100 protein-coding genes and 2 pseudogenes (1 of these 102 only partly in view) are annotated in these 115070 nt (G+C 69.5%); 48 read left to right on the forward strand and 54 right to left on the reverse strand.

Features of this window, described 5'->3' with window-relative positions:
- Positions 1-49 precede the first annotated feature (49 nt).
- The 11 genes from ACTWQA_RS24850 to ACTWQA_RS24900 form a co-directional block, all read right to left on the reverse strand.
- Positions 50-940: a cytochrome P450 gene (locus ACTWQA_RS24850; RefSeq protein ID WP_443161488.1), complete on the reverse strand. Its 891-nt coding sequence runs from the start codon at positions 938-940 to the stop codon at positions 50-52.
- 349 nt (positions 941-1289) lie between these two features.
- Positions 1290-2036, reverse strand: a complete 747-nt coding sequence (locus ACTWQA_RS24855) for a hypothetical protein (protein WP_443161489.1) — start codon at positions 2034-2036, stop codon at positions 1290-1292.
- An 89-nt stretch (positions 2037-2125) separates the two neighbouring features.
- Positions 2126-3169, reverse strand: a complete 1044-nt coding sequence (locus ACTWQA_RS24860; protein ID WP_443161490.1) for a hypothetical protein — start codon at positions 3167-3169, stop codon at positions 2126-2128.
- Positions 3170-3496: 327 nt separating this feature from the next.
- Positions 3497-3715 carry a hypothetical protein gene (locus ACTWQA_RS24865; protein ID WP_443161491.1) on the reverse strand — a complete coding sequence of 73 codons (219 nt, stop codon included), beginning with the start codon at positions 3713-3715 and terminating at the stop codon, positions 3497-3499.
- Between the two features lie 77 nt (positions 3716-3792).
- Positions 3793-4584, reverse strand: coding sequence for an alpha/beta hydrolase (locus ACTWQA_RS24870; RefSeq protein ID WP_443161492.1), 792 nt, complete (start codon positions 4582-4584; stop codon positions 3793-3795).
- Positions 4581-7172 carry a family 78 glycoside hydrolase catalytic domain gene (locus ACTWQA_RS24875; protein WP_443161493.1) on the reverse strand — a complete coding sequence of 864 codons (2592 nt, stop codon included), beginning with the start codon at positions 7170-7172 and terminating at the stop codon, positions 4581-4583. Before ACTWQA_RS24875 ends, ACTWQA_RS24870 begins: the two co-directional genes overlap by 4 nt.
- Position 7173: 1 nt before the next feature.
- Positions 7174-8001 (reverse strand): carbohydrate ABC transporter permease, encoded by an 828-nt coding sequence (locus ACTWQA_RS24880; RefSeq protein WP_327583663.1) that lies wholly within the window; start codon positions 7999-8001, stop codon positions 7174-7176.
- Complete coding sequence (locus ACTWQA_RS24885; protein WP_443161494.1) at positions 7998-8930, reverse strand: carbohydrate ABC transporter permease; 933 nt, start codon at positions 8928-8930, stop codon at positions 7998-8000. Before ACTWQA_RS24885 ends, ACTWQA_RS24880 begins: the two co-directional genes overlap by 4 nt.
- A complete protein-coding gene (locus ACTWQA_RS24890; RefSeq protein WP_443161495.1) occupies positions 8927-10228 on the reverse strand; it encodes an ABC transporter substrate-binding protein in 1302 nt (433 codons plus the stop codon). The genes ACTWQA_RS24885 and ACTWQA_RS24890 overlap by 4 nt, the downstream gene beginning before the upstream one ends.
- 157 nt (positions 10229-10385) lie before the next feature.
- Entirely contained in the window at positions 10386-10547 is a 162-nt protein-coding gene (locus ACTWQA_RS24895) for a hypothetical protein (protein ID WP_443161496.1), read from the reverse strand.
- On the reverse strand, positions 10544-11566 hold the full coding sequence (locus ACTWQA_RS24900) for a zinc-dependent alcohol dehydrogenase family protein (protein WP_443161497.1): 1023 nt from the start codon (positions 11564-11566) through the stop codon (positions 10544-10546). Before ACTWQA_RS24900 ends, ACTWQA_RS24895 begins: the two co-directional genes overlap by 4 nt.
- A gap of 139 nt (positions 11567-11705) precedes the next feature.
- Between ACTWQA_RS24900 and ACTWQA_RS24905 the strand changes: the two genes are divergently transcribed.
- Positions 11706-12602 (forward strand): helix-turn-helix domain-containing protein, encoded by an 897-nt coding sequence (locus ACTWQA_RS24905; RefSeq protein ID WP_443161498.1) that lies wholly within the window; start codon positions 11706-11708, stop codon positions 12600-12602.
- Between the two features lie 146 nt (positions 12603-12748).
- Here ACTWQA_RS24905 and ACTWQA_RS24910 read toward each other — a convergent pair whose 3' ends face one another.
- Positions 12749-13762 carry a LacI family DNA-binding transcriptional regulator gene (locus ACTWQA_RS24910; protein WP_443161499.1) on the reverse strand — a complete coding sequence of 338 codons (1014 nt, stop codon included), beginning with the start codon at positions 13760-13762 and terminating at the stop codon, positions 12749-12751.
- Positions 13763-14384: 622 nt separating this feature from the next.
- On the opposite strand from ACTWQA_RS24910, the gene ACTWQA_RS24915 reads away from it, so the two are divergent.
- Both ACTWQA_RS24915 and ACTWQA_RS24920 read left to right on the forward strand, forming a co-directional pair.
- On the forward strand, positions 14385-17609 hold the full coding sequence (locus ACTWQA_RS24915) for a family 78 glycoside hydrolase catalytic domain (protein WP_443161500.1): 3225 nt from the start codon (positions 14385-14387) through the stop codon (positions 17607-17609).
- A 207-nt stretch (positions 17610-17816) separates the two neighbouring features.
- A complete protein-coding gene (locus ACTWQA_RS24920) occupies positions 17817-18650 on the forward strand; it encodes an aromatic ring-hydroxylating oxygenase subunit alpha (protein WP_443161501.1) in 834 nt (277 codons plus the stop codon).
- Positions 18651-18680: 30 nt separating this feature from the next.
- On the opposite strand, the gene ACTWQA_RS24925 is transcribed toward ACTWQA_RS24920, so the two are convergent.
- On the reverse strand, positions 18681-19238 hold the full coding sequence (locus ACTWQA_RS24925) for an HhH-GPD-type base excision DNA repair protein (protein ID WP_305916199.1): 558 nt from the start codon (positions 19236-19238) through the stop codon (positions 18681-18683).
- A gap of 29 nt (positions 19239-19267) precedes the next feature.
- The gene (locus tag ACTWQA_RS24930; protein WP_443161502.1) at positions 19268-19438 is read right to left on the reverse strand and encodes a hypothetical protein; all 171 of its coding nucleotides are present in this window, start codon (positions 19436-19438) and stop codon (positions 19268-19270) included.
- A gap of 119 nt (positions 19439-19557) precedes the next feature.
- On the opposite strand from ACTWQA_RS24930, the gene ACTWQA_RS24935 reads away from it, so the two are divergent.
- From ACTWQA_RS24935 to ACTWQA_RS24945, 3 genes are all read left to right on the forward strand, one after another.
- A complete protein-coding gene (locus ACTWQA_RS24935; RefSeq protein WP_443161503.1) occupies positions 19558-20502 on the forward strand; it encodes an NmrA/HSCARG family protein in 945 nt (314 codons plus the stop codon).
- Positions 20503-20559: 57 nt separating this feature from the next.
- Complete coding sequence (locus tag ACTWQA_RS24940; RefSeq protein WP_443161504.1) at positions 20560-20940, forward strand: DoxX family protein; 381 nt, start codon at positions 20560-20562, stop codon at positions 20938-20940.
- 92 nt (positions 20941-21032) lie between these two features.
- Positions 21033-22046: a pirin family protein gene (locus ACTWQA_RS24945; RefSeq protein WP_443161505.1), complete on the forward strand. Its 1014-nt coding sequence runs from the start codon at positions 21033-21035 to the stop codon at positions 22044-22046.
- 77 nt (positions 22047-22123) lie between these two features.
- Here the strand turns inward: ACTWQA_RS24945 and ACTWQA_RS24950 are convergent, their stop codons facing one another.
- The 6 genes from ACTWQA_RS24950 to ACTWQA_RS24975 all read right to left on the reverse strand — a co-directional run bounded on the left by ACTWQA_RS24950 (position 22124) and on the right by ACTWQA_RS24975 (position 28347).
- Entirely contained in the window at positions 22124-22975 is an 852-nt protein-coding gene (locus ACTWQA_RS24950) for a carbohydrate deacetylase (protein ID WP_443161506.1), read from the reverse strand.
- Positions 22972-24363: an MFS transporter gene (locus ACTWQA_RS24955; protein WP_443161507.1), complete on the reverse strand. Its 1392-nt coding sequence runs from the start codon at positions 24361-24363 to the stop codon at positions 22972-22974. The genes ACTWQA_RS24950 and ACTWQA_RS24955 overlap by 4 nt, the downstream gene beginning before the upstream one ends.
- A gap of 176 nt (positions 24364-24539) precedes the next feature.
- Complete coding sequence (locus ACTWQA_RS24960; protein WP_327583680.1) at positions 24540-25481, reverse strand: ThuA domain-containing protein; 942 nt, start codon at positions 25479-25481, stop codon at positions 24540-24542.
- A 179-nt stretch (positions 25482-25660) separates the two neighbouring features.
- A complete protein-coding gene (locus ACTWQA_RS24965; protein ID WP_443161508.1) occupies positions 25661-26446 on the reverse strand; it encodes a citryl-CoA lyase in 786 nt (261 codons plus the stop codon).
- A complete protein-coding gene (locus tag ACTWQA_RS24970) occupies positions 26443-27600 on the reverse strand; it encodes a CaiB/BaiF CoA transferase family protein (protein ID WP_443161509.1) in 1158 nt (385 codons plus the stop codon). Before ACTWQA_RS24970 ends, ACTWQA_RS24965 begins: the two co-directional genes overlap by 4 nt.
- Positions 27601-27615: 15 nt before the next feature.
- The gene (locus ACTWQA_RS24975; protein ID WP_305916188.1) at positions 27616-28347 is read right to left on the reverse strand and encodes an IclR family transcriptional regulator; all 732 of its coding nucleotides are present in this window, start codon (positions 28345-28347) and stop codon (positions 27616-27618) included.
- 246 nt (positions 28348-28593) lie between these two features.
- On the opposite strand from ACTWQA_RS24975, the gene ACTWQA_RS24980 reads away from it, so the two are divergent.
- The 7 genes from ACTWQA_RS24980 (at position 28594) to ACTWQA_RS25010 (ending at position 38598) form a co-directional block, all read left to right on the forward strand.
- On the forward strand, positions 28594-30042 hold the full coding sequence (locus ACTWQA_RS24980; protein WP_443161510.1) for an aldehyde dehydrogenase family protein: 1449 nt from the start codon (positions 28594-28596) through the stop codon (positions 30040-30042).
- Complete coding sequence (locus tag ACTWQA_RS24985) at positions 30039-31829, forward strand: thiamine pyrophosphate-binding protein (protein WP_443161511.1); 1791 nt, start codon at positions 30039-30041, stop codon at positions 31827-31829. The genes ACTWQA_RS24980 and ACTWQA_RS24985 overlap by 4 nt, the downstream gene beginning before the upstream one ends.
- A gap of 109 nt (positions 31830-31938) precedes the next feature.
- Positions 31939-33081, forward strand: coding sequence for an ABC transporter substrate-binding protein (locus ACTWQA_RS24990; protein WP_443161512.1), 1143 nt, complete (start codon positions 31939-31941; stop codon positions 33079-33081).
- Position 33082: 1 nt separating this feature from the next.
- Positions 33083-33952 (forward strand): branched-chain amino acid ABC transporter permease, encoded by an 870-nt coding sequence (locus ACTWQA_RS24995; protein WP_443161513.1) that lies wholly within the window; start codon positions 33083-33085, stop codon positions 33950-33952.
- On the forward strand, positions 33949-35754 hold the full coding sequence (locus tag ACTWQA_RS25000; protein ID WP_443161514.1) for a branched-chain amino acid ABC transporter ATP-binding protein/permease: 1806 nt from the start codon (positions 33949-33951) through the stop codon (positions 35752-35754). The genes ACTWQA_RS24995 and ACTWQA_RS25000 overlap by 4 nt, the downstream gene beginning before the upstream one ends.
- A complete protein-coding gene (locus ACTWQA_RS25005; RefSeq protein ID WP_443161515.1) occupies positions 35751-36452 on the forward strand; it encodes an ABC transporter ATP-binding protein in 702 nt (233 codons plus the stop codon). The genes ACTWQA_RS25000 and ACTWQA_RS25005 overlap by 4 nt, the downstream gene beginning before the upstream one ends.
- 70 nt (positions 36453-36522) lie before the next feature.
- A complete protein-coding gene (locus ACTWQA_RS25010; RefSeq protein WP_443161516.1) occupies positions 36523-38598 on the forward strand; it encodes an outer membrane protein assembly factor BamB family protein in 2076 nt (691 codons plus the stop codon).
- On the opposite strand, the gene ACTWQA_RS25015 is transcribed toward ACTWQA_RS25010, so the two are convergent.
- The 6 genes from ACTWQA_RS25015 to ACTWQA_RS25040 all read right to left on the reverse strand — a co-directional run bounded on the left by ACTWQA_RS25015 (position 38595) and on the right by ACTWQA_RS25040 (position 45033).
- Complete coding sequence (locus ACTWQA_RS25015) at positions 38595-39371, reverse strand: N-acyl homoserine lactonase family protein (protein WP_443161517.1); 777 nt, start codon at positions 39369-39371, stop codon at positions 38595-38597. The two genes, ACTWQA_RS25010 and ACTWQA_RS25015, sit on opposite strands and share 4 nt — an antisense overlap.
- Positions 39368-40675: an MFS transporter gene (locus ACTWQA_RS25020; RefSeq protein ID WP_443161518.1), complete on the reverse strand. Its 1308-nt coding sequence runs from the start codon at positions 40673-40675 to the stop codon at positions 39368-39370. The genes ACTWQA_RS25015 and ACTWQA_RS25020 overlap by 4 nt, the downstream gene beginning before the upstream one ends.
- A gap of 107 nt (positions 40676-40782) precedes the next feature.
- Positions 40783-41487, reverse strand: coding sequence for a TetR family transcriptional regulator (locus ACTWQA_RS25025; RefSeq protein ID WP_443161519.1), 705 nt, complete (start codon positions 41485-41487; stop codon positions 40783-40785).
- 9 nt (positions 41488-41496) lie between these two features.
- A complete protein-coding gene (locus ACTWQA_RS25030; protein ID WP_443161520.1) occupies positions 41497-43224 on the reverse strand; it encodes a bifunctional sugar phosphate isomerase/epimerase/4-hydroxyphenylpyruvate dioxygenase family protein in 1728 nt (575 codons plus the stop codon).
- Positions 43225-43234: 10 nt separating this feature from the next.
- Positions 43235-44080, reverse strand: coding sequence for a shikimate dehydrogenase (locus ACTWQA_RS25035; RefSeq protein ID WP_443161521.1), 846 nt, complete (start codon positions 44078-44080; stop codon positions 43235-43237).
- A 173-nt stretch (positions 44081-44253) separates the two neighbouring features.
- Positions 44254-45033 (reverse strand): IclR family transcriptional regulator, encoded by a 780-nt coding sequence (locus ACTWQA_RS25040; RefSeq protein WP_443161522.1) that lies wholly within the window; start codon positions 45031-45033, stop codon positions 44254-44256.
- 99 nt (positions 45034-45132) lie between these two features.
- Between ACTWQA_RS25040 and ACTWQA_RS25045 the strand changes: the two genes are divergently transcribed.
- Positions 45133-46419, forward strand: a complete 1287-nt coding sequence (locus ACTWQA_RS25045; RefSeq protein WP_443161523.1) for an FAD-dependent monooxygenase — start codon at positions 45133-45135, stop codon at positions 46417-46419.
- Here ACTWQA_RS25045 and ACTWQA_RS25050 read toward each other — a convergent pair.
- The 4 genes and pseudogenes from ACTWQA_RS25050 to ACTWQA_RS25065 all read right to left on the reverse strand — a co-directional run bounded on the left by ACTWQA_RS25050 (position 46362) and on the right by ACTWQA_RS25065 (position 48267).
- A complete protein-coding gene (locus ACTWQA_RS25050) occupies positions 46362-46676 on the reverse strand; it encodes a DUF5605 domain-containing protein (RefSeq protein WP_443161524.1) in 315 nt (104 codons plus the stop codon). The two genes, ACTWQA_RS25045 and ACTWQA_RS25050, sit on opposite strands and share 58 nt — an antisense overlap.
- Positions 46657-47406: pseudogene (locus ACTWQA_RS25055) on the reverse strand (apiosidase-like domain-containing protein); the annotation flags it as partial. The pseudogene ACTWQA_RS25055 and the gene ACTWQA_RS25050, both read right to left, overlap by 20 nt.
- Before the next feature lie 67 nt (positions 47407-47473).
- Entirely contained in the window at positions 47474-47953 is a 480-nt protein-coding gene (locus tag ACTWQA_RS25060) for a DUF5060 domain-containing protein (protein ID WP_443161525.1), read from the reverse strand.
- Entirely contained in the window at positions 47950-48267 is a 318-nt protein-coding gene (locus ACTWQA_RS25065; RefSeq protein WP_443161526.1) for a hypothetical protein, read from the reverse strand. Before ACTWQA_RS25065 ends, ACTWQA_RS25060 begins: the two co-directional genes overlap by 4 nt.
- Positions 48268-48375: 108 nt before the next feature.
- Between ACTWQA_RS25065 and ACTWQA_RS25070 the strand changes: the two are divergent.
- Positions 48376-48797 (forward strand): annotated as a pseudogene (locus ACTWQA_RS25070) (IS1634 family transposase); the annotation flags it as partial.
- 154 nt (positions 48798-48951) lie between these two features.
- On the opposite strand, the gene ACTWQA_RS25075 reads toward ACTWQA_RS25070, so the two are convergent.
- Positions 48952-49611, reverse strand: a complete 660-nt coding sequence (locus tag ACTWQA_RS25075) for a hypothetical protein (RefSeq protein ID WP_443161527.1) — start codon at positions 49609-49611, stop codon at positions 48952-48954.
- A 260-nt stretch (positions 49612-49871) separates the two neighbouring features.
- Positions 49872-51551 (reverse strand): hypothetical protein, encoded by a 1680-nt coding sequence (locus ACTWQA_RS25080; RefSeq protein ID WP_443161528.1) that lies wholly within the window; start codon positions 51549-51551, stop codon positions 49872-49874.
- A gap of 242 nt (positions 51552-51793) precedes the next feature.
- Between ACTWQA_RS25080 and ACTWQA_RS25085 the strand changes: the two genes are divergently transcribed.
- The gene (locus tag ACTWQA_RS25085) at positions 51794-52531 is read left to right on the forward strand and encodes a DUF6081 family protein (protein WP_443161529.1); all 738 of its coding nucleotides are present in this window, start codon (positions 51794-51796) and stop codon (positions 52529-52531) included.
- Between the two features lie 78 nt (positions 52532-52609).
- Here the strand turns inward: ACTWQA_RS25085 and ACTWQA_RS25090 are convergent, their stop codons facing one another.
- The 5 genes from ACTWQA_RS25090 to ACTWQA_RS25110 are packed head-to-tail and all read right to left on the reverse strand — an operon-like array spanning position 52610 to position 58087.
- Positions 52610-53659, reverse strand: a complete 1050-nt coding sequence (locus tag ACTWQA_RS25090) for an LLM class flavin-dependent oxidoreductase (protein ID WP_443161530.1) — start codon at positions 53657-53659, stop codon at positions 52610-52612.
- The gene (locus ACTWQA_RS25095; protein WP_443161531.1) at positions 53656-55143 is read right to left on the reverse strand and encodes an APC family permease; all 1488 of its coding nucleotides are present in this window, start codon (positions 55141-55143) and stop codon (positions 53656-53658) included. The genes ACTWQA_RS25090 and ACTWQA_RS25095 overlap by 4 nt, the downstream gene beginning before the upstream one ends.
- Complete coding sequence (locus tag ACTWQA_RS25100; RefSeq protein WP_305916150.1) at positions 55127-55381, reverse strand: hypothetical protein; 255 nt, start codon at positions 55379-55381, stop codon at positions 55127-55129. Before ACTWQA_RS25100 ends, ACTWQA_RS25095 begins: the two co-directional genes overlap by 17 nt.
- The gene (locus ACTWQA_RS25105; protein ID WP_443161532.1) at positions 55378-56877 is read right to left on the reverse strand and encodes an FAD-binding oxidoreductase; all 1500 of its coding nucleotides are present in this window, start codon (positions 56875-56877) and stop codon (positions 55378-55380) included. The genes ACTWQA_RS25100 and ACTWQA_RS25105 overlap by 4 nt, the downstream gene beginning before the upstream one ends.
- A gap of 19 nt (positions 56878-56896) precedes the next feature.
- The gene (locus ACTWQA_RS25110; RefSeq protein ID WP_443161533.1) at positions 56897-58087 is read right to left on the reverse strand and encodes a (Fe-S)-binding protein; all 1191 of its coding nucleotides are present in this window, start codon (positions 58085-58087) and stop codon (positions 56897-56899) included.
- Positions 58088-58155: 68 nt separating this feature from the next.
- Here ACTWQA_RS25110 and ACTWQA_RS25115 point away from each other — a divergent pair, with 68 nt between their 5' ends.
- The 8 genes from ACTWQA_RS25115 to ACTWQA_RS25150 all read left to right on the forward strand — a co-directional run bounded on the left by ACTWQA_RS25115 (position 58156) and on the right by ACTWQA_RS25150 (position 64147).
- The gene (locus tag ACTWQA_RS25115; protein ID WP_443161534.1) at positions 58156-58908 is read left to right on the forward strand and encodes a FadR/GntR family transcriptional regulator; all 753 of its coding nucleotides are present in this window, start codon (positions 58156-58158) and stop codon (positions 58906-58908) included.
- Positions 58909-58918: 10 nt separating this feature from the next.
- Entirely contained in the window at positions 58919-59626 is a 708-nt protein-coding gene (locus ACTWQA_RS25120; protein WP_327583719.1) for a PDC sensor domain-containing protein, read from the forward strand.
- 15 nt (positions 59627-59641) lie between these two features.
- Entirely contained in the window at positions 59642-60052 is a 411-nt protein-coding gene (locus tag ACTWQA_RS25125; RefSeq protein WP_443161535.1) for an NAD(+)/NADH kinase, read from the forward strand.
- The gene (locus ACTWQA_RS25130; RefSeq protein WP_443161536.1) at positions 60019-60444 is read left to right on the forward strand and encodes a hypothetical protein; all 426 of its coding nucleotides are present in this window, start codon (positions 60019-60021) and stop codon (positions 60442-60444) included. The genes ACTWQA_RS25125 and ACTWQA_RS25130 overlap by 34 nt, the downstream gene beginning before the upstream one ends.
- A 76-nt stretch (positions 60445-60520) precedes the next feature.
- Positions 60521-61558, forward strand: coding sequence for a hypothetical protein (locus ACTWQA_RS25135; protein WP_443161537.1), 1038 nt, complete (start codon positions 60521-60523; stop codon positions 61556-61558).
- 154 nt (positions 61559-61712) lie between these two features.
- Positions 61713-62126, forward strand: a complete 414-nt coding sequence (locus ACTWQA_RS25140) for a ribonuclease domain-containing protein (RefSeq protein WP_443161538.1) — start codon at positions 61713-61715, stop codon at positions 62124-62126.
- Between the two features lie 7 nt (positions 62127-62133).
- A complete protein-coding gene (locus ACTWQA_RS25145) occupies positions 62134-62505 on the forward strand; it encodes a barstar family protein (RefSeq protein WP_443161539.1) in 372 nt (123 codons plus the stop codon).
- Positions 62506-62683: 178 nt separating this feature from the next.
- A complete protein-coding gene (locus tag ACTWQA_RS25150) occupies positions 62684-64147 on the forward strand; it encodes a family 43 glycosylhydrolase (RefSeq protein ID WP_443161540.1) in 1464 nt (487 codons plus the stop codon).
- 18 nt (positions 64148-64165) lie between these two features.
- Here the strand turns inward: ACTWQA_RS25150 and ACTWQA_RS25155 are convergent, their stop codons facing one another.
- Positions 64166-64594, reverse strand: a complete 429-nt coding sequence (locus ACTWQA_RS25155; RefSeq protein WP_443161541.1) for a MarR family winged helix-turn-helix transcriptional regulator — start codon at positions 64592-64594, stop codon at positions 64166-64168.
- 56 nt (positions 64595-64650) lie between these two features.
- Here ACTWQA_RS25155 and ACTWQA_RS25160 point away from each other — a divergent pair, with 56 nt between their 5' ends.
- Together ACTWQA_RS25160 and ACTWQA_RS25165 are read left to right on the forward strand one after the other, a co-directional pair.
- Positions 64651-64983: an antibiotic biosynthesis monooxygenase family protein gene (locus tag ACTWQA_RS25160; RefSeq protein ID WP_443161542.1), complete on the forward strand. Its 333-nt coding sequence runs from the start codon at positions 64651-64653 to the stop codon at positions 64981-64983.
- Between the two features lie 269 nt (positions 64984-65252).
- Complete coding sequence (locus tag ACTWQA_RS25165) at positions 65253-67850, forward strand: hypothetical protein (RefSeq protein WP_443161543.1); 2598 nt, start codon at positions 65253-65255, stop codon at positions 67848-67850.
- 95 nt (positions 67851-67945) lie between these two features.
- Here the strand turns inward: ACTWQA_RS25165 and ACTWQA_RS25170 are convergent, their stop codons facing one another.
- The gene (locus tag ACTWQA_RS25170) at positions 67946-68413 is read right to left on the reverse strand and encodes a MarR family winged helix-turn-helix transcriptional regulator (protein ID WP_443161544.1); all 468 of its coding nucleotides are present in this window, start codon (positions 68411-68413) and stop codon (positions 67946-67948) included.
- Positions 68414-68848: 435 nt separating this feature from the next.
- On the opposite strand from ACTWQA_RS25170, the gene ACTWQA_RS25175 reads away from it, so the two are divergent.
- On the forward strand, positions 68849-70414 hold the full coding sequence (locus tag ACTWQA_RS25175; protein ID WP_443161545.1) for a hypothetical protein: 1566 nt from the start codon (positions 68849-68851) through the stop codon (positions 70412-70414).
- 36 nt (positions 70415-70450) lie between these two features.
- On the opposite strand, the gene ACTWQA_RS25180 is transcribed toward ACTWQA_RS25175, so the two are convergent.
- The 7 genes from ACTWQA_RS25180 to ACTWQA_RS25210 form a co-directional block, all read right to left on the reverse strand.
- Positions 70451-72877 (reverse strand): endo-beta-N-acetylglucosaminidase, encoded by a 2427-nt coding sequence (locus ACTWQA_RS25180; protein WP_443161546.1) that lies wholly within the window; start codon positions 72875-72877, stop codon positions 70451-70453.
- Between the two features lie 174 nt (positions 72878-73051).
- Complete coding sequence (locus ACTWQA_RS25185; protein WP_443161547.1) at positions 73052-75427, reverse strand: glycoside hydrolase family 3 N-terminal domain-containing protein; 2376 nt, start codon at positions 75425-75427, stop codon at positions 73052-73054.
- Positions 75428-75437: 10 nt separating this feature from the next.
- Positions 75438-76739 carry a glycoside hydrolase 5 family protein gene (locus ACTWQA_RS25190; protein ID WP_443161548.1) on the reverse strand — a complete coding sequence of 434 codons (1302 nt, stop codon included), beginning with the start codon at positions 76737-76739 and terminating at the stop codon, positions 75438-75440.
- Position 76740: 1 nt separating this feature from the next.
- Positions 76741-77589, reverse strand: coding sequence for a carbohydrate ABC transporter permease (locus ACTWQA_RS25195; protein WP_443161549.1), 849 nt, complete (start codon positions 77587-77589; stop codon positions 76741-76743).
- Positions 77589-78542, reverse strand: a complete 954-nt coding sequence (locus tag ACTWQA_RS25200) for a carbohydrate ABC transporter permease (RefSeq protein ID WP_443161550.1) — start codon at positions 78540-78542, stop codon at positions 77589-77591. Before ACTWQA_RS25200 ends, ACTWQA_RS25195 begins: the two co-directional genes overlap by 1 nt.
- Positions 78539-79828 carry an extracellular solute-binding protein gene (locus ACTWQA_RS25205; RefSeq protein WP_443161551.1) on the reverse strand — a complete coding sequence of 430 codons (1290 nt, stop codon included), beginning with the start codon at positions 79826-79828 and terminating at the stop codon, positions 78539-78541. Before ACTWQA_RS25205 ends, ACTWQA_RS25200 begins: the two co-directional genes overlap by 4 nt.
- 67 nt (positions 79829-79895) lie before the next feature.
- Positions 79896-82889 (reverse strand): alpha-mannosidase, encoded by a 2994-nt coding sequence (locus ACTWQA_RS25210; RefSeq protein WP_443161552.1) that lies wholly within the window; start codon positions 82887-82889, stop codon positions 79896-79898.
- Positions 82890-83119: 230 nt separating this feature from the next.
- Here ACTWQA_RS25210 and ACTWQA_RS25215 point away from each other — a divergent pair, with 230 nt between their 5' ends.
- The gene (locus ACTWQA_RS25215) at positions 83120-84229 is read left to right on the forward strand and encodes a LacI family DNA-binding transcriptional regulator (RefSeq protein ID WP_443161553.1); all 1110 of its coding nucleotides are present in this window, start codon (positions 83120-83122) and stop codon (positions 84227-84229) included.
- Positions 84226-86196 carry a beta-N-acetylhexosaminidase family protein gene (locus tag ACTWQA_RS25220; protein WP_443161554.1) on the forward strand — a complete coding sequence of 657 codons (1971 nt, stop codon included), beginning with the start codon at positions 84226-84228 and terminating at the stop codon, positions 86194-86196. Before ACTWQA_RS25215 ends, ACTWQA_RS25220 begins: the two co-directional genes overlap by 4 nt.
- Here ACTWQA_RS25220 and ACTWQA_RS25225 read toward each other — a convergent pair.
- Positions 86193-88013 (reverse strand): glycoside hydrolase family 35 protein, encoded by a 1821-nt coding sequence (locus tag ACTWQA_RS25225; RefSeq protein WP_443161555.1) that lies wholly within the window; start codon positions 88011-88013, stop codon positions 86193-86195. The genes ACTWQA_RS25220 and ACTWQA_RS25225 overlap by 4 nt on opposite strands.
- A 90-nt stretch (positions 88014-88103) precedes the next feature.
- Between ACTWQA_RS25225 and ACTWQA_RS25230 the strand changes: the two genes are divergently transcribed.
- The 11 genes from ACTWQA_RS25230 (at position 88104) to ACTWQA_RS25280 (ending at position 101368) form a co-directional block, all read left to right on the forward strand.
- On the forward strand, positions 88104-89120 hold the full coding sequence (locus ACTWQA_RS25230; protein WP_443161556.1) for a LacI family DNA-binding transcriptional regulator: 1017 nt from the start codon (positions 88104-88106) through the stop codon (positions 89118-89120).
- Positions 89121-89256: 136 nt separating this feature from the next.
- On the forward strand, positions 89257-90588 hold the full coding sequence (locus tag ACTWQA_RS25235) for a carbohydrate ABC transporter substrate-binding protein (RefSeq protein ID WP_443161557.1): 1332 nt from the start codon (positions 89257-89259) through the stop codon (positions 90586-90588).
- A 1-nt stretch (position 90589) separates the two neighbouring features.
- Positions 90590-91507, forward strand: a complete 918-nt coding sequence (locus ACTWQA_RS25240; protein WP_443161558.1) for a carbohydrate ABC transporter permease — start codon at positions 90590-90592, stop codon at positions 91505-91507.
- An 11-nt stretch (positions 91508-91518) separates the two neighbouring features.
- Positions 91519-92382 carry a carbohydrate ABC transporter permease gene (locus ACTWQA_RS25245; RefSeq protein ID WP_443161559.1) on the forward strand — a complete coding sequence of 288 codons (864 nt, stop codon included), beginning with the start codon at positions 91519-91521 and terminating at the stop codon, positions 92380-92382.
- 12 nt (positions 92383-92394) lie between these two features.
- Entirely contained in the window at positions 92395-92574 is a 180-nt protein-coding gene (locus tag ACTWQA_RS25250) for a DUF6903 family protein (RefSeq protein WP_443161560.1), read from the forward strand.
- Complete coding sequence (locus ACTWQA_RS25255) at positions 92571-94031, forward strand: alpha-L-fucosidase (RefSeq protein ID WP_443161561.1); 1461 nt, start codon at positions 92571-92573, stop codon at positions 94029-94031. The genes ACTWQA_RS25250 and ACTWQA_RS25255 overlap by 4 nt, the downstream gene beginning before the upstream one ends.
- A gap of 38 nt (positions 94032-94069) precedes the next feature.
- Entirely contained in the window at positions 94070-95104 is a 1035-nt protein-coding gene (locus tag ACTWQA_RS25260; RefSeq protein ID WP_443161562.1) for a hypothetical protein, read from the forward strand.
- Positions 95101-97446, forward strand: coding sequence for a discoidin domain-containing protein (locus ACTWQA_RS25265; RefSeq protein WP_443161563.1), 2346 nt, complete (start codon positions 95101-95103; stop codon positions 97444-97446). Before ACTWQA_RS25260 ends, ACTWQA_RS25265 begins: the two co-directional genes overlap by 4 nt.
- Positions 97447-97728: 282 nt before the next feature.
- Positions 97729-99138, forward strand: a complete 1410-nt coding sequence (locus tag ACTWQA_RS25270) for an APC family permease (RefSeq protein WP_327583744.1) — start codon at positions 97729-97731, stop codon at positions 99136-99138.
- 143 nt (positions 99139-99281) lie between these two features.
- Complete coding sequence (locus ACTWQA_RS25275; protein ID WP_443161564.1) at positions 99282-101108, forward strand: S8 family serine peptidase; 1827 nt, start codon at positions 99282-99284, stop codon at positions 101106-101108.
- Positions 101105-101368, forward strand: a complete 264-nt coding sequence (locus tag ACTWQA_RS25280) for a hypothetical protein (protein ID WP_443161565.1) — start codon at positions 101105-101107, stop codon at positions 101366-101368. Before ACTWQA_RS25275 ends, ACTWQA_RS25280 begins: the two co-directional genes overlap by 4 nt.
- Before the next feature lie 627 nt (positions 101369-101995).
- Here the strand turns inward: ACTWQA_RS25280 and ACTWQA_RS25285 are convergent.
- A complete protein-coding gene (locus ACTWQA_RS25285) occupies positions 101996-102121 on the reverse strand; it encodes a hypothetical protein (RefSeq protein WP_443161566.1) in 126 nt (41 codons plus the stop codon).
- Between the two features lie 350 nt (positions 102122-102471).
- Between ACTWQA_RS25285 and ACTWQA_RS25290 the strand changes: the two genes are divergently transcribed.
- Positions 102472-103458 carry a glycoside hydrolase family 11 protein gene (locus ACTWQA_RS25290; protein WP_443161567.1) on the forward strand — a complete coding sequence of 329 codons (987 nt, stop codon included), beginning with the start codon at positions 102472-102474 and terminating at the stop codon, positions 103456-103458.
- Positions 103459-103520: 62 nt separating this feature from the next.
- Here the strand turns inward: ACTWQA_RS25290 and ACTWQA_RS25295 are convergent, their stop codons facing one another.
- The 4 genes from ACTWQA_RS25295 to ACTWQA_RS25310 all read right to left on the reverse strand — a co-directional run bounded on the left by ACTWQA_RS25295 (position 103521) and on the right by ACTWQA_RS25310 (position 107100).
- A complete protein-coding gene (locus ACTWQA_RS25295) occupies positions 103521-105407 on the reverse strand; it encodes an ABC transporter ATP-binding protein (RefSeq protein WP_443161568.1) in 1887 nt (628 codons plus the stop codon).
- Positions 105408-105552: 145 nt separating this feature from the next.
- Positions 105553-105774: a cellulose binding domain-containing protein gene (locus ACTWQA_RS25300; RefSeq protein ID WP_443161569.1), complete on the reverse strand. Its 222-nt coding sequence runs from the start codon at positions 105772-105774 to the stop codon at positions 105553-105555.
- Positions 105720-106406 carry a DUF998 domain-containing protein gene (locus ACTWQA_RS25305; protein ID WP_443161570.1) on the reverse strand — a complete coding sequence of 229 codons (687 nt, stop codon included), beginning with the start codon at positions 106404-106406 and terminating at the stop codon, positions 105720-105722. The genes ACTWQA_RS25300 and ACTWQA_RS25305 overlap by 55 nt, the downstream gene beginning before the upstream one ends.
- 34 nt (positions 106407-106440) lie before the next feature.
- Positions 106441-107100 (reverse strand): SRPBCC domain-containing protein, encoded by a 660-nt coding sequence (locus ACTWQA_RS25310; protein WP_443161571.1) that lies wholly within the window; start codon positions 107098-107100, stop codon positions 106441-106443.
- A gap of 216 nt (positions 107101-107316) precedes the next feature.
- Between ACTWQA_RS25310 and ACTWQA_RS25315 the strand changes: the two genes are divergently transcribed.
- The 3 genes from ACTWQA_RS25315 to ACTWQA_RS25325 all read left to right on the forward strand — a co-directional run bounded on the left by ACTWQA_RS25315 (position 107317) and on the right by ACTWQA_RS25325 (position 110988).
- Complete coding sequence (locus ACTWQA_RS25315) at positions 107317-108162, forward strand: trypsin-like serine protease (RefSeq protein ID WP_443161572.1); 846 nt, start codon at positions 107317-107319, stop codon at positions 108160-108162.
- Positions 108163-108289: 127 nt separating this feature from the next.
- Positions 108290-109078: an SDR family oxidoreductase gene (locus tag ACTWQA_RS25320; RefSeq protein WP_443161573.1), complete on the forward strand. Its 789-nt coding sequence runs from the start codon at positions 108290-108292 to the stop codon at positions 109076-109078.
- Between the two features lie 179 nt (positions 109079-109257).
- Entirely contained in the window at positions 109258-110988 is a 1731-nt protein-coding gene (locus ACTWQA_RS25325) for a VanW family protein (RefSeq protein ID WP_443161574.1), read from the forward strand.
- 51 nt (positions 110989-111039) lie between these two features.
- On the opposite strand, the gene ACTWQA_RS25330 is transcribed toward ACTWQA_RS25325, so the two are convergent.
- Both ACTWQA_RS25330 and ACTWQA_RS25335 read right to left on the reverse strand, forming a co-directional pair.
- On the reverse strand, positions 111040-111192 hold the full coding sequence (locus ACTWQA_RS25330) for a hypothetical protein (RefSeq protein ID WP_443161575.1): 153 nt from the start codon (positions 111190-111192) through the stop codon (positions 111040-111042).
- 254 nt (positions 111193-111446) lie between these two features.
- The gene (locus ACTWQA_RS25335) at positions 111447-112862 is read right to left on the reverse strand and encodes an MFS transporter (RefSeq protein WP_443161576.1); all 1416 of its coding nucleotides are present in this window, start codon (positions 112860-112862) and stop codon (positions 111447-111449) included.
- Positions 112863-113065: 203 nt separating this feature from the next.
- On the opposite strand from ACTWQA_RS25335, the gene ACTWQA_RS25340 reads away from it, so the two are divergent.
- The 4 genes from ACTWQA_RS25340 to ACTWQA_RS25355 all read left to right on the forward strand — a co-directional run.
- Positions 113066-113233: a hypothetical protein gene (locus tag ACTWQA_RS25340; protein ID WP_305916100.1), complete on the forward strand. Its 168-nt coding sequence runs from the start codon at positions 113066-113068 to the stop codon at positions 113231-113233.
- 8 nt (positions 113234-113241) lie between these two features.
- Positions 113242-113568 (forward strand): YciI family protein, encoded by a 327-nt coding sequence (locus ACTWQA_RS25345; RefSeq protein WP_443161577.1) that lies wholly within the window; start codon positions 113242-113244, stop codon positions 113566-113568.
- Between the two features lie 103 nt (positions 113569-113671).
- A complete protein-coding gene (locus tag ACTWQA_RS25350) occupies positions 113672-114820 on the forward strand; it encodes an RNA polymerase sigma factor (protein ID WP_443161578.1) in 1149 nt (382 codons plus the stop codon).
- Between the two features lie 180 nt (positions 114821-115000).
- Positions 115001-115070: the 5' end (the start) of a hypothetical protein gene (locus ACTWQA_RS25355; RefSeq protein WP_443161579.1), read on the forward strand. It continues 758 nt past the right edge of the window; 70 of the gene's 828 nt are visible here — the first part of the coding sequence; the start codon lies at positions 115001-115003; the stop codon falls past the right edge of the window.

Here is a 115070-nt window from a genome sequence, read left to right on the forward strand (position 1 = left end):
ATGCGGAGAGGGAGGGCGCGGGGGCCGCGTACCTGGCCGGCCGCCCACGTCACCGCCGCCGGGTCCGCCAGGTCGAAGGCGGGGATGCGCTCCAGCCAGACCTCCAGAGCGACCCGGAGCTCCAGACGGGCCAGGTGGGAGCCCACGCAGCGGTGGACGCCGAGGCCATGTCCACGCCGTTCCACTGCATATCCTGCTTGACCAGCCGAGCCATGGTGACCGGGGCGTAGGCGCGCAGGAACTCCTCGATCGCGGTCGGCAGCAGCCCCGGCTCGGCCACCAGGCGCTCGCGGTCGGCCGGGGTCTTGGCCAGGTGCCACAGGGACGCCCCGATGGCGCTCCACGTCGTGTCGACGCCGGCGATGAGGAGCAGCATCATCGTGCCCACCACGTGCATGGGGTCCAGCTTCTGCCCATGGAGTTCGGCGTTGATGAGGTACGTCGTCAGATCGTCGCGCGGCCTGGCCACGTGCTCGTGGATCTGCGCGACGAGGTAACCGGCCAATTCGTCCTGGCGTGCGAGCCGTTCCTCGGCCGGCTGGTTGATGCTCTCCAGGACGTTCCCGACGAACTCGCGGAAGCGCGGGCCGTCCTCGGGCGCGAAGCCGAGCATGTCGGCGATCACCCGCACCGGGATGTGCTGGGCGTAGTCACGGGCAGCGTCCACGACCTCCCGCCCCCGCATCGCGTCGATCAGCTCGTGGCAGTACGCCCGCGTCGCCTCTTCCTGCTCGGCCACCGCTGCCTTGGTGAACATCGGCAGCAACAATTGCCGGGCATCGCGGTGGAACGGCGGGTCGGACGTGATGGGCGGGGCGTCGCCTACCGGGGCCAGGTCGAGTGGCGGCTTGTTGTTGCTGACGATGATCGCCCGGGAGGAGAAACGCTCGGTGTCGTACGCGACGGCCGCCACGTCCTTATAGCGCGTCGGCAGCCACACGCCGCCGAACCGCTCGGTGTGCGCGATCGGGCAACGCTGCCGCAGCTCGTCCTGGATCGGATAGGGATCCGCGGTCGTCCACGGTCATCACGCAGCTCCATCGTTGACGTCGGGCCCCATGCGTGTGATACGTCCAGAGTTCGCCGCCGGATGTCCCGTTCGTCACCGGGAACGCCCGCCGCAGGCCGCAGCGGGTTCAAGTCCCACCCGCCCTACTCGCTCGTCATGGCGATACAAGGGCGGCAGGCCCGCGACGCGCGTCCGCGGGCCTGCCGCATCCGGCTGGCGGTTCAGGTGCTGGTGCCGGTCCGAGCTCGGACAGGCAGGGTCCCGGTGGAGACGGCAGCGGTCAGTCGCCAGCGTCGGTGGTCACCGTCTCGGGGTCCGGCGCCTTGATGGACACCTTGGTGCCCCACCCGGTGAAGCGGCTGTCGATCGTGATCGTCTTGCCTTCGAACCCGTTGGTGTCGAATACGCCCGTGGCCGCGTACGACGACTTCACCCTGCTCACCAACCCGGCAGAGGTCAGCGTGAGCGTGTAGGAGACCTTCGTGTCGTTGTGCATGCGCAGGGGGATCGACGCCCCGAACCAGCGCGACGCCTTCTCCAGCTCCTTGAAGGTGATCTTCCCTGTGAGCGTGCTCCCGCTCAGCTTGCCCTTCTTGACCAGCGCCGCCAGGGTCGTCGGCTCGACGGGGTTGATGACCTGCCCGTAGAAGCCGCTGCCGCCGCCGAGCAGGCCGTTGCTCTTGAACCAGGACTTGCCCTCCGGTAAGCGGTCTTCCCACATGCCGCCCGAGGTGTAGCTGACCTTGCCGACGCTGATCGTGCGCTCGCGGGGGCGGCCCACGGGGGTGGCGGTGATGTCGGAGGCCGCCACGCCCTTGGCGTTGAACTGGAACGTCCCCTTGCGGCTCTGAATCTTGATCGTGTCGTCGCCCGAGAGCGTCGTCGTCTCGGTGAACCGCACGCCGTGCCCGGAGGTGAGCTTGCTCTTGAGGGCGCGTACGGGATCCTTGGGAGCGGCCTGGGCGGGCGCGGCTGCCGCCAGTAGGCAGCCGCAGGCCACCAGGGCTGTGATCGTTGTCTTCTTCACGAGCCGATCTTGCCGCAAGCGGATCACGATCGGAGGCCGCTGGAGGGCATCTGGTCATTTTCGCCTGCGTAGATCCTCCACCCAGAGAGTTACGGACTGGGCGCGGTGTTGGGGTTCTCGTAGGCGCCGACGATTTGGCCGCGGTCGTTGATGCCGGTCGCCAGGGTCCTGGGCGCGCCCGGGAAGCTGATGGGAGTGACGGGGCCGTCGACGCCGTTGCGCAGCAGGAAGCCGCGGGCTCCGGCCAGGGTGGCGGCGTCGGTGAGGGTGCTGCCCACGATCTGGCCATGGTCGTTGATGCCGAAGGGGATGGTGATCGGGACGCCGGGGACGTCGATGGTGGTGTATCGGCCCTTGTCCCAGAGGAAGCCGTGGATCGGTCCCGTGCCGGGGCCCTCGCCATAGATGCCGACGATTTGGCCGCGGTCGTTGACGTCGATGGGCTCGGTGTAGGCGGCGCCGGGGACGTCGATGGTGGTGAAGCGCCCCTTGTTCCAGAGGAAGCCGTGGGAGGTGTCGCCGGCGTCGGTGAAGACGCCCACCACCTGCCGGCGGTCGTTGATGCCGGCCGCCTCGGTCTGCACTGCGCCGGGGACGTCGATTCTGGTGACCTTGCCGCGGTCGAGGAGGAACCCGTGCGCCATTCCGTTGGGGTCGCTGAGGAACGGGACGGTCCGGCTGTAGGCGCCCGTGATCACGCCACGATCGTTGATCTTGACGACCTCGGTTGCCGTGGCGCCGGAGAGGTCGACCTTGGTGACCTTGCCGCGCCTGTCCCGCAGAAAACCGGACTCGTTGCCGGGGCCGAGGTACTCGCCCGTGATCTGGCCGCGGTTGTTGATGCCTGCGGGGAAGAGCCGCACGCCGGTCTCTGGCGGGTCGAACGTCGTGTATCGACCCCGGTCCAGCAGGAACCCGGGCATCGGGGAGCGCGGCCCGGCGCCAGGGCGGACGCTGGGAATGAGGCTGAGGGTGCTGCCGACGCCGAGCCGGGTCAGCCCCGCGGCTGAAGCCCCCATCGGAGTCGTCGCCGAAGCTCCGACTGTACCCACCGCGAGCGCCGTGAACACGACCGCGCCGATGACGGCCAGGCGGATGTGACGGCGAATCTTGCAGCGCGCTGTCGCGGCCATGCCAGTCTCCTCCTGTACGGGTCTGTTTCCCGGTATTCGCACCATCGGCGTCCGCGGATCAGTCCCCGTAAAAGCTGGGGCGGGCGGGCGCGCCACAGGCACAGGCATGCCGGGAAGGCGCTGAGGGATCAGCCTCAGCGCCGGGGTCGATGCCTTCGCCGGGCGAGGCGAGGGCCAGGTCGTCCAGCCGCTCGCCGGTCAGTCCCAGGTGCTCGCCGTGGATTCGTCCCAGGTCGCGGAGGTAGCCCAGGCCGGGGGCCGATGGGGCAGCGCACCGCCGGACCCGGGCGGGCCTGGCGGTGGCTGATCCGGTTCACGGCGGCCCGGTCACCTGGGCAGGACCGCTCCGCTCCAGTGTGTGCTGGCGGCGGAGTAGACGGCCGCCAGCTCGCCGTCGAAGTAGGGCGGGGTGGCGGCGGCCAGGTTGGCGCCGCCGCCGCTCAGCCAGAACGTCGCGATCTCGGCGGCGGCCGCCTGTGAGGAGGCCAGCGGGTCGGTCGCCACACCGGCGCTGACGACCGCGGACTTGGCCCGGCAGCGCGTCACCCAGGGCGGCTGGCGTCAGCGGACGCCGGCGTGCCGGACTCCTCGCTCACGGTGCGCTCTTCAGATGGGCCACGAGCTCATCGACCATCATGCGGCGGGCTCAGATTCTCGCGGAGGAACTGCAAGGTGGACTGATGCAGCCGGGTGCGGTGGGGCACGGTGGACCAGCCGTGGTCGGCGCCGTCGACGACTTCCAGCTCCGCGTTGCCGCCGTAGTGAGCGAGGTAGCGACGGGCGTAGGAGACAGGGGCGATGTCGTCCTTGTCGCCGTGGATGATGCGCACGGGCCCGGCATACGCGCAGGACCGGCCGTAGACGTCGAGGTTGGCGATGTCGTCGACCATGGCCGGGCTCATCCGGTGGCTGTCGGCGTCGAAGTAGCCCTTCTCCCCGATCTCCGCCGCGATGTCACGGCCCTTGAGGTGGCCGGCGCCCACTTCGAAGGGGGCGACAGCGGCCGGCGACCACAGGCAGACGGCGCGGATACCCGGCTCCTCGGCGGCCACGATGCCGGCGACGACGCCGCCCATGCTCATCCCGACCAGGCCGATGCGGTCGGGAGCGACGAAGTCGAAGGAGCGCACGGCCCGCACGACGGACCGGGTTTCGGCGATCTCGCCGGTGATGGTGACGTCGAAGAAGTCGCCGTCGCTCTCCCCGTGCCCGGACAGGTCGAACCGGACCGATGCGATGCCGGCCGCCTCCAGCATCCGCGACATCAGGACGAACGAGCGGTTCTCCATCCGGTTGTTGGAGAACCCATGGACGAACACCACCGTCGGCAGACCGATGGCGCCCCGTTCCTCGGGAATGTGCAGCGTGGAGCGCAGAATCCGCCCGTTGTGCTGGAAGTCGTGATTCCTGATCACAGAGCCGCCTTTCCTGGCACGCACTGGAAGACATGGCGTCCCGCCCCAACCTCGATGGCGTTGTCCGGGTCGGTGGGCAGATGGACGGCGGCGGTGGTGTTCGCGGGCAACACCACCACGAGCGTCACCTGATCGCCGTTTCGTTTCCAGCTGACCTCGGCCCTGCCGTACGGGGTGTCGAGACTCGCGCCGGCGTGGGTGAGGCCGCCGCCGGGGCGAGGACGGATGACGAACCGGCGGTAACCCGGTGCCGCCGGGGCCAGGCCGGCGATGGTGCGGTGCATCCAGTCGGCGACGGCGCCGAACGCGTAGTGGTTGAAGGAGGTCATCTCGCCCGGGTTGACCGTGCCGTCGGGCAGCATGCTGTCCCAGCGTTCCCAGATCGTGGTGGCGCCCATGGTGACCGCGTACAGCCAGGACGGGCACTCGGTCTGCAGGAGCAGCCGGTAGGCGTCCTCGACGGCCCCGGCGTCGGTGAGCACGTCGCAGATGAGCGGCGTGCCGACGAAGCCGGTGCCGATGCGGTGACCGTTCGCCCGCACCAGCTCCACCAGCCGCTCCCCCGCGTGCGCGCGACGTTCTGCGCCGTCGAGGAGCCCGAATCGCAGGGCGAGGGCGTAGGCCGTCTGGGAGTCGCTGCTCACCTTGCCGTCGCACGTCGCGTACGCGGTGTCGAAGGCGGCCCGGACCCGCTCGGTCAGCTCTCGGTAGCGGGCGGCGTCGCCGGTGCGGCCGAGCAGTTCGGCCGTCTCGGCGACCAGCCCGGCCGAGTGGACCAGGTAGGCGGTGGCGACCAGAGCCGGGTCGGTCTGCGCCTCGGAGGGCCGTTCGGGTGGAGCGGTCGGGTCGAGCCAGTCGCCGAGCTGCGGCCCGGTGTCCCACAGGAAGCTCTCGCCGGCCAGGCCGGCGATCTGGTCCACCCAGGCACTCATACTCGGGTACTGCTCGCGCAGCAGCTCGAGGTCGCCGGTGCGCTGGTAGAGGGTCCAGGGCACGACGACCGCCGCGTCGCCCCACGCGGCTGTCGGCAGCACGTCGGGGACGGGCTCGAGCGCGATCCAGGGCACGAAGACGGGGACGGTGCCGTGGCGGCGGTGTTCGGCGGAGAGGTCGGCGAGCCAGGACTTCAGCGGACCGGCGCAGTCGTACAGGAAGGACGCTGTGGGGGCGAAGACCTGGATGTCGCCGGTCCAGCCGAGCCGCTCGTCGCGCTGGGGGCAGTCGGTGGGCAGGTCGACGTAGTTGCCGCGCATGCTCCAGCGGACGTTGTCGTGCAGGCGGCTGAGCAGCGGATCGGAACAGTCGAAGTCGCCGATAGGCCGCATGTCGGTATGGCAGACGACCGCCACGACGTCGCCGTGCCGGAGGTCTCCTGGCCATCCGTCGATCTGCGCGTAGCGGAAGCCGTGGACCGTGAAGCGCGGCTCCCAGGTCTCGGGCTCGGCGTCGCCGCGCAGGATGTAGCGGTCGTGCGCGGCGGCATGGCGCAGCGGTCGTAGTGCCAGGGCGCCATCGTCCAGGACTTCGGCATGACGCAGCGAGACGGTGTGCCCGGCCGGGCCCTGGACGCGGATGCGCAGCCGTCCGGCGATGTTCTGCCCGAAGTCGAGAATGGTCTCGCCGTTCGGGCCGGTGAGGACGCCGATCGGGTGAAGGACTTCGGTACGGCGTACGGGCGGCCCGGTCGGGGCGACCAGAAGGACCGGATCGTGGTGGAGGACCTCGGCGGGCAACCAGGTGGAGGCGTCGAAGCCGGGCTCCGACCAGCCGTCGGGAAGCAGGCGGGCGTCGTGGGTCTCGCCGTCGTAGAGGCTCGCGGCCGTGACCGGGCCCGGTGCGCAGCGCCAGGCACTGTCGGTGGCGACCGTGTCCGTCGTGCCGTCGAGGTAGATGATCTCCAGCTGGGCGATCAACGAGAGACGGTCGCCGTAGACGCCGGATCTGCCGCCGGCGAAGCCGATGCGGCCGCGGTACCAGCCGTCGGCGAGGGTGGCGCCGATCGTGTTGGGGCCCTCGCGCAGCAGGGCGGTGACATCGTGGGTACGGTAACGCAGGCGGTGGTGATAGCTGGTCCACCCGGGGGCGAGCACGTCGTCGCCGACGACCCGGCCGTTGATCTCGGCCTCGTACGTGCCGTGCGCGGTGACGTACAGGCGAGCGCGCTCGACCGGCCCGCGAAGGGTGAAGTCGCGGCGCAGCAGCGGCGCCGGGCCGTCGGAATCGGCGAGCAGGTCCCACGGCGGCGCCGCCGCCCTCGCCTGCCAGTCGGCCGGGTCGAGCAGCCCCGCCTCCACGTATGACCAGGGGCTCCACTCGCTGGCCGAGCCGTCGGCGCCGTGCACGCGCACCCGCACGCCGCGCCGCTCGCGCGAGCCCAGTGGTTCGCCCGGCCACGGGACGAGGACCGACTCCCCCGAGTCGACGAAGCCGGTGGAGGTACCGTCGCTGAGCTCGATCTCGTACGCCTGCTGCAGCCAGCCGGGGATGTCGGTCTGGATGATCCAAGACAGGCGCGGGGCGCTCTCGCCGATGCCGACGGGCTCGCGGTGGTGTTCGAAGGTGACCGGTTCGACGTTCAGGAAGGTCATGTCATCCCTTGATGGCGCCGGCCGTCATGCCGGCGACGATCTTGCGGTTGAAGAAGACGAAGGCCAGCAGCGGGGGGATCGTGATCAGGACGATGTCCATGAACAGCAGGTTCCACTGGGTGCTGTACTGGCTCTGGAAGTTGTAGAGGGTGACCTGCACGGTGGCGTTGTCGTCGCCGGGCAGGAAGTACAGCGGGTTGACGAAGTCGTTGAAGACGGCCACGGACGTGGTCAGGATGACCGTGATGGTGACCGGCCGCAGCAGGGGGAAGATCACCCGGAAGAACAGGGCGAGCCCGGTGCAGCCGTCGATCTGGGCTGCCTCGTCCAGTTCATGCGGGATGGCCGCGATGAAGGCGCGGAACAGCAGCACCGCGTACGACAGGCCGAAGGCGACCTCGACCAGGATCAGGCCGGGCAGGGTCTTGAACAGGCCGAGCCCTTGCAGCAGCCAGATCGTGGGCACGATCGCGGGCGGGATGATCAGCCCGGACAGCACCAGGAAGTTGGCCAGCGACCCGATCTTCCCGGCCCGCCGCTGCAGCACGAACGCGGCCATCGCCGCGAAGATCACGATCAGCGCGACCGACGCGACGGTGAGGACGGTGGAGTTGACGAAGGCGCGCAGCAGCACGTAGTCGCGCGCCTCGACGACCTCGACGAGGTTCTCCACCAGCCGCCACTCGCCCGGCCACCCGAAGTCCAGGTCCGCGGACTGCGCCTGATCCTTCACCGCGGTCAGCAGCATGAAGGAGAAGGGCACCAGGAAGATCGCGGTGGCCAGGACCAGCGCGACCGTCTCGGCGCTGAGCTTCTTGAGAGCTCTCATGCGGCGACCTGCCTCTTGCCGAGGACGTAGTTCAGCGGGACGACGATGGCGGTGACCATGAGGAACAGCAGCACGTTGCCGGCCGTGGACAGGCCGAAGAAGCCGGCCTGGTACTGCTTGTAGATGATCGAGGCGATGGTGTCGCTGGTGAAGCCGGGCCCGCCGCGGGTCATCGTCCAGATCAGGTCGAACGAGCGCAGCCCGCCGATGAAGGAGAGGATGATCACCGAGTAGGTGGCCGGCCAGCTCAGCGGCAGCGTGACGTGCCGGAAGCGGTGCCAGGCGGTGCCCCCGTCGACCGAGACCGCCTGGTAGTAGTCACGGAGAATCGACATGATCCCCGCGATGTAGATGACGGTGGCCAGGCCGACGCCCTTCCACACGTCCACCATCGCCACCGACAGCAGGGCGGAGTCGGTGTCGCCCAGCCAGTCCGGGCCGTCGACGCCGACCAGCGCGAGTGCCTTGTTGACCAGGCCGGTGTCCGGTCGCAGCAGCGCGCTGAAGGTGATGCCGACCGCGACCGTGCTCACCAGCACGGGGAAGAAAACCACCGAGCGCAGGAAGCCGCGCAGCCGCAGCCGCGAGGTGAGCAGCACGCCCAGCAGCAGCCCGAGGACGACCTTCAGCCCGCTCGTGACCACGGCGTAGACGATGGTGTTCTGGAAGCCGATGCGCAGGTTCTGCTCCGCGAGGAAGTCCCGGAAGTTCTGCAGTCCGACGAAGGTGCTGTCGAACAACGTCCAGCGAGTGAGCGCGAAGTAGAAGGCCATGGCCGTCGGCACCAGGAAGATCACCAGGTAGACGACGGCGGCCGGCAGGTACAGCGCATAGGGGTACGCCGACTTTCGCCTGGCCACCGGGCGGGCGTGCCACTGTGCGGGCGGCGCGCCGGGCCCCGTGCGGGGCCCGGCTTGGTGCTTGGTCACCACCCTGCCAGGCCCAGCTGCTTGGCCTGCTTCTCCACGTCCTTGTCGTACTGCGCGGCACCCTCGGCGGGCGGCGTCAGCCCGGAGCCGACAGCGACGGTGATCTGCTCCAGCGACGGACCCTTGATGGGCGACAGGAACTCCAGAGCCGGTGACGTGGCGCTCTTGTCGATGTAGGTCTGCAGGTCCTTGGCCACTTGGAGCGCGTCCTCGGGCAGCTTGGATCCCTTGATGCGGTACGGCCCCGACGGCCGCACGGCCGCGGTGACGGCCTCGGTGCCCGCAGGGGAGGCGACGAAGGCCAGGAACTTCTTGGCCGCGTCCAGGTGCTCGGTGGTCTTGGCGATGTAGATGGCGGGCGGCTCCCAGACCGTGGCGCCCTGCTTGGCCGGGTCGGTGCCCGGGACACCGAAGAAGCCGACGTCGGTCGCCGTCTGCGGATAGGTCGCCAGCAGGGGCGGCAGCAGTGCGCTGAGCATCGCGTAGTGCGCGCCCTTGCCCTCGACCAGCATCTTCAGGCCCTGGTCGAGCGTGGCCGAGCCGAAGCCCTTGTTGAGGTACCCCTTGGCATGCACGTCGGCGAGGTGCTGGAACCCGCCGAGCGCGGCCGGGGTGGTGGCGTACTTGACCTTGCCGCCGGTGTAGTCCTGGGCGAAGCTCGGCGCCGCGGCCTGGACGTTGTAATAGTCAGCGAGCACGAAGATCTGCGACGTCCAGGTGTCCTTGAACGTGCTGATCACCGGAGTGATCCCGGCCGCCTTGATCTTGTCGTTGTTGGCCATGAACTCGTCCCAGGTCTTGGGCACCTGCAGACCGAGTTGGTCGTAGACCTTGCGGTTGTACAGGATGCCGCCGCCCGCCAGCGCGGTGGCCGGGACGCCGAACACCTTGTTCTCGTTCGTCACCACCGGCAGGTAGTCCGGCTGGACGTTGGCCAGAACGGGATCGCCGGTGAGATCGACGAGCGTCTGGGCCGGGTTGAGGGCCTGTAGCAGCGAGCCGGAGTTGTACCAGAACACGTCGGTCATCTCGCCGGTGGACAGGCGGGTCTTGACGACGTTGTCGCCCTCGCTGCCGCCCGGCTGGTTCTCCATCTCGATCTTGATGGTGGGGTTGGCCTTCATGAACGCGTTCGCCAGCGCCTTGGACGTGTCCACGGTCGACTGGTCGCTGCCCGTCATGAAGGAGAGGGTGACGGTGCCGTCAGCAGCGGGCTCCGAACCGGAGCCGCAGGAGGTCAGGGCCGCCATCGCGAGCACGGCCACGGCCGTCGCAAGCGTGCGGTGGGAGGTCTTCACACACCCCTCCAGGGTTTATTGAATCGTTTTAAGCGACTCCCCGATGCGGTTAACGTAGGCGTTACGTGGAGGAGTGTCAAGAGACACTTTGGGTAACGGTTCCCATCCTTTTCCCAGGCCAGCTCGCTGATATCGCGATTTTTTAGGTAACGTTTCTTCAACGCGGCAAAGGAACGGCGCGCCGGGCCAGCACCCTGGTGGCCCGGCGCTCGGCCATGGCCTCGCAGCCTGCGGCGGCCTGGTCGAGGGGCAGGACGATGCCGGAGACGGTGCACCGAGGGGCAGCCCGTTCGACGCGGCCACGCCTCCGGCGGGTCACGGGCGCAGGAGCACCTTGATGGCGCGGCGTTCGTCCATGGCCTTGTAACCTTCGGCGGCCTGGTCGAGGGGCAGCTCGAGGTCGAAGACCTTGCCGGGGTCGATCTGACGGTTCCAGATGAGGTCGATGAGCTCCGGCAGGTACTGACGGACCGGAGCTGGGCCGCCGTGCAGGTGCACGTGGGAGAAGAACAGCTCCTCGCCGGGCAGTTCGACGCCGTGCGCGACGCCCACATAGCCGACATGCCCGCCGGCCCGGGTCGAGCGGATGGCCTGCATCATCGACTCCTGGGTGCCGACCGCCTCGACGACCGAGTGCGCGCCCAGGCCGCCGGTGAGCTCCTTGATCATCCTTACGCCCTCGTCACCGCGCTCGGTGACGATGTCGGTCGCGCCGAACTCGCGGGCGAGCTTCTGCCTCGGCTCGTGGCGGCTCATCGCGATGATCCGCTCCGCGCCGAGCTGCTTGGCGGCCAGCACCGCGAGCAGGCCGACCGCGCCGTCGCCGACCACCGCGACCGTCTTGCCGGGACCGGCCTGCGCGGCTACGGCACCGAACCAGCCGGTGCCCAGCACGTCCGATGCGGCCAGGAGGCTCGGGATCAGGTCGTCGGAGGGGAGGTCCGGCGTGGCGACGAGCGTGCCGTCGGCGAGCGGGACGCGCAGCAGCTCCGCCTGGGCCCCGCCCGCGGTCGCGAACTCGCGATTGACGCAGGAGGTCTGGTAGCCGGTCCGGCAGATCTCGCATGTGTTGTCCGAGGCGAAGAAGGACCCGATCACGAACTGGCCGGGCTTGATCGTCTTCACCGCACCGCCGACCTCCTCGACGATGCCCACGTACTCGTGGCCCATCGGGGACGGCCCGTCCACGGCGTCGATCCCGCGATACGGCCACAGGTCCGACCCGCAGATACAGGTCGCGGGCAGGCGGATGATCGCATCGGACGGAGCGATGATCTTCGGGTCCTGGCGCTCTTCCACCCGGACGTCACCGGGGGCGTGCATCACGGCACCACGCATGATGGTTCTCCTTGCTAGATGGTTGATGGCTGTACACAACGACCCAGGAAACACCAACCACCCTTGACCAGGGAGTTCTTGATAAAAGGTGTACTGGCAGGGCACCCCTCCCGCCCGAAGGGCCGCCTAGCCTAAGAGGATGGACAACCGCAGCGAGATCCGTGAGTTCCTGACCTCACGCCGCGCCAAGATCAGCCCGCAGCAGGCCGGGCTTCCGTCCTACGGCATCCGCCGGGTGCCGGGCCTGCGCCGCGCCGAGGTCGCCCAACTGGCCGGGGTCAGCGTGGAGTACTACTCCCGCCTGGAACGCGGCGACCTGTCCGGGGTCTCCGACAACGTCCTCGACGCCCTGGCCCGCGCGCTGCGGCTCAACGACGAAGAACGCACCCACCTGGAGCACCTGGCCCGCGCCATCGGACCCGCCCCGCGCCGCCGGCACCGCCCCGCCCCCTGCACCGTGCGGCCCAACGTGCAGCGGCTCCTGGACGCCATGACCGGCGCGCCCGCGTTCGTCCTGAACGGCCGCTGCGACCTTCTGGCCACCAACGCCCTCGGCCGCGCCCTGTTCGCTCCCATGATCGACTCCGCACATGGCGCCACCCCCAACTTCGGCCGGTTCACCTTCCTCGACCCCCAATCCCGCCTGTTCTGGGGCGACTGGGAACGCGCCGCCGACGAAACCGTCGCCCTCCTGCACGCCCAGGCCGGCCGCGACCCGTACGACAAAGACCTCACCGACCTGGTCGGCGAACTGTCCACCCGCAGCGACGACTTCCGCACCCGCTGGGCCCGCCACGACGTCCGCCAGCACCACCAGGGCGCCAAGCCCCTCCACCACCCCGTCGTCGGCGACCTCCACCTCACCTACGAATCCCTCGAGCTGGCCGCCGACAACCTCCGCCTGGTCGCCTACGGCGCCGAATCCGGCAGCGACTCTGCAGACAAACTCCGCCTTCTGGCCAGCTGGGCCGCCTCCGACACCAGCGACCTCCAGACTCACGAAGCCCTGGACCGCCGGCCGGCAGACCAGGCCTGACCATCCCCCAGCCGCACCATCTCCGGCTATCCGGCACCGGTGACCTGACCCGGCGGCACCAGCCGGCGGGTCAGCGAAGCGCCACGGCTATCGCGACTCCGCGCGCCCCGAATCCCGCCGCTCCAGACGGCGCGCCACCCGTTCGGCTACGGCTTCGGAGCATCCACCGAGCCCCCAGGCGGGGCCGTAGAAGTGCGGGCGACCAGGCTCGGGGTGACGGAGAAGCGCACGGAGGTCATGCGGCCCTCGATGCGTTCCAGCAGGAGCTTGCCCGCGGCGCGGCCCATCTCGGCGCCGTCCTGGTCAACACTGGTCAGCGCGATGTTCGGCAGAGCGGCCAGGTGGGTGTTGTCGTAACCGGCGACTGAGACGTCCGCCGGGACGGACAGGCCGGCCTCGTGGAGCGCGGCGAGCGCGCCGAGCGCCGCCTGGTCGGCTCCCGCGAAGATCGCCGTCGGGCGAGGGGAACGGCTCAGCAGCTCACGGGCTCCCTCGTAGCCGCCTTTCTCGTGATAGAAGCTGGTGGCGATGGCGATCTCGTCGCCGAACCCGTGCTCGCGCATGACGCGTTCGTAGGTCGCCGACCGGATGTTGTGCAGCAGGTCGGCCGGCCGGGCCTGGCTGTCGTCCTGGTGCGTGATGTGCGCGATCCGGCGGTGCCCCAGCGCGATGAGGTGCTGCACGACGAGTTCGGCGCCCGCCTCGTCGTCATCGAACACCGAGTCGTAGTACGACGACCGCTCGTGCCGTGCCAGCACCACGGTGGGTTTTTCCTTCGCCACCTCTTCCAGCCGCGGCTTCGAAGCGAGCGGGGCGACCATGATGATGCCGTCCACCTGGCGGTCCATGAGGGCGTCGACCGCCCGCCTCTCGACCTTGCGGGTGGCGCCTCCTTGGATCATGAACGCCTGGTAGTCGGTGCTCTCGAGATACTCGGTGAGGCCGTCGAGAATGTCGGCGAAGAACGGGTTCCTGATGTGCGGCAGCACCAGCCCGATCGTGAAAGTGCGCCCCCGCATCCCCCGGGCGACGGCCTGCGGCCGATAGCCGAGCTCCTCGATGGCCGTCTTGACCCGGTCTTTCATGGCCGGGCTCACGCCGTAGGCGTTGCGTATCACCTTGGACACCGCTGTGACGGAGACCTGAGCGTGGCTCGCCACATCGGCGATCGTCACTCGTCGTCGACCAGGCGCGGCCATGAAACTCCATTTCCCGAGACGTGTACCGATTCTACGAGCTCAGGGCATCGCTCAGCTTGGGCGCCTGAGAAAACGTTTTAAGAACCTACGCCTACCAGCTGGCCCGACCACCCATGGCCGCGCCCGGGCCATGCTCCTGTTCGCCGTAGTCCAGATCCTGATCAGAATGGGTAACGCTACCCATTGATGTTGTGCTGCATCTCGTATACATCGGTCAATGCCGAGAACCGTTGCTCGAGCGACCTCTTGACGCCGGGCTGGGTTACGCCTACGTTAACGACAACGATTCGTCTTAAATCGATTTACCTCCCCGCGTGGAGGCGTATGGTGCGAGCCTTCCGTCACCCCCATCGTCCTGAACTGGTCGTTCCCCGCGGCCCACCCGACCGCGCAGGGTTGAGCCCCCCGCCCAAGGTCGCGCATTCTCCGGAGTGGCGGCGGCTGCAGCGTTCACCCTCACGCCGACTCATTCGGCGACCCGAGCGCCACCCTCGCGCCCGCCCTGGCATGGGCGCGACCCCAGCCACAAGCAGGCGAAGCAGCACCGACCGGCGCGGAATGGCCGGCCGGGAAGGAGTGGCCTGTGTCGAAATCACGTCGTCGGATCCGCATGCTCGCGGGACTGGGGGTTTCCTTAGCCCTCGCGCTCTCGCAACCCTTCGGCGCTCCACCGGCCGTCGCCGCCGGCGCGGTATCGCCCGTCCAAGTCGTCGACCTCAACGTTGACGGCCGGTACGACGAAGCTCTCGGCATCGACAACCTCACCCCCTCACTCGGGTGGCGGATGCAAGAGACACGACAAGCCGCCGCTCATCCGTGCCACCGGCCGCTCTCGCGGGCGGCGTGTCCCGGCGACGCGCAGACCGCGTACCAGGTCCAGGCCGCGACAAGCGAGGAGAACCTCAAGCGTGGCCGGCTGATCTGGGACTCCGGCAAGGTGAACTCCGCCGTCCAGTCCGGCGTTCGCTATGCCGGCCAAGCGTTGAGTTCGCGCCAGAGGGCCGTCTGGCACGTCCGCGTCTGGGACGCCGACAAGAAGCCGTCGGACTGGAGCAAGCCCTCTTCATGGGAGATGGGCCTGCTGCAGCAGAGCGATTGGGGCGCGGCGCGCTGGATCGAGTACCCGGGCCGCACCGAAACGCAGCCCATGCCGATCTTCGCCCGTCAGTTCGGCGTCGACCGCGGCAAGCGCGTGGCCGGCGCCCGTCTCTACCTCTCCGGCGTGGGCCTGCACCTGCCGACCTTGAACGGTCGCAAGCTCAGCGACGAAGTCCTCGCGCCCGGCTACTCCAACTACCAGCTCTCCAGTGAGTACCGCACCTATGACATCACCGACGACCTGCGCGCCGGGGTCAACACCCTCGGTGTACGGATCGGCAACGGCCCTGCCTACGTGCGGCGCAGCGTCACCAACCCGGCCGTGGGCCGCACGGCGCCGTACTCATGGTGGCAGAGCCAGCTGAAAGGCAGGGGCACCCTGGCCGCCGGCGCCGAGGTCGGCGCCACGACCGTGAAACTCGACAATGTCGCCAACTACCACATCGGCGGCACCATCAACATCGACACCGGCAACGGCGGCGACAACCTCGAATCCCGCACCATCACCGCGATCGGCACCGCAGGCGTTGACGGAACAGGGATCACCTTCACGCCGGGGCTGTCCAAGGCGCACTCCAGCGGCGCGACGGTGACCGGCTCGGGCAACAACATCGCCGCCAGCGACCCGAGCGCCGGCGCCGCGGTCACACCCCGCATGATCGCGCGGCTGGAGATCGCCTACAGCAACGGCTCGACGGACGTCATCGTCTCCGACCGCAGCTGGCGCTCCGCCCTCGGCGCCCTCGTCACCGACGCCTGGTACTCCGGCTCCGACTATGACGCACGGCGCGAGCAGGCCGGCTGGGACCTGCCGGGATCCGACCTGTCGGCCACCGCCAAGCGGCGCGACGGCTCGGACATGTCGTGGGTGGACGCAGGAATAGCGCCGCCCCCGAACCTCGCCACCAAGCTCGTGGCCCGGACGGCCGAGCCGGTCGAGGTCGTCGAAACGTTCACGCCGGTCTCGATGACCAACCCGACCCCGGGCACCTGGGTGTTCGACCTCGGCCAGAACATCAGTGGATGGCCACAGCTGAACCTCAAAGGCACCGTGCCCGGCGGAGTCACCATCCGGATGGCCCCCGCCGAGTCACTCGCCTCCGACGGAACCGTCGACCAGGCCTCTCTCATGGGAGGAGGCGGCAACCGGGGGCGCGACCTGTTCAACACCTACACCACGGCCGGTCTGCGCGGCGGAGAGACCTGGCACCCCGACTTCAACTACTTCGGCATGCAGTGGATCCAGGTCACCGGCCTTCCGGAGGGCTACACCCCCACGAAGGACCTGATCAAGGGCATCCGGCTGCAGGTCGCCACCCCCGGGGCAGGCGAGGTCACCACCTCCAACGCGCGCGTGAACCGCATCCACAAGATGGCCCGCTACTCCTTCGCGTCGAACATGATGTCGGTCTTCACCGACTGTCCCGGCCGCGAGAAGCTGTCGTACCCGGCCGACTACACGATGCCGATGGGAGCCATCCATCGCAATTACGAGCTCGCCGCGTACCTGCGGACCACGATCCGGCACCTCGTCGAGGGACAGTCGATCGCCGACACCCCGATGCGCGGAAACGTGGCGCTGAAGACCCCGGTCTACGACTGGGGCTACAGCGGACGCTTCGGCGACGAGATCAACTGGGGCAACGCCATCATCCTGGTCCCGGCGATGCTCTACGAGCTCTACGGCGACACCGACACGATGACGCGGTACTACGACCAGATGGTCGACTTCGCCGACTACATCCAGCGCCAGAAGGCAGGGACGGGCGAGAACGCGCACATCGTCGACGCCGCCCTCGCCGACTGGGTCGCGGCCGACCAGACCTCTGGCCGGATCACCGGCACCTGGGGCTACTACATCATGATCACGAAGCTGGCCACGATGGCCGAGCTGACCGGGCACACCGACGACGCCGCCCGCTACCAGGCCCTCGCCGGTGACATCAAGAACGCCTTCAACGCCCACTTCTACAACCAGGAGCTGCGCCGCTACACCAGCACGGGCAACGCCGGGACCGCCGGCGCGACCCAGACGGCTCAGGCGCTCGCGCTCGACGCCGGGCTCGTCCCCGACAGCGAACGCCAGGCTGTCCTCGACGCGCTCGTCGAGCTTGTCTACGCCTTCCACCCCAACGGCGAGGGCCCGCACTTCAGCGGCGGCACCATCGGCATGGCCCCGACGGTCCGGGCCCTTGCCGACGGCGGCAGGGACGACGTCCTGTGGGACCTGCTGCAGGCCGACGACCAGCCGAGTTACGGGTTCTTCATGCAGCCCACCACCGCCAATCCGGGCGGCATGACCACGATCGGCGAGCAGTGGAACCGCGGGGCCTCGAAGAACCACATGATCCTGGCGCAGATCGAGGAGTGGTTCCACACCGGGCTGGCGGGCATCCGCGAGGCCGATGACTCCACCGCCTACCGGCGCCTCGTCATCCAGCCCAAGCCGGTCGGCGACCTCACCTCCGTCAAGGGCAGCTACGAGACGCCGCACGGTAGCGTGCGGTCCGCATGGACCAAGGGAGGAGACCGGTTCAAGCTGACGGTCGAGGTGCCGGCGAACACCGCCGCCGAAGTCTGGGTGCCGGCGAAGGAACAACGCCTCGTCGCAGCGCCGCACCGAGCGACGTTCCTCCGGATGGACCGAGACCACGCCGTCTACAGGGTCCCCTCCGGCTCCTTCACGTTCGTGGCGGCAATGGCAAGCTGATCCCTCTGCACTCGGTCTCCGCCTGTCCGACCAGGGCGGAGACCGGTGTCGGCGGTGGCCGTCGGCCGCGCGATCAAAAGCAGCGGCAGGCTTGAATCTTCACTAAAAGGATCATTAGCCTCAATCCGGCCGGTCCAGGATTCCTGTTCCGTCTCGCGGATAGCCATTTGAGCACCGGTGCGCTTGGTACCAGGCATTGGAGGTACGGTGACGCCGGATTCGATCCCCGCAATCGACCACATCTCAGCCGGATACGACCCTGACCCTGCACTGTCGATGTCGTTGCACGCCGACGCCTACACCGATCCTCAATGGTTCGACGTCGACCAGCGGGCGATCTTCGCTCGTACGTGGCAGTGGCTGTGCCATGTCGAGAAGCTTCGGGAGCCGGGAAGCTACATGACGGGCACGGCGGCCGGCATGCCCATCGTCGCCGTCCGGCGCAGCATCGTGTGCCCCTATCACGCCTGGACCTTCGACCTGACCGGCCGGTTGAGGCGAGCGCGCAACACCGGTGACATGCCGGGCTTCGACACCTCCACGGTATGCCTGGACCAGATCCAGGTCACCGAGTTCGGCGGCATGGTCTACGTCAACCTCGACCCCGAGGCGGCCCTTCTGCCGGAGCAGGCCGGGGGCCTCGAGGCGGAGATCCAGGCAAGGGCGCCGGACGTGGCCAAGCTGACCCTCGCCCGCCGGCTCACCTATGACATCGCCTCCAACTGGAAGAACGTCGTCGACAACTTCCTGGAGTGCTACCACTGCCACGTGGCCCACAAAGACTTCGTGTCCCTGGTCGACATGAGCACCTACAAGGTCACCACCTACGGGATCTACTCGAGCCACATGGCGCAGGCCGGTACAACGGAGAACTCCGCCTACGACGTGTCAAGCGCGACAGTCACCGAGCATGCGGTCTGGTGGCTGTGGCCCAACACCTGCCTGCTGCGCTATCCCGGCCGGGGGAACTTCATGGTGCTGCATGGCCTCATCCTCGATGCCTACCGACACGAGCTCGAACGATCCCGCACAACCTCCTGAGATGAGCTGCGGAGGCGGCTCCATACTGGGCTAGCCCTTCGCCTTGGCTGCCTTCTTGAAGGCGCGGACCTCGGCGAGCGACTCCGGCCCCGTCACGTCGGCGATCGAGCGGTGCGAGCCCTCCTCGCCGTACGGACCGGCGGCTTCGCGCCAGCCCGGCGGCTGGACGCCGAGCTGCTTGCCGAGCAGGGCGAGGAAGATGCGCGCCTTCTGCTCACCGTAGCCGGGCAGGGCCTTGAGGCGCTTGAGCACCTCCTTGCCGTCGGGGTCGCCCGTGGTCCAGATCGCCTCGGTGCGCCCGTCGTAGTGCTCCACGACATACTGCGCCAGCGCGTGCACCCGCCTCGCCATCGACCCGCCGTAGCGGTGGATCGCCGGCTTGGTCACGCAGAGCTCGACGAACTCCTCGAGATCGGATTCGGCGATCTTCGTGACGCTGAAGCCGCCCATCCGGTCCGCGATCTTCTTCGGCCCGATGAAGGCGATCTCCATGGCGATCTGCTGATCGAGGAGCATGCCCGTCAGCAGGGCGAACGGGTCCTCGGAGAGGAGCTTGTCGGCTTCTGGATCGTCGACCAAACGCACCATGCCACTACTCTACGAGGTGCCGCCGAGCGTCACGGTGACATGGTGTCCAGTTGGTCGAGGATGCGCTCCCAGTCCACCGTCTTGGCCAGGTCCTGGAATCGCTGCCGACCCCCTGCGGTATCGGTGAGGGCGATGAGGATCTCGTGGTCGGCGCCGGACAGCTTGGAGTGCGCCTGAAGTCCACCCCAAATACTTGACATGTCATGGGATCCGGCTAACGTACATGACACATCAATTGATGCGTCATGTATCTTCGTGAACGAAGGGATGACACATCATCTGTGCAGGTGCTCGGGCACCCGTAGCTGAAGGAGAAGCTGTGGCGGACAAGAGAGTGATCGCGGTGGTCGGCGCGACCGGGGCGCAAGGCGGCGGGCTGGCGAGGGCGATCTTGGCTGATGGCGGCGGCGCGTTCACTGTGCGGGCGCTGACCCGTAATGCGGCCTCGGACAAGGCGCGGGAACTGGCCGCCCAAGGAGCCGAAGTGGTCGAGGCCGACGTCCGGGACGAGGCGCGGCTGACGGAGGCGTTCGACGGGGCCGCCCACGCATACCTGGTGACGAACTTCTGGGACCACATGTCGCCGGAGCAGGAGAAGCAGGACGCCGCGACGATGGCGCGGGCGGCCAAGAAGGCCGGGCTGCGCCACGTCATCTGGTCGACGCTGGATGACACCCGCGACCACATCCCCCTCGACGACGAGCGCATGCCGACGCTGATGGGCCAGTACAAGGTGCCGCACTTCGACGCCAAGGCCGAGGCCGACCGGTTCTTCATCGACGCCGGGGTGCCGACCACGTTCCTGCGGACCACGTTCTACTGGGAGAGCCTCCTCGGCCCGATGGCGCCGAAGCGGGGAGAGGACGGGCGGCTCGTGCTCGCCCTGCCGATGGCCGACGGCAAGCTCGCCGGCATCGCGTCCGAAGACATCGGGAAGACCGCCTACGGCATCTTCAAGCGGGGCGACGAGCTCGCCGGCCGGACCGTCAGCATCGCCGGTGAGCACCTGACCGGCGCGGAGATCGCCGCGCACTTCAGCAAGGCGCTGGGCGAAGAGGTCGGCTACGTGCCGGTGCCGTTCGATGCCATGCGCGCGCAGCCCTGGCCCGCCGCCGCCGAGCTGGGGAACATGTTCCAGTTCTATGCGCAGGTGCCGCAGTTCGTCACCGACCGCGACCTCGACGTCGTCCGCGGTCTCAACCCGGAACTGCAGAACTTCGAGCAGTGGCTGGCGGCGCACAAGACCGCCCTCGCCGGCATCTGACCACGACCCCCGTCATCCCTCCCCCATCCGCAATTCCCAAGAGTCCTGGAAATCGTTGTGAACATCGTTTTGTGGGTCGTCTCCGCTCTGCTGGCGCTCGTCTTCCTCGGCGCCGGTGGCGCGAAGCTGGCTCAATCGAAGGAAAAGCTCATCGCTTCGCCGAACATGGCCTGGGCGGAGGACTTCCCGCCGGGTGCGCTCAAGACGATCGGCGCACTGGAGGTGCTGGGCGCGATCGGGCTGATCCTGCCCCCGGCGCTGGGCATCGTTGCGGTGCTCGCGCCGCTGGCCGCCCTCGGGCTGGCGGTGACGATGATGGGTGCCATCCTCACGCACGCCCGGCGCAAGGAGTCCCAGCCGGTCGTGATCAACCTGGTGCTGCTCGCGCTGGCCCTGTTCGTGGCCTGGGGCCGCTTCGGCCCGTACCCCTTCGCCTGATCACAGAGATCACCGCCATCGCCCGACCCCGGGCACCCATGACGTGGCGTTGTAGGTGAATATGGGACTTGATTGCATGGGAGGTGATCTCGGTGAGCAACGTGGAAGCCGAGCCTGTCGAAATGCGGTGCGGAGAGCCGGTGGACGACGCGCGCCCGGCGGAGGAGCCGTCGGTCGACGTGCTCTCTGCGCGGGACGTGCCTCTGGGCGGGCCGAGGGCGATGTCCGTACGGCGGACGCTGCCACAGCGGGGCCGGACGTTGATCGGAGCCTGGTGCTTCGCCGATCACTACGGCCCCGACGACGTGGCCCGGACGGGCGGCATGGAGGTCCCGCCGCATCCGCACACCGGCCTGCAGACGGTGAGCTGGCTCTTCAGCGGGGAGGTCGAACACCGCGACAGCCTCGGCAGTCACGCCTTCATCCGGCCCGGTGAGATGAACCTCATGACCGGCGGGTACGGCATCGCCCACTCGGAGGTCTCCACTCCGCGCACCACCGTCCTCCACGGCGTCCAGTTGTGGGTGGCGCTCCCCGAAGAGCACCGCAACGCCGGACGGGACTTCCAGCACCACGTGCCCGAACCCATGCGGATCGACGGGGCCGAGATCAGGGTGTTCCTGGGCTCGCTCGCCGGAGACCTCTCCCCCGTGCGGACCTTCACCCCGCTGCTCGGCGCCGAGATCACCCTCGAACCGCATGCGGCGATCACACTCGCCGTGGACACCACGTTCGAGCACGGCCTTCTCGTGGACAGCGGGCCCGTCCGCGTCGCCGGCACCCTGCTGCGCCCTGCGGAACTCGGCTACGTCCGCCCCGGCATCGACGCCCTGGAGCTGACGAACACGTCAGACGGCCCAGCGCGGGCGATCCTGCTCGGCGGCACTCCGTTCAAGGAAGAGATCGTCATGTGGTGGAACTTCATCGGCCGCACGCATGAGGACATCGTCCGGGCGCGAGAGGACTGGGAGGCCTCCTCCGACCGCTTCGGCGTCGTTGACGGATATCCGGGGAACCGCCTTCACGCGCCCGCCCTGCCCAACGCCACCATCAAGCCGCGCGGAAATCCACCGCATGGCCGGCTCCGCCCGAAAGGCACCTCATGAGCCAGACGTCTGCCGCTCCGATGGTCGACGACGCCTTCGCCGGCCAGGACCTGGCCACGCGGTTGGCTTCGCCGACATCACCGACCCCGTGACCGCCGACGTCCCCACCAGCCTCCGACGACCTCGACGCCCTCATTCTCCAGGGCCTTGTGCCACGCCGGATCACGCAGCAGCCGCGTCTCCCAGGTCCGCACGATGCCGTCCGGTCCTGTGACCGCGTCCTCGCGGGACGGGTGCAGGAACAACTCGCTCGTGCCCTCGGGGAGGGCCGCGAGCCGGCGGAGGTAGTCGTCCCGCAGTCGCTCGTAGGATCCGAGCTCGGGTGCGCTGCGCCGGTTGGTCGCGATCGTCTGCGGGATGGCCACGCCGAGTGCGTCGGCCAGGGCGACGGCGCGCTCGTGCGCTGCCGCGAGCGGCGGCGGGAGCGGCCCGCCGAAGTACGGCTCCGGGTCGCGGGGCAGCCGGAAGGCAAGGCCGTGGCGCGCACACCACTCAAGCGCCTCGGCGAGCCACGATCTGCCGTGCAGGCCGTAGAGGGTGCCGGCGTGGGAGTCGGCCGCCTCGGGCAGGGGACCCCGGTCGCGCATCCAGTGCAGCTGTGCGTCCGCCTCCCGGATGACATCCTGGGCCTCGCCGCGGGCTCCGAGAACCAGCGGATCGTCACTGAGTGTCCCGTCCGGATCGGCGAGGCTCGCCGCGCCGTTGAGGGGCCGCCAGCGCGGGAGGCCGCGCTCGCTCGTGAGCGTCACGTGCAGCCGCGGCACGACGCCGAGCTCCCGGACCTGCTTCGCGGCTCGCTCCGCGGCCGGCGAGACGCAGATGAGGGTCGTCGCGGTGACATGTCCCTCGGCGAGCAGTGCGACGATGACCTCCGTCGTCCCGGGTTCCCGGCCGAGATCGTCGCCCGTGATCACGACGCGGCGGGTCATCGGGGGCGCTCCGCGGCGGACTCGTCCACGGGACCGGGGGGCGGCGGCTCGACCGGCTCAGCCGCCTCAGGCGGTGTCTCGATCGGGACCGAGATGAGTCGCGCCGCGACCGCGCCGATCGCCGTCAGCACGAACGGGTACACGCATAAGTACACCCGGAACGCGAGCCCGGGGTCGGCGCCGGGATCGTGGCCCGAGTTGTAGCCGAAGAACACGCCCAGCGAAGTGAGCGCGAGTCCGGTCACGATCCCGTTGAGCCGGCCGAAGAAGCCGAACGCGGACAGGAAGAGCCCTTCCCGATGCTCCCCGTTACGCGCGGCGTCGGCGTCCAGCACCCGCGCGACAATGAGGTCGTTCGTCGCGAGCATTCCCGACCACCCGGCCCCGACGAGCACCCCCGCGGCGATCGCGGTAACGAGGTCGGTGGCGAAGAACAAGGCCGCGAAGCTGGCCGCGAGGACCGCGAAGGCGAGCCGCCAGGTCCACAGCGCGCCGCGGCGCGCGACGACGCGCGTCCACACCACCAGGCCGCCCGCCGAGACGAGGATGACGATGCCCTGGAGGAAGAACGCGTTCCCGACCGGGAGCCCGAGCGAGTAGCGGACATACAGCTGGATACCCGCGAGGACGAGCGCCATGGCCATCCCGTAACAGGCGCCGGTGAGCCCGACCGTCCAGAACGTCGGGTTGCGCACGATCGACCATACGCTCGGCAGCAGCAGCGGCCGCTCGCGCGTGGAGTAGCGGGGACGCTCGCGCGCGCCGAGCGCCATGAACACGATCACGACGAGCGCGACCGCGCCATAGATGATCGCGGTGATCTGGAAGCCTTGAGTGGATTCCTCGGTGCCGAACACGCTCGTCGTGAGCAACGGGGTGACCGCGAGCGAGATCACGAGCGCCACGAGCTGGAAGCCCTGGCGCAGACTGTTGGCCGTGGCGCGGTCGCGCTCGCGCGGGTAAAGCTCGGGGAGCAGTGCGCCGTAGTTGGCGTTGAGCATCGAGTCGAAGGCCTCGCACAGGATCGCGAACACCGCGAACCAGAGCACGAGGCCGATGCCCTCCAGAGACGTCGGCGCGGAGAAGAATGCGATCATGCAGGCCGCGAGCATCGGCGCGCCGACGAGCAGCCACGGCCGGCGCCGGCCGAACCGGCTCCGGGTGCGGTCGGAGAGGTGGCCGAGCAGCGGGTTGTCAAGCGCGTCGATGACCGCGTAGATCACCATGACCACGCCGTAAGCGCGAACGTCGAGCCCGAGAATGTCGACGTAGAAGACGATCATCGACCCTTTGATCATGTTGATCGGGATGGATGTGCCGAACATCCCGATCGCGTAGCGCCACGCGGGAGTCCGCCCCGGGGCGGGGGCCGTACCGGGCTGGGACACGCGATCACCTTCCTTGCCGTGCCGACGCTCTGCCCGGCGTCACCTTCGCACTCGAACGAGAACAGCGGGTGAAGCGGAGTCGTGCCACGCCGGACGTCGCCTGCCGGTCCGGTCCCAGTGATGCTGGTCTGCGATCGCGGGCACGTCAAGAACCTGCCCGGCCGCCGCCCCCGATGTCAGCGGCAGAACGGGACCATGCCGAGCACGGATTTGACGCCGCCCAGCAGATGCTGGGTGAAGTATTGGTCACCGTCCATGGGTTCGTCGGTCCAGGCCTTGACGTCGTGGCCGAGGGTGGTGAGCCAGGCCTTGCCACCGTCGTAGTACTGGCACCAGCTCACCGGGTGGTGCTCGCCGTGGCCGGGGTGTCCGAGGCTGCCGCGCACCCCTCGGGCCAGGGTGCTCTCGTCCACCTCGGCCAGCACGCGGACACGGGTCGGTGCGGGGACGAGGTTGTACCACTCGTCGGTGAAGGCCCAGGTCCGGGGCAGGCCTTGGGTGGAGGCGTCGCGGTGACCGACGGTGACGACGGTGCCGGGCTGGTTGGCGCTGTGGTCGTAGAAGTTGGCGTTGCCGAGCAGACCCTCGTACCAGGGCCAGTTGTATTCGGTGCCGAAGGCGTTGTGCACGCCGATGAAGCCGCCGCCGGCGCGGACGTACTGGCGCAGCGCGGTCTGCGCGGCATCGTCCAAGGTGTCGCGGGTGGTGCTGAGGAACATGACCGCGTTGTACGGCAGCAGGCGGCCCGCTGACGACAACTGGGTGACGTCCTCGGTGTAGTCGACCGCGAAGCCGTTCTCCTGTCCGAGCTTGATCACCGCTTTGACGGCCACGTTGTTGTCGTTGAGCGGCGGGTTGAGTCCGGGGCCGAGCGGCGTGCCGAGGTGTGCGTGGCGGGGGCCGGCGGTGCGGCTGTAGACGAGCAGCTTGTAGCCCTTGGCCGGGTCGAAGTTGCCCCAGTCGTGGTAACAGCGGGGGTCGGTGCCCCGGCAGACGCCGTAGTCGGGATCACCAAGGTTCTGCGCCGGCACGGGGGACGCGGCGGAGCTGGGAGCAGTGGCGGTGAGCAGGAGGGCCGCCGCTCCGGTGGCGGCGGCGACGGAGAGTTTGCTGCGCATGGGCACCTCGCGTAACGATCCGCTAGGCGGATCGATTGGTCCACTCAGGGGGCTTGAGCGTAAACCACGGATCTTCACCGGAACAAGCTCTTGTCTTCACTGCGGATCGGACTTAAGGTGCATCCGTCATATGGATCCATCGGCCCACTAGGCGGATCGCCGAACGGGCTCCCTCGTGCTCAGAGCCAGGCCGGCAGGATGGACGGCGGGATCGGCCCCTTGTTCCTCCGGCCCTGGCCGCTCTCCTCCCAGGCGTGGGCCAGGATCCCGACGGACCTGCTGAGCACGAAGAGCCCGCGCGCCAGTGGCGCGGGAAAGCCGAGCTCGGCGTAGACCACGGCGGTCGCCCCGTCGACGTTCATCGGCACCGGCTCGATCAGCCGCTCGACCTCGATCGCGGCACGCAGGTGCGCGCCCGGCACCACCCCGTCCGCGACCGCTTCGGCCACGAGGCCGAGCAGCGGGTCGCGGCGCGGATCACGCCGGTGGAAACGATGCCCGAAGCCGGGCAGATATTTGTCACGCGCACGCCAGCGGGCGACCACGGCGGCCGCGTCTCCGTCACCGGCCACTTCCTCCAGCAGCGTGACGCATTGCTCGCCGGCGCCGCCGTGCACGTCGCCGAGCAGGTTGACACCCGTGGCGACAGCGTTGTTGAGCCCCACCCCGCAGGTGGCGGCCATCCGGGCGACGGCGATGGACGGCGCGTGCGGCCCATGATCGACCGACGAGACCAGCGCCGCCTCCAGCAACGCCGCCCGGCGCGGATCGGGGCGCTCGCCCCGGAGCATGAGCCAGATCATCTCGGCGAGCCCGATGCGCCCGATGAGGTCCTGGACCGGCTGCCCCCGCAGCTCGATGACATCGGGCTCGATCCTCGACACCGCGGTCGCCCACCAGCCCGCCACCTCGGCTTCGACGCCGCCGCCTGAGGCACGGGGAGGGACCTCAGCTCGCTCGCTCATGACGCCACCCCGAACTCGTCGTTGTGCTCCCCGAGGAGCGGGGCGGACCCTCGTGGGCGCAGGGCGACGCCGTCGACGACCACGCCGTTCCCCGTGACGGTGACCTGCCGCTCGCCCGCTCCCGCGAACGGCACCTCCGTCAGGAAGCCACGCTGACGTACCTGGTGAAGTGCGAGCGCTTGCGGGACGGTGAGAATGCGGGCGGCGGGCACCCCCTCGCGGGCGAGCATCTCCTCCCACTCCAGCGCGGTCTTGGCCCGCAGCGCATGATTGAGCTCACGGTTGAGGTCCTGCCGGTGGGTCTTGCGCGCTTCACGCTCGGCGAAGCGGGGATCGGCGGGCAGGTCGGGCCGCCCGATGAGCCGGCACAGCGTCTCGAACTGAGCCTGCTGGTTGGCGGCGATGTTGAGCGGCCCGTCGGCGGTCTCGAACGTGCCGGAGGGGGCGGCGGTGGCGTTCTGGTCGCCCATCGGCTCAGGCTCGACACCGCTGATCAGGTAGTTGGAAACGGTCCAGCCCATCGCCGACATCGACGACTCCAGCATGGACAGGTCCAGATGGCAGCCACGCCCGCTGCGGTGTCGTCCGGCCAGCGCGGCGGAGATCGCCAGAGCGGCCATCAGCCCGCCGATGGTGTCGCAGATCGGGAACCCCACCCGCAGCGGGGCGGTGTCAGCGGTGCCGGTGACGCTCATCATGCCGGACAACCCTTGAATGATCTGGTCGTAGGCGGGGGCCCCGCTCATCGGCCCGCTCTGCCCGAAGCCGGAAATGGCGCAGTAGACCAGGCCGGGGTTGAGCTCGCGCAGGCGGTTCCAGCCGTAGCCGAGCCTGCTCATCACCCCGGCCCTGAAGTTCTCCAGCAGGACGTCGGCATCGGTGACCATGGACTCGAAGGCATCCCGCCCGGCTCGGCTCTTCAGGTCGAGCTCGACCGACTTCTTGCCGGCGTTCTGGGCCAGGAAGGATGCGCCCATCCGCGCGCGATTGAGCTCAGGGTCGGGACCGAGCCGCCGGGCGAGATCCCCGGTGCCGGGCAACTCCACCTTGACCACCTCCGCGCCGAACAGCATCAGTTGATAACTGCAGTACGGCCCGGCCAGAACGTTGGTCAGGTCCACGACCTTGACGCCGTCCAGTGGCAACTGCTGCATGCACGCTCCATAGAGTCAAGTCAGAGGATGGTCGAACCCGCGCTCCGACATCCGCTTCGCCGCCTCGCGCAGATCCGCGGCGAATTCCTGTACGCGATCTTCGGTGAAGCGGATCGTGGGACCGCTCAGCGTCAGCGCCGCCACCGTCGCCCGCGAGCCGCCCGTGACCGCGACGGCCACCGCCGACAGGCCCGGCTCGCGTTCGCCGTGACTGGCCGCGTAACCGTCGCGCGCCGCCTGATCGATCCAGTCCCGCAACGTCGCCACGTGTGCCTGGCCGTAAGGAGAGGAACGGGCCACCCGCAGGAGCAGCCGCTCAGGCGCGTCCTTGAGCAGGATCTTCGAGGAGGCGCCCGCCCACAGGGGCAGCTCGTCGCCGACGCGCACCACGTGGCGCAGCGGCTGCGGGCTCTCCTGCTGGGCGATGCAGATGCGATGCACGTCGCGCAGCACGTAGAGATTGACGGTCTCCCGATGCCGCGCCCCCAGCTCGCGCATGAGCTGGACGGTCTCCGGCGGCAGCTCCCATGCCGAGCGGGCCAGGTGGGCCCAGCGCCACAGCGCGGGCCCGGCTGTGTAGCCCTTGTGCGTGGCCCACAACAGTCCCATATGCTCCAGGGTCTGCAGCAGGCGCAGCGCGGTGGTCTTGGCCAGGCCGGTCTCGTCGACGACCTCGCGAATCGTCAACGTCCGCCGGTCCTCGGTGAGCAGCGAGAGAATGTCGAACGCGCGCTGGACGCTGCGCACACCCCCGCTCTCCCCCGACGCTGCAGGAATGTTCGAAGGCACGGATCCTCACTAGTGAGTCGAAGGTGAACCTGCTGCTCACCTTCTCATGGGTCCGTACGCTAACACCGAGTCCGCTTAGCGGTCCATATGCTCCATCAAGTGGATTGCCTGGCCCTCTTGCCAGAACCTTCGCAGTCCTCATACCGTGAGGAAATCCATAGTGCGGACTATCAGAACCGCTGCGCGGATCCAGTGGGAGTCACCATGAACACCATCCACGAAACCGGGTCCTTAGTCGCCGGGGAGTGGCTGACCGAAGGTCCCCATGCCGACCGCATGGGTCCCTACCTCCGGGCACCTGTCAGCCGGGCGCGAACCGCACTACCTGCCGACATCACCACGGCCCTGACCTATGCCCGGCAGGCAGCCAGGCGGGTCGCGCGGCTGGCGCCCGCCACCCGGGCCGACATCCTGGAACGGGCCGCCGCCGCAGTCACCGCGCAGGGCGATCGGCTGGCCGGCCTGCTGGCGCTGGAACTGGGCAAACCGCTCAAGGACGGGCGTGGCGAGGTGTTGCGCGTCGCCGACACCTTGTCCGTCGCCGCCGCCGAGGCGAGGATGATCGGCGGCGAGGTGCTGCCGGTGGCGGGCTGGGGTCGCGGGGTCGGCAACACCGCGATCACCCAGCGAGCCCCGGCGGGCCCGGTGCTGGCGATCACGCCGTTCAACGCACCCGCCAATCTGCTCGCCCACAAGCTCGCCGCCTCCTTCGCGGCCGGCAACACCACGATCGTCAAGCCGCCGCCGCAGGCCCCGGCCGTCTCCACCGCGCTGGTCGAGCTGCTCCTCGGGGCCGGGATGCCCATGGAGGCGGTGCAGATCCTGCACGGGGGCGGCGACGTGGGCGCGCGGCTGTGCGCCGCGCCGGAGATCGCCGTCATCAGCTTCACCGGCGGCGTCGCGGCCGGCCACGCCGTCGCCCACGCCGCCGGCCCGAAACGGGTGATGCTCGAACTCGGCGGGAACGCCGCCACCATCGTCTGCGAGGACGCCGACATCGCCGGCGCGGCACTCGTGTGCGCCCGCACCGGCTACAGCAACTCGGGGCAGAGCTGCATCTCGGTCCAGCGCGTCTACGTCCACCGCAGCCGGTTCGAGGAGTTCGCCGACGCGCTGACCTCGGAGGTGAAGGCCCTGATCGTCGGCGATCCCCTGGATCCGGGGACCGACGTCGGCTCCATGGTGGACGACGACGCGGCCGAACGGGTGGTCCGCTGGAGCGCCGAGGCGGCCGGCCAGGGCGCCCGGGTCACGACCGGCGGCACGCGTGAGGGCGCGGTGATGGCGCCCACCGTCGTCGTCGCCCCGCCCGCCGAGGCCAAGGTCGTCCGCGAGGAGGTGTTCGGCGCTCTGGTCGCCGTGCTGCCGTACGACGATTTCGACGAGGTCCTGGCCGAGTGCAACCGCAGCCCGTACGGGCTGCAGGCCGGGCTGTTCACCCACGACGTCCGCCGGATCGTGACCGCCTGGCGCGAGCTGGAGGTCGGCGGCCTGGTCGTGAACAGCTCGTCCAACTTCCGCCTCGACCACGTCCCGTTCGGCGGGGTGAAGGACTCCGGCATCGGCCGCGAGTCGCCCCGCTGGATGATCGAGGACTTCACCGTGACCAAGACCCTCCTGCTCAAGGGCCTGACCATCTGGGGAGACAAGTGACCGAACGCAGTGAGCACAGTCACCTTGGTGTCAAGGCCGGCGGCCACGGCACCACAGCCGCCCACGCGCTCGTCGCGCAACTCGAGGAGCTCGGCGTCGAGTACGTCTTCGGCACCTGCGGCCACACCAACATCGCCGTCCTGGACGCGCTGGCCGACAGCCGCATCCGCTTCGTGATCGCCCGCCACGAGCAGGCCGCCGCGCACGCCGCCGACGGCTACGCCCGCACCTCCGGCAAGCCGGGTGTGCTGCTCGTGCACGTCGGCCCCGGCCTGACCAACGCCGCGACCGGCGTCATGACCGCCGCCCTGGACTCGGTGCCGCTGGTGGTGATCTCCGGCGACATCCCGTCCTACTACCACGGCCGCCATCCCCACCAGGAGATCAACCTGCACGCCGACGCCGACCAGGCGAGCGTGTTCCGGCCGTTCGTCAAGCGCGCCTGGAACGTGCACCGCGCCCAGGACCTGGGCCGCCTCGTCGAGCGCGCCTTCTGGACGGCGACCTCGGGCCGTCCGGGCGCGGTGCTGGTCAACGTGCCGATGGACGTCTTCTCCCGGCCCGCCGCGCCCTATCCCCCGGCCGGCCACGCGGTCCCGCCCGGCCTGCCGGAGGGGACGGCGGAGCTGATCGCGGCCCGGCTGGCCGCCGCCGACCGGCCGCTGATCTACGTGGGCGGCGGGTTGCGTGAAGATGCCGTCGCGGACCCGGCGACATCGAGCACCGAGGCGCTGATCTCCCTGGCCGAGCACCTCGACATCCCCATCGCCCATTCACTCATGGCCAAGGGCACCGTCCCCGACGCCCACCCGCTCGTCCTCGGGATGCCCGGCTTCTGGGGACTGGATCTCACCAACACCTATGCCCGCGAGGCCGACGTGGTGCTGGCCCTGGCCACCCGCTTCGCCGAGACCGACGCCAGCTCGTGGGACCCCCGCTTCACCTGGGACTTCTCCGGAAGCACGCTCATCCAGATCGACATCGACCCGGCCGAGATCGGCCGCAACTACCCGGCCGAGATCGGCGCCGTCGCCGACGTGGGGCTCGCGGTCAAGGCGATCGCCGACGCCACCACGTCCCATCCCGCGCGCACCAGGCCCGAGCTGCGGAAGCAGATCCTGCGGGCGCGGTCGGAGCTGTTCACGGCCAGCCGCGAGCGCGGCCGCAGCGCGGACTTCCCGCTGCGCCCCGAGCGCATCCTGGCCGACCTGCGCGCCTCGATCCCGGCCGACGCGATTTTGGTCACCGACGTGGGGTGGAACAAGAACGGCGTCGCCCAGTGCTACGAACTGCCGGCCGAGGGCCGCTTCATCACCCCGGGAGGCGCCTCCACCATGGGCTTCGGACCGGCCGCCGCGGTCGGGGTCCAGCTCGCCCAGCCCGCCAGGACCGTGATCGCGCTCATCGGCGACGGCGGGATGAGCGCGCAACTGCCCGCCGTGCCGCTCGCGGTCGAGCAGGGCGCTGCGGTGATCTTCGTGGTGATGAACAACCGCTCCCACGGCACGATCTCCGACCTGCAGTCGGCGCACTTCGGCCGCAGCCACGGCTGCGACTTCACCGACCCCGCCGGGCAGCCCTACAGCCCCGACTTCGCCGCCTTCGCCCAGGCGTGCGGCGCCGACGGCTACACCGTCGCCACGCCCGCCGACCTCGGCGCGGCACTGCTCAAGGCCGTCGCGAACCGACGCCCCGCGGTGATCGATGTGCCGATGGTGAACGAACCGGTGCCGACGCCAGGCCACTGGAACATCAAGGACATCTACCAGGGACTCTTCGCCGACTGACCCACCCGAAACCGTTGCACGTTCGAGATTCCCTGAGTCGCATCCTGACGTTATAACTAACGCACTAGTCCGTGAATTAGTTCTCACCCACCCCCCTACGAGGTGAACCGTGCATTTCACGAGATTCTCCATCGCAGCCGCGGCCCTGATAGCCCTCGCTGCCTGCGCCCCTCCCGGCCCGTCCACCGGCTCGGAGGCGAACGCGACCGGCCCCATCAAGATCGCCAACGTCAACGCGCAGAGCGGTCAGCTCAGCTCGCTCGGCCAGTGGGAGCACAAGGGCGTCAAGCTGGCCATCGAGGAGGTCAACAAGGCCGGCGGCGTCAACGGACGGCAGATCAAGCTCGACCTGTTCGACAGCCAGGGCGACCCGACCGTCGGCACGAACGTGGCCAGGAAGATCGCCGCCGAGGGCTACATCGCCATGCTCGGCACCGCGGAGAGCGCGGTCACGCTCGCCATGGCGCCCATCCTGAAGGACGCCAAGATCCCCAACATCACCTCCGGCCAGTCGCCCAAGCTCGCCGAGCTGAAGAGCCCGTTCCTGTTCCTCAACGCGCCGACCAGCGTCACCTTCGACGAGACGCTCGCCAAATACCTGGTCGATGACAAGGGCCACAAGAAGATCGCGCTGATCAGCAACAACGGCGCGTACGGGTCCGGCGAGCACGACGCGTTCCTCGCCTCGCTCAAGAGCAGGAACGTCACGCCGCTGGCTGACGAGGTCGTCACCCCCGACCAGAAGGACTTCAACGCCAACCTCGCCAAGATCCGCGAGCAGGACCCGGAGGTGCTGTTCATCGGCGCCGAGGAAGTGCAGTCCGGGCTGATCGCCAAGCAGGCCCGCGAGCTCGGCATCAAGGCGGTCTTCGCCGGCGGCGCCCCCGCGGGCACCGACGTGTACGCGACCACGGCCGGGCTGGAGAACGCCGAGGGCACGGTGGTCAGCTCCCCGTACCTGAGCAACGAGGCCAGCCCGGAGATCAAGGAGTTCGCCGCGAAGTACAAGGCCGCCTACAACGAGGAGGCCCGCATGCACGTCGCCAAGGCGTACGACGGCGCGTCCATCATGATCGAGGCGCTGAAGCAGACCAACGGCGAGGGCGGCCAGAAGCTGGCCGACGCCATCCGCGGGGTCAAGCGGGCCGGGCTGCTGGGCACCTACAACTACGACGCCAACGGCGTCGGCATCCACGAAACGAAGATCGGCCTGGTCAAGGACGGCAAGGTCGTACCCGAGGCCGCGAGCTGACGTGCAGGTCTTCCTTCAGACCCTGATCGGCGGGGTCACGTTCGGGGCGGTGTACGCGCTGGTGGCGATGGGGTTCTCGATCGTCTACCGGACCATGGGCCTGGTCAACTTCGCCCACGGCAGTGTGGTGATGATCGGCGCGTACGCCGCCTCCACCTTCTACATGGCCAGCAGGCTGCCCTTCGCCGTGGCGATCATCGTGGCGATCGTGGTGACCGCCCTGATCGGCCTGGTCATCGAGCGTTTCCTGCGGCCGCTGGAGAACAAGGACTTCACGCTGATGCTGATCGGCACGATCGGCTTCGGCGCCGTGCTCGAGGCGGGGGCGGTCCTCGTCTGGGGCGCCACCGGGCACGCCGTGCCGTCCCCGGTCGCGACCGGGCCGATCGATCTGGCCGGAATCCGCATCCCCACCTACAGCCTGCTGGTCATCGCCGTGGCCGCCGCCGCGACCGGGCTGCTGGCGCTGTTCCTGCAGCGCACCAAGCGCGGCGCGGCCATGCAGGCGGTGGCCATGGACCACCAGGCCGCCACCGCCGTCGGCATCCACGTGGGCCGCAGCAACGCCATGGCCTTCGCCATCGGGGCGGGCCTGGCGGCGCTCGCGGGCAGCCTCGTCGGACCCATGCTGTACGTCAACCCCACCATGGGCGGCACGCTCGGCATCAAGGGCTTCGCCGCGGCCATGCTCGGCGGCTTCGGCAGCATGCCGGGCGCGATCGTCGGCGGCCTGGTCTTCGGCCTGCTCGACTCCTTCGCCGCCGGCAACTTCCAGGAGTACTCCGAGCTGGTCACCTTCCTGGTCTTCGCCGTCATCGTCATGATCCGCCCCACCGGCATCTTCGGAGAGGCAACGGTGAACCGCGCATGAAACGTCTGATCTGGCTGGTGCCACTGGTCGTGGCGGCCTGGCTGCTGCCGTACGGCCTGGGCGGCTACGCCATCCACGTCGCCGATGTCGCGATCATCTTCGCGATCCTGGCCATCGGGCTCGGCCTGACCATGGGGGTGGCCGGGCAGATCAACCTGGCCCAGGTCGCCTTCTTCGGCGTCGGCGCCTATACGGTCGCCATCCTCACCACGAAGGCGGAGTTCGGTTTCTGGACGGCGTCCGCGCTGGCGCTGCTGACCGCCGTGGTGTTCGGCGTGCTGGTCGGCATCCCGGCGCTGCGCATGCAGTCGCACTACCTCGGCATCGTCACCCTCGGCCTGGCGTTGGCGTTCACCAACTGGGTCACCAACGCCCACATCGCCGGCCGCGCCGAGGGCATCAGCGACATCCCGGTCCCGCCGATGTTCGGCATCGACCTGTCCAGCGGCTACCTCTTCTACTACGTCGAACTGATCGTCTTCGCCGTCGCCCTGGCCTTCGCACTGCTCGTCACCCGCTCGCCGCTGGGCCGCCGGTTGCGGGCGATGCGCGACGACGACCTGGCCGCCGGGGCGCTCGGGGCGGAGATCCCGCTGCTGCGCATGACCGCGTTCGTGCTGTCCGGCCTGTACGGCGGCCTGGCCGGGATCCTGTACGCCGGGCTCATCCGCTTCGTCGCGCCCGAGTCGTTCAACATCGCCAACATGTTCCTGCTGCTCGCCATGGTGATCATCGGCGGCCGCAGCAGCATCCTGGGCTGCGTCGTCGGCGCCATCGCGCTGGCCCTGGTCAGGGAGGCGCTGCTGGACGCCTCGGGCTATGCCCAGCTCGGCTACGGCCTCGTGGTCGTGCTCGTGGTGGTGTTCGCGCCCAAGGGGCTGGCGGGCCTGCCCGGGCAGCTCCGATCTCTGCTGCGCAGGCGCAGCGGCGGCTCGCGGGCCCAGCTCGGCCCGTTCCAGCCCTACGACACCGCACCGCAGGCCGGCGAGGAGGACGCGCTGGAGATCCGGGACGTGACGATGCGGTTCAGGGGCCTGGTCGCCCTCGACCGCGTGTCTCTCACCGTTCCCACGGGTCAGATCCGCGGCATCGTCGGTCCCAACGGCTCGGGCAAGACGACCTTGTTCAACGTGATCAGCGGCTTCTACACGCCCAGCCAGGGATCGGTGGTCCTGCGCGGGCGCGACGTGACCGGGATGGCGCCGTACCAGCTGTCGCTGCGCCGCGTCGCCCGCACCTTCCAGAACCTGCGCCTGTTCGAGGACCTCAGCGTGCGCGAGAACCTCCTCCTCGGCCTGGACCGCACCCGCACCTCGTGGATCTGGCGCTATCCGGGCCTGCCGTGGAAGGTGCTGGGGTATGAGCGGGCGCTGCGCCGGCGGGCCGGCGACCTCATCGAACGCTTCGGGCTCGCCGAGGTGGCCGACGCCGAGCCGCGCTCGCTTCCGTACGGGATCCAGCGCCGGATCGAGCTGGCCCGCGCCATGGCCATGTCCCCCACCCTGCTGCTGCTCGACGAACCGGCCGCCGGGCTCAACGGCGAAGAGGTGCGCCAGCTCGCCGAGATCGTCCGGTCCATCAGGGACTCGGGCGTCACCGTGATCGTCATCGAGCACAACATGGGTCTCGTCATGTCCCTGTGCGACCAGGTCACCGTGCTGTCCAGCGGCAAGGTGATCGCCGATGGCCAGCCGGCCGAGGTCGCCGTGCACCCCGACGTGGTCGCCGCCTACCTCGGCGACTCGATGTCCGCACCGACCGAGGCGACCGCCGAGGCCGCCGTCGAGGAGGCAGCCCGATGACCACGCTGACCGTGGAGGGACTGTCGGTTCACTACGGCGGCGTCCGTGCCGCCCACGACGTGTCCTTCACCGTCCAACCCGGCCAGTCGCTCGGCATCATCGGCGCGAACGGAGCGGGCAAGACCTCCACCCTCAAGGCGGTCATGGGCCTGGCCCCACGCCAGGCCACGACCATCCGTTTCGGCGAGCACGATCTGCTGCGCGCGCCCGCCCACACCTTGGTGCGGCACGGCATCGGCTACGTCCCCGAGGGCAGGCACGTCTTTCCCGGGCTCACCGTGGAGAAAAACCTGTTGCTCGGCGCGTACACCAGCAGCTGGAAACGCACCCCGATCGACGAGGTGTACGAGCTGTTCCCGGTGCTGGGCGAGATGCGGGGCAGGCTGGCCGGCGCGCTGTCCGGCGGCCAGCAGCAGATGCTGTCCGTCGGCCGGGCCATGATGTGCCGCCCCAAGGTGATGCTGCTGGACGAGCCCTCGATGGGGCTGTCGCCGAAGCTCGTCGGGGACATCGCCGGCGTCCTCAAGAAGCTCAACGCCGCCGGCCTGGCCATCCTGCTCGTCGAGCAGAACGCCAAGCTCACCTTCGACGTCACCACCACCTGCCTGGTCATGGAGAACGGTGAGATCGCCGCGCGCGGCACCTCGGCGGAGCTGAGCAACGACCCCGAGGTCCGGCGGATCTATCTCGGCCTGTGACAGCCCGAATCTTTGGTGCGTCCATCAGTCGGATACAACCGTCCACATAGTGGAACATGAAAGGATGATCATGGTCCGTCGCAGAGAGTTACTCGCGGGCGCCGTCGCCGCCGTCGCGCTCGCGGGAGCCGGGCAGAGGCCGGTCTCCGCGGCCACCAAGGTCGGCGACCGGAACTTTCCGAAGGTCGGCGGCAACCTGGCGAACCAGAGCCACACCGGGCTCCGCGACCTGCACCCGGGCAACGTCAGCCGGCTGCGGGCGGCCTGGGTGAACAACATCGAGGGCGGGCTGATGGCGGGCAACAGCCAGAGCACCGCCGTAGCCGTGGACGGCATCCTCTACATCGAGTCGGCCCTCGGCAACGTCGTCGCGGTGGACGGGCGCACGGGCGCGACGATCTGGAAGTACGCGCAGACGCGCGGCGCGGTCACCCGGCGCGGGGTGGCGGTCGGCGCGGGCAAGGTCTTCACCTGCGGCAACGACAACTGGCTCATCGCCCTCGACCAGCGCACCGGCCAGGTGATCTGGGAGCGGCAGCACAACGGGTACGGCAACCTGGAGAAGGTCGCGGTCACCTACCACGACGGCATGCTCTACTGCGGCACCAACGACGGCCCGCGCGGCGCGGCGCTCGCCTTCGACGCCGAGAGCGGCGACCTGCTCTGGCACTTCTGGGGAACGGCAAGCCCCGGCCAGGTCGGCGGTGACACCTGGGAGGGCGACTCCTGGCAGACGGGCGGGGCCACGCCCTGGATGCACTGCGCCATCGACGCGGAGCTGGGGCTGATCTACTGGACGTTCGGCAACGCCAGGGGCGCCCGCTCCTCCCAGGACGGCTCACAGCGCGGCGGCCAGAACCTGTTCGCCAACTCGATCGTGGCCATGGATCTGAAGACCGGCGCCTACCGCTGGCACTTCCAGTCCATCCACCACGACATCTGGGACATGGACAACGTGATGGCGCCCGTCCTGCTCGACGCCCGCGTCCGGGGCCGGATGCGCAAGCTGGTCGTGTACGGCAGCAAGACCGGCATGTACTACATCCTCGACCGCGCCGACGGCTCGGCCCCGCTGGGCATCGACGAGGTGCCCGTGCCGCAGGAGCCGCGGCAGAAGACGTGGCCGACGCAGCCGTTCCCGCGCCAGGGCGGCTGGACCGAGCAGACCCCCGTGTGGCAGCCGCTCGGCACCGAGATCCCCGGAGCACCGCACCGGGCCGTGCCCAACTACACGATCGGGTCGCTGTACACGCCGCACTGGGACGAGCCCATCCTGACCATCCCGGGCCACGGCGGCGGCGCCGACTGGAACCACCAGTCCTACAGCCACAGCACTCGCCTGGTGTACACCGGCTTCGGCTACGTCGCCGCCGCCCACTCCCTCACCGAGGCGTCCAACGGCCTGCGCCCGCCCGGCGAGTACATGACCGGCGGCGTCGTGGCCGTCGATCCGAGCTCGAACCGGGTGCGGTGGAAGAAGAACATGCCGTACTCGCTGGCCCACGGCAACGGCATCCTCACCACCGCCTCCGACCTGCTCTTCATCGGCCAGCCGGACGGCAACCTGCTGTGCCTGGACGCTCGGGACGGCCGTGAGCTGTGGCGCTGGCAGACCGGGGCCGCGGTCAGCAGCAGCCCCATCTCGTACGAGATCGACGGCGAGCAGTACATCGCGGTCTACGCGGGCGGGACCAGCATCCCGTACGGCAACTCCGCGGCGCGCGGCGACCACCTGTGGGCCTTCAAACTCGGCGGCACCGTGCCCCCGGCCGCCACGCCGCCCGCACCCGTGGTCCGCCGCCCGGTCTCCGGAAGTCCGGTGGACGGAAGCGCTGTGAACAACACCGTCGTACTCGCCCGCATCTACGATTCCGCCACCGGCCAGGTGGGCACGGTCGAGTCCACGGCCGTGAACGCCATGGCGCCGACCCACCTGCGCGTGCCGGTCGGCACCACCGTCACCTTCGTCAATCCCCCCGACAACGTGCACGTCCACGGGGCCACGCAGTTCTTCGAAGGGCTCTTCGACGTCCGGCTCAAGCCGGGCGAGTCGTTCCAGTACACCTTCACCAAGCCCGGCGAGTACTTCTTCAACGACAGCCACAGCCCGCGCCCGACAGGCAAGATCGAGGTCCTGCCCGCCTAAGGCGCGATCACGGCGACGTCGCTCCCAAGCAGAGGGAACCGTTCGAGCACCAGCGGATCATGGCCGGCGACCACCAGTTCGGGGCCGCCGGCCAGCTCCTTGATGCGGTCGAAGGCGCCGTACATCCCGGTCATGCTGTGCAGGATCGGGAAGGGACGGTCATTCTCGATGTTCTCGTAGAAGTGGCTGGCGTCAGAGGCCAGCACCACCGGCCCGCGGGCGGTGGCGACCCGCACCACCTGCATGCCCGCGGTGTGCCCGCCGACCAGGTGCACGCTCAGGCCCGGCACCACGAAGGCGTCGCCGTCCACCGCCTGCACCCGGCCTTCCTTGCGGGCGGAGCGCAGGTGGGCGAGGTCGTGGTCGTTGAGCAGCCAGCGCTCGCGGGTGATCCGCTCCGCCCAGGGGCCGGTCCAGTAGTCGAGCTCGGCCTGCTGCACGACGTAGCGGGCCCGGGGGAACTCGTGGGCGGTGCCGGTGTGGTCGTAGTGCAGGTGGGTCAGCACCACGTCATCGACCGACTCGGCGGCGACGCCCAGCTCGGCCAGGGCCTCGACGGGCGAGCAGCGGTAGTCGATGCCCTCGACGCGCGCCGCCCGCTCCGGCGCGATGCCGGTGTCGACGACGACCGTGTGCTCGCCGGAGACCGCCAGCCAGACGTAGTAGGCGGTCGGGTGGGAGCTCTCCCCGCCGGGCTCGTAGCCGTGGAAGTGCTCGCCGCGCCGGGCGTCACGCTGGGCGTAGCGTACGGCGTGGACGCGCCAGCCGCTCATACCTTCACCCGCCCCGGGAGCTTGACGCCGAGCTGCTCGGTCGGCACCCGGTAGGTCTCCTTGGCGGTCGCGACCGCGGCCACGTTCACCAGGCACACCACCGCGGTGATGATCGAGACGCCGAGCCAGCTCTCCGGGCCGGTGCCGGCCACGGCGGTGGCCACCGTGGGCGCGAAGCCGGCGATGGCGAATCCGATCTGGGTGCCGATCGCCATGCCGGACAGGCGGACCCGCGTGGTGAACATCTCGCCGTAGAACGAGGGCCACACGGCACTGGTGGCGCTGTGCACGATGCCGAACATCACGATGCCCGCCACGAAGATCAGGAAGAGGTTTCCGGCGGAGATCGACCACAGGTAGACGAACATCAGCACCGCGCAGCCCAGCGAGCCGCCGATGAAGACCGGCTTGCGGCCGACCCGGTCCGACAGCCTCGCCCAGAGCGGGATCGTGATCACCGCGGCGACGTTGGCCAGCACGCCGACCCACAACATCGGAGTGCGCTCCAGGCCCATGGTGTTGACCGCGTAGGACAGGGCGTGCACGGTGAAGATCGTGCTGACCGAGGCGATGACCGCTGCGACGACCACGCGCAGCACGTCGCGCCACTGCTCGCGGAAGAGCACGGCGAGGGGCATCTTCGGCACGGTGTTGGTGGCGACCTCCTGCTCGAACGCGGGCGTCTCCTCCAGCGTGCGCCGGATGACCAGCCCGACCACCGCCACCACGACGCTCAGCCAGAACGGCACCCGCCAGCCCCAGCTCAGGAGCTGGTCCTCGGGCAGCGCGGCGATCGGCAGGAAGATCGCGGTGGCGATGATCTGACCGGCCTGCGTGCCGTTGAGGGTGAAGCTGGTGTAGTAGGCGCGCCGGTCTTCGGGGGCGTGCTCCAGCGTCATGGAGTTGGCGCCCGCCTGCTCGCCCGAGACGGAGAAGCCCTGCATCAGGCGCAGCACCACGAGCAGGATCGGCGCCAGCACGCCGACCTGGTCGTAGGTGGGCAGGCAGCCGACCAGGAACGTGGAGCCGCCCATCATCACCAGCGTGGTGACCAGCACCCGCTTGCGGCCGAACTTGTCGCCGATATGCCCGAGGACGAAGGCGCCCACGGGCCTGGCCAGATAACCGACGCCGAACGTGGCCAGCGCGAACAGCGTCCCGGTGGCGGGGGCAGAGGACGGGAAGAAGATCTTGTTGAAGACCAGCGCGGCCGCGGTGCCGTAGATGAAGAAGTCGTAGTACTCCAAGGCACTACCGATCCAGGCCGCAATGGCCGCTTTGCGGGGTTTGCCCTGCACCGTCACAATATGCTCCTCACGGTGACGTCGGGGGGAGTGCGGTGACAGGAAACTAACTCACCGGTTCGTACATTACAAGGGTGTTGCCGCAGGATTAAGCACGCGAACCAGGATCAGGCGCCCGCGCCCCGCAGATAGGCCACGACCGCATCCCCCACCATCGCGCGCAAGCGGGCACGGTGCTCGGGCGCGGTCATGTCCCGTCCGAACAGCGCCCCGAACGTGTGCTGGTTGGCCACCCGGAAGAAGCAGAACGAGCTGATCAGCATGTGCACGTCGATGGCGTCGGCCTCGGTGACGAAGTCGCCGCTCGCCGTGCCGGCGTCGAGGATGCGCGAGATGAGGTCGAGCACCGGCGTGCCGAGGCCGGCGAGGGCCTCCGACTTGCGGATGTGCTCGGCCTGGTGGATGTTCTCGATCGCGACCAGCTTGATGAAGTCGCGGTGCAGGTCGTGGTGGTCGAAGGTGAGCTCGGCCAGCGCGCGGATGGCCTCCACCGGGGCCAGGTGCTCCACCTCGATCGCCCGCTCCATCTCGCGGACCTCGGCGTAGGCCTTCTCCAGGACCGCGATGTAGAGCCGCTCCTTGCTGCCGAAGTAGTAGTAGATCATGCGCTTGGTCGTGCGCATGCGGGCGGCGATCTCATCCACCCGCGCTCCGGCGTAGCCGTGCCGGGCGAACTCCTGCTGCGCGACCTCGAGGATCTCCGCCTTGGTGCGCTCGGCATCCCGCTGGCGCTCGGACGTGCCGGACCCGGGCACACGTACGGTCGTGCCGGACCTGGGCACATGGGACGCGGCGGCGGGTTGAGAGGTCATTCGCCCATCCTAGTGACCTCCCGCATGCTGCACGGCGAGCCGGATGGGGGCGTTGCCTGCCCCGTAGCCTTGGTATCCACCGATCCGCTGGACGATCTCGAAGAAGACCCGGCCCACGGTGACGGTGTACAGGTGCAGGAACTCGCCACCGTGCTCGTCCCGGTCGTAGAGCACGCCGAGGTGACGCCACTCGGGATCGGACCCATGGCGGGCCTCCAGGTCGTCGTAGTAGTTGCCGGGGATCGGCAGGAGCAGACCGGGATGCTCCTTTCGCAGCCTGCGGGCGACAGCCAGGACGTCATCGCAGGCCAGCGCTACGTGCTGCCATGGGAGGCCGCCGGCGCCGACCTGGGCGATGTTCAGCACCATGCGGACCACGCTGTCGGGACCCGACATGGCCTTGCTGCGCAGCAGGCCGTACGGATCGGGCAACTCCAGGCTCTCCTGCGGGCGCAGCCCGAGCACGCTGCGGTAGAACAGCTCGGCCTCGTCGAAGTAGTGCCACGGCTGGGTGAGGGCCACGTGGTCGATGCCGGTGACCGGGCCGGCCACCGGTCCCGAGGGGGCGAAGTCGGCGAGCCAGGCGTCGTCGCAGAAGAAGATCTCGGTGCCGTCCGGCGCGGCCACCGCCTGCAGCTTGGCCTCCTCGGGGGCGCGCTCGCGCGGCAGGACCAGCGACAGCAGCGACTCGGCGTGCTTGGCCGCGCCCGCCGGGTCTGGGCTGTCCAGGCCGAGGGCGATGAGTGCGGGGTCGGCTCCGGTGGCGTTGAGCAGCAGCCGCGCGCCACCCTGCTCCCACAGCTCGACCGGTTTCGTGGGATGCGTCCCCGTACGCGCGAAGCCGAGCGCGGCCAGCACCCCGCCGAGCGAGCCGCTGTCGGCCAGCTCGGCGAAGGCGAAGCCGGTGGGCACGGCCGGGTGCGTCACGCCTGTCAGGCTCTGCTCCAGGGCGATGAGCGAGCGCATGCCGTCCAGCGCGGTGCGCTGCGCCGACGCCTGGCGGAAGACGTCGTTGAACACCTCCAGCGACAGCGGCCCGGCGTAGCCCGTGCGCCGCACGCTGGCGACCAGCCCGTCCAGGTCGAAGCTGCCCTGTCCAGGGAAACAGCGGTAGTGGCGGCTCCACTGCAGCACGTCCATGGCCAGCAGCGGCGCGTCGGCGAGCTGCAGGAAGAAGATCTTCTCCCCGGGAATGGCCTCGATGCCGATCGGGTCGGAGCCACGCGAGAGGATGTGGAAACTGTCCAGGCAGGTGCCGAGATTGGGGTGATCGGCCAGGCGGACGATGCGCCAGGCGTGCAGATACTCGTTGACGTGCCGCCCCCAGGCCAGCGCCTCGTACGCGATGCGGATGCCGTGCTCGGCGGCCCGCTCGGCCAGCAGGCGCAGTTGCCCGGCCGCCAGCTCGTCGTCGCCGATCGCGCCCGGGGAGACGTTCGAGCAGACCAGCAGCAGGTCCGCGCCGAGGCGCTCCATGAGCCGGAACTTGTGCTCGGCCCGGCGCAGATTGCGCGCCAGCACCTCGGCGGGCACCGCCTCGAAGTCACGGAAGGGCTGGTAGAGGTCGATACCGAGCCCGAGATCGGCGGCCCTGGCCCGGACCTCCTCCGGCGACAGCGGGCAGGCCAGCAGGTCGTTCTCGAAGATCTCCACCCCGTCGAACCCGGCGGCGGCGATCGCCTCCAGTTTCTCCGTGAGAGTGCCGCTCACCGACACGGTGGCGATGGACTTACGCACGCTTCCTCCTTCAGACGGCGATGAGATCGGTCAGGTGGGCGAGCATCCGCTCGGCGTCCGGCTCGCGGCCGGTGAACAGCCTGAACGCGTGTACGGCCTGGAAGACGACCATGCCGCCGCCATCCAGCGTCCGGCATCCCGCGGCCCGCGCGTGCCGCAGCAGCTCGGTCTCCAGCGGCCGGTAGACGATGTCGGCCACCCACAGGCCGGGGTGGAGCAGCTCGGCCGGCAGCGGCAGGCCGGGATGATGGGCCATCCCGGTCGGGGTCGCGTGCACCAGACCTTCGGCCTGGGCCAGGAGTTCCGGCAGCTCGGCCGGGAGCGCATGGCGTGCACGCCCGGCGCCGAAGCGGGCGGCCAGCTCGCCGGCGAGGGCGCGCGCCCGCGCCGGGTCCGCGTCGACGACGGTGATCTGGTCGGCGCCCATCGTGAGCAGCGCATGCGCGACCGCGGCTCCCGCGCCGCCGGCGCCGAGCTGCACGACCTGGTGGGTCGGGGCATCGGGCAGGCCCCGCGCGAACGACTCGGCGAAGCCCGTCCAGTCGGTGTTGTGCCCGACGGCCCGCTCGCCGTCGAAGACCACGGTGTTGACCGCGCCCAGCGTGGCGGCGTCCGGCGACAGCTCGTCCAGGTGCGGGATGACAGCCTGCTTGCAGGGATGCGTGATGTTGAGCCCGTCGTAGCCGAACCGGCGGGCCGTGCGGACCAGCTCCCCCACGTCACACCCGAGGCGGTCGGTGTCGAGCAGCCGGTAGACGTAGTGCAACCCGTGGTGTCCGGCCTCCTGCTCGTGCAGCGGCGGGCTCAAGGAGGGGCCGATGCCCGAGCCGATCAACCCGACCAGGAACGAGGCCATCACTTCTTCCTTTCAAGCAGGTGCGACAGCTGCGTGAGCGTCAGTGCGTGGAGGTTGGGCCCGTTGAGGACCAGGACTCGAGACATGATTCTCTAATGTACGTACTAGTGAGTTAGCTGGCTAGACGGGAGTGCTTCCTTCCTCGAGTCACTCCCCCGGCCGGACGGGAGGGCTCAGCCTTCGCGGATCCGGATGCCGGGACGCCAGCCGAGCTGCCGCGAGATCCCCAGGCCACTGGCCAGGACCGACGGCAGTGCGGCCTGGTGCTTGACCGAGCCCGCGCGGAGCACCACCGACAACGCCGCGACGACCCGGCCCTGGCCGTCGACGACGCGCGTGGCCACCGAGTCGGCCCCCTCGGTGAGCTCGCCACGCACGGCGGCGGCTCCGGTCCGGCGGCACGCCGCGATCTCGTGGCGCAGCTCCGCCGGGTCGACCACCGTCCGCGGGGTGTAGCGGCGAAGCCCGCCGTTCAGGACGCTCTCGATCAGCTCCGGTCCGCCATGGCTCAGGAGCACCTTCCCGACGCCGGAGCAATGCAGCGGCAGCCGCCCGCCGATGTGCGAGACCAGGTCCAGAGCGTGCGGTGCGGAGAGCCGCTGGATGATCAGTGCCTCGTGTCCTTCGAGGACGGCCAGTTGCACATGCTGGTGAAGCGTGCTGTGGAGGTCCTCGATGAACGGCTGGGCCAGCGTCCGCAACGACTCGGTCAGCGGCGCCAGCGTCCCGAGCTGCCACAACCGCAGGCCGACCGTGAACCGCCCGTCCTCCCGGCGCTCGAGAGCGCCCGCCGCGAGCAGTTCCATTGCCAGGCGACGGACGGTCGGGTGCGGAATGCCGGTCATGCGCACCAGATCGGCCAGGCTCAGGTCGGGGTGGTCAGGCTGGAAGGCGAAGAGGATCTCCAGCAGGCGGGAGCTCACCGTCCGCCCCGGCTCACGCGTTCGAGGCATGCCGTGCGCGACCCCCTCGGCTCATCGGGTAGCGGCACCCTAACAGGCATGTTCATTGGATGAACATGCCTGTCCGCTGGAGCGGCGCAGTGGTGCACCATGACGCCATCGGCGTGCCGGGCAGGCGCGGTGGCCACGGCGGAAGCGGAGTGCGAGCGGATGGTCGGCGCAGGGGTGAAGAACCTACGGATCGCGATCCTGGGAGGCGGGATCGGCGGACTCGCGGCCGGCGCCTTCCTTCGTCGTGAAGGGATCTCCGCCACCATCTACGAACAGGCGTCGCAGCTGAAGGAGGTGGGTGCGGGGCTGGTGGTGGCGCCGAACGCGGCCCGATTGCTCCGCCGGCTCGGTGTCCTCGACGACTTCCTGCACCATGCCGTACGACTCGAGATCGGCTGGGAGTTCCGCCGCTGGCAGGACGGCACGGTGCTGTCCGCCGAAGACCTCGCCGCGGCCTGCGAGCAGCTGTACGGCGAGCACACCTACACCGCGCATCGTGCCGACCTCCTGCACGTCCTGAGATCAGCCGTCCCCGACAGCGGCATTCGCCTCGGCAAGCGGTGCGTCGATCTCACCACCCGCGGCGACGGCCGGCCGGTGCTGCGCTTCGCCGACGGCGAGATCGTCGAGCCGGACGTCGTGATCGGAGCGGACGGGATCCACTCCGTCGTGCGCAGCACGATCGCCGAATCCTCGCCGGCCGCCTACTCCGGAATCTGCGCCTTCCGCGCCCTCGTGCCGTCCGAGCGTGCCCCGGCCTTCTCCCGGCGCAACGCCCAGACACTCTGGATCGGGCCCGGCCACCATCTGGTGCACTACCCCGTCTCGGCGGGACGGTTCGTGAACCTCGTCGCGTTCGCTCCCGCCGGGGACGACGCCGTCGAGTCCTGGACCGCGACCGCGACGGTGGAGGAGTTCCTGGCCGAGTTCGAAGGCTGGGATCCGCGGCTCACCGAGCTCATCCAGGCGGGTGGGACGCCCGGACGGTGGGCCCTGCTGGACCGGGCACCGCTGCGGCGGTGGAGCAAGGGCGCGGTGACCCTCCTCGGCGACGCGGCCCACCCGATGTTCCCCTTCTTCGGGCAGGGGGCGGCCCAGGCCATCGAGGACGCCGCCGTGCTCGCCCGCTGCCTCGCCGACGAACCGGGCGACCCCTCCCAAGCTCTGCGGCGGTACGAGACGCTGCGGATCCCCCGGACCCGCAGGTTGCAGGAAGTGAGCCACGCGCGGGCGCTCATCAACCACCTGCCCGACGGGCCGGAACAACAGGCCCGCGACAAGTCCTTCGCCGACGCGGACCCCTTGGTGGCGAACGGCTGGATCTACGCCTACGACCTGGACGAAGCCCCGGAAGGGTCCGCCGCGACGAGCCGGAGCGCCATGTAGGAGCGCGCCGGCAGGGGGACCCGGAAGCTGCCCGAGTAGGTGCCGGGCAGCGTTTCGACCGTCATGTTCCACGTGTCGATCACGTCGACCGTCCAGACCGTGCCGGGCTCCATCGTGATATCGCGGGAGGACGGCCGGTCGAAGCCGAAGTAGGCGATCCGATCCGGGCTCGAGCCGACGAGTTCGCCGCCCTTCGACCACCACAGCTCTTCGCTTGCCCCATCCTTGGTCGATGTCGCCTTCGTAGGCCCACTCATCGATGACGACGGGTTTGCCCCACTGCTCACGCCACTGGTCGGTGTTCTCGGCGGTGCGGTAGACGTCGATGCGCTGCACACTCGCGTGGGTGACCCACGGCCGGCCGTAATCGTAGAAGCCGAAGCAGTTGTGGATCGAGAACAGGTGCCCGACCGGGTCCTCCTCGACGAGGATCGCGGCCAACCGCTCCCAGTCGTCGGCGGTCTTCGAGGACAGCAGGTCGTATTCCTTCGCGAGCGACCACCAGACATTCGGCAATGCCGACAATCTCCGGACCACGTAGCAGAGGTAGCGGTCGTCCGCGGCGGTGCCCATGTCGGAGAAGCCCCAGCGATCGTAGGCATGAAACAGGATGACATCGGCTTCGACGCCGATCGCCGCAAGATCCGCGATCCGACGCTCGAAAGCGCGGAAGTAGGCGGGGTTGAAGCGCGTGAAGTCCCACCCGCCGTCGCCGTCCGGCTCGAACGGATAAAGCGGAGGCTCGTTGGCGTTGAAGAGATACGACTTCGGGAAGATCCCCATCCGGATCTTGGTGAAGGGCGAGCCGGCAAGCGTACGCAAGGTCTGTTCCTGCAGCGCTTCACTCTGGTGCGTCCAGGCGTACGCGGTCGTGCCGAGCGGCAGATGAGGCGTGCCGTCCGCGTGCGCGAAGTGATGGGGGCCGGCCGCCTGGACCGGCCCGGCCGGTGCCGGCCGACGCGGTGAGCTCCACGGTGATGCCGTCAAGCGAGGGCGTGGTCGCTTCCGTCGTGACGACCCAGCGTCCGGCCTGGTCGGGCAGCAGCCGGATGCGCTAGATGCCGCCGCCGTCGTAGAAGCCGCCGAGCCAGCGTGCCGACCCGTCGGGGGCGGTCACGCGTGCGTGCACCTCGACGTCGACGAACGGATTGCCGTGGCTCGGTACGGCGAGTGCGAGCTCCCAGGTCGCCCACACCTCGCCCGCGGCGGGTGCGGAGATCACTTCGGCCGAACCGCGAGGCGTGCCGGCCGGCTCGCAGCAGGGATCCGGCGCGATCGCCGGCGGATCGGAGCGTACGTGTGGGTCACCGGCATCGAGTGCGGCAAGCTCGCGCCACAGGTCGTCGAGCTGTGCGGACGTGAGCCGGGCGTACGGGCCGGCGGCCGTGATGTCGCCGAGGAAACGCCGGCGCAACTGTATGAGCAGCGGCGAGTTCACGACCCCGGGCAACGCGCGCCGGATGATGCCGCAGGCCTCGGCGTGGTCGAGGAGGTCGGCGAGCGGAGTGTGCGGCCCGAATCCCCGGTCGTTCATGCCATGCCTCCCTCACCGTGTCTTATGTCAGCGCGCACGTTTCCGGTGACCTGTTGGTAGCGCTCACTGAAGAAGTCGTGCGCGGGGTGCTCCAGGTCGACTCCTTCCTGGACCAGCGCCGAGTACAGCTCCACGAGGCCGGGCACCTCGCTGTTGTGCCGGACGATGCGGGTGATGCGCGGTCCGGCGGCGTGGCTGTTGGGGAAGGAGGCGGTGTCGCGTTCGCCGTTCACGGCGATCAATTCCAGGGCGGCGTCGAGAATCACCTCCTCACGTGCTGCTGTGGTCCCGACCGGCAGAAAGGCCAGGACCACAGGCGGAGGATCAAGCGATGGGGCAAGTGATACCGAGTTGCTCGCCGGTGCGGCCGTCAGGGCAGACAGGAACCGTAACCATTCGGACTTCCGGGCCACGGTTGAGGCATCGACGCCGCGAAGGTCGAGACCGAGGCGAACCTGGACGGCAAGTACCTGCTGCGCTGCTCCGATCCCAAGCTGACGGCCGAGGACATCGCGGTTGGCTACAAGCAATTGCTGGAGGTCGAGCGAGGCTGGCGAGACATGAAGCAGGTCATCGACCTGCGCCCGGTCTATCACCGGCTGGAGGAACGCATCCGTGCTGGCTGGCGCTGCTGCTGATCCGCATCATCGAGACCACCACCGACGCCACCTGGAACCGCATCCACGACGAGTTCGACCTGCTCACCGTGGCGACCTTCACCGGCCCGACCGGCACCTTCCGCCAGCGCGCCGAACTGAGCAAGCCCCAGCGCGACATCCTGGCCAAACTCGACATCCCGACCTCGAAGAAGATCATCGAGGCTACCCCCGCCGCAGACGCCTGACCAGGCACAACATCTGCGCCTAGTGACACGCCGCATCAGCGTGCCCGCAAGCGTTTCCGCAGCTCACACCCCTGATTCATGTGCTTTTCTCGCTACACATCTGCGGAACGCAGGCATGACGAGCAGACTTCAGAGTGCTAATCGCGGGACGGGCCTATACGGTGCCTTCGACGTACGCACGCAGGGCACCAGCCAGCTCATATTGGCTAACCTCCTGGACAATTTCGCCTACATTCCCGTTGATCATCACTGTCGAACCGGGACACTGACTGTAGCCCTTGGCCTTGAATGTGGTGACCGGCCTGGCTGTTCTGGCTTCGTACACAAGAAACGTGTAGGAAGCTGCGACCAGCGGCACTTTGACGTATTGCGGATGCGTGAACGAGCACTCCCCTACCACGCCGAGCTTCTCAGCTTCGTATTGGCATACAACGAGTTGGACCTTGGACCGGTCGCCATTCGGCGGTTCCCAGTCGTCGGGCAGGATGTCGTCCTGCGGAAGCGGGTCTGTCCACTCTTCTGTCGGATACGTGCCGCCTCTCTTGACCAGTAGAACGGGGTGCGGCCCCTTGCCCTGATAGGGGGCTGCCCTATCGGCATATATGGAGTTCTCCCGTGGCGCACCATTACTTGCTTCTGGGCATGGATCGGCCGAGGGACGCGCGACAAAGGAGAACATCCCGTATGCCACGCTCGCGGCAAGGATGGAAACGATGATGATCGCCCAAGTCTGGGAACGAGCATGCCGCATCAACGCCTCCAGGGGAACTTCGGCCGCACGGTGCGCCACACACTGCTGGCGCTCTGTCACCAAGAGATGCACCACTTTACCCGGACCAGTCCTCCTTTGATCAGGCCTAAGGCGGCCCTGTTGATGCCACACGCCGCACCACACGAGGACACGCGGCGGCTGTTCCATGCGAACGGACCAGCTGCAGCATCTCCCCTCACCAGCCTCGATGGCTGAGGCACTTCGTCTTTGACCTTGACACCGACGTCACGTGCGTCGGCGTGCGGCTGCCCGTACTGGCCCGGAACGGGCCTAGCGAGCCCTCCAGCCGGGCACATGCTGCGTCACGGTGTGGCCCTCGTTGGGGTGTCCTGCGCGGCTGCGGTGCTCGCCGGGGCCGTCTGCGTGGTGGCGCCCTTAGGCCGCACCGTGCTGCCGGGGTAGCGCTTGGCGACGGCCTTGGCCGTGTGCTCCGACGTGCTGGTGTAGACGACCCGGTCGTCGACGACGACCTCGTGCTGCTGCCGGTTCTTGCCGCATCCGCATCCCATGGTCACTGTCCCCCGTTCACTCGGGCCGCCGGGCTGGCGGCTACTTCGGCCCGGGCCGGCGCCACGCTTTCGGCCAGCCGAGCGATTTCCGCGCGCACGACCGCGCGGCGTTCCATCTCGTCGACGACCGCCGCGGCGAGCAGCGCCAGCTCGCCGCCCCGGCGCGGCTCTTCCCCCGGCCTGGCCGGTGCGGCGGCGATCAGCGCCATGTTGGCCCGGTCGATGACCGCCGAGGCCGCCAGGCGGGAGGGGTGCCCGGGCACCGGCACCGACAGGACGGCGCGCAGGCTCCAGCGGCCGGACGGGAGCTGCCGCAGGTGGTAGGACGGGCTGGCAGGCGGCGAACACCATCCGGTCCCACTCGGACAGCCACGGCGCCGCGGCTCCGCTGAACCACATGCCCCCGTCGTTCATGCCTACGGTGACGATGCCGGCAACGGTGCGGGTGTCGTCGAACTGACACGCCGAGGTTTCGCACTCGGCGCCGTCGCGGTGATGGCCCACGTTCATGGTCATTGCGCCGACGATGATGATGCTGCTGCTGCCGTCGTCGAGCTTGAAGCGGGCGCGCAGGAACGTGGAGAAGTCGATCTCGCCCAGGGACTCGACGGTGAGCTTGCGGCCGGGGAACGCCTCGTGTGGCACGCCGCGCCGTGCCACCCATCCGTAGATGCGTCCGTCGCGGACGTGCACGCCGCCGGAGTCCGGCGACAACTCCTCCGGGGTCGGCTCGCGGAACCAGCTCGCGGGCATCGGCGGCAGATTCTGGAACTCCTGCCATGCGCTGGCTTCGAGGTCGTCCATGCCGTCATAGCGGTCCCACGGCGCGACGATCGAGGGGTCCTCGTAGAACTCCGCCATCCGCTCGTACAAATCCCCCAGGCGCTCGCGCAACTGCTCCTGCTCAGGCTCGGGGATGTCGACGCCGCCCCGTGCCCCCTGCAGGGCGCCGGCTGCGGCGAACACCCCGGCAGCGACGATCTTCAGCCGCTCGGTGCCGTCGACGCTGAACACGTCTGCCACCCCGAGCTTGTAGGCGGCGAGCGTGCCAGGGTCGGCGTCGGGGTCCCTCCAGAGGAACGCCTTGGCGAGCCGGTCGGCGTCCACCCGGCCATCGTCGCCGGTCGCCCACGCCAGGACGCGGGAGGCAGACTTGTCGCCGTTCCAGGCCGTGTCGCGGTCCTCATGCAGCGGCAGGGCGAGGTCGCCGGACATGGCGGCCGCGAGCTCCGGCGCGGTCTCCGGGAGGGTGGACGTGCCGACGTACAGGCCGCGAGACAGGCGGCGGATGTGCCCGGCCGTGGCGGCGCGGGTGAGGTAGCCGCGCGCGGTGGAGATGGATATGGACAGGGCGTCGGCGACGCCGGCGGCCGCGACCGGGACGGGGCTGCCGGAGACGTAGGCGATGACCTCACGCATCCGCCCGGCCGGTGGATCGTCGCAGGCAGCCGTGACGTCGACCGGGTCGAGCACGATCCGCGCCTGCGCGAACGCCGGTACCGCGATTTCCCGGCGCTTCGCTCGCCCTCCTCATAGGGCCGGGCTCTCATAGGGCCAGGGGCGCGACGGCGTGGGCGCTTCCCTGTCGGGCACCGCGCGTCCGGACGCGCCGAACTCGGCCAGCAGGGTGATCTGGGTGTCGAGGAACACGTGCCGTCACGTCCGCGTGCCGCCGGGCATCTTCCTAAGAGACGCGTGAACAAAGGAGACGCATCATGGCGACGGATCGCGACGGCTTCGTCACATACGACGAGCTCAGGGGGCCGGACCTCGACGCTGCGCGCTGGAGCCCGGCACGCCTGCCCCTCTCGACCGGCGGCGAGCACATCCCGCTTGACCCCGACGCGGAACTGACCGTCGGCGAGGGTGAGGTGCGGGTGACGATTCCGCGCTTCTCGCTGTCGCACGACACGTTCCAGCCCGCCGACAGCGCCAAATACCTCATCTTCTCGACGCGCCAGTTCGAGCTGCCGCCGCATGGGCCCGCGACGTTCGCCGCCGACCTCGCGGTCGAGAACATCGGCGGCGAGCCCGGGGACTACCGTCGGGGCATGGCGGCCTTCCACGCTTTTGATTTCGACAGTAAGCGTGTGTTCGCCGTCTGCGGCACGTCCTCGCGCGTGCTCGCGCTGCACGAGCAGTTGGGCTCGTGGGGGGCGGAGGAGCCGTTCTATCACGTGGTCGAGTCGCCGTACGAGGACTTCGACGACGACTTCGCCACCCGGCTGCGCACGTGCGAGATCACGCTCGACAGGAGCAGCTCGACGGCGGTCTGGCGCGTTGACGGCCACATGGTGTACATGGCGCACGGCACCTTCGTCCCCGAACGCGTTCGCCTCGGGTTCGGGATCTGGACGATGCTGCCGATCCGGGACGGTCGCAGTCGCTCGCTCGACGGGCAGGGCATGGACGCGCGGTGGCGCCGGTTCCGTGTACGCGGGGTCGGCGCATGAGCCGGCCGAGGAGGGGTACGGCGTCGCCCGCCGTACCCCTGGCGGTCAGGCCGCGAAGGCGGGCATGACCCGCCGCGGTCAGGCGAACGCGGGCATGATCTGGTCGTGGATCAGCCCGAGCTGGCTGTCCACATCCGCCACCTCGGGCAGCTCCCGCCCCATGAACTGCTTGACCAACGTCGCGTCGGTGATGGCCAGGATCATGTGGTTGACGCCCGACGGCTCGATCTCGCGCTTGATCTTGGCCACGCACTCCTCCGGCGTGCCGGCGATGGACAGCCGCTCCCCCAGCTCCGGCGTGGTCAGCTCGATCGCCCTGGCCAGGTCGCCGGCGCCGAGGGCGTCGACGATCGGCTTCATCGCGTTCGGGTCGACGCCGTTGCGTTCGAGCTGCTCGGCGGGCATGGACGAGGCGTAGAGGCCGACCATGCTGCGGGCGGCCTCCTTCGCCACGGCCGAGTCCGGGCCGGTGGCGAAGACGACCCAGGCGCCGATGTCCATCGACGAGGCGTCCTTGCCCGCCTTCTCCGCGCCGGCCCTGAAGTGCTGGACGAGGTAGTCGTAGGCCTCGCGGGTGTAGCTGAGCGCGTGGTGCACGCCATCGGACAGCTCGCCGGCCGCCTGGAAGGAGCGCGGTCCGCGCATCGCGCCGAGCTTGACCGGCACGCGGTCCTGCACGGGGCGGGCAAAGGTGAACAGGCCGCTGTACTTGAAGAACTCGCCGTCGAAGGTGATCGCGCCGTCGTCCAGCAGCGTGCGCACCACGTGCGCCGCCTCCTTCACGCGCGACAGCGGCTTGGTGACCGTCCAGTCGATGTTGTACTGCGCGAGCAGCCCGAAGTTGCCGCTGGACAGCACGACCTCGGCGCGCCCGTCGCTGAGCTCGTCGAGCGTGGCGGCCGCCTGGGCGATCAGGGACGGCTCGCGCAGCACCACCGACGACACGCTGGGCCCGAACCTGATGCGGGACGTCTGCTGCGCCGCGGCGGCGAACAGCAGCCACAGGTCCTTGTGCCAGGTCTCGTCGGCCGCGTAGCAGGCGTGGAAGCCGAGCTCGTCGGCCAGGCGAATGGACGCCAGCGACTCGCGCAGCGGGTAGTCGGGCAGCATCACGTAACTGAACTTCATCGTGCGACCTCCTGAGGGATGGCGTCGCCCGAAGGGGCGTCGCCCTTGTCGTACGGTCTGGCGAGCAACAGGTAGACCAGCCCGGCGGCGACCACCACCAGCCCGGACAGCGCCACCAGGTAGTTGTCGTACCAGGGGGCGTCGGGCGTCCTCGGCCAGGCCATGTTGAGGATGGCGAGCACCCCGTAGACCAGCGCGGCCACGTTGACGGCCAGGCCCGCGCGGCCCAGCGTGAACGGCCCGGACGGGCGCCAGCCGCGCAGCCTGGCCCGCAACGCCGCCAGCACCACCATCTGGAAGCCCAGGTAGATGCCGAGCACCGCGAATGAAATGATCTTGATGAGGGCGTCTTCCGACACGATGGACCCGAGCACGACCAGTGCGGGCACGACGGCGGCGACCAGGAGCGCGTTCGGCGGGATGCGCCTGGCCCGGGAGAACCTCCTGAGCGCGCCGCTGCCGGCGATCATGTCGTCACGGGCGTAGGCGTACAGCAGCCGGCTCGCCGCCGCCTGCAGGCTGAGCGCGCACGACAGGAACGACAGCAGCACCACGCCGAGCACGACCTTGAGGCCGGTGGCGCCGAAGGCGGTGGTCAGCACGTTCGTGACGGGGTCGGCGTCGGCCCCGGAGACGACGGCGGCGAAGTCGGGCACCGCGAGCAGCAGCGCCAGGCAGACGAACGTCGCCGCCGCACCGCCCACGTAGATGGTCATGCGCATGGCCTTGGGGATGCGCCGGGTCGGGTCGGGCACCTCCTCGGCCACGTCACCGCATGCCTCGAAGCCGTAGTACTGAAATATCCCGATAAGCCCGGCGGCCAGGAACGCGATGAAATATCCGGACTCCGACCCCGCGCCGAACGAGTCGAACAGCACCCCGAGCCCATGGTGCCGCTGGGTGAGCAGCAGCCACCCGCCCACGGCCAGCGCCCCGATCAGCTCGGCGGCGAACCCGATGATCGCCGCCACCGCCAGGGCCCTGGTCCCGGCCAGGTTGATGGCCAGCGCCACGGCCAGGATGATCAGCGCGCACAGGATCGTGTTCCCCGTACCCACCTCGATCCCGAGAAATGCGGATAAGTACGGCCCCGCCCCGTACGCCACGCTCGCGATCGTCACCAGCAGCGCGACCAGGTACACCCAGCCCGTCATCCAGGCCCACCGCCGCCCGCACAGCCGTCTGGCCCAGGGGTAGATGCCGCCGGTCAGCGGATACTGCGAGACGATCTCGCCGAAGACCAGCGCCACCAGGAACTGCCCGGCGCCCACGATGACCAGGCTCCAGATCATCGGCGGGCCGCCGACGGCCAGCGACGAGGCGAACAGCGTGTAGATCCCGACCACGGGAGACAGGTACGTGAAGCCGAGGGAGAAGTTGGCCCACAGGCTCATGTCCCTGCGGAACTCGGAGGTATAGCCGAGGTCGGCCAGCCGGGCGTCGTCCGCCGGGCCGCTCAGTGGAGCGTCATTCGTCGAGGTCATGGAGGAGCTCCTCGCCGGAGATCACTTTGTCCGCGAAGTGCCGATGCATCCAGGCCAGATGGTCGGCTCGGGACCGGACCAGGCGCAGCGTGTCCCAGTTGGGGAAGGTCTGCTGCGTCACGTGGTCGGTCATGAGGCCGGGCTCGACCTCGAAGACGTGCTCGAACCGGGTGATCGCGACGTCGGTCACCCGCTGAGCCGGTGGCGGCGACATCTCCTCCTGATAGCGATATTTCACGATTTCTCCGCGTATGCCTGATCGAGCAGGTACTTGCCGGGGTTCATGATGTTGTTCGGGTCGATGGCCCGTTTGATGTCGAGCATCACGTCGTACCCGCCACCGAGCTCGACGGGCACCAGGTCCACCTCGCCCTCGCGGCAGGAGCCGTGGCAGGCGCTGATCGAGCCGCCGTGCGCCAGCGTCACGGCGGCGAGGTCGCGCTTGGCCCGTACCCACGCCGCCCAGGCGATGTCGTCGAGCCGCTGCTCCCAGATGCCGATGTCGATCTCGGTGAGGTAGTCGGCACCGGTCGCGCCGTTGGTGTAGGCGAACATGCCCCAGTCGTCGAACACGTCGCTTTCCCGCCTGAGCCGGTCGGCGATCTCGTGCCAGGCCAGCCGTACGGCGGGCAGGTTCGTGTAGTTGATCGAGGCGTCCTCGCAGTGCCAGCTCATCGGGACGACCTGGCCCGACCGGGTGCGGCCGTGCAGCGGCGTGGCGTACCTGTCGTGCCGGGCCGCCCAGTCGCCCTCGGAGATCTCGTCGCCCAGGTAGCGGGCGCCGAGCGAGCGGGCGATGCGCAGCAGCCTCTTGCCGCCGGCCCTGACCTCGTCCTCGTAGCCGTACAGGGCGGCGCACACCAGCGCCTTCACCGACGACGGCTGCGGGATGTAGGCCTCGTCGTCGCGCCGCAGGTAGTCGACCTTCCACTCGTCGAACAGCACCGCCCCGGCGAACGTGGCCACGCCCGCCCGCGCCAGCGCCCCGACCGCGCGGTAGGCCGTGTCGTAGTCCTCGAACGCCCAGAACGGCGAGAACTCCGCCTCCGGCTTCGGATACAGCTTCAGGGTCGCCTCGGTGGCGATGCCGAGCGTGCCCTGATGCCCCATGAACAGGTGCTTGAGCTGGTACCCGCTGGAGCTCTTGGTGATCTTCCGCCCGATGCCGTCGCCGACGTGGATGACCCGGCCCGTCGGCAGCACGTGGTCGAAGCTGAGCACCAGGTCGCGGGTGTGGCCGTAGCGGGAGCCGATGAGCGACCAGCCGCTGGTGCCGATCCGGCCGCCGACGAGCGAGCACGGGTAGGACGCCGGATCGTCCGGATAGATCAGGCCGTGGCGGGCGAGCACCTCGTTGAGCTTGAGCGCGTTGATGCCGGTGCCGACCGTGCAGGTGCGGTTGTCGAGGTCGATCTCCTTGATCTGGTTGATCCGCTTGACGTCCACGACGATGCCGCCGCGCAGCGGCACCGCGCCGTCGGTCAGCCCGGTGCCGCCGTCGCGCGGCACGACCGGGATCCGCAGGCTGTTGGCCAGCCGGAGCACCTCCGCGACCTCCTCCGTGGAGGCCGGCAGCACGACCAGGTCGGGCATGCGCTCCGCCCAGCGGTGCACGGGGAACGGCGCGGGCACGCGTGCCCGGTTGAGCCGGTCGGCCTTGCCGGTCAGCACGTGCTCGGGGCCGAGGATCTGCCGGAGCTCCTCGAGTACGGGGTCGCCGAGCAGGACGGTCATGACGCCACCTCCGGCGCGCTCATGGGGCCACCCCCAGCGACTCGGCCAGCAGCTCGTGCAGGTCCACGACGTCGATCGAGCGCGCCCGGCCGGCCTCCGACAACGGCCGCTCCGACCACGGGCAGGCGCTGACCAGCGTGTCCACGCCCAGCTCCGCCGCCTTCTCGACCCGGTTCTCGCTGATCTTCGCGGTCAGCTCCGGCTTCTCGACGGGCAGCCCGCCGCCCCCGCCCGAGCAGTACGACCACTGCGTCACCCGGTCCACGTCGTGGAAGGTCAAGCCGGGGATCGCCCGCAGGATCTCCCGCGGTTCCCGCCAGACACCCTTGCGCTTGTTGAGCCGGCACGGGTCGTGGTAGGTCACCGTACGCTCGACCGGGACGTGCGGCGTCAGCCTGCCCTCCCTGATGAGCTCCGCCAGCAGCTCCACGACCAGCACGACCTCGATGTCGTAGGCGTCGCCGAAGTACTTCGGATAGTCCTCGGTGAAGGTGATGTAGTCGTGCGGGTCGAGCACCAGCACCCGCCGCACCCCGGCGGCCCGCCAGTCGTCCAGGTTGTGCTGGGCGAACCTGCGTGCCTGCTCCTCGTAGCCCATCTCGGCCGCCGGGCCGCCGCAGCACCACTGCTCGTTCATCAGCCCGAACTTGTAGCCGGCGAGATTGAGGATCCGCGCCACCGAGCGCGGCACCGACGTGCGGGAGAAGGCCGCTTCGCAGTCGACGAACAAGATGGTCTCCCCGCCGATCGGCAGGTCCAGCCCATCGGCCCAGTCGCGGACCCGCGCCTGGTCGACGGGGATGCCGTTCAGCACCGGCTCGTGCCTGCGCTCGTCGGTGAGCAGGTTCCAGCGCTGCCAGCCCGGCTGGTGCACGCCCTGCGAGACGGCGAGCCCGCGCACGGCCTTGACCAGGTCGACCGTACGGGTGCGGAAACGGTAGAAGTCGCCGGTGAACAATGAGTTGGGGCAGCGCAGCTCGCACGCGCCGCATCCGGTGCAGTTGACGTAGTCGGCCGCGACGTCCGCGACCTCGAGCTCCCCCTTCTCCATCGCCACGACGTTGGCGTGGAAGGCGGTGGGACTCCAGGACTCGTTCCGCGTGACCTGCATGACCGGGCAGACCTCGCGGCAGAACTTGTGACCTGAGGAGAAACAGTTGTAGGCGGCGTTGCGCCACTCCTCCGCGAACCTCTTCTCGGGATCCGGCATGTGGCCTCCCTAGGTGGGTTGCGCTTAAAACTATGAGTTCATATTTCAAAAGGCAATATGCTCTCCCTATGAATCAGCGCGCGGGGGCGCTCCCCACGGCGGCGGTCTTCGCCCCGGTCGATGACGGCTCCGGCCGGGTGGAGGTCGTGGTGCGCCGGCTGGCCGAGGCGATCGCGCTCGGCCTGATCGCCGACGGCGACCAGCTCCCCGCCGAGCTGGAGCTGGCCAACGCGCTCAACGTCTCCACCGTGACGCTGCGCGCGGCCCTGGCCGCCCTGCGCGAGCGCGGTCTGGTCGAGACCCGCAGAGGGCGCGGCGGCGGCACGTTCGTGCTCGCGCCCGCCGACCCGTCCACCGCCCGGCTGCGGCGCCGCCTGCGCGAGCTCAGCACCTCGGAGCTGCGCGAGATCGGCGACTACCGCTCCGCGATCGCGGGCACCGCCGCCCGGCTGGCCGCCCTGCGGGCCTCCGCCGACAACGTCGCGCGCCTGCGCCAGGTCCTCGCTCGCCTCGACGCGGCCACCTCCGTGGGCGAGCGCCGCCGCGCCGACGGCCGTTTCCACATCGAGGTCGCCGCCGCCGCCCAGTCCGTACGGCTGACGCGCGCCGAGATCGACATCCAGGCCGAGGTGGGCGAGCTGCTCTGGCTCCCGTACGGGGAGGCCGTCGACCCGCAGGACGTCGTGCGCAGTCACACCCAGGTGATCGACGCCATCGAGGCCCGCGACCCGGCCCGAGCCAGGTCGCTCACCGAGGAACACATCGACAAGGGGATAGAGCGTCTGATGGAGTTTCATTGGCGGCTCGTCGCATCCGAGTGAGGAGGCAACGATGAGCGATCGGCACGTCGGTCAGGTGGCGGAGCGGGTCCACACGATCGTCGCGGACATCTTCAGCTCGTTGGATCGCATGCTGGCGAGCGTCGCGGCCTGCTATCGCGCCTCCGGCTCCTTCGCCTGCGCCGACCTGGCCGCGGTCCGGCCGGAGATCTTCGCCTGCCTGAGCAGGACGCACGAGGTGGTGGCGGGGGCCGGCGTCATCGTCGCGCCCGGCGTGCTGGCCGACCGCCGGCGGTGGCTGGAGTGGTGGCAGGCGCCGCCCGAACAGGATCCGATCTTCCTCGACGTGGACCTCGACCCGGAGAGCCTCGACTTCTACGACTACACGGCCGCCGAATGGTTCGCCGTGCCCGAGCGCACCCGCCGCCGCCACATCGTCGGCCCGTACGTCGACTACGGCGGCACCGACACCTACATGCTGACGTTCACCGCGCCCGCCGAGGTGGACGGCCGCTTCCTCGGCGTGGTGGGCGCCGACGTGCGGGCGGCCAGGTTCGAGGCGCTGCTGCTCGGCGTGCTGGCCGCCAGCCCCACGCAGATCACGCTGGTCAACGCCGAGGGTAGGGTGGTGGCGACCAACTCACCGCGGTTGCCCGCCGGCTCCCTGCTCCTGGATCCGGGGTCGGACCGGCTCCCGTTGCCCGAGTTGCCCTGGAGCATCGTCACATCCGCCAGGGACCGGGCGATCAGCCCCCTGTAGGGTAGAGGCCTTTTCGTGAAGAGCTCGGCCAGCCGGCCGCACCGCACTCTGGGGCTGGTGGTGCACCCGGACCGGCCGGTCCGGGACTCCGTACAGGTGATCACCCGGTTCGCACGGCGCATCGGGGCCACCGTCATCGCCCGCCGGTGCGACGCCGAGCGGGTGGACGGCGTGATCAGCCTCGGCGGCGACGGCACCATGCTGGGCGCGATGCGCCTGGTGGTCGGCCGCCAGGTGCCGGTGCTCGGCGTCAACCACGGCCACCTGGGCTTCCTCATCGAGGTCACTCCGTCGGAGCTGGAGCCGGCCCTCGAGCGCCTGACCGAGGGCCGCTTCACGCTCGAGCCCACAGCTGCCTGGATGCGGGCGACTTCACCGCGTTCAACGACATCGTGGTCGCCTCGGCCGAGCCGCTGTCGAGCCTGACGCTCGACCTCGAGGTCAACGGGCTGCGGCACGGCTACTACCGGGGCGACGCGGTGATCGTCTGCACGCCGACGGGCTCAACGGCTTACAACTACGCCGCGGGCGGCCCCGTCATCTCGCCGTCCACCCCGGCCGTTGCCCTCACCCCCGTGGCACCGATGTCCAGCATCAGCCGCTCCGTCATCCTGGGCAAGGACGACCACATCGTCCTGCGCAACCCGTCCGACAACGTGCCGCTGATCTTCTCCGTGGACGGCACCCCCGCCGACCCACTGCAGCCGGGGGCCGACCTGTCGATAATGCTGCGTACCGATGCCGTGGACGCGCCTCCGCCAGGCACGCACGGACTAGCGCAGGCCTGGAGGCCCGCTCATCCTGACTTTCCACGGTGAAAGTCAGTCAAACGGGCAGCCATCGAAGGGCCGTATCGGCAAGAATCGGCGGAGACCGAAATCAAGGAGGTTCTCCGTGCGCGCAGTCCTCGCCGCCGTGCTCGCGACGCTCACCCTGTTGGCCACTGGAGTCGGTTCGGCCAGCGCCGCACCACGCCGGTCGGCCTTACCTGGTGGAAAGGCCAACTTTGTGATCAGCCAGGGCTTCTTGCGCGCCGGGTCCACGCAGAACTGGGTGCGTCTGGGTACATACCAGTTCAAGGCCAACGGCACCGTCAGCGCGAGCACCTACCTCTGGTGGCAGCGCAACCCCGAGGGAAGACAGGCCACCGGTGTCGTCCCCGATTCCAGCTGCTCGACCAAGGCAGGCGGCTCCAGCTCACGCGTACGCGCCTGCGACGTGCTGACTGCCGGCGGTTTCACAGGCGCCCCGGACGAATCCCGTACCGGGACCTACAGCATGGCCGGCAACGTGGTGAGCATCAGATGGAAGATCGCTCAGACCTGGACCGAGAAGTGGCGCGTGCAGCTGTCGCCTGACGGCAAGCTCGCCCGGCTGCAGTTCGCGGCCGGCACCCTGGCCACCCACGGATACGGCTACGGAAGCAACGCCTCGCTCGCCACTCGCCGCGCCATGAGCTCCGTACGGACCTTCGCCGGAGCGCTCAGACAGGACTTGGTCTCCTGGTCGGGCCAGCGCATCGTGAATTCCGCCAACCAGCCGTTCAAGCCGGGCGCCTTCCGCGGCTGCGCCACCACGACCTCGTGCCTGACCTACCTGCAGCCGTCCTCCGCGAACGCCTGCCAGAAGAGCGGCGGCTGTCCCAACGTCGGCGGCGGCACCAAGGCGAACATCAGCTCCATCCAGTACTACCTCGTCAAAATCTCCAACCACGATCGCCGCGACACCATGTGGCACTGGTGCACCTGTCTGGCCATGGAACGAAAGCAGTTCTGCTACTCGGGCAACTCGCACATGAAGCCGCTGCTGCAGATCATCGACGACAGCGGCGCCTTCCGCGGCTGGGTCGGCGCCGAGGCGTCCTTCTACCCCGGGTCCGGGACCAGGGCCAAAGACATGATGGCCGTATTCCGGATCATCGACTTCCGCTGACGCGTCCGCGCGTTCAGGTTCACCGCCACATACAGCAAGGGGAAGCCAAAGCGACCATCCGCGAAGTGTTCATGAGTCCTTTGCGGTCTTTGTCGTTATTCGACACGACAAACGGTGATCATTGCAGTGTCCGTCGCACCCACGAGGAGGCTACGTGCACACACCGCGACGCTCCCAACCGTCCTGGGCGGTAAGGCTTACCGTCGTCCTCACCGCCATCACGTCCCTCACCGGCCTGGTCGGCATCACCCCCGCCAACGCCGCGGTCTACAGCTCCTGCACCATCTCGCGGTGCGCCGACGCGCGCACCGCCAAATCGATCTGGGCTTCCAAGGGGTACCCCACCACCAGAAACTGGTATTCGTGGCCGGACGGCAGGTACAACTTCGCCGGCGGACGCTTCTACAACCGCGAGGGCCAGCTCCCCAGCGGCGCCACCTACTATGAGTACGACGTGTACTCCCGGTCGATGGGTGCCGCGCGTGACGCCTACCGGATCGTCGTCAACCGCAGCACCGGCGTGGCGTGGTTCTCGCCCAACCACTACACCGACTTCTACCGACTCTAGGAACCTCATGGCCTCCACCGCACGTCCGCTGCCGCACTGGCTGACGGTGTCCACCGGCCCGGCACCGGCAGTGGTGGATGGGCGGGCCTGCCGGACCCGCGCCGCCTTCTTCGAGGAGGTGGCGCGGGCTCTGCGCTTCCCCGACTACTTCGGCCGCAATTGGGACGCGCTCACCGACTGCCTGCGCGATGCCGGCGCCGTCGCCCTGATCGTGGAGCACGCCGAGGACCTGCTCAGCGCCGAACCTCCCGAGCAGTTCGACACCTTGCTGGCCGTCCTCTCCGACGCCGCCGCCGGGGACGGGCTGACCGTGACTCTGTGCACCGACCCCGACCATGAGACTCCGCTCCGGCAACGGGCCGCCGCCGCACTGACGTGAAACTTTCAACCCATCCGTGCGCCCAGCCTGCCGGAGGCGCCGGCGCACGCTTGCGATAGCCCTGGAACTCCTTGACCGGCCGTGGTGTTCGCGCTGACACTAAGCGCACATCTTCCGTAGTCAACTGTCAGCGCCACCTGTCAGGAAGCATGTTAGCGCTAACATCAAGGAGTGCTCCATGAAGAGACGCACCGCCCCTCTCTTAGGACCCGGCCGCCGCCTCAGAAACACTGCCATCGCGGTCGTCGCGACGCTGCTCATGGTGTGCCAGTCGCTCGTGGCCGCAGCCCCGGCGACCGCCGCGACCATCGACACCAACGCCTCCTACGTGCTGGTCAACCGGCACAGCGGCAAGGCCATGGACGTCTATAACCGCGCCACCTCCGACGGCGCCCCCATCGTCCAGTGGGCCCGCAACGACGGCGCCTGGCAGCAGTGGCAGTTCGTCGACTCCGGCGGCGGCTACTACCGCCTGCGCTCGCGCCACAGCGGCAAGGTCCTCGACGTCTCCAACCGCTCTGCCGCCGATGGCGCGAACATCGTCCAGTGGAGCGACCTCAATGGCACCAACCAGCAGTTCCGCGTCGTCGACACCGACAATGGGTTCGTCAAGCTGATCAATCGCAACAGCGGCAAGGCCCTGGAGGTGTGGGAGTGGTCCACCGCCGACGGCGGCCGCCTGTCGCGGTACACCGACCTCAACGGCGCCAACCAGCAGTGGCAGCTCTTCAAGCTAGGCGATTCCACCACACCGCCGCCTGCCTACCCCAATCCCGGGTACATCACCGGCGACGTCAATGTCCACGACCCCGAGGTGACCAAGACCCCGGGCGGCACCTATCTGCTGGCTCACACCGGTGACGGCATCCCGCTGAAGACCTCGGCCGACCGGACGGCCTGGCGGAATGCCGGATCGGCGTTCCCGGGCGGCGTCCCGTGGGCCCATCCGTACACGGATGGAGGCAACACGCTGTGGGCGCCGGACATCACCTATGTCAACGGCCGCTACTCCATGTACTACTCGGCCTCCACGTTCGGTTCCAACCGCTCGGCGATCTTCCTGGCCACCAGCTCGACGGGCGCGTCCGGATCGTGGACCAACCAGGGCCTGGTGATCGAATCGCGCACCTCGGACAACTTCAACGCGATCGACCCCAACCTGGTCATCGACGATCAAGGCCGCTGGTGGCTGAACTTCGGCTCCTTCTGGTCCGGCATCAAAATGGTCCAGCTCGACCCCGCCACCGGCAAGCGCATCGACTCCACCATCCGCAGCATCGCCGGCCGGGGCGGCGGCGCGATCGAGGCGCCCTCCATCTTCCGCCGTGGCGGCTACTACTACCTGCTGGTCTCCTTCGACCTGTGCTGCCGCGGCGCCTCCAGCACCTACCGCATCATGGTCGGCCGTTCCACGTCGATCACCGGCACGTACGTCGACCGCAACGGGACGGCGATGACCTCCGGCGGCGGCACGCAGATCCTGGCCGGGCATGGAAGCATCCACGGCCCTGGCCACCAGGCCGTCCTGCCCGACAACGACGGAGACGTGCTCTTCTATCACTGGTACGCCGACGACGGTTCGTCCCGGCTCGGCATCAATAAGCTCGGCTGGGACGCCGCAGGCTGGCCTTTCGTCTACTGACCCACCTTGGGCTGAGCGTCACGTCAGGTTGTGGGCGCAGGCGGTAAGCAGGGAGGCCAGCTTGTGCACCTCCCCGGAGGGAAACCCGGTGATCAGGCGTTCCTCTACGTCGAGCACGATGGCGTCGGCCTGATCGAGGACGGTCCGGCCGGCCGCGGTGAGGGTGATCGGCAGGGCACGGCCCGTGGTCGGCCGGGCGGCGACGGAGGCCAGCCCGGCAGCCGTGAGTCCGCTGAGCACGTCCCGTAGCGACTGACGGGTGACGAAGGTGCGGCGGGCGAGCTCGGCGGCCGGGGCCCCGGGGGCGTCGGCCAGCGCCCGCAGCACCGCGTATTGGGACATGGACAGGCCCAGCTCCCGCAGGCGTTCCTCGCAGGAGCGGCGGAAGGCCTGGTCGACCTGCTTGATCAGGTAACCGATGCGGCGGCTCACACCCTCTTGACTCATGACAGGAACCTTACACATAATCGGACATGTAAGGAACCTGACATAGGGAGGACGTCATGACCGCCACGACCACCATCACCGCCGACGCCCCGATCGCCACACTGATCAACGTCTTCACCGTCCAGGCCTGCCGCCAGCAGCAGCTGGTCGACCTGCTGGTGCGCGCCACCGAGGAGGTGATGCAGCATCTGCCCGGATTCATCGCCGCCAACATCCACGCCAGCACCGACGGCACCCGCGTGGTCAACTACGCGCAGTGGCAGTCCGCGGACGCCTTCCACGCCATGCTCGGCAACCCTGACGCCCAGGTGCACATGCGCGAGGCCGCCGCCATCGCCGACCAGTTCGACCCCCACCTGCACACCGTCGAATCCGTGCACCACAGCTGACCGCGACCCGGCCCTCGTCTCACGCAGACCTGGGCCGTCGCGCCTGCTCGGGCACAAGTCCGCCGCACAGCCACCGTCGCACTCCTGAAATCCGCGCGTAACGATCCCGCAAAGGCCCCTTCCCCGGGGAGCGTGTGACCGCTCACACTTACGCTCATGCATGTGACCGGTCACACCAGCGATTTGGGGGCCGGTCCGAGTCAGCGGCGCCCCCTCGGGTCGCACCCCCCAGCCGGGCCGAACAGCCCGGCACCCAGGAGAGGACAGTCATGCACCGACATCGGTTGTTCCGGCATGCCGGCACGGCGGCCGCCCTGGCGACGCTCGCCGCCCTGACCGCCACCCCAGCCACCGCAGCCGCCGCCCTCGACGTGGTCGCCGTGGATTTCGCACAGCGCACCGGTCCCGTCCACGGCGGTGCGACCGGCATGTTGTACGGCCTGTCGGACCCCGGCGTACCGGGAGATTCCCTCCTCGCCGGCGCCCGGCCGCGCACCATCGCGCAGAAGGCCCCAGACGGCGACCAGCATCCCAACGGCGACGCGCTCGTGGTCGCGGACGGCTTCTTCGCCGCCGGAGGCGAGGAGGTCGTCATCTACATGCAGGACGTCTACAGCCAGTGGCCCTATGAGAACCGCGGCATCGACGACTATCTGGCGAAGGTCGACACGATGGTGCGCAAGGTCGTCCGGGATCGGCCACGAGACAAGGACAAGTTCGTCTGGGTGCCGTTCAACGAGCCCGACGGGATCTGGTACCAGAACTGGGCGGCGCTGAAGCAGAAGTTCTTCGACGACTGGAAGCTGGTGTTCGAGCGCATCCGGTCGATCGACCCTGACGCCAGGATCGTCGGTCCCAACGAGGCGGCCTACAACCCCGGCCGGCTGCGCGACTTCCTCACCTGGGCCAAGGACGCGAGCTGCGCCGGCGGGAACTGCCTGCCGGACATCATGGCCTGGCACGAGCTGCAGCGCGACAAGCTCGCCTCCTACCGCGGCCACTATGAGCACTACCGCGCGATGGAGCGCGAGCTCGGCATCGGCCCGCTGCCGATCAACATCGACGAGTACGGCAACCGGCGTGACATGTCCGTCCCAGGCCAGATGATCCAGTGGATCTCCCTGTTCGAGGACACCAAGGTCGACGCCGACATGGCGTATTGGACCTACGCCGGCAACCTCGACGACCACGCGGTGCGCACCCGCCAGGCCAACGGCGGCTGGTGGCTGCTCAAGTGGTACGCGGACCTGACCGGGGAGACGGTCGGGGCGACACCGCCCCAGCTGAACGTCGCCGACACGGTCCAGGCCGTCGCGGCGATCGACGAGTCCGCACGGCGCGGCACCATCCTGGTCGGCGGCGGCTCGGAGCCCGTGCAGCTCGACATCTCCGGGCTCGACCCCGCGGTCTTCGGCAAGCAGGTCGACGTCGTGGTGTCCAGGACCACCTGGACCGGGTACGAGGGCGACGCGCTCAAGCCGCCGGTCACCGCCACCAGGCGCGCCACCGTGTCCGGGGGCGAGCTGCGGGTGGACCTGCCCGGCGGGGACGTGATGGCCGCCTACCGGGTCACCATCGTGCCCGCGAGCGGCGCTGAGCCTGAGCCCGACGCGCCATGGACGGTCTCGGTCGAGGCGGAGTCCGCCGCGCTCACCTCCGCACAGGCCTTCAACCAGGACACGACGGCGAACCCCCAGCTGTACGCGACCTCCGGCAGGCGGGACGTCGGCGCCATGAACCGGGTCGACTCGGCCGTGACGTTCCCCGTCACCGTGCCCCGCGACGGCCGCTACCGGCTGGGCATCTACCAGGGCGCGAACAAGGTGCCGGGCAGGCACGCGCTGTTCGTGGACGGCAAGCTGAACCAGATCGTGCAGTATTCGGCGAACCTCGGCTGGACCTACCGCGGGCGCACCGACGTGGACGTCGAGCTGACCGCCGGCACCCACGAGCTGTCCGTGCGCACCAGCGCCGACGGCGCGAGCCGGCTGCCCGGCAGCGACATCACGCTGGACAGGTTCGACCTCACCGAGGTGACCGGGGCCGAGCGCGCGGCCTACTCCGCCGACGAGGCGCGGCTGTCCGGCGGCGCGCGGATCACCCGCGAGGCGAAGGGCCCCGCCATCGCGCTCGGCGGCGACGCACTGGCCACGTTCTTCGTGGCCGCGAGCGAGGACGGCTACTACGACCTGACGCTCGCCTACCGGGCGGCCGGCGCCGGCGAGCTGCCGGTCCGAATCGACGGGCGCGCCATCCGCGGCCTGCGGGCGACGCACCCCGGCGAGGGCTCCTCACGGGCCCGGGTGTACCTCCCGGCCGGCATCTCCACGATCGACGTGAGCGGCCCGGCCCGGCTCGAGCTGCGCGAGCTCACCACGGTACGGGTGGCGCAGGCGGACGCGGCCGTCCACCGGATCGAGGCCGAGCAGGCGACGCGCGCCGGAACCGTGAACGTGGTCAACGTACCCGCCACGAGCGGGTCGAACGCCTCCGCGGGCGCGTACGTCGGCAACATCGGAAACGGCCCGGGCAACACGCTCACCCTCCCCCGCCCGGACGGGTTCGGCCCCGGCGAGTACGTCCTGGTGGTGCACTACGCCAACGCCGACACGAACACCGGCCACCCGTACAACACCGACGTCATCAGCCGTTTCCTCGACATCAGCGAGACCGGCGGCACGACGACGCGCGGCGTGTTCCGGCACAACTACGCCTGGGACAACTTCTGGCCGCAGGCGACGCCCCTCACGCTCACCACGGGCGCGGGCGCGATCGTCCTCGGCAACGCGGCGGCGTACGGACCGGATGTCGACCGGCTCGAGCTCGCTCGTCTCGTCCTCGAGACCGACAACAGATCACGCGGCTGACGCCACCACGACCCGCCGCACCCCGTGCGGCGGGTCCGCCACTCGCGCAGGTCACCCCGGCTCCGGTCCGGACGTTGAGGACCGCGGCGAGAGCGTCACGGTGACACGGTGTCGAGTTGTTCGAGGATGCGGTGGGAGATCCGCCCGAGGGCGGCGAGCTCGTCCGGGCTGAGGGCGTCGATGACCAGGCGGCGGACCATGGCCACATGCTGGGGGGCGGCGGCTTCGATGACGTGGCGGCCGGCGGGCGTGATGACGACGAAGGCGCCGCGGGCGTCCTCCGGGCATTCCTCCCGGGCCACCAGGCCGCGTTTGCACATTCTCGCGATCTGGTGGGACAGCCGGCTTTGCTCCCACTCCACCGTCTTGGCCAGCTCCTGGAATCGCTGCCGGCCCTCCGGAACGTCGGTGAGCGCCACCAGGATCTCGAAGTCGGCGCCGGACAGCTTGGAGTGCGCCTGCAAGTCCCGGCCCAACCTGGCGAAGAGCTTCTGGTGCAGGCGGACGAAGGCACGCCAGGCGTGCTGCTCGGCCGGGTCCAGCCATTGGGGTGCGTCGCTCATACGCTAATAGTCTACCCAGGAGCTTGACATGTCATGCATCCTTCGGGACGGCACTGTCGGTCAGCTCCTTTACCCGCTCGGCGGGCCCCACGACCCCGGGGGTCTCGAGGAACCAGCGGAACGCCTCCGATGCGCGACCGGCGACTCCCCTCCCGGGCACACCACCTCGTCGATCGACATCCCGCATGACCCGCCGCGTTCGTCGCCGGCGCGCTCATCGGCGTGGCCGCCGACTGACTCCACCGCGGATGCCCACGCACACCAGCGGAGGTGGCCACCCTGACCTGGCCGCTCCTCGGGAGCCTTTACCAGCTCGAAGCAGGCACGCCGGCCTGCCGGCAGGAGAGCCGCCCAGGGTCGTAGGTTGCCGTCATGATGCCAGCACAGACATTGGCGAGCTTTCCGAACGACATAAGCGCCGGCACCGTCCTGCTCATGGCAGGCCGCCGCGACGACGGGCCGCAGCCGGTGGTCGAGCTCATCGAGCATCACCGGTCACCGGATCCCGCCCGCTCGCATGATCACCGCAAGGTCGCCGTCCCGCTCACCGCGCTCGATGTCGCGGTGCCGTACTTCGAGCAGAAGCTCGGCGGCTCACGCAAGCCGCACGCGGGCAGCCTGGCGGACCGGCTGATCGCCTGCTGGGCCGTTCTGTCCGGCCGGGACAAGCCGCGCGAGCTCAACGAGGTCACGGGGTTCTACAGCTGCGACACCGTCACCCTGGTGGCCGCCTGGTGCACCGAGGCGGGTGTGTTCCATGAAGTGATGCGGGACTGGAACGGCGCGACGCTACGGCGCATCCGCCGTCATGTCCTCTTGCGGGTACGGCCGGAGGCCGGCGGCGGCCACAGCCGCCATCTCGTCCTGGAGATCAGCGACAGGGACGGGCAGGGAATCTCGGTGGAATTCCTCGAGTCGTACAAGATCTCCGGGCCTGAGAACCAGGCTTCTCCGCACACAGTCAGGGTGGACTGCGAGAGGCTGGATCCGCTCGTCGGGATGCTCGAGGCTCGTCTGGGCCGCTCGCGTGCCGGGAGTCTGGAACACCGCCTGGTCGACGCCTTCGCGATGTTGATCGAGCGCGGCGAATTAGGCGATCACCTGCCGTTCCGCCAAAACCGTGACCGGGTACACGCCTGGTGCGACGAGGCCGGCCTGGTCTGCCGCCTGGACGGACCGCGCCGCCGCCACGACCTGTTCCGTACGCACGACCTCCCGGGCGGGGGCACGCTGTTCCTCAGCGTCGACATCCAGACCGTCGACGGCCGGCCCAGGATCGAGTTCGGCCAGATGTACTTCCCCCCTGATCGGCGTGAGGAGGGCACGCCGATCCGCAGCAGCGTCATCGCTCCGCTGACGTCCCTGGACACGCTGGTCGCGTTCTTTCAACGGCGGCTGGACCTGCCTGCGGAGCCCGGCACGGAGGACCGCCTGTTCGACTGCTTCACCGCCCTGGCGGAACGCGGTGACCTGGGCGCCTCGCCGGGGGAAGGGCGCTCGCCCCAGGACAACGCCGATCAGGTCGCGACATGGTGCGCCGCGGCCGGGGTGCCGTACGAGACGCGGGGCGAACGTGCCCACACCCTGCTCAAGACCTACCGGGAACGGACCGACTGTCTCTTCACGTTGAGCGTGTCGCTGGACTCCCGGGTCGCGGGCACGCCTGTCGTCCGGCTGACCGCGCTCCGATTCCACGAGCACTACGATTACCTGTCTCGCGCGGGAGATGCGGGGCGGGAGTACGCCTACAGCGTCGCGCTGACGCACGTCCCCGCGGAGCCGCTCGCCGCGGCCTTGGAGCGACGGCTCGGAGTGCAGGTGCAGGAGTGGGACCCCGACGAGCGGCTGATCGCCTGCCTGACCGCCTTGGTGGAACGCGGTGAGCTGAACGCGGACCTGCCGTTGAAGGCCAACCGGGACCGGGTCGCCGCCCTTTTCGGAGATCTTGGTGAGATCGGTGGCGAGGTCACCACCGATTCATGGAGCTGGTTCAACGGCTGAACCGCGGGCGCCCGCGGTTCAGCCGCGCCTTCGCGATCAGTTGCCTCGGAGCACGGTCGTGGCCTTGTTGCCGGCGTAGTCCTCCAAGACCGCAACCACCTTGCTGGTGGCGCTGGACATGGTCACCGTTTCGGCGGCCCGGGTGGTGCGGCCGCGGATGATGTGCGGCTTGGCGCCCGAGTTGTAGGTCGTCGCGAACGTCTTCGCCTGGCCGTCCTCGAGGATGGTCAGGGTGTGCCAGTCCGGAAGGGCCGGCCGGGCGAACGTGAACGTGTTCCCGTTGATCGTCACCGCCGAGGCAGGATAGGGGCTGATCTCGGTGTCGGCGAACGTTCCGCGTACGCCGGTGGTCGTGCCCGTTCCCGCCCGCACGGTGAGGAGATAGGCGTCGCCGTTGACGGGCACGCCGGTCAGGGTCGTGCCCGTGCCGGTCACCGTGACTTCCTTGGTGTACGGGCGGGCCGTGTCGAGGCTGCGGACCTTCACGGTGATGGGACCGCCGGACGGCGGCGGGGTCCAGGCGGCGCTCAGCGTGCCGTCCGGCTCGGCCTGCGCGGTGACCTGGAGAGGCGCCGTGGCCAGGTCGAACGACACGGTCGCGGCAGGGCTCTGCGACCCGTCGTGGCCGACCGCCACCAGCTTGATCGTCCCTGACGTGGCCGTGAGTCGCTTGACGTAGTAGACGTCGTCGTAGATGCCACCGAGATAGGTGTCATCCAGGTAGACGTCGTAGCGGCGCACCTCGTCGTAGCCGGCACGCTTCCACGACAGGAACAGCTCACCGGTCTCCGGCAGCAACTGGGTGATCCGCAGGTCCCTGGGCGCGGCGGGCGTGTGATCGACGCCGTCGCGCAGGACCAAGGAACCCAGGTTGACCTGGTAGCCGGAGATCGGCTGGGCGCCGGCGGCGACGACCAGGCCGAGCGCGGCGACGCGCTGACCGGCGTACGCCGACAGGTCCGCCGACCGGGTCGTCCAGCCCGTGGTGCGCTCGCCCGACCCGGTCAGCGGTAGCTGGATCACTTTGCCCGGGTCGGAGGCCAGGACGAGGCCGAGCCGGAGTTCGGAGTCGTCGCTCGCCGAGGGCTTGTTGTAGGTCAGCTCAAGGGCCGAACCCTTGGTGATCTTCAGGTCCGTCTTGTAGAGACGCACGGTGTTGTCGCTGTCGAGGGTGCCGCTGAGGACGAGCGAGCTGCCGCCGTTGTAGGCGCCGATCTTCTGGTACGCGAACCGGCTCGCCGGCGTGTACGCGGGGCCGTAGTCATAGTCGGCGCTGAGGGGCGTTCCCGCCGCGTCGATCCACCACTGCCAGGTCACCGGGATGTCCTGGAGGTTGATGTTGCCCCACTCCTTCGGGTTGGACAGCCGGCCCTTGGTCCAGGTGGACAGGCCGTGGCCGGTGTTGAAGGAGGTGGCGAACGTGGTGCCGCCGATGACGGAGCGTTCGGCGATGTACCTGGAGATGCCCTTCCAGGTGCCCTCCGGCGTGGTGGCGCCCTGTGAGGAGCCGGTCCACCAGCGGCGTTCCCGGTCGAAGACGTCCCGCTGGGCGGCGTCGTCGGTCTTGCCGGCGTAGTCGGAGGAGACGAAGTCGGCGCCGAGGGTGGCGATGGCGTTCATCGGCGCACCACTCGCGTCGAGGTTGTCCTCGAGGTTGTAGGGCTGGTTGAACTGGTCTTTCCCGGCCTCCACACCGGCGAAGACGCTCGTGCGGGAGTCCAGGCCGAGGCTCGCGGCGTAGCTCTTGGAGTTGGTGAGCTTGGTCCTGTTCCACCAGTAGTTGAGGAAGATGGAGTCGGACACGTCGCCGAGCTTCGGGTCGCGCACGAACGGGCCGTTGACCGCGTTGAACTCGTTCTGGTACGAGATCGCGCCGGTGGAGTCGTCAATGGAGTCGTACCACTGCACGTAGAGGCCGCCCTCGCGCATGGCCTGCAGGAACTGCTTGTACGCCGGGATGTCGGCCGGAGCGACCCGCGACTCCTGGTTGATGAAATAGCCGTCGAAGCCGTAGAACTTGGCGACCTGGATGAGCTTGTCGGCGACGGGGAAGCCGCCCTCGCCGTCGCGGACCAGGAGTTCGGTGTAGGCCTGGTCGCCGCGGTCGTGGTCGGAGAAGAAGATGCAGCCGAGCGACCGCACCCCGTTCGCGTGGGCCGCGTTGGTGTAGCCGGGGTTGGGCAGGTTGAGCATCCCGAACTCGAACCACTTCTCCCGCCAGTCGGCGGTCGGGTCGTAGTAGCTCACCGGCACGCCCTCGGTGGGCATGCCGTGCCAGGAGGCGTAGAAGTCGGCGTACTGCCAGAAACTGAAGAGGTGCTGGCTGAACTCGTTGGTGTAAGGGTGGCTTTCGAAGAAGGCGTTGCCGTAGTCGCCGGCCAGGCTCAGCAGCTGGGTGTCGGCGGGCAGGGCCGGATTGCGCTGCGTGGCGGCGTTGGCGGGGTTGCGTTTCTGGAGCGGCACCTTGGCGCGTAAGAACGCGGCGTGGGCGTCGTCGGCGGGGTTCCAGCGCAGCAGGTCAGGGGCGGAGTAACCGTGCTGGTAGGGCTGGTTGGCGCCGACCGCGCTCTCTCCCGTCCAGGGCAGCGGTGCCCGCGCGGGTCGTCACCCGTCTGCCGGTGCGAGGTGATCGGGACATCACGACTCCTTACTGTGCGTCATGGGCTCGGCCGATCCGGAGGGGATGTCGGCCTGGGGGTGACTGAGCGGACGGATGGTCTCGTGGAGGTCCTCGACGTACAGGTCGGTGCGGGCCCGGTCCCCCGCGCCCTCGGCGAAGCAGCGCGCGGCGGGCAGGTCCCAGACGACGGTGGTGCGGGCGCCCGGCGGGACGGTGACCCTGCGGAAGGCGAGCAGCTCGCGCAGGCGAGGCAGCACGACGCCTCCGGTGCGGCGGCCGAACAGCGGCACGATCACCTCGGCGACCTCCGCTTCGGGGCCGGCGGGGTTGACGACGTCTACGCTCACCCGGACCGTGCCCGCGTGCACCTCCGCGGTCAGTCGATCGAACAGGACGGGCCGGTAGCGCAGGCCGGAGCCGAAGGGAAAGAGCACCGGGTCCGGCGCGTCCAGGTAGACGCCGGCGGCCGGATGCCGGTCGTTGTGGCGGACGGGCACGGCGCCCGGATGGCGTGGTGCGGTGAACGGCAGGCGGCCGACCGGCTCGTAGCCGCCGAGCAGCGCGTCGACGATCGCGTGGCCGCCGTGTGGACCGGGGTAGCCGGCCCACAGCAGCGCGTCGGTGTGGTCCAGCACGCTGGTGAGCACGTGTGGGCGGCCGGCGATGACGACGGCTGCCACGGGGCAGCCGGCCTGCGCGCGGACGGCGGCGACGAGGTCGTCCTGGCCGCCGGGCAGGGAGAGGTCGGCCAGGTCGACGCCTTCCCCTGCGGTCGCGACGGCCGCCGGGCCGGCGATCGCGCCGTTGGCGGCGAAGTCCTCCGCGTAGGTGCGGTGGCTCGTCCCGCCGAGCGCCAGGATCACGACGTCGGCGCCGCTCAGCTCGGCCGCCGTCGGCACCCCGGGTGCGGTCTGCACCTCGGCGTCGGGCAGCGCCTGCCGCAGGGCGAGGTCCAGGCTGGCGGCCGACTGCTCGGGCAGGGGTGGCACGTAGTCGCCCAGCAGGGCGGTGACGTCGCGGGCGTTGGGGCCGGCGAGGACCACTTTGGTCAGCGCCCGTCGGTCGAGGGGCAGGAGCCGGTCGGCGTTGTGGAGCAGGACGAGGGACTGCCGAGCGAGGCGACGCGAGAGGTCGTCGGTGCTGCGGGTGGCCACGGTGAGCGCCTCGTGAGGGACCCGCGCACCTACGCCGTCGGCGGCCGCAGCATGCGCGCCGTTGGCGGGCGCAGCGGGCGCGCCGTTGGCGGGCGCAGCGGGCGCGCCATCGGCGGGCGCAGCGGGCGCGCCATCGGCGGGCGCAGCGGGCGCGCCGTCCGCGGGTGCGGCGGCGAGGAGGCCCAGGCGGTGCTTGAGCGTGAGCACCCGGCGGCAGGCGGCGTCGACCAACTCGGCCACCCGCGGGTCCGCCGCGGCGGCCTGCTCCAAAAGGGTGAAGGACTCGTCCCAGAGGGACAGATCCACGCCGGCCTCGAGCGCCGCCACGGCGGCGGCCGTCGCGTCGCCCGTCATCGCGGTGAGCCGGTCCACGGCCAGGCCGTCGGCCATGACGATGCCGTCGAAGCCGCATTCGGCCCGCAGGAAGCCGGTGAGGAGGTCGCCGTTGGCGCAGCACGGCACCCCGTCGATGTCGTTGTAGGCCGCCATGAAGCCCAGGGCCCCGGCCTCCACCGCGGCCCGGACGGCCGGGAGATGCAGCTCGCGCAGGTCGCGGGCGCCGATGACGGCGGATTGCCCGTTGCGCCCTCCGACGGCCTCGCCCTGCGCGGCCAGGTGCTTGAGCACGATCGCGACACCGTCGCGGGCCACCGCGCCACGATCGCCGCCCTGCATGCCGATCACCAGCGCCCTGGTGAGCTCGGCGGCCAGCAGCGGATCTTCGCCGAAGCACTCCTCCGCCCGGCCCCAGCGCGGGTCTCGCAGCAGGTCGAGCGCGGACACCAGGGCCAGGTGCACCCCGCTCGCGGCGAGCTCGGCCGCGACGGCGGCCGCTGCTTCGGCCAGCAGCGCCGGATCCCAGCCCGCGGCCACCGCGAGGTTCGTGGGCAGCAGCGTCCCGCCGAGCGCCTGGTGCCCGTGCGGGGCCTCTTCCGACAGCAGCACGCCGATGCGGTGCCGGCCGGCCCTCGACACCTCGTCCTGGACGAGCGCGGCGACCTCGGCGCGTTCCTCTGGCCGGATCCCATCGGCCCAGGAGCGGCCCGACCAGGCGTCGGCGCGGAAGACCCCATACAGCGCGCCGAGCCCACCCCACCGGTCGAGCTCGGCACGGGCGAGGCCGGTGAGCCGGAAGCCGCCCCGGGGAGCCCGCTCGACGGCCTGCCAGCCGTAGAGGCGCTGGTTGAGCTGGCCGACCTTCTCCCGGAGGGAAAGCTCGGCGAGGAGATGCTCTACCACGTCCCCTTTCTCAGCGATCCGCATGTGCGGCCATCCGCTCGAGCACCTCTGCGTCGGCGACCGAGCTGTAGAAGGTACGGCCCGTCGGCTCGGCGTGCACGAGCCGTTCGATGCCGCGGGCGCGCAGCGCCGGCGGGTCGCCCGCGGTCGTGGAGGTGACCAGGGCGGGCCGGGCTCCGGCGCGGGCTCGGCGCATCCAGGTCTCGAAGACGCCGCCGCCGGGCGAGAGCTCCGCCCGGGACGTGGGGACGTCCTCGGAGTCGACCGGGACGACGACGGCCTCCCGCCGCGGGGAGGGGCGTGGCCGATGCCGCAGCTCCGCGGCCAGTTCGGCGAAGCGCCGGCCGATCGGCTTGACGGTGGCGTCGGCGGCGATCAGGCCGAGGCTGTGCTCCAGGTCGGGGAAGTCGGCCAGCCTGCGTTCCACGTCGTGCGAGCACCACCAGGTGATGCCCCACAGGGCGTCGCTGTCGGCCGCCGCCCGCACAGTTCCCTCGCAGAAGCCGGGAGCCTGGTCCTCGGTGAGGTGGTTGAGCGGCGCGCCGACCTCCTGCAGCCACACCGGACGTGCCGGGTCGAGGGCGAAGGCGCGCGACAGCTCGATGAGGTAGGCGGCGTGGCTGACGCTTTCGTGCGACATCGCGCCGTACCCCTGGGCGGTGCCGTTGAAGATCCACGAGTGGATCACGCTCATCTGGCCGTGCCGGGTGGAGTGTGCGGGGGTGAAGGGATGACCGTCGGCGTACCAGACGGCGTCGTATTCGGCGTTGAGCCGGAAATGGCGCCGCTCGCGCGGGCCGTCGCCGTGCAGGGCCCCGAGCCAGGCCGTCACCTGCTGTGCCGTGGCCGCCATCGGGACCGGATGGAGGGCGGAGGTGAACTGGTTGACCTCGTTGCCCAGGGTCAGGCCGAGGAAGTTGGGCAGGTCGTGCAGGTGCTCGTCGAGCGCCTCGACCAGGGCGGCCTGCGCGGCGACGGCGTCGGGGTCGGTGAACATGCTGCGCCGGTGCCAGTCCGTCAGCCAGCTCGGCACGAAGTCGAAGCCGGACAGATGTCCCTGCAGCACGTCGACGCAGGCGTCGAGGCCGGCTTCGCCGGCGATCTCCACGACGTGACGGACGTCGTCGAGGGCGCGGCGGCGGATCAACGTCCGGTTCGGCTGCAGGAGCGGCCACAGCGGCAGGACGCGGACGTGGTCCAGGCCGAGATCGGCCAGGGCCTTCATGTCGCGCCGGGTGACCGCCCAGTCCGGGTCCAGCCAGGAGTAGAACCAGTCTCGGGAGGGCGTGTAGTTGACCCCGAATCTCAGCATTTCACCCTTTCAAGCCTCCCGCTTCGAGCCCGCGGAAGAAGTAGCGCTGCAAGATGGCGAAGAACGCGACGATGGGAATCAAGGCGATGATCGTGCCGGCCGCGATGAGGCGCGGATCGTCGTAGAAGGTGCCGTGCAGGCGGTTGAGCCCGACGGTGAGGGTGTAGTTGTCCTCGTCGGACAGCACGATCAGAGGCCACAGGAAGTCGTTCCACGAGCCGACGAACGCGAAGATGGCCACGACGGTGATGACGCCCTTGACCTGGGGCACGGAGACGCGGATGAACCGCTGCCAGGCGTTGGCGCCGTCGACGACGGCCGCCTCCTCGAACTCGGCGGGCAGGTTGCGGAACGCGTTGCGCATGAGCAGGACGTTGAGCGCGGCCACGATCGTCGGCAACACGACGCCCAGCAGGGTGTTGGCCAGACCGGCCGCCCTGACCAGCAGGAATTGGGAGATCAGCACGGTCTCGGCCGGGACGAGCAGGGCCGCGACGCAGATCCCGGCCGCCACTCCCCTGCCGCGGAAGCGCAGCTTGCCCAGAGCGTAGCCGGCGCAGGTGGCGCCCACCACGTTGCCGGCGACGGCCATGGCGGCCACGATCAGGGAGTTGAGCAGGTAGTCGGGCACCGGGATGCGATCGAGCACGGTCGCGAAGTTCCCCAGCGTGGGATGGCCGGGGATCAGCTCGGGCGGCCGCGCGTAGAGATCGTCGCCGGCGCCTTTGAGCGACAGCGAGATCTGCCACACCAGGGGGCCGGCCAGCAGCACGGCCATCAGGAGCAGGATCAGGTAACGCACGACGCGACCCGGGCGGCTGGTCCGTGCGGCCGGACCGGAGACGGGCATCAGGACGTCCTCTGCTTGCGTTGCAGGACGAGCTGCGCGATGAGCAGCCCGCCGAGGATGACGAACATGACCAGGCTGATCGCGCCCGCATAGCCGGTACGCGCCTGCAGGCCGGTGCCTTCGCGCTGGATGAGCATGGTCATCGTGAGGTCGCCGCCGCCCACTCCCCCGGTTCCGTTCGTGAGGACGTAGATCTCGCCGAACACCCGGAAGGCCGCCACCGAGGACAGGACACCGATGAGCCCCATCGTGGAGCGCACTCCGGGGACGGTGACGTGGAGGAAGGTCCGCACGGGGCCCGCGCCGTCCATGGCCGCCGCGTCGTACAGGCTCGGATCGATGTTCGCCAGCGCGGCCAGGTAGATGACCATGTAGTAGCCCAGGCCCATCCACACGGTGACGAACATCGCGCTGAAGAGCAGCAGCCAGCGGTCGGTGAGGAAGGCAACGGGCTCGGTGACCACTTTCAGCGTGCCGAGCAGCTCGTTCACCAGGCCGCGCTTGTCGAGCATGTTCGTCCAGATCAGCCCGACGATGACCGGCGACATGATCACCGGCAGGTACATCGTGGTGCGGAAGAACCCCATCAGCCGGCCGGCGCCGCTCACCAGCGCGGCCAGCACGAGCGGCAGCGCGACCATGAGCGGCACCACGCACACCGTGTAGAGGGTGGAGTTCAGCAGCGCGGTGCCGAACCGCTCGTCGGCGAACATCCGCCGGAAGTTCTCCCACCCGATGAACTCCCCGCCCCTCAGCAGGGTGGAGTCCGTGAACGCCAGCCGCAGCGTGTTGACGAACGGCAGGAGGATCAGGAGCACGATGACGGCCAGCGCCGGCAGCAGGAACAGCCACGGGGTCAGGCGCCAGCGATGCGTGGACAGGGCCGTTTCCTCGCGGTGGAGCCGGCGCCGGCCCCACCGCAAGGAGAGCTTGTGCTGAGCGGAGACCGTCATCCGTGCGCGGCCAGCCGCTCGTTGGAGTACTTCACCGACTCGTCCAGCGCCTGCTGCACCGTCTTCTTGCCGAGCAGCGCCTGGGCGATCTGCTCGCGCAGAGTCTCGGCGTCGGCCGATCCGGAGAAGGCCGGCGGCCACCACACGACCGCCTTCTTGACCTGGGCGGCGCTTGCCAGCCGCACCTTCGTGGCGGGGTCGCCGTCGTCCTTGGTGAAGTACTCGTCGTCCATCGACCCGGCCGACGACGGGAACACGTCGGCCTTCTTGCCGAAGGCGAGCTGGTTGGCGGCGTTGGTGACGTACTTGGCGAAGGCCATGGCCAGCGGCTGGTTCTCGCCGGCGGCGTTCACGACGAGCGACTCGATGTACATGTTGGGGGCGGCCGTGCTGATCCGCGGCCCGATCCCCAGGTCCTTGTAGATGTCGGGCGCGGTGTCCTTCAGGTCGTTCAGGGTGTAGGAGCTGCCGGACAGGTAGGCCAGGCGGCCGGCTTTGAACTCCTCCACTTCCTTGGTCTGGAGGTTGTTCAGCGACTCCTGGGTCAGGCCCCTGCTGGCGTACAGCTTGCGGAAGCGCTCGACGAACTCCGCACCCTTGGCGTCGTTGTAGGTGAACTTCTTGCCGGCCGCGTCCATGAGGGGGACGCCGTACTCGCCGAAGTTCTCGATGGCCGGCATCCTGACGATCATCGACACGTCCGAGCAGTTCTTGGCCATGGTCTCGGCCTGGTTGAAGAGCTCGTCGTAGGTGGCGGGCAGCTTGCCGGGGTCCAGCCCGCACTTCTCGAACAGCGCCTTGTTGAAGAACGACGGTCCGGTGTTCAGGTACCACGGGTAGCCGTAGGTTCCGCCGCCGAGCCCGCTGAACGTCATCGCCTGCCACGCCTTGTCCAGGTACAGGCCCTTGGCTTGCGGGTCGGCCTTGGCGACGTCGAGCAGGACCCCCGCCTGGGCCAGGGTGTAGGCGGCCTCGGGGCCCATGTCGACGACGTCGGGGAGCGCCCCGGCGGCCGCGTCCGCCGACAGCTTGTCCTGGTAGCCCTCGGCGGGCTGGTCCACCCAGGTGATCTTCGTGCCCGGGTTGGCCTTCTCGAAGGCCGCGATCAGTTCAGTGAAGTAGGACGTGAACTTCTCGTTCTTCAGGTTCCACGTCTGGAACTTGATCGTTCCCGACAGTGACCCGCCCGAGGACTGCGGCGTCGTGTCGCCACCGCATCCGGACAGCAGCAGCGATCCCAGGGCCAGCCCTGCGATCAGGGCCCGGCCTTTCCCGATAGTGGTCATCGGATGTCCTCTCTTATTGGCTCGGGAGCTCCGCTCCCTTCGCACTTGACGCGTTGGGCCTGGCAGGTCACGGGGCGATGCGCAGCGTCGCCACCTGGAAGGGGCCGAGATCCAGACGAGCCAGGCCTGCCTGCCGCCCGGCCACGGCCACGGGCAGGTCCTCGTCGTCGCCGATCTCGCGTTCGAGCAGGTCGGTCTCCCACAGGACGGCTCCGGCGCCGAGTTCCTCGCGGCAGTGCAGCCGGGCGCTCGCCCGTGCTCCCTGCGTCTCGTACACCCGTACGACGAGGTCTCCAGAGCCGTCGTCGGCCTGCTTCACCCAGTCGATGAGCGCGTGCCCCGTCAGGACCTCCAGCCATACCAGCGGCGCCACCTGCGGGAGGCCCGCGAGGTCGGGGGTGTTGAAGGCGTAGGCGGCCTCGGCCGCGGCGGGCACGTCCGCGCCGGGCAGCACGGCCCACCGGAACGTATGCGTGCCCGCGTCGGCGCGGGGATCGGGGAAGCGGGCGCCGCGGAGCAGGGACAGCCGGACGACGGTGGAGTCGCCGTCGGCGCGGGCGTCGGCCCCGTACATCGCGTCGTTGACGATCGCGAGGCCGAAGTCGCCGTCGGTCACCTGCACATAGCGGTGCATCGCGGCTTCGAACATCGCCTCCTCGGCCGCGGTGTTGGTGAGCAGCGGCCGTTCGACGTATCCGTACTGGGTCTCGAAGCGTGCGGTGCGCGCCATGACCCGCACCGGGACGGCGACCTTCAGCAGGCGTTCGCGTTCCCGCCAGTCGACGACGCACTCGGTCTCGAACCGCCCGGTGCCGGCCCGTAGCCACATCGTCAGCGTGATCGTCGACGCGCCGGCCCGCCGGACCACCTCGACGCCGGCGTCGTGTCCGTCGCGGATCACCGTCCGGCTCGTGACCTCGTCGATCACCTGGGGGTGGCGGAGCACGTGCCGGTCCACGTCCCAGGCGTCCCAGCGCACCGGCTCGTCGCGGAAGAGCTGGAGCTCGTTGAGCCGCCTGCCGGGTGGGACCACCTCCCGGCCGTTGCGGAGGTCGAGGAGTGAGGTGACGTGGCCGTCCTCGCCGATCACGACGCGGAGCAGGCCGTCGTCCAGTACGGTGCCGCCGCCGTCGGCGACCTCGACGGCGACCTCGACGGGGGCCGCACGCGGTTTCGCCACGGCGAACGGAGGCAGCACGCCACCCGCAGGATCGGCCTGCTCACCGCCCAGTGCCGCGCCGGCCTGCTTGATCAGTCCGTGCAGCCGTTCCTCGATCTCCCGATAGGTGTCGCGGGCCTCGCGGTGCACCCAGGCGATCGAGGTGCCCGGGAGGATGTCGTGGAACTGGTGCAGCAGCACGGTGCGCCAGATGTCGTCGAGATCCTCGTGCGGATAGGGCGCCCCGCGCAGCGTGCTCGCCGCCGCGCTGAGGTATTCCGCCGCCCGCAGCAGCGACTCGCAGCGCCGGTTGTGCCGTTTCATGGCCGCCTGCGAGGTCAGGGTGCCCCGGTGCAGCTCCAGGTAGAGCTCGCCGCGGTAGACCGGCTGCAGAGGTCCGGCGTCCAGCAGCTCGGCCTCGGCCTCCTCGAAGAACTCCGCCGGAGACCTGGAAGTCACGCGGGCTGCGCCCTCCAAGTCGGCGAAGCGGCGCAGCCGCTCGGCCATTTCCCTGGTGGGGCCGCCGCCTCCGTCGCCGTACCCGTAGGGCAGCAGCGAATGGGACGCGATCGCCTTGTCCTTGAACGTGGTGACCGCGTGACGGAGCTCGCGAGCGGTCACCTCGGCGGCGTACGTCTCAGCAGGCGGGAAGTGGGTGAAGATCCGCGTGCCGTCGATGCCCTCCCACCAGAAGGTGTGGTGCGGGAAGACCGTGGTGTCGTTCCAGGAGATCTTCTGCGTCAGGAACCAGCGGGACCCGGCCCGGCGGGCCAGCTGCGGCAGGGCGCCGGAGTAGCCGAAGGAGTCGGGCAGCCACATCTCGCGCGGTTCCCGGCCGAAGCGGCTGATGAAGTAGCTCTTGCCGTAGGTCAGCTGGCGCACCATCGATTCGCCGGTGGGGATGACGCCATCCGCCTCAACCCACATGCCGCCTACCGGGACGAACCGCCCTTGTTCAACGTGACGCCGTACCCGGGCGAACAGCTCCGGATAGTGCTCCTCGAGCCAGCTGAAGTGCTGTGCCGACGACATCGTGTACACCAGTGCGGGATCGGCGTCGAGCAGGGCGAGCGCGTTGGAGACCGTGCGGGCGAGCTTGCGCACCGTCTCGCGCAGCGGCCACAACCACGCCGTGTCCATGTGCGCGTGCCCCACGGCGGTGATCCGGTGGGCGCTGGCGTGCGCGGGCATGGCCAGGAGCGGAGCGAGGATCGCGCGCGCCCGCCGGGCGCCGGCCTCGGCGTCCGCCTCGTCGTAGACGTCCAGGGCCTCCTCGATCGCGCGCAGCAGCCGCCAGTGACGCGGCTCGTCCGCGCTCAGCTCGGCGGCCAGGCCACCGATCACGTCCAGGTCCATGCACAGGGCGTGGACCTCGGGCGAGAACGCGGCGACCTCCGCGCGGCGCAGCCTGAACTGCTCGAACGGCTCCTCCGCCCCCTTCTCACCGTGCTCGGTGACGACGAACGGCGGCAACCCGAGCAGCAGGGGATTCGCCGCCGCCTCGACGTAGAGCAGGAACGCGCCGTCGGTATCGAGCAGACCAGGCACGGCTCCCTCGCCGTGTAACCGGATGCCGGACTGGCGTGGGTGCAGGCCTTTGACGATCGCGCCATCCGGGGTGAAGACCAGGCCCTCGCAATGACCGCCCACGGAGTGGTCGAACCAGCCCAGGTCGAGCACGAGGTCGACCGGCCCCGGCTGCGGGGGGACCGTGCCCCGGATCCGGAACCACGTCGTGGACCAGGCCTTTCCCCAGGCGGCGCCCAGAGGGAAAGGGCGGTAGACGGGGGTGGCGCGGCCGGTGTCGCGGGCGAGGCCGAGCGCGTGCCGGGCGCTCACCGGCTCCCCATCATCGGCGACCGTCCACGCCTCGACCTCAACACCTGTCAGCCGGGTGTGCATCCGCGGCAGGATCCGTTCTCGCTTCACACGGGCGAGACGCTCGAGCGTGCGGCTGAGGTGGTTGTGCATCTCGTACCTCTCCGTAGCGGAGATATGACAATATGCCTGATACGTTTTAGTTGCCTAGGATGTCCGCAGACTAATACGTTCTAGTTCTCATGGTCACGCGGGAAGCTCATCTCGTTTCCATAACGACGGCCGCCCGCAGGCCAGACATCGATGGAGAAGCGATGCCGCAGAACGATGAGGTTCCGCCCCAGGACTCCGCCGCCGGCCCTCCCGAGTCCTCCGAGTCCGTGACGGGCGCCTCGCCTGGCCGGTTGAGGAGCACCGACATCGCGCGGCTGGCGGGCGTCTCGGTGTCGGCGGTGTCACTGGCGTTCAACGCCCGCCCCGGCATCAGCGACGCGACGCGCAAGCGCATTCTCGACGTCGCCGAGGAGCTCAACTGGCGCCCGCACCGGGCCGCACGCGCGCTCAAAGGGGCCAGCAACGACGTCGTCGGCATCGTCATCGCACGCCCGGCCCGCACGCTGGGCGTCGAGCCGTTCTTCGCCCATGTCCTGTCCGGCCTGCAGTCCCGCCTGTCCAATGAGGGAATCGCCACGCAGATCCTCATCGTCGAGGACAGCCAGGCGGAGGTGGCGGTCTACCGCCGCTGGGCCGCCGAGAACCGGGTCGACGGGCTCGTGCTCTTCGACCTCGCGGTCGACGACGTCCGGCCGCAGGTCATCGCCGACCTCCGCCTCCCCGCCGTCATTCTGGGAGGCCACGGAGGCCCCTTGCCGCTGTCCAGCGTCTGGGTCGACGACCACGCGGCGATGACCCGCATCCTGGGATACCTCGCCGCGCTCGGCCACCGTTCCATCGGCCACGTCAGCGGCGTCCCCGCCTACCAGCACACGCGACGCCGCCTCCAGGCCATCGCCGACGCGCACGCATCACTCGACCTCGACATCGTGAGCGTGGCGACCGACTACTCGGACACCCAGGGCGCATCGGCCACGCGCCAGCTGCTGGAGACGAGCCCCCGGTGCACGGCGATCATCTACGACAGCGACGTCATGGCGGCGGCAGGGCTGGGCGTCGCCACCGAGATGGGCGTACGGATCCCCGGCGAGGTCTCCATCGTGTCCTTCGACGACTCCATCCTCACCCAGCTCCCCCATCCCCCGATCACCGCCCTGACCCGCGACACGTACGCGCTCGGCACGCTCACCGCGACCGAACTGCTCCACGTGATGGCCGAGCGTCCGGAACCCCGCGCGGTGCAGGCGCCCACCCCCGAGCTCGTGCTACGCGGCAGCACCGCTCCTCCAGCCGAACGGAGAGTTACGTGAGAAGACCCACGACGTGCCTCGTGCTCGCCGCCACCCTGTGTGCCGGGACACTCCTGCCCATCCCCGCCGCCCATTCCGCTTCCGCTCCGAACAGCTCCTTACCCTCGGTGTCGCCGACCCCACAGTCGCTGAACGGCATCGGCGCCGCCGCCACCGTCACCAGCCGGGCGCTCGTGGTCGCCGACGACCAGACCGACCCCGCGGCTCGCGACCGCCTCCTACGCGAACTCAAGGCGCACGGCGCCGACCGGGTGGACATCGTCACCCCTGACACGATCCCGGCGGCGGCGCCAGGCCTGCTCACGGTGCGCCTCGGTCCCACGGCACGGCCGGACATCGCGCAGGCGCTCGGCGACACGGTCCGGCCCGGCAAGGCCGAGGGGTACGCGTTACGGGTCTCGGGTGGCAGGCAGCGCCAGATCGCTCTCGGCGGCGAGGACGCCGCGGGCCAGTTCTATGCCGTGCAGACGCTGCGCCAGTTGTTCGTCCCGTCCGGCGACGGCTGGAAGGTGGCGGGAGTCCAGGTCAGCGACTTCCCGTCCATGCCGCTGCGGGGCACCATCGAGGGCTTCTACGGTGCGCCGTGGACCCACGCAGAACGCCTCGACCAGATGGACTTCTACGGCGACGTCAAGGCCAACACCTACATCTACGCTCCCAAGGACGATCCCTACCACCGCGACAAGTGGCGCGACCCCTACCCGGCGGACAAGCTCGCCGAACTGGGCGAGCTGGTGGCCCGGGCCAACGCGAACCACGTCCGCTTCACCTTCGCCCTCTCCCCCGGCGTGTCGATCTGCTACTCCGACCAGGCGGACCGCACCGTCCTCAAGCAGAAGCTGCAGGCGCTCTACGACCTGGGCGCCAGGGCCTTCTCCCTCCCGCTGGACGACATCAGCTACACCCGCTGGAACTGCGCGGCCGATGAGAGCGCTTACGGCGCGGCCGGACGCACCGCCGCGGCCAAGGCGCAGGTCGATCTGCTCAACGACGTGCAGCGGAGCTTCATCGCCACCCGCGAAGGCACCCAGCCGCTGCAGATGGTGCCCACCGAGTACGGCGATCTGACCGACACCACGTACAAGCAGACCATGCGGGCCTCCCTCGACCCCGCGATCGAGGTGATGTGGACCGGCATCGAGACCGTGCCCCCGGAGATCACCAATGCGCAGGCCGCGAAGGCGGCGGAGCTGTTCGGGCGCAAGGTCTTCGTCTGGGACAACTACCCGGTCAACGACTACGGCGAGACCAGCGGCCGGCTCCTGCTGGCGCCCTACGACAAGCGGGAGAGCGGCCTGTCCGCGCATCTGTCCGGCATCGTGGCCAACCCGATGAACCAGCCGTACGCCAGCAAGGTCGCGGTCTTCGGCGCCGCGGACTTCACCTGGAACGACCAGCAGTACGACGCGAGGAAGAGCTGGCCACGGGCGATGGCCTACCTCGCCGGCGGAGACAAGGCGGCCATCGAGGCCCTGCTGGTCTTCGGCGACCTGCAGCACGTGGCTCCGACCTTCGGCGGCACCCCTTGGCAGCCCCAGGCGCCCGAGCTCGCCGCCCGCACGGCCGCGTTCTGGCAGGCATGGGACGACGGGCGACACGCCGACGCGATCACCGCGATGCGCCCGTACGCGACGGCCATCGCCACGGCTCCGGCCACCATCCGCGCCGGATCGGTGCAGCAGGGCTTCGCCGTTGACGCCGCGTCCTGGCTGGACGCCACCGAGCTGTGGGGCAGGGCGATGGTGTCCATGATCGGTGCGCTCGACGCCCGGCTGGCCGGAGACGAGGCCAAGAGCGGCGCGTTGCTCGCCGAGTCGCGTGACCTGCAGCAGCAGGCCCGCGCCATCCGGGTCAGCCCGCCGCGTAACCGCTGGGGCGCCGCCCAGGTCAAGGTCGGTGACGGGGTGCTCGACGTCTTCCTGACCGAGGCGGACGCCCGGCTCCGGCAGTGGGAGGTCGCGGGTTAGCCGAACTCCTCGACGTACTCCTCCGGAGGTCCGAGCTCGGGGCGGTCCCGCAACTCCAGGACCGCCCCGAGCCGTTCCAGCTCGAGGACCGTCACGACGTTCTCGCCCGCGCGCAGCAGCGGCGCCGGGCAGTAGAGCGTGACCTGCGGCCCGATCTCCCAGTAGCGGCCGAGCAGGAACCCGTTGACCCAGACGAATCCGCGGCTCGATCCCGGCAGGGCGAAGAAGGTGTCCGCGGGCGTGTCGACGTGCATCGTCGCGACGGCGAACCCGGCGTGTGTGGTCGCGGGGCCGGCGGCGACCGCCCGGGCCAGCTCGCCGGCGGACCATTCCTGCAGCGCCATCGGGGTGCTGTCCCAGCCCTGCACGATCCGCCGGTCGACGAGGACGGGACCGAGCAGGCCCTTGTGCCGGCCGATGCCCGGCCCGTAGTTGATCCGGCCGAGGTTCTCGACAAGGACCTCCAGGTAGACGACGTCGCCGGTTCCGCGTACCCGGAGTTCCGGGTCTCCGGGGCCGGCGACGCCGAGGACGGCGCCGTCGACGCACACCAAGGCCCGGTCGCGGACGTCGGTGAGGACGAGCCGGTGCTCTCCCGCCGGGATGCGCGGGCGCGCGGTGTGCAGGACCATTCCCGCGTCGAGCCCGAGCTTCTCGAACGAGGCCGGGCGCGGGCCGGTCGAGGTGGGCGCCGGCACGGCGCGCAGGCCGGTGAGCAGGTCGGCGCGATGGACGAGCGGGACGCGCGCCGACGGCAGCGTCGGCATCCGCACGGGCATCCGTACGGGTCCGCGCGCGCCGAGCGCCTCCCGCACGGCGAAGAACTTGGCGGTGAGCGTGCCGTCCTCGGCGACGGGCGCGTCGGAGTCGTAGCTGGTCACCGTGGGCTGCAAACGGCCCTCGTGCTCGTTGGCGCCCGCCCAGAGCCCGAAGTTGGTCCCGCCGTGCGCCATGTAGATGCTCACGCTGCCACCGTCGGCGATGATCCCGCCAAGCGTGCGCACGACGCTGTCCGCGCCGCGGACGTGGTGCCGCTCGCCCCAGTGGTCGAACCAGCCGTTCCAGAACTCGGCGACGACGAACGGCTCGTCCTGCCGCCGCGCCGCGAGGAGCCGCCGGGCGGCGTCGGGTTCGGAGCCCAGGGTGACGGCCGCCAGGGTCCCGGGCAGGGTGCCGCCATCCAGCATGAGCTCGGTGGGGCCGTCGGCGGTGAACAACAGCTCGCGGATGCCGCGCGCGGTCAGGGCCTCGCGATTCCAGCGCAGGTAGTCATGGTCGTCGCCGAAGCTGCCGAACTCGTTCTCCACCTGCACCGCCACCACCGGTCCTCCCTCGCCGGCCTGGAGCGCGGCGAGGCGCGGGATCAGCTCGTCGAACCAGCGGCCGACCGCGGAGGTGAACGCGGGATCGGAGCTGCGGATCGCGACGTCGCGGCCGGTGAGCCAGCTCGGCAGTCCGCCGTTCGACCACTCCGCGCAGATGTACGGGCCGGGCCGGACCACGACGTCGAGGCCCTCCTCCCCCACCATGCGGATGAACCGCTCGACGTCCCGCCAGCCGTCGAAGCAGGGCGCCTCGTCCGCGCGGGGCTGATGGAAGTTCCACGCCACGTAGGTGTCGACCGTGTTGAGCCCGAGGTCGGCGAGCCGGCGGATCCGGTCCCGCCAGAGGTCGGGGTGGACGCGGAAGTAGTGCAGCGCCCCGGACAGGATGCGATGGGGTACGCCGTGCCGGTGCAGGAGACGCCCGCGCCAGGTGAGCGCGCTCGTGGTCGTCGTCGGGGCCGGAGAGGTGTCCGGCGCAGGCAGCTCGATCACCACGCGAGACTATGTTATCGATGCCATGTGTAACAAGGACGCTATGATTCAGCAGACGGCAGGCGGCCCCGCCCCCGAGAGAGGAGCGCCATGACCAAGGCCACCGCGCGGCCCAGGAGGCAGCCGAGCATGGCTGACGTGGCCCGGACCGCCGGGGTGTCGGCGCAGACCGTCTCACGCGCGCTCCGCGACTCGCCGAACGTCAACCCGGAGACCAGGCAGCGCGTGCTGGCCGCCGTGGAGCAGCTCGGCTACCGCTTCAACAACGCCGCCAGGGTGCTGTCCTCGGGGCGCAGCCACACCATCGGGCTCGTGCTCCTGCAGTCCGGCGGCTACTACTCCCGCTCCGCGGTGACCGCCGGCGTCGAGGCGGCCGCGGGCGAGGCCGGATACGCGGTGAGCATCGCGACCATCGCCAGGCTCGACACCGGCATGATGGAGCGTTCCCTGTCCAAGCTCGCCGACCAGGGCGTGGACGGCATCGTCATCGCCGTGCCGCTCATCTCCGTCACGCAGAAGATGGAGGACATCACCCGGGACATCCCCACCGTCACGCTCGACGGCTCCCGCACCGCGAGCGCCCGCGTGCTCGGGATCGACCAGAAGGAGGCGGGCCGCATCGCCACCCGGCACCTGCTCGACCTCGGGCATCGCCAGGTGTGGCACGTCTCGGGACCGGATGAGTGGATCGAGGCGCGCCAGCGGCGCGAGGGCTGGCAGGAGTGCCTGGCCGCGGCCGGGATCCAGGCGCCGCCCCCGCTCGAGGGTGACTGGTCGCCCGACTCGGGATACCGGCAGGGGCAGGTCCTCGCGATGATCCCGGACGTGACCGCCGTCTTCGCCGCCAGCGACGAGATGGCCTTCGGGGTGATCCGCGCCCTGCGCGAGCGCGGCCGGTCGGTGCCGGGCGACGTGTCCATCGTGAGCGTCGACGACATCGCCCTGGCGGCCTACTGCCACCCGCCGCTGACCACCGTGCGGCAGGACTTCTACCGCTCCGGCGCGGCCGCCGTCGCCCTGCTGCTGCGGGGAGCCGACGCCGGCGAGTCCCTCGTCACGGCGTCGCTGTCGATCCGCGACTCCACGGCGCCGCCGCGTCGTCCCTGAGCCCTCGTGCCGGGCCGTTCGCAAAGTGCCTCTTGCGCCTTCTATGTTATCGATGCCACTGTAACAACGTCCGGACCCGGACTCCGGTCCTCCACCCCCCAGGTGGGCAGCTGTCCACGGGAAGGATCCCAGAACCATGAGGAGATCACTCGTCCTGGCGAGCGCCGCCATCACGGTGCTCGGACTGCTCACCGGCTGCTCGGCCGGCGGAGACGGCTCGGGCCCCAGCACCCCCGGCAAGACGACTCTGAGCGTCGCCGCCCTCGAAGGCGGATACGGGCGGGACATGTACACCGAGGTCATCCAGGCGTACGAGGCCTCGCATCCCAACGTCGACGTGCAGCTGCAGATCTCGAAGAGCATCGAGGACGAGATCACCCCGAACATGAAGGCCGGGCGGTTCCCGGACGTCGTGGTGCTCGGTCAGGGCCGCAAGGCCGCGCTCACCGAGACGCTCATCAAGGACAAGGCCCTCGAGGACCTCACGCCCGTGCTGAAGGCGAAGGTGCCCGGTGAGGACAAGACCGTCGGGGACAAGCTCATCCAGGGCATCGTCGGCAATCTCAACACCAACCCCTACGGCACGGACCAGACGTACCTGATGCCGATGTACTACGCGCCGACCGGGCTCGTCTACAACAAGGGCCTGTTCGAGCAGAAGGGCTGGAAGGTCCCGGCCACCTGGGACGAGATGTTCGCACTCGGCGAGACGGCCAAGAAGGAGAAGATCGCGCTGTTCACGTACCCGACCGCCGGGTACCTCGACTCGTTCTTCTTCGCGCTGCTCGCCGACGTCGGCGGGGAGCAGTTCTACACCGACGTCATGACGTACAAGCAGGGCGTCTGGCAGACGCCGCAGGCCCGGCAGGTTCTCGACCTCACCACCCGGCTGCTGAAGTACGCCGCGCCGACCACCGTCGGCTACGCCAACGAGCAGGACTTCACCAAGAACCAGCAGTCGATCCTCGACAACAAGGCGCTGTTCATGCCGAACGGCACCTGGATCGTCGGCGAGATGAAGGACGCCCCGCGCGCCGACGGCTTCCAGTGGGGTCTGACACCGTTGCCGGCGGTCACCGCCGGCGGCAAGCGCTACATCACCACGTCGGTCGAGTCGGTCTGGATCCCCAGCGCGGCCAAGAACAAGGACGCGGCGAAGGAGTTCGTCGCCTACCTCTACTCCGACGAGGCGGCGAAGATCTTCGCCAAGTCGGACGCCATCCAGCCGATCCAGGGCATCGTGAGCAGCCTGTCCGCGGAGAACGCCGAGTTCTACAAGGTCTACGAGGACCCGTCGGTCGCCGCGCTGGTCGGCGGGTTCGCCGGCACCGCGCCCGTCGCGGGCGTCGACATCAAGGCCACGCTCTTCGACACCGCCAACAGCATCATCAGCGGCGACAAGACCGAGGACCAGTGGCAGGCCGCGCTCAACGACGCCAGTGAGAAGCTGCGCCAGGCGGGGAGCTGACGTGCCCGGTGGCAGCCCGTCGAGCATCGGAGGGCGCCGGCGCGGCGACGGCCTCTTCGTGCTCGCCTGCCTCCTGCCCGCGCTCGTGCTCTTCGCGGTCTTCATGGTCGTCCCGACCGTGAACGTGTTCCGGATGTCCTTCTACACCTGGAGCGGCTTCTCCCCCGACATGCGTTTCGCCGGGCTCGGCAACTTCACCCGGCTCCTCGACGACGAGCAGTTCGTCCGGGCCTTCCAGAACACGGTCGCGCTCCTGGTCGTCGTGACCGTCGTGACGATGGGAATGGGCCTCTTCCTCGCCGCGATCATGACCCGGCAACGGCTGCGGGGGCGGGCCCTCTTCCGGTTCATCCTCTACGTCCCGAGCGTGCTGTCCGTGGTCGTGATCGCGGCGATCTTCTCCGCCATCCTGGACCAGGAGAACGGCCTGCTCAACGGCACCCTGCGGCTGCTCTCGCTCGATGGCCTGCGGCAGGTCTGGCTCGGCGACCAGCAGCTGGTGCTCTGGTCCGTCGCGTTCGCGATGGTCTGGCAGTCGCTCGGCTACTACATGGTCCTCTACATGTCCGGCATGGCGAGCATCCCGGAGGAGCTCTACGAGGCCTCCGCGCTCGACGGCGCGACCGCCGGGCGGCAGTTCTTCGCCATCACGCTGCCGCTCATCTGGCAGAACCTCCGCACGACGCTGACGTTCTTCGTCATGAGCGCGGTCAACCTCAGCTTCGTCCTCGTTCGTGCGATGACCGGCGGCGGGCCCGACGGCTCCTCGGAGGTCCTGCTGAGCTACATGTACAAGCAGGCGTACACGAACTCGTCGTACGGCTACGGCATGGCCATCGGCGTCGTCATCTTCGCGTTCTCGTTCCTCGTCTCGCTCCTGGTGAGCCGCGCGACGCGGCGCGAGCCCCTCCAGTTCTGAGGACGGCCACCATGACCACGATCAACTGGCGAAGGACACTGACCTACGTCCTCGTCACCGCGATCGCGCTCGCCATCGCCGTGCCGGTCGCCTGGGTGCTCGTCGCCTCGCTCAAACAGAAGAGCGAGTTCTTCGGCAGCCCCTGGGCGCTGCCGGAGGGCCTCCACCTCCAGAACTACGTCGACGCCTTCGTCACCGCCCGCATGGGCCAGTACTTCTTCACCTCGGTGCTCGTCACGCTGCTCGGCCTGGTGTTCGTTCTGGCGGTCTCCGTGCCGGCGGCCTATGTCATCGCCCGGTACGAGTTCCGCGGCCGCGCTCTCGTGGAGGTCGCGCTGCTGGCCGGGCTGTTCGTCAACGTCAACTACATCGTGGTGCCGATCTTCCTCATGCTCGTCGGCTGGGACCGGGCGCTCGTCGACGTGCTCCCCGGTGGCTTCTTCATCGACAACCCCGGGGTCCTCTCGCTCGTCTACGCGGCCACGTCGATCCCGTTCACCATCTATCTGCTCACCGCGTACTTCCGGTCGATACCGGCCGAGTACGAGGAGGCCGCCGCCCTGGACGGGGCGTCCCGCGTGCGGATCATGACCAGGGTGATGCTGCCGATGGCGCGGCCGGCGCTCACCACCGTGATCCTGTTCAACTTCCTGGCCTACTGGAACGACTTCATCATCGCGCTCACCCTGCTTCCAGGCGAGGGCAAGACGCTGCAGGTGGGCCTGCTCAACCTGATGACCGCGCAGAAGGCGGCGGCCGACTACGGGCGGCTCTACGCCGGCATGGTCATCGTCATCGTCCCCGTCCTCATCTTCTACGCGCTCATCCAGCGCCGGCTCATCGAAGGCATGGCCTCCGGCGGTGTGAAGGGCTGAGGGAGTCTGGTCATGAAGGAATCGACGCGCAGCGTGCTGCTCGTCATCGCCCGCACGTTCGTCGTGGCCGGCTGCGTCGCCGTCGTCGTCGGCGCGCGGGCGACGACCGGGTGGGGCCATCTCGCGATCATGCTCGCCGCGCTGGGCGGGCTGCTGGCCGTGCTGGCCTCGTACAACGGGAGGTTCCGATGATCGCGGAGGTGTCGGCCGGGCGGGCACTGGCCGCGGTCCGGCCGAGCGAACGGCAGCTCGCGTGGCAGGCCATGGAGTTCTACGGGTTCATCCACTTCGGCATGAACACGATGACGGACCGGGAGTGGGGCGAGGGGCACGACGACCCGGCCGCCTTCGACCCGGCCGGACTCGACGCCGACCAGTGGATCAGGGCGCTCAAGAGCGCCGGGATGACCGGTGTGATCCTGACCTGCAAGCATCACGATGGGTTCTGCCTGTGGCCGAGCGGCGTCACGACGTACACGGTCGCCTCCTCGCCCTGGCGTGACGGCCAGGGCGACGTGGTCGCGGAGGTCGCCGGCGCGGCCCGGCGGCACGGCCTGCGGTTCGGGATCTACCTGTCGCCGTGGGACCGCACCGAGGCGTCCTACGGCAGCGGGACCGCGTACGACGACTTCTACGTCGCCCAGCTCACCGAGCTGCTCACGAGATACGGGCCGGTGTTCGCGGTGTGGCTGGACGGCGCGAACGGCGAGGGCCCGAACGGCAAGCGCCAGGTCTACGACTGGGATCGGTACTACGCGGTGGTCCGCGAGCTGCAGCCGGACGCGGTCATCAGCGTGTGCGGGCCGGACGTCCGCTGGTGCGGCAACGAGGCCGGGGACACCCGCCCCGACGAGTGGAGCGTGGTGCCCCGGGCCCTCCAGGACGCCGAGCGGATCGCGGACCGCTCGCAGCAGGCGGACGACGGCGCCTTCGCCCGGCTCGTCCGCAGCGACGACCGCGACCTCGGCAGCCGCGCCGCCTTGGCGGGACACTGCGAAGGGAGCGGAGCTCCCGAGCCAATAAGAGCAGATGACCTGGTCTGGTACCCGGCCGAGGTGAACACCTCGATCCGGCCCGGATGGTTCCACCACCCGGCCGAGGATGCCGCGGTCCGCTCCGCGGACGAGCTGTTCGCCATCTACCTGCGCTCTGTCGGCGGCAACTCCTGTTTCCTGCTCAACGTCCCGCCAGACCGTAACGGGCAGGTGCGGGGCACCGACGTGGCGGTGCTGGAGCAACTCGGGCGGCGCATCGCGGACTTCCGGGCGCGGCGGGTCGAGGCGGCCGCGACGGTGTCGTCCGGGAGCGCGGGCGATGTCGCGACCGCGTGGCCCGGCAGGGGGCGCGCGCCGTGGCGGCCGGACGACGCCGACCCGCTGCCCGGCGTGCGGCTCGCGTTCGCACGGCCCCGCCCGATCGAGGCGGTCGTCGTGGGCGAGGACATCACGCAGGGGCAGCGCATCGAACACGTCGTCGTCCGGGGCCACCGGGACGGCCGGTGGACGACGCTCGCCGAGGCGAACGCCGTGGGCTACCAGCGCATCCTGACGTTCCCGCCGGTCGAGGTCGACGCCGTGCTGGTCGAGGTGTCCCAGGCCCGGGACACACCCGTCGCCGCCCGCGTGGCCGCGATCGAGGCGGCGTCGTGAAGGGCGCCGTAAGAGAGCGCGCCGTGCGGAAGGGCGCCGTGAGCAGGCCGTCGCGCCGACGCCGGGCCGTCGTCCTGGTCGCCGGCGTGGTGACCGCCCTCGCCGCTCTGGTGGTCACCGGCGTGATGCTCACCCACCGCTCCGGCGAGGTCGCCTCCATCGACGGGCACGCCGTGACCCGCGACGAGCTGCTCTTCCACATGCGGCGGCTCGCGCCCCAGGTCCAGAACGAGTTACGCCTCCAGGGCGGGACCGCGGGGACCACGAAGGCCGGCGACCGGACCGCACTGCAGCGGCTCGCGGCCCGCGCACTCGACGAGATCCGGCGGGACAAGACCACGCTCGTCCTCGCGAAGGAGGAAGGCCTGATCGGCTCCGCCGACCACGCGGACTTCCTCGCCGAGCTGGCCGGCGAGAACGAGCGCCGCGCCGACGCCATCGCCAGGGGCGAGGTCGTCTACGGCCTGGTGGAATTCTCACCCGAGGAGTACTACTCGCACCGGCTCACCGAGCTCACGACCGCGCTGAAGCAGCGGCTCGGCAAAAGGGCGGACGGCCCGCTCCGGGTCACCGACGCCGACGTCCGGCGGGCGTTCGACGCCGACCGGGACGCCTGGAGCGCCAACGCGACCACGTACACGTACGCGAAGCTCGTGGTGCCGGTGCCCGACGGCGCTCCCCAGGACTATGCGGCCGGCCTCCAGCGGCGGGTGGCCGCGGCGGACCGGCTGGCGGAGGTCGCGGATCGAGAGCCGGGCGCCGAGCTCACGACCGCCACGCACCGCGGCGGCGGCTCGGCCGTCCACGACCAGGACCTCATGGCGGTGCTCGGCAAGCTCGCCGCGGGCCAGATCTCCGCCCCCGTCCCAGGCACCGGCCAGATCACCTACTACGAACTCAACGGCAAGACCGTCGACGAGGACGCGGCGTTCGCCGAGTACTCCCGACGCATCCGGCAGTCGCTCATCGAGGAGAAGTTCGCCCAGTTCCTCCAGCGCCGAGTGGACAACAGCGACATCAAGGTCGACACGGCGGCGGTGGACGCCATCAACGCAGAGGATGTGCACCAGTGAAACCTGTCGGCACCGTATCCCCCGTCGCGCCGGCCCGCCGGCGCCCCGCGGCGCGGACGCTGCGCATGGGCCTCGCCGCCCTGCTCGCCGCGCTCCTCGCGGGCTCGCTCGCGCCCGCCGCGCCCGCCGCCGCGGCCCCGGACCGCTCCCCCGCCGCCGCCAAGAAGGACCTGCCCGGCAACGCGCCGAACCCGGCTGGCGGCAGGGACTACTTCATCGACGCCACCAACGGCCGCGACAACGCTTCCGGCACCTCACCGAAGACGGCCTGGCGCAGCCTGGCCAAGGCGAACGCGACGACGTTCATGCCCGGCGACCGCATCCTGCTCAAGAGCGGCGCACAGTGGCACGACCAGCAGTTATGGCCGAAGGGCTCGGGCAGCGCGGGCAAGCCGATCACCATCTCGGCGTACGGCGACCCGGCCGCCCGCAAGCCGTACATCGCGGCGAACGGCAAGGTGCCGAGCCCCTTCCGCGCCGACGGCACGAAGAACCCCGACACGGTCGGTCTGACCGGGGCCATCGTGCTGCGCAACCAGCAGTATTTCGAGATCAACAACGTCGAGCTGTCCAACGACGACGACTTCGCCACCGACATCACCACTGGGCGCCACGTCCGCGACGGCATCATGGTCTCCATCAACGCCGACCTCCTGCCGGCCGGCGCGGACAGCATCATGGACCATTTCCGCATCTCGAACGTGTACGTCCATGATCTCGACGGCCCGAGCAACTGGCAGCGGATCCACTACGGCGGCGTCAACTTCCAGGTCTTCGGCAGCCGCAATTACAAGGAGTACGCCACCGGCGGCTACTACTTCAAGGACGTCAGGATCGAGAACAACACCTTCATGAAGGTCGAGCTGCACGCCGTGCAGTTCGCGTTCAACTGGTTCGCCGCGGACGGTGCGAGCTCCGGCCAGTACGACGAGAGCGGGAAGTTCCATGAGGGCTGGGAGCAGCTCTGGGTGCGTACCCGCGACCTGTACAGCCGTGACGTCTACATCGGCCACAACTACGCGGAGAGCGTCGGCCAGGGCGCGATCCAGCTGGCCAACACCAAGAACATGACGGTCGAGTACAACGAGGTCAACGGCTTCCTCGAGCGGTATGGCTCGGTGTCCGTCGCGCTCTATCTGTGGGCGGGCGCCGACTCGGTGATGCAGTACAACGAGGTTTACGGCGGCCCGTACAACGAGTTCGACGGCACCCCGTGGGACCTGGAGTACACGAACTTCAACGTCACCTACCAGTTCAACTACTCGCACGACAATCCGGCGGGCTGGATGTCGTATATGGGCAACAGCTCCAACTCGGTCGCCCGCTACAACCTGAGCGTGAACGACAACGGCGTGCTGGTGAAGAACATGCTGTCGTCGAACTACTCGCCGACCTACTTCGTGAACAACACCTTCGTGTACGACGGCGCGGAGATGGACTACTTCCACGACGAGACGTTCCTGAGCAAGGTCTACTTCCTGAACAACATCTTCTACAACGCCTCCACGACGGAATCGACGCCGTGGTACCGCCGGACCGGCGCCCTGCGCCAGGCGGTGTTCTCGAACAACGACTTCTACGAGGCGAGCGGCACCCATTCCAGCCAGGAGCCGGCTGACCGGGCGGGGCTGCGGGTCGACCCGAAGTTCGTGGGAGACCCGGCGAAATACGTCACCGGTGCGGGCGTGGACCGGATCCGGACGGCCGCGGCGCACTTCAGGCTGCGCGGCGACTCACCGCTCATCGACGCCGGCCGGTACAACCCGCACCTGGGCACCGAGGACTTCCTCGGCACGCACCTCTACTACGGCAAGGCACCGGACCTGGGCATCGCGGAGAGCCGGATCGGTGAGAAGGTCGCCAACCCAGTGGACGACGATCCCATCGAGGACGATACGGATGACCGGGTCAACCTCGCTCTCGGCAAACCGGTCACCGCGAGCTCGACGCACCCGGGCGCGAACGGCACGCTCACCGCGGACAAGCTGACCGACGGCGACCCGGCGACCCGCTGGGCGGCGGCCGACGACGCGACCTACCCGATCACGCTCGACATCGACTTCGGCGCGGACACGACCTTCGACGCGGTGTACCTCGACGAATACACCGACTCAGGCACCAATCCGCGGGTCCAGACATTCGACCTGCAACGATGGGACGCTGGGACCGGCGCCTGGGTGACCTTCGCCGGCCGTGCCGACGGCATCGGGCACGACCTGACCGTGACCGGCTTCGGCAGCGTCACGACCTCCCGGCTCCGGGTGGCGCTCACCGGGCAGAAACCGACCGAGGTGTATACCCCGACACTGACCGAGATCGCCGTCTACCGCACCGACGCGTAGGCCATGGACACTCGGCGGGAATCCAGCTCATCCGCCCCAAAGGCGTCAGGTGTCAGCGCAGCGTGACGTTGTGTTCACAGATGACTGCACGGACCGTAGAGTGTCAGAATGGCAGTCGAGATCACGTGGCCGACCTGGCGCGCGGGCGCCGGTCGGCCACAGATGGCGCAGCGAAACAACCCTGATCCGCGCCAGCGGGGGCCTGGCTCGGTTGTGCGGCACTCCTGAACCGGCCCATGCCCATCCAGCCCTGCGGCTGATGCACGACAAGGAGCACCCCCTATGTCTCAGGTCAGTCCCCCCAGTCCTGCCGAGGCTGACAGCAGCGGCCAGCCCAGCCTGAAGCGGGTGATGGGCCCCGGCCTGTTGCTGCTGTTCATCGTCGGCGACATTCTCGGCACCGGGATCTACGCGCTGACCGGCCAGGTCGCCGGCGAGGTGGGCGGCGCCGCCTGGCTGCCCTTCGCGATCGCCTTCATCGTCGCGCTGATCACGGCGTGCTCCTACCTGGAGCTGGTCACGAAATACCCGCAAGCCGCGGGAGCCGCCCTCTATGTGCATAAGGCCTTCGGCAAACACGTGGTGACCTTCCTGGTGTGCTTCGCCGTGATGTGCTCGGGCATCACCTCGGCGTCAGCCGCCTCCCGGGCCTTCGCGGCCAACCTGGTCGCGGGTTTCGGTCTGGACGTCGGCAACAGCGTCATCCTGCTGATCGCCCTGGGCTTCATGCTCCTGGTGCTGGCCGTCAACCTCCGCGGCGTCGCCGAGAGCGTCAAGATGAACATCGTGCTCACCGCGGTCGAGCTCTCGGGCCTGCTGCTCGTCATCCTGATCAGCCTCTACTTCATCGCGGGCGGCAACGCCGACTTCTCCCGCGTCGTCGCCTTCGAGACTCCTGCCGACAAGAGCGTGTTCCTGGCGGTCAGCGCCGCGACGTCGCTGGCCTTCTTCGCCATGGTGGGTTTCGAGGACTCGGTCAACATGGCGGAGGAGACCAAGGATCCGGCGCGGATCTTTCCCCGGATGATGTTCACCGGGATCGGGATCACCGGGCTGATCTACATCCTCGTGTCCATCTGCGCCGTCGCCGTGGTCCCCGTCGGCCGGCTCGCCGAAAGCGAGACCCCGCTGTCGACGGTGGTGCAGACCGCGGCCCCCGGCTTCCCGATCTCCGACCTGTTGCCGTTCATCTCGATGTTCGCCGTGGCCAACTCCGCACTGATCAACATGCTGATGGCCAGCCGGCTCCTGTACGGGATGGGCAAGCAGGGTGTGCTGCCGTCCTTCCTGGCGAAGGTGCACCCCTCCCGGCGCACGCCCCAGGCGGCGATCGTGTTCACCACGGCCATCGCCCTCGGGCTCATCACCTTCGTCTCGCTGAGCCCCGACAGCCCCGTCGTGGCGTTGCTGGGCGGGACGACGTCGCTGCTCCTGCTCGCGGTCTTCGCCCTCGTCAATGTGTCCGTTCTCGTGCTGCGCAGGGACGAGACGACGGCGGAGCACTTCAACGCGGGCCGCGTCCTGCCCGTGGTGGGCACGATCACGTGCCTCTACCTGGTCCTTCCCTGGTCTTCCGGGCGTCCGGCCGGCCAATACCAAATCGCGGGCGTGCTGCTGGCGATCGGTGTGATCCTCTGGGTGATGACCTGGTTGTCCCACAGGAAGCAAGCAGGCATGACCGGCCGGGACTGAGATCATCGGTTCGGCGCCCCGGCCGCACGCATCGGTCTGTCGCAGCGTCTCGCGGTTGAGTAGGGGGTGCTCATGCGCGCATCGCGGTTTCGGCGCACTCTGCCTCTTGCAGGAGCGCACGACCACGAGGACAGGGGGGCGCGATGCATCTCGCCAGCACCAGCATCTATCCGCACATGGACCCGCGGCTGCAGTGGGCGCTGAGCCGCTATCAGGATGGCATGCTGACCATGGCCACCAACACCAGCAGCGAGACGGAGGTAGCCGTCCTCGCCCTCGTCGAGGATGCCGACGCCTTCGCCGCCCGCGACGACGTACGGCTCGGCGCGGTGATCGGCGAGGTCGACGGGCATCGGCTGGTGACCGCGCGGGTGCCGTTCTCCGGCATCGAGCCGATCCGGCGGGCGGCGGGCGTGCGCAGCCTGAAGCTGGCGCAGGCGATGATGCCGATGCTCCAGGCCACCGTCCAGGATCTCAAGGCGGCGCCGGCCGCCTGGCCACCCGGGGCGTTGGCCGCCGGCGGCGCCGGCGTCGTGGTCGGGGTGGTGGACTACGGCCTGGACTTCGCGCACCGCAACTTCCTCCGGCCGGACGGATCGACCCGCGTCGCCGCGCTGTGGGACCAGACCGCCGCATCCGGCCCGGACAGCCCGTTCGGGTACGGCAAGCGCCACAGCTCCAGGGACATCGACCTGGCGCTGGCCGCCGAGGATCCCTACCGCGCCCTCGGCTACGACCCCGGCGAGAACCCGCCCACCCTCTCCCCGGGCAGGCACGGCACCCACGTGGCGGACATCGCCGCCGGCAACGGCGGCGGCTCGGGGACGCCGGGGGTCGCGCCGGAGTCCGCCATCGCGTTCGTCCAGATCTCCCACTCCGACATCACCTGGCAGGGGCCGGAGGTGGTGGAGGATTTCCTCGGCGACTCGGTGCACATGCTGGAGGCGGTGCGATTCCTGTTCGACGAGGCGGCCGAGCGGCCGTGCGCGATCAACATCAGCATCGGCACGAACGGTGGGCCGCACGACGGCTCCAGCCTGGTGGAGAGGGGCCTGGACGCGATGTTGTCCGAGCGTCCCAACCGGATGGTCGTGCTGTCGGCCGGCAACTCCTTCAACGACGGCGTCCACGCCGCCGGCGCTGTCGCCGCGGGCGGGACGTCCGACCTGCGCTGGGTGATCCCCGAGGTGTCCCCGTCGTCGCCCGAGTGGCACGGGGAGCTGGAGATCTGGTACTCCGGCCGCGACCGCTTCACCGCCAAGCTGATCGATCCCTCCGGGACGAGCCTCGGCTCGGTGCCGCTCGGCTCCAACGGCAGGCTCGTGGCCGACGACGGCACCACTACTCTGCTGTTCGTGAGCCACCGCAGGGCAGACCCGCTCAACGGCGACAACGTGGTGGACGTCTTCCTGGAGCGGCACGCCGGTCCAGGCGCCTGGACCATCCGGCTGCACGGTGAGCAGGTGAACGACGGCGGCTACCACGCCTGGATCGAGCGGAACAACGTCGTGCAGACGACGTTCGCCGAGCCGCGCGACAACAGCCACACCCTGGGCTCCATCGCCTGCGGACGGCTTGCCCTGGCGGTCGGCTCCTACGACGCGCACACCCAGGGCAGCCCGCTGTCCGGCTTCTCGGCGTCGGGGCCGACCCGCGACGGCAGGCAGCGGCCGGAACTCAGCGCCCCCGGGCACAAGGTCGTCGCGGCCCGCTCCAAGACCGGCACCGGCGTCATCGCCAAGTCGGGCACCAGCATGGCGGCCCCCGCTGTCACGGGTCTGACGGCGCTGGTCCTGGCCGAAGCCCACGCCCGCGGCGTCGAACTGGACATCGAGACGCTGCGGCGGATCGTCATCCTGGCGGCCCGTACCGACCCGCCCCCCGCCGAAGGGTGGCACGCCCGCTACGGGCACGGCCGGGCCGAGGTGGCCGAGGCGCTCAGGGCTGTGCAGAAGCTGGCGCAAGGATGATCCCTGCCGGTGGCCAGGACCCGGGCGCGTACCGCAAGGCGCGCGTCCGGGCCTGGCTGCTGGGCGACGAGCGCTGGGCACGCGACCATCCGGCGACCGGCGTGGTCGAGGTGTCGCAGCCGGGATACCGGCCACCCGGCGTCGAGGTACGCGCCGCGCTCACCGACACGCTGCTGACCGCCGCCGTCCGGCCTTCGGCACTGGCGGCCCTGGACCGCGACCCGCTCGTGGTCTCGGTTGAGCTGACGGGCTGGCAGTAGCGGCCGGCGACGCCCGGCACCGGTGAGCCGTCACTGGGAGATGGCCTCGTACAGGCGTCTCGCCTCGTACAGCACGAGACTCGACGATCAACGTCTCGCGGGACACTCGGCCCTCATCGGCCAGCACGGCCAACTCGCCGACAATGCTCAGGAGCGGATCCGCTACACCCCGCACCTGGAACAGGCGCGGCAGCAGGGGACCGAGCAGCGGATCGCCGTCGATGCCAGGGCCGCGCCCGCGCCGCCGCAGGGCCAGCCGCCAGACCCACCCGACGACGAAGGCGTCGCCGTCCGGGAGCTCGAGGCCCGTCTCGGACACCAGTGCGGCGGCCAGGTCCCAGCCGGGCAGGCCTTCCATGCGCCGCCACGTCCTGCCGGTCGGCGGCCTCAGCCGGTGCACCAACCGGACGGCAAGGTCACGGCGCCACTCCACGGGGCGGCGCCGCAGCAGGGACACGATACGGCCGGCGTCCTGCTCCGGGTCGCGCACCAGGCGCAGCTCCCTGCGGTGGAGCCAGGCCGCCACCTGCTGAGCCCCGGTGAAGCAGGCCGCCCCCGCGAGCCGGTATCCGGGCGCCAGGCCCTCGATCTCCCGGCGGGCTACGAACCCGCCGCGCAGCTCCTCGGTCAGGTGGCCCGGAGCTGCATGGCGACCGCCCGCCGGCCCAAGTCGCTCAGCCCGTCCAGGAACTTCGCCAGGTCCTCGTCGTCACCCGCCTCGATGCGGTCGAGGACCTCCAGCCAAGGATTCATGCGGGCACCTCGTTCCACCAGGCGCCGCGGGTTCGGCGCGCCCGCCGTAAACAAGCGATCATGGCCCGGAACCTAACGGCCGGCTCCGACAATCCGCCCCCGCACCCGAACGGGCTCGATGATGATGCCAATCCTGGCATGTTTCGGCATATCTACGAAACTTTCATGTGCCCGCATTTCTGAGAGAAGCGCCAGCATACAGGCGAAACGCTCTCCCAAGATCTTCACCTCCCGGCACAGACCGTTGACAACTCGATCGAGGCGTCCGACACTTTCGCCATCACACCGATAGTTTCGCCCTGGACCACCCTGCGCGCCCCCGCCAGCCTTCACGAGGAGGAAGCACGCACATGAACGGCGCCCCCACCCGCTCGAAGAGTCGCAGACGCGGCCGCACCAGGCTGCTCATCGGCCGTGCCTGTGCCGTAGCCGTAGCACTGGTCCTGGCTGTGACGATGCCACCCGGCATCGCCCACGCGGCCCCCATCACGTCCAATCAAACCGGCACCAACAACGGCTACTTCTATTCGTTCTGGACCGACAGTGCCGGAACGGTCTCCATGGAACTGGGATCCGGCGGCAATTACAGCACCTCATGGCGCAACACCGGGAACTTCGTCGCCGGCAAGGGCTGGAACCCTGGCGGACGCCGAACCGTGAACTACTCAGGCAGCTTCAATCCGTCCGGCAATGCGTATCTGACGCTCTACGGGTGGACGAGGAACCCACTCGTGGAGTATTACATCGTCGACAACTGGGGCACCTACCGGCCTACCGGAACGTACAAGGGCACGGTCACCAGCGATGGCGGCACGTACGACATCTACCAGACGACGCGCTACAACGCCCCCTCCATCGAAGGCACCCGAACCTTCAATCAGTATTGGAGCGTCCGGCAGTCGAAGAAAACGGGCGGAACCATAACCTCCGGCAATCACTTTGACGCATGGGCCCGTAATGGAATGAATCTCGGCACCCATGATTACATGATCCTCGCAACAGAGGGATATCAAAGCAGCGGGAGCTCCAATATCACGGTGGGCGGCTCCTCCGGCGGCGGCGGTGGCGGCGGTGGCTGCACCGCGACGCTGTCCGCGGGCCAGCAGTGGAGCGACCGATACAACCTCAACGTCTCGGTCAGCGGCTCGAGCAACTGGACCGTGACGATGAACGTGCCGTCTCCAGCGAAGATCATCGCCACCTGGAACATCAGCGCCAGCTACCCCAGTGCCCAAGTATTGACCGCCAGACCCAACGGCAGCGGCAACAACTGGGGTGCGACGATCCAGCACAACGGCAACACCACCTGGCCGACGGTCTCCTGCAGCGCGAGCTGACTTCCGAAGACCCGCGGACGCCGAGCGGGAGTGGCGACAGAGGTGCGCCGCTCCCGCTCTGGTCACCGCTCGGCTCGGTCCCGTGCTGATGACGTGATCGCCTGGCGCGTGCTTCGGCTCACCGGTGGATCGCCGTCCGGGGTGTCGTCATCGACCAGGAAGCCACCGGATTGGTGCCGCCAGAGCCTAGCGTAGGGACCTTGGGCCTGGAGCAACTCGCTGTGGGTGCCCTGCTCCACAATGTGTCCGCGGTTGAGCACAACAAGCCGATCCATGCGGACGACGGTGCTCAATCGGTGCGCGACCACGAGCGCGGTACGGTCCTGCATCAAGTGCCACAGGGCTTCCTGAACGAGGATTTCGCTTTCGGAGTCCAGGGCGCTGGTCGCCTCGTCCAGCAGCAGGATCGGGGCATCACGCAGGATCGCGCGCGCCAGGGCGAGGCGTTGCCGCTGGCCGCCGGAGAGCTTGACGCCGCGCTCGCCGACCAAGGTGTCGAATCCCTTCGGCAGAGAGTCGGCGAACTCCATGACATGCGCCGCCCGCGCGGCCCGGAGAATCTCGGCATCGGTGGCCCCCGGCCGGGCGAACGCGATGTTGTCACGCACCGACCGGTGGAACATGGCGGGCTCCTGCGGGACATAGGCGATAAGACTGCGCAGGTCGGCCTGACGCAGGCGGGCGATGTCCTGGCCGCCTATCAGGATCCGGCCTCCGTCGACGTCCATGAGGCGCAGCAACAGCCGGGTCAGGGTGCTCTTGCCGCCGCCGGACTGGCCGACCAGCCCGATCTTGGCGCCGCTGGCGATGTCCAGATCCAGGTTCTCGAACAACGGCCGGCCATCGGCGTAGGCGAAGCTCACCCGCTCGAAGCGTACGCTCGCGTCGGCCGGGCGCAGCGGCTGCGGGTCGGCCGGATCCACCACGGTCGGCGGCACGAGAAGCAGCTCGGTGAACTGGGCGGCTTCGGTGAGCACGCTCTCGATGCGCCGGTATATCTGGTTGAACTCGAACATGATGCTGATCGTGGTCGAGTAGTAGGAGAAGGTCACCACGATGGCCTCCACCCCCAGGCCTCCCCGCAGTGCCACGGCGAGGAGCAGGCCCACGGCGCTGGTGAGGACCGACAGCGGGGCGACGACGGTGTCCACCCGGAGATTGCCGTAATCCCAGGAGCGCAGCGACAGCCTGCCCTGCTCGGCGACCCTGGCCCGGTGTTCGGTGGCTTCGCGATCCTCGGCGGCGAACGCGCGGACCGTCTCCATGTTGGCCAGCACATCGGCGACGTGGCCCGACACCAGCACCTTGGCCGCCTCACGTTCGTCGACCAGCGCTTGGCGACGGCGGATGAGCGGAGCGACGAGAAAGCCAGTGACGATGATGAGGCCTACGAGAACGACGACCAGCAGCGGGTGATAGCGCCACAGCACGACCGAGGCGAAGGCCAGCGGCACCACCTTGGCCATGATCGAGAAGGTGAGCGTGTCGGCGAACTCCTCGAACCTGGAGGAGAATCCCAGCACCCGTTTGGTCAGCGACCCGGCGAAGTTGTCGTGAAAGAAGGCGGCGTCCTTGGTCAGCAGCTCGTCCATGCCCACCACGCCGAGCCGCTCGATCCCCCGGGCGTCCGTACGGTTCAGGAAGTGCAGTCCCACCCGCCACAGCACTTCGCCCGCCAGCAGGAACCCGCCGAACGCGAGCACATACGGCAGTAACGCGGCGACGGTGCCGTCCCCGCCTTCGGAGAGATGCCCCACGAGCCCGGCGACCGCCAGCGGCGCCAGGTAGAACAGGCAGATGTTCCCCATCGCCGGGAGCGTCAGGGCGGGCACCGAGACCCGCCACTGGCGCTTCAGCTCACCGCAGTAGTAGCGCAGGACCAGCAGAACCGCCGATTTGCGTACAGAGGGACCATTCCCGGAGTCCTCAAGTGATCCGTGTACAGCCATCCGCCCTCCCGAATGCCGACAGCGCCTTGGCCATGCTGCCGGAGGCTGTACGGCAGAGCGAACGATTTTCCGGCCACCTCGGGGCGGCTACCGAACACATGCAGCACTGCCTGCGGGGGCAGGTAGGCCCCGGGAATGCCGGTTGTCAGGCGCAGGTGTATCCGGACGGAAGTACGGTGTCGCCGTTCGGGCGGCTTACTTGGAAGCCGACGCTGATGGTGCCGCCTCCGGGGGCGAGGGTGCCGTTGTGAGCGGCGTTCCTGATGGTCACGCTCTGCCCGCTGACGGTGAAGGCGCCGTTCCACGAGCCGGTCAGCGTGTGCCCGGCCGGCAGCGTGAAGGGCGCGCGGCCAGGAGCGACGTCCATACCAGGACGAGCGCGATCGCGACGGCGAAGGTGGCATTGGCCGCCCGGTTGCCTGGCAGCGCGAAGATCGTCAGCCAGGCCCCGAGGAAGAGCGCGCCGGTCACCGTACTGAAGACCGCCCAGCCGCGGCGACCGGCCCCGGCGAACCGCCGGGCGAACACGAAACACGCGGCGATCAGCGCGAGGAAGGCGGCTCCTGCGACGAGGAAGTGCGCCATGCCGTGCCAGCTGATGGTCGTGGGCGGGCCGACCGGCGTCCCCGGCGGGAAGCCGTCGACAGGGTCGGCGGAGAAGAAGGCCGCGGCGACCATCCCGGCGCCGAAGACGCCGATCAGCCGCGGCCCCCAGACACCGCCCCGGCCCGCCGCCGGACCGAGCACCCGGTGCAGCCCGATCGCGCACGCCATGAACAGCAGTCCACTGACCGCGAAGTTGGCGATCTGGATCCATCCCTGGTCACCGTTGCTCAGCATGCTGGCCGGATGCCGGGTGATGTCGAACCCGTCCCTGGTGAGCATCTGCAGCACGACCACGACGATGTAGAGAGGGCCGGCGATGACGCCGCAGGTCAGCAGCGTCCTCGTCGAGCCGGCAGCAGCCCGGCCGGCCGTTGTGGTGACGTGCTCGTTCATCTGTCTGACTCCTCTCGTCGAGTACGGGCGGCGCTCAGCGGTTGTCACCTCCTGTGGCCTCAGGGGCGTAGTGCTGCTCCGCGAACGCGATGGCCGCGGCGATGTCGTCGTCGCTGGTCCCCCAGGCGGCCTGGATCACGGGCCCCCAAGCGCGGCAGCTGCGCGCGGCGAACTCCTTCTCCTCGGACGTGTCTCCCCAGGTCGCGGGGTCGAACGTGGTGCCATGGAGGAACAGGTCGAGGCCGAGCAGCGCGAGGTCCCAGCCGCAGCCGATGCCGATCGTGGCGCCGGGCCCGTAGGTGCGCGCCATCTCGTCGACGATCTCGGCGGGTGCGGCGTGCTCCAGCTCCAGGACGGTGCCGCCGTCGTCGCCGCGCGCGAGACGGACTTCGAGCTCGGTGCCCATGCCCTCCCCCAGGGCCCAGGTCACCTTGATGAGATGGGGCTCCTCGCAGCGCAGGATCTCCCCGCCGGCGTTGTCCTTGAGCTGGAACGTGCCGCCGAGCCGCAGGTCGCCCTCGATCGGGGCCAGCCATCGGCTGATCCGGTCGGGATCGGTACAGGCGCTCCATACATCCTCGATCACGGCGTCGTAGGCGCGGCGCAGCAGCAGCGACCGCCCTTCGCCGGCGGCGACCGGGCGGTTGCCGATCTCCCTGTGGGTGGCGTTGATCTGGTTGACGATGTCGATCATGTGTCTTCCCCGCTCTTCGTAGCCGACTGTCGGAGAATTTCATCTGCAACTTATATAAGTCAAGACTGAATAATGGTGGAGGCATCGCCCAGCCGCTGTGCGGCGACCGGCCGTCGCGGTGCCCGAAGCTGACAGCTGACTCTCAGGTTCCTGGACTTGATCCGCGCGCACATCGGTGGCAGAACAGCACGAGTATCAGGAAAGGAAAATTACCCAGTGCGATCATTAACTCGTCTGGCCGCTGCGATCTTCACCGCAGCCCTCGCCGTGCTCACCGTCGCCATGCCCGCTCAAGCCATCACCGGCGGGGAACCCGACGGAAACCGCCACCCCAATGTCGGGCTGATCATGTTCTACCAGCCTGACGGCCGCTTCCGGTGCTCCGCGACGCTGGTCTCGCCGACCGTGCTCGTCACCGCCGCGCACTGTACCGAGGGAACACTCGGCAAGACCTTGGTGACGTTCAAGTCGGAGATCGCCAAGGAGCCCCTGGCGCCGTTCCCCGTGGCGGCAGACCCGAGCAAGGGCTACACGGCTGGGGAGATCACCGCCGCCGGTGCCCTGTCCGGCACGGCGCACTCCCACCCGCAGTACTCGAACTTCACCGACCTCGACAACTGGAACGACGTCGGCGTGATCGTCCTGGACAAGGCGGTCTCCGGGATCACCCCGGCCAAGATCGCGTCCTTGCGATTCCTCGACGCCTACGGCCCGCCGGCGCTGAGCAAGACGCTGTTCGACTTCGTCGGGTACGGCACGGAGGTGCGTAAGCCGGTCACCGGCCCCCAGAAGCCGCAGCCGATGAGCTACCCCCTGGAGCGCCGCTACACCACTCAGCCCGGGCAGAAGCTCACCGAGCAGATCCTCCAGGCCAACGGCAACTACCACGACACCCGCGGCGGCGGTGGCACCTGCTTCGGCGACTCGGGCGGCCCCGTGTTCCTCAAGGGCTCCCTCGTCGCGGTGACCAGCTACGGCTACACGCAGAACTGCCGCTACCTCGGCGGCTACCAGCGCATCGACATCGCCGTCGCGCAGAACTGGCTGAACGACTACCTGTAACCGCCACAGCCGGCCCGGCCACGGGTCCGGCACCAGTGCGGGCCGGCGACGACACCACGATCGTCTCGTCGGCCCGCGCAGGCGGTAAGTCATTGAAACAAGTTATAGCCAGCCCTAGGCTGAGCGCATGATCCTGGACCTTTTCCAGATCACCGGCGCCGCCGCGATCGTCACCGGCGCGGGGCGGGGCATCGGCGCCGCCACCGCCGTCGCCCTCGCCCAGGCAGGGGCGGACGTGGTGCTCTGCGCACGCACCGAGGAGCAGCTCCGCGCGGTCGCCGACCAGGTGGAGAAGGCGGGCCGGCGAGCCCTCGTCGTCCCCGGCGACCTGTCCGTGCCGGGCACCGCCGAGGCGCTCGCGGCGCGGGCCGCGGACGCCTTCGGGCGGCTGGACATCGTCGTGAACAACGTGGGCGGCGCACTGCCCCGAGCGTTCCTCGACACGAAGCGCAAGCACCTCGAGAACGCGTTTCAATTCAACGTCGGCATCGCGCACGAGCTGACCAGGGCCGCCGTCCCCCACTTACTGGAGAGCGGCGGCGCGGTCGTGAACGTCTCCTCCGCCGTGGGCCGCGTGGCCGGCCGCGGCTACCTGGCGTACGGCACCGCCAAGGCGGCGCTCGCGCACTACACCCGGCTGGCCGCCCTGGACCTCGCCCCCGCCGTGCGGGTCAACGCGGTCGCCGTCGGCGCGGTGGCCACCTCAGCGCTCGACATCGTCATGAACGACGAGGACCTGCGCACCCGGATGGAGCACGCCACACCGCTGCGGCGGATAGGCGAGCCGGAGGACGTGGCGGCCGCGGTGCTCTACCTGGCCTCCCCGGCCGCCCGCTATTTGACAGGCAAGGTGCTGGAGGTGGACGGCGGCATCGACCGGCCCAACCTGGACCTGGGGCTGCCCGACCTGTCATGACGCGGTGAGCACGTACGCCCGGGTGAAAGTGGGCCGTGACGCCCCGCTATCCGTATGTCATGGAGAGGCCTCGAACGAACGGCTCGAGCGCCGAGCCATCAGAGGAGGCCATCTACGATGGCTACTACTATGCTCCGCATGCGCGATGCCAGCCCCCGACCACGCACGACCACCGTCCCGTGGAACCTGTAGTGAGCCGGCGCGGCGTCGTAGGCCCTCAGGTAGGCCCGGCCAGGCGCGCCCCGTCCGGACGGCGCCGGGTCGCCGTCATCGTGGCGGCTCTGGGCTCAGTGGTCGTCCTGGCCTATGCGATACCCGCGATTGCGCTGGCCGGCGAAGTGCCGCGCGGCACGCGGATCGGTGGCGTGGACGTCGGCGGCCTGTCCGAGGCTGAGGCCCGTACGCGACTGGAGCGCGAGTTCGGCGCGCGCCTGGCCCGCCCACTGACGCTGTCGGCCGCCGGCAAGTCGATCCGGCGGACGCCCTCCGAACTGGGGATAGGGGTGGACGTCCCGGCATCGGTCGAGGCGGCGCTGGACGGCGCGAGCACCCCCGCCGGGGTGGTGCGCTCGCTGTTCGGCTCCGGCCGGCGCGAACTGCGCCCCCGCATCGCACTCGACGAGGCTCGCCTCACCGGCGAACTTGCCAAATTGGCGCGTACCGTGGACGCCAAACCCCGTGAGGGCGGCGTGCGCTACAAGGGAACGCAGCCGCAGCCGATCGTCCCCAAAGCCGGCCGCGTCCTCGACCGAGCCGGCGCGGCGGACACCATCCGCGACACCTTCCTGAGCGGCGGCTCCTCGGTCACGCTCACCACGCGCTCACGGCCGCCCGCGACCTCGCCGGACGAGGTACGTCGCATCACCGGCGGCCTCGCCCGTACCGCGGTCGCCGGCCCGCTCGCTCTCGTGAACGGCGGTCAGAGCGCCGAACTGTCCGGGTCTCAAGTGGCCGGGGCACTGCGCTGGGCCGCCGACGGACGGGGCGGCCTCCGCCCCGTCCTCAACGCCAAGGATCTCCTGCCCGACCTCAACAAGCAGCTCATCGACGAGAGCCAGCGCCCTCAAGATGCCTCCTTCAAGATCGTGAAAGGCAAGCCACAGGTCATTCCCGCGCGCCCGGGCCGCGGCATCGACGCCAAGGGCCTCGGCACGGCGATCTCCACCGCCCTCGCGGCGGGCCGGCGCAGCGTGAAGGTGCCCGTGACCGAGACGCAGCCTCGGGTGACCACCGCGCTGGCCAGGAAGCTCGGCATCAAGAAGAAGGTCAGCTCCTTCACCACCCACCACCCTTGCTGCGCGCCCAGGGTCACCAATATCCACCGCATCGCGGACATCGTGGATGGATACGTGGTCAAGCCCGGCGAGACGTTCTCGCTCAACGGGATCGTCGGCAAGCGCGACAAGGCGCGGGGGTTCGTCGAGGCGCCGATGATCCTCAACAACCGGTTCGTGAACGATGTCGGCGGCGGTGTGTCGCAGTTCGCCACCACCATGTTCAACGCGGTGTTCTTCGGCGGTTTCGAGGACGTGCAGCACCGGCCGCACCAGTACTACATCTCGCGCTACCCGGCGGGGCGGGAGTCCACGGTTTCCTATCCTCAGCCGGACTTCCGGTGGCGCAACGACTCCCCCTATGGAGTGCTGATCAAGACCTCCTACACCAGCACCTCCGTCACCGTTGAGTTCTGGAGCACGCAGCGCTTCACCATCGAGTCGGAGACCTCGCCTCGGTACGACGTCAAGTCGTTCGACACGCTCAGCGAAACCGATCCCGACTGCATCCCGATGGAAGGCGCCGAGGGCTTCTCCATCGATGTGTGGCGCATCTTCCGGCAGGGCGGCAAGGAAGTGCGCAAGCAGAAGTACCACACCGTTTACGCGCCCGAGCCGCGCCTGAAGTGCACCTGAGCACGACGCGACCAAGCTGCCCCTGGCCGGCGCTCGGCGGCTACGTGAGCATCACGTGGCAGGCCTGAGCCCGGCCAGGATGACTGTGACCAGACGGTGGGCGGCGTCCTGCGACGGCAGGTCTCCAGCCGCCGCAACGGCATGCAGGCTGTAGGCGGCGAGCTCTTCTGGCGCGACGTCCTCGCGGAAGGCGCCGGTCCGCACGCCTTCTGCCAGAGGGGGTCCCGGATCAGGTCGTGGAGCCGCGCTTCGGCGTCGCCGGCCTGATCGCGGACCCGGGCGAGATGCTCCAGGTGTGCGGTCACCTGCCGTTCGTGCCAGGCGAGCAGGATCGATTCGACGTCCGGGAAGTATTTGTAGAGGGTCGCGCCCGATGCCGGTCCTCTCCGCGATCTGGGACATAGTGACCGATCGCAGCCCGTGCTCGGGCACGAGCGCCGCGAGCCCGCCCGGGGCGGTCAGTGGCCGTGGCCGACGAACGCCGTCGCCGGTTTGCCCGCCGGCACCAGGCCCAGCGCGACGGCCGCCGCGACGACGGCGACAACAGCGCAAAGCGTGAGCCCCGCCACGAAGCCGCCGATGCCCACTGCAGAGCCGGGCACGAGGCTTGACGTGGCGACAGTGGAGACGACGGCCACGCCGATCGAGCCGCCGAGCTCGTGGAAGGTGTTGATCACGCCGGAGGCGACGCCGTTCTCGCCGGGCGGGATGTTCGCCATGGTCGTCGTGGTGGCCGTCACGAACGCCGGCCCGATGCCCAGCGCGGCCAGCACGAACCCCGGCAACAAGGTGGTGTACGCGCTCGCGTCGGGCGAGATGCGGGTCATCAGCGCCGCCCCCGCCGCCGTGACCACGAAGGACGCAACCGCCACCGGCCGTCCGCCGATCCTGCCGATGAGATGTCCGCCGAGCTGCGCCCCGATCGTGATCGCGATGGCCACCGGCAGGAAGAGCAGCCCGGTCTCCAACGCGCTGAAGCGCAGCACGTGCTGGAGGTAGAGCGAGCTGATGAAGAACAGGCCCAGCATCAGGCCGGTCGCCACCAGCATGACGAACGTCCCCGAGATCACCGGCCGCCTGGCCAGGGTCTCGGCGCGCATCAGCGGTGACCGTACCGACCGCTCGACCACCACGAACACGACGTAGAGCAACACGGCCCCGACCAGCGGCAGCACCGTGCCCATCGCTCCCCAGCCGGCGTCGCCCGCCGTCACGAGCCCGTAGATCAGCAGCGCCGTCGCCAGCGTGACCAGCAGCGCGCCGGGCACGTCGACCCGCTCGCTCCGCCCGGGCGTGGCCGGCACCACGACGGGCACGGCCGCGAGCACCGCCAGCCCGATCGGAACGTTCACGAAGAACACCCACGTCCACCCCGGCCCCGCGGTCAGCACGCCGCCGAGCAGCACGCCGAGGGCCGCGCCCGTGCCGCCGATGGCCGCCCAGACGCCGAGTGCCCGCCCGCGCCGCTCACCGTGGAACGTGGCGGTGACGACGGCCAGCGCCGCCGGCGAGAGCAACGCCGCGCCGACGCCCTGCAGCGCCCTTCCGGCGATGAGCATGGCGCCGCTGCCGGCCAGCCCGCACATCAGCGAGGCCGCCGTGAACAGCCCGAGTCCTGCGAGGAGCGTGCGGCGCGCGCCCAACGCGTCGGACAGCCGCCCTCCGAGCACCATCAGACCGCCGAAGCAGAGCGTGTACGTGGTCACCACCCATGTCAGCGACTCACGGTCGAGCGCGAGGTCCGTGCCGATGGTCGGCAACGCCACCTGTACGACCGTGATGTCCACGATCAGCATGAACTGCGCCAGGCACAGCAGCACCAGCACACCCCATCCGCCGGCGCGCAGCTTGATGGGAGCCGTGTCGAGACTCATCCGAACCTCCTTAAGTTGAACACTAATGTTCAAGTTAGCACACACATGAACCATACGTGGGTAGGGTTCGCCGGCCCGTGCAGGTCAGGGGCGCGGCTCGAATATCCACCGCCTGCTGTCCATCGCGGGCTCTCCCGTTCGTCGTTGGGGTGTCACGAGAAATCGCGAAGCGCCCGCAGTGGCGCTGGATGGGAGGGCCCGTCATGCCTGATCTGCTCGCCGCCACCTACGCTCTGCGACCCCGCAACGAGCTGGCCCGCTCCGCGTTGCCCAACGCCCCGGTCAAGGGCATCAAGCAGCGGAGGACCAGGACATTCAGACTGCCTTTCGTGGGCATGCTCGCCCGTCGTACAGTCAAGCCGATCTCCTAGGAGGAACCGTGCGGTGCGTGATGTTCGTCTGCGACAACGAGTCCGTCGGAGTGCCCATACAGGACGCCGACCCCGCGTCATGGGTGCGGGAGATGGACGACCGGGGCGTACGTCTTCAGGGTGCGCGCCTGCGGCCAGGCAGTGACGCCACGACCGTCCGGGTGCGCGGCGATGAGGTGCTGCTGTCCGACGGGCCGTTCGCCGAGACCAAGGAGCAGATCGGCGGCTTCGACCTGATCGAGTGCGACAACCTCGACGAGGCGATCGAGATCGCGTCCAAGCATCCGTCCGCCAGGTTCGGATGGGTGGAGTTGAGGCCGCTTTGGGAGGAGTGACCGCCGAGGTCGAGGCGGCGGTCGCCGAGGCCTTCCGCCAGGAATGGGGCCGCATCGTCGCGGCCCTGATCCGGGTGACCGGCGACTGGGATCTGGCCGAGGAGTGCGCTCAGCAGGCCTTCGCGCTGGCGCTCGAGCGCTGGCCGCCGACGGCCTCCCGCACCGCCCCGGCGCCTGGCTCACCACGACGGCGCGCAACCGGGCGGTGGACCGGTTGCGCCGCAGGACGACCGAGGCCGCCAAGCTACGGGAGGTGGCCACGATTGCGTCCGTTCATGACGCCTTCGGCTCCAGCGAGGACGACAGCGGTGTTCAGGACGACCGGCTGCGGTTGATCTTCACCTGCTGCCACCCGGCGCTGCCGCTGGAGGCACGGGTGGCCCTGACGCTGCGCACCCTGACCGGCATGACCACCGCCGAGATCGCCCGGGCCTTCCTGGTCACCGAGGCGACGATGGCCAAGCGCCTGGTCCGGGCCAAGAGCAAGATCAGCAATGCCGGCATTCCGTACCGGGTGCCGCCGGCGCACCTGTTGCCGGAACGGACCGGCGCGGTGCTCGCCGTCCTGTATCTGCTGTTCAACGAGGGCTATTCCGCCAGCACGGGCGCCGACCTGATGCGCTGGGGCCTGTGCGCCGAGGCCATTCGTCTCGCCCGCCTGCTCGCGCCGCTGATGCCGGATGAGCCCGAAGCGTACGGCCTGGTCGCGCTCATGCTGCTGCACCACTCCCGCCGTGCGACCCGTGTCGACGCCGCCGGCGACCTGGTGACATTGGAGCACCAGGACCGTACCCGGTGGAACCGGGGCGAGATCGACGAGGGTGTCGCTGTCCTGGAGACGGCTCTCCGGCGCGACCGGCCCGGCCCGTACCAGCTGCAGGCCGCCATCGCGGCCTGTCACGCCACGGCCGCCGACGCCGCTGATACCGACTGGGCGCAGATCGCCGAACTCTACGGACAGCTGGTACGGGTCGTACCGTCCCCGGTGGTGAAGCTGAACCAGGCGGTCGCCGTGGCGATGGCCGACGGCCCCGCGGCCGGACTCGAGCTGGCGGAAACCCTCCACGCCTCGGGCGACCTGACCGGCTACCACCTGCTCCCCGCCACCCGCGCCGACCTGCTCCGCCGCCTCGGCCGCCGCGCCGAGGCCGCCGAGGCCTACCGCCAGGCACTCACCCTGGCCCCTACCGAGGCCGAACGCCGCTACCTGGCCAACCGGCTCGCCGAGACCACCCTCCAGGGCGAGGACTGAGTAAGGGCTACTCATTCCTCAGGGCCTGCCCGGCGGCCGCCGTCGACCGGCGCGGGGTCTTGCGCATCCCCCGCCACCTGACCTTCCCCCGCGTCGGGGAGTACCGCGGCGCTTGATCGACTTCATGCCGCCGACTCGCTAAGGTGAGGCGTTCCCCCTTGCGCTCCCCGGATGTGTCACGTGCCCCGTCGTTACCGTTTAGGCATTCCCGCCCTGCTCATCGCGGGTGTGTACGTCGTCGCGCTGGCGG

It is taken from the genome of Nonomuraea sp. 10N515B (assembly GCF_052245915.1).
Classification (GTDB): Bacteria; Actinomycetota; Actinomycetes; order Streptosporangiales; family Streptosporangiaceae; genus Nonomuraea.

Excerpts from the sequence above, each read along its gene's own strand:
- ACTWQA_RS24950 (WP_443161506.1), bottom strand. The coding sequence starts at position 22,975 with ATGACCCGCCGCGTCGTGATCACGGGCGACGATCTCGGCCGGGAACCC.
- ACTWQA_RS25015 (WP_443161517.1), bottom strand. The coding sequence starts at position 39,371 with ATGAGCGGCTGGCGCGTCCACGCCGTACGCTACGCCCAGCGTGACGCC.
- ACTWQA_RS25050 (WP_443161524.1), bottom strand. The coding sequence starts at position 46,676 with ATGAGTGGGCCTACGAAGGCGACATCGACCAAGGATGGGGCAAGCGAA.
- ACTWQA_RS24925 (WP_305916199.1), bottom strand. The coding sequence starts at position 19,238 with ATGGTGCGTTTGGTCGACGATCCAGAAGCCGACAAGCTCCTCTCCGAG.
- ACTWQA_RS24970 (WP_443161509.1), bottom strand. The coding sequence starts at position 27,600 with ATGCAGCAGTTGCCACTGGACGGCGTCAAGGTCGTGGACCTGACCAAC.
- ACTWQA_RS25040 (WP_443161522.1), bottom strand. The coding sequence starts at position 45,033 with ATGCCTCGAACGCGTGAGCCGGGGCGGACGGTGAGCTCCCGCCTGCTG.
- ACTWQA_RS25200 (WP_443161550.1), bottom strand. The coding sequence starts at position 78,542 with ATGACGGTCTCCGCTCAGCACAAGCTCTCCTTGCGGTGGGGCCGGCGC.
- ACTWQA_RS24980 (WP_443161510.1), top strand. The coding sequence starts at position 28,594 with ATGAACACCATCCACGAAACCGGGTCCTTAGTCGCCGGGGAGTGGCTG.
- ACTWQA_RS25170 (WP_443161544.1), bottom strand. The coding sequence starts at position 68,413 with ATGAGCGACGCACCCCAATGGCTGGACCCGGCCGAGCAGCACGCCTGG.
- ACTWQA_RS25090 (WP_443161530.1), bottom strand. The coding sequence starts at position 53,659 with ATGAAGTTCAGTTACGTGATGCTGCCCGACTACCCGCTGCGCGAGTCG.
- ACTWQA_RS25175 (WP_443161545.1), top strand. The coding sequence starts at position 68,849 with ATGGCAGGCCGCCGCGACGACGGGCCGCAGCCGGTGGTCGAGCTCATC.
- ACTWQA_RS24905 (WP_443161498.1), top strand. The coding sequence starts at position 11,706 with ATGGACAACCGCAGCGAGATCCGTGAGTTCCTGACCTCACGCCGCGCC.
- ACTWQA_RS25165 (WP_443161543.1), top strand. The coding sequence starts at position 65,253 with ATGCACCGACATCGGTTGTTCCGGCATGCCGGCACGGCGGCCGCCCTG.
- ACTWQA_RS25160 (WP_443161542.1), top strand. The coding sequence starts at position 64,651 with ATGACCGCCACGACCACCATCACCGCCGACGCCCCGATCGCCACACTG.
- ACTWQA_RS25110 (WP_443161533.1), bottom strand. The coding sequence starts at position 58,087 with ATGCCGGATCCCGAGAAGAGGTTCGCGGAGGAGTGGCGCAACGCCGCC.
- ACTWQA_RS25340 (WP_305916100.1), top strand. The coding sequence starts at position 113,066 with ATGCCTGATCTGCTCGCCGCCACCTACGCTCTGCGACCCCGCAACGAG.
- ACTWQA_RS25150 (WP_443161540.1), top strand. The coding sequence starts at position 62,684 with ATGAAGAGACGCACCGCCCCTCTCTTAGGACCCGGCCGCCGCCTCAGA.
- ACTWQA_RS25205 (WP_443161551.1), bottom strand. The coding sequence starts at position 79,828 with ATGACCACTATCGGGAAAGGCCGGGCCCTGATCGCAGGGCTGGCCCTG.
- ACTWQA_RS25300 (WP_443161569.1), bottom strand. The coding sequence starts at position 105,774 with ATGGACGTCGCTCCTGGCCGCGCGCCCTTCACGCTGCCGGCCGGGCAC.
- ACTWQA_RS25060 (WP_443161525.1), bottom strand. The coding sequence starts at position 47,953 with ATGAACGACCGGGGATTCGGGCCGCACACTCCGCTCGCCGACCTCCTC.
- ACTWQA_RS25105 (WP_443161532.1), bottom strand. The coding sequence starts at position 56,877 with ATGACCGTCCTGCTCGGCGACCCCGTACTCGAGGAGCTCCGGCAGATC.
- ACTWQA_RS24860 (WP_443161490.1), bottom strand. The coding sequence starts at position 3,169 with ATGGCCGCGACAGCGCGCTGCAAGATTCGCCGTCACATCCGCCTGGCC.
- ACTWQA_RS24875 (WP_443161493.1), bottom strand. The coding sequence starts at position 7,172 with ATGACCTTCCTGAACGTCGAACCGGTCACCTTCGAACACCACCGCGAG.
- ACTWQA_RS25215 (WP_443161553.1), top strand. The coding sequence starts at position 83,120 with ATGCCGCAGAACGATGAGGTTCCGCCCCAGGACTCCGCCGCCGGCCCT.
- ACTWQA_RS25145 (WP_443161539.1), top strand. The coding sequence starts at position 62,134 with ATGGCCTCCACCGCACGTCCGCTGCCGCACTGGCTGACGGTGTCCACC.
- ACTWQA_RS25290 (WP_443161567.1), top strand. The coding sequence starts at position 102,472 with ATGAACGGCGCCCCCACCCGCTCGAAGAGTCGCAGACGCGGCCGCACC.
- ACTWQA_RS25190 (WP_443161548.1), bottom strand. The coding sequence starts at position 76,739 with ATGCTGAGATTCGGGGTCAACTACACGCCCTCCCGAGACTGGTTCTAC.
- ACTWQA_RS25115 (WP_443161534.1), top strand. The coding sequence starts at position 58,156 with ATGAATCAGCGCGCGGGGGCGCTCCCCACGGCGGCGGTCTTCGCCCCG.
- ACTWQA_RS24880 (WP_327583663.1), bottom strand. The coding sequence starts at position 8,001 with ATGAGAGCTCTCAAGAAGCTCAGCGCCGAGACGGTCGCGCTGGTCCTG.
- ACTWQA_RS25155 (WP_443161541.1), bottom strand. The coding sequence starts at position 64,594 with ATGAGTCAAGAGGGTGTGAGCCGCCGCATCGGTTACCTGATCAAGCAG.
- ACTWQA_RS25245 (WP_443161559.1), top strand. The coding sequence starts at position 91,519 with ATGACCACGATCAACTGGCGAAGGACACTGACCTACGTCCTCGTCACC.
- ACTWQA_RS25335 (WP_443161576.1), bottom strand. The coding sequence starts at position 112,862 with ATGAGTCTCGACACGGCTCCCATCAAGCTGCGCGCCGGCGGATGGGGT.
- ACTWQA_RS25270 (WP_327583744.1), top strand. The coding sequence starts at position 97,729 with ATGTCTCAGGTCAGTCCCCCCAGTCCTGCCGAGGCTGACAGCAGCGGC.
- ACTWQA_RS25235 (WP_443161557.1), top strand. The coding sequence starts at position 89,257 with ATGAGGAGATCACTCGTCCTGGCGAGCGCCGCCATCACGGTGCTCGGA.
- ACTWQA_RS25230 (WP_443161556.1), top strand. The coding sequence starts at position 88,104 with ATGACCAAGGCCACCGCGCGGCCCAGGAGGCAGCCGAGCATGGCTGAC.
- ACTWQA_RS25025 (WP_443161519.1), bottom strand. The coding sequence starts at position 41,487 with ATGACCTCTCAACCCGCCGCCGCGTCCCATGTGCCCAGGTCCGGCACG.
- ACTWQA_RS25095 (WP_443161531.1), bottom strand. The coding sequence starts at position 55,143 with ATGACCTCGACGAATGACGCTCCACTGAGCGGCCCGGCGGACGACGCC.
- ACTWQA_RS24965 (WP_443161508.1), bottom strand. The coding sequence starts at position 26,446 with ATGAGCGAGCGAGCTGAGGTCCCTCCCCGTGCCTCAGGCGGCGGCGTC.
- ACTWQA_RS25005 (WP_443161515.1), top strand. The coding sequence starts at position 35,751 with ATGACCACGCTGACCGTGGAGGGACTGTCGGTTCACTACGGCGGCGTC.
- ACTWQA_RS25010 (WP_443161516.1), top strand. The coding sequence starts at position 36,523 with ATGGTCCGTCGCAGAGAGTTACTCGCGGGCGCCGTCGCCGCCGTCGCG.
- ACTWQA_RS25035 (WP_443161521.1), bottom strand. The coding sequence starts at position 44,080 with ATGGCCTCGTTCCTGGTCGGGTTGATCGGCTCGGGCATCGGCCCCTCC.
- ACTWQA_RS25045 (WP_443161523.1), top strand. The coding sequence starts at position 45,133 with ATGACGCCATCGGCGTGCCGGGCAGGCGCGGTGGCCACGGCGGAAGCG.
- ACTWQA_RS25120 (WP_327583719.1), top strand. The coding sequence starts at position 58,919 with ATGAGCGATCGGCACGTCGGTCAGGTGGCGGAGCGGGTCCACACGATC.
- ACTWQA_RS25085 (WP_443161529.1), top strand. The coding sequence starts at position 51,794 with ATGGCGACGGATCGCGACGGCTTCGTCACATACGACGAGCTCAGGGGG.
- ACTWQA_RS24900 (WP_443161497.1), bottom strand. The coding sequence starts at position 11,566 with ATGCGTGGTGCCGTGATGCACGCCCCCGGTGACGTCCGGGTGGAAGAG.
- ACTWQA_RS25255 (WP_443161561.1), top strand. The coding sequence starts at position 92,571 with ATGATCGCGGAGGTGTCGGCCGGGCGGGCACTGGCCGCGGTCCGGCCG.
- ACTWQA_RS24930 (WP_443161502.1), bottom strand. The coding sequence starts at position 19,438 with ATGTCAAGTATTTGGGGTGGACTTCAGGCGCACTCCAAGCTGTCCGGC.
- ACTWQA_RS25320 (WP_443161573.1), top strand. The coding sequence starts at position 108,290 with ATGATCCTGGACCTTTTCCAGATCACCGGCGCCGCCGCGATCGTCACC.
- ACTWQA_RS25000 (WP_443161514.1), top strand. The coding sequence starts at position 33,949 with ATGAAACGTCTGATCTGGCTGGTGCCACTGGTCGTGGCGGCCTGGCTG.
- ACTWQA_RS25250 (WP_443161560.1), top strand. The coding sequence starts at position 92,395 with ATGAAGGAATCGACGCGCAGCGTGCTGCTCGTCATCGCCCGCACGTTC.
- ACTWQA_RS25310 (WP_443161571.1), bottom strand. The coding sequence starts at position 107,100 with ATGATCGACATCGTCAACCAGATCAACGCCACCCACAGGGAGATCGGC.
- ACTWQA_RS25195 (WP_443161549.1), bottom strand. The coding sequence starts at position 77,589 with ATGCCCGTCTCCGGTCCGGCCGCACGGACCAGCCGCCCGGGTCGCGTC.
- ACTWQA_RS25280 (WP_443161565.1), top strand. The coding sequence starts at position 101,105 with ATGATCCCTGCCGGTGGCCAGGACCCGGGCGCGTACCGCAAGGCGCGC.
- ACTWQA_RS25285 (WP_443161566.1), bottom strand. The coding sequence starts at position 102,121 with ATGAATCCTTGGCTGGAGGTCCTCGACCGCATCGAGGCGGGTGACGAC.
- ACTWQA_RS25275 (WP_443161564.1), top strand. The coding sequence starts at position 99,282 with ATGCATCTCGCCAGCACCAGCATCTATCCGCACATGGACCCGCGGCTG.
- ACTWQA_RS25305 (WP_443161570.1), bottom strand. The coding sequence starts at position 106,406 with ATGAACGAGCACGTCACCACAACGGCCGGCCGGGCTGCTGCCGGCTCG.
- ACTWQA_RS25295 (WP_443161568.1), bottom strand. The coding sequence starts at position 105,407 with ATGGCTGTACACGGATCACTTGAGGACTCCGGGAATGGTCCCTCTGTA.
- ACTWQA_RS24960 (WP_327583680.1), bottom strand. The coding sequence starts at position 25,481 with ATGCGCAGCAAACTCTCCGTCGCCGCCGCCACCGGAGCGGCGGCCCTC.
- ACTWQA_RS25210 (WP_443161552.1), bottom strand. The coding sequence starts at position 82,889 with ATGCACACCCGGCTGACAGGTGTTGAGGTCGAGGCGTGGACGGTCGCC.